Source organism: Actinomyces qiguomingii (genome assembly GCF_004102025.1).
Classification (GTDB): domain Bacteria; phylum Actinomycetota; class Actinomycetes; order Actinomycetales; family Actinomycetaceae; genus Actinomyces; species Actinomyces qiguomingii.
The window spans coordinates 346,030-461,372 of sequence record NZ_CP025228.1 but is presented as its reverse complement, the minus strand read 5'-3'; the positions used below and the strand labels follow the sequence as shown (position 1 = coordinate 461,372).

96 protein-coding genes and 5 pseudogenes (2 of these 101 only partly in view) are annotated in these 115,343 nt (G+C 66.9%); 34 read left to right on the top strand and 67 right to left on the bottom strand.

All coding sequences use genetic code 11. From position 1 onward, the window contains the following. The 5 genes and pseudogenes from CWT10_RS01940 to CWT10_RS01920 form a co-directional block, all read right to left on the bottom strand. Positions 1-178, bottom strand: partial view of a putative glycoside hydrolase gene (locus CWT10_RS01940; protein WP_103063709.1) — the beginning only. The gene continues 935 nt to the left of window position 1, outside the view; the window shows 178 of its 1,113 coding nt (coding positions 1-178); it begins with the start codon at positions 176-178; the stop codon falls past the left edge of the window. Beyond that, the gene (gene pelF, locus CWT10_RS01935; protein ID WP_233188243.1) at positions 175-1,956 is read right to left on the bottom strand and encodes a GT4 family glycosyltransferase PelF; all 1,782 of its coding nucleotides are present in this window, start codon (positions 1,954-1,956) and stop codon (positions 175-177) included. Before pelF ends, CWT10_RS01940 begins: the two co-directional genes overlap by 4 nt. Next, complete coding sequence (locus CWT10_RS01930) at positions 1,950-3,260, bottom strand: beta-carotene 15,15'-monooxygenase (protein ID WP_128683230.1); 1,311 nt, start codon at positions 3,258-3,260, stop codon at positions 1,950-1,952. The genes pelF and CWT10_RS01930 overlap by 7 nt, the downstream gene beginning before the upstream one ends. A 972-nt stretch (positions 3,261-4,232) precedes the next feature. After that, positions 4,233-6,752, bottom strand: coding sequence for an ATP-dependent Clp protease ATP-binding subunit (locus CWT10_RS01925; RefSeq protein WP_233188244.1), 2,520 nt, complete (start codon positions 6,750-6,752; stop codon positions 4,233-4,235). 436 nt (positions 6,753-7,188) lie between these two features. Then, positions 7,189-7,362 (bottom strand): annotated as a pseudogene (locus CWT10_RS01920) (D-aminoacyl-tRNA deacylase); the annotation flags it as partial. A 128-nt stretch (positions 7,363-7,490) separates the two neighbouring features. Between CWT10_RS01920 and CWT10_RS01915 the strand changes: the two are divergent. Further along, the gene (locus CWT10_RS01915) at positions 7,491-8,138 is read left to right on the top strand and encodes a TetR/AcrR family transcriptional regulator (RefSeq protein WP_103063711.1); all 648 of its coding nucleotides are present in this window, start codon (positions 7,491-7,493) and stop codon (positions 8,136-8,138) included. Between the two features lie 97 nt (positions 8,139-8,235). Here CWT10_RS01915 and CWT10_RS01910 read toward each other — a convergent pair whose 3' ends face one another. The 7 genes from CWT10_RS01910 to CWT10_RS01880 form a co-directional block, all read right to left on the bottom strand. Continuing rightward, positions 8,236-8,991, bottom strand: coding sequence for a thioesterase II family protein (locus tag CWT10_RS01910; RefSeq protein WP_103063712.1), 756 nt, complete (start codon positions 8,989-8,991; stop codon positions 8,236-8,238). Then, positions 8,988-15,431 (bottom strand): non-ribosomal peptide synthetase, encoded by a 6,444-nt coding sequence (locus CWT10_RS01905; protein WP_168190749.1) that lies wholly within the window; start codon positions 15,429-15,431, stop codon positions 8,988-8,990. Before CWT10_RS01905 ends, CWT10_RS01910 begins: the two co-directional genes overlap by 4 nt. A 4-nt stretch (positions 15,432-15,435) precedes the next feature. Then, positions 15,436-20,760, bottom strand: coding sequence for a type I polyketide synthase (locus tag CWT10_RS01900; RefSeq protein ID WP_103063714.1), 5,325 nt, complete (start codon positions 20,758-20,760; stop codon positions 15,436-15,438). Between the two features lie 191 nt (positions 20,761-20,951). Then, positions 20,952-21,857 carry an NAD-dependent epimerase/dehydratase family protein gene (locus CWT10_RS01895; protein WP_103063715.1) on the bottom strand — a complete coding sequence of 302 codons (906 nt, stop codon included), beginning with the start codon at positions 21,855-21,857 and terminating at the stop codon, positions 20,952-20,954. 226 nt (positions 21,858-22,083) lie between these two features. Then, positions 22,084-22,773: a 4'-phosphopantetheinyl transferase family protein gene (locus CWT10_RS01890; protein ID WP_103063716.1), complete on the bottom strand. Its 690-nt coding sequence runs from the start codon at positions 22,771-22,773 to the stop codon at positions 22,084-22,086. Further along, positions 22,770-23,225, bottom strand: a complete 456-nt coding sequence (gene dtd / locus CWT10_RS01885) for a D-aminoacyl-tRNA deacylase (protein ID WP_103063717.1) — start codon at positions 23,223-23,225, stop codon at positions 22,770-22,772. The genes CWT10_RS01890 and dtd overlap by 4 nt, the downstream gene beginning before the upstream one ends. Next, positions 23,225-23,623: a DUF2516 family protein gene (locus tag CWT10_RS01880; RefSeq protein WP_103063718.1), complete on the bottom strand. Its 399-nt coding sequence runs from the start codon at positions 23,621-23,623 to the stop codon at positions 23,225-23,227. Before CWT10_RS01880 ends, dtd begins: the two co-directional genes overlap by 1 nt. A gap of 203 nt (positions 23,624-23,826) precedes the next feature. Here CWT10_RS01880 and CWT10_RS01875 point away from each other — a divergent pair, with 203 nt between their 5' ends. The 3 genes from CWT10_RS01875 to CWT10_RS01865 are packed head-to-tail and all read left to right on the top strand — an operon-like array spanning position 23,827 to position 26,356. Beyond that, entirely contained in the window at positions 23,827-24,831 is a 1,005-nt protein-coding gene (locus CWT10_RS01875) for an ABC transporter ATP-binding protein (RefSeq protein WP_233188246.1), read from the top strand. Further along, the gene (locus CWT10_RS01870) at positions 24,828-25,586 is read left to right on the top strand and encodes an ABC transporter permease (protein WP_168190748.1); all 759 of its coding nucleotides are present in this window, start codon (positions 24,828-24,830) and stop codon (positions 25,584-25,586) included. The genes CWT10_RS01875 and CWT10_RS01870 overlap by 4 nt, the downstream gene beginning before the upstream one ends. Beyond that, the gene (locus CWT10_RS01865; RefSeq protein ID WP_103063719.1) at positions 25,586-26,356 is read left to right on the top strand and encodes an ABC transporter; all 771 of its coding nucleotides are present in this window, start codon (positions 25,586-25,588) and stop codon (positions 26,354-26,356) included. Before CWT10_RS01870 ends, CWT10_RS01865 begins: the two co-directional genes overlap by 1 nt. Before the next feature lie 35 nt (positions 26,357-26,391). Here CWT10_RS01865 and CWT10_RS01860 read toward each other — a convergent pair whose 3' ends face one another. The 4 genes from CWT10_RS01860 to CWT10_RS01845 all read right to left on the bottom strand — a co-directional run bounded on the left by CWT10_RS01860 (position 26,392) and on the right by CWT10_RS01845 (position 31,496). Then, positions 26,392-27,003 carry a hypothetical protein gene (locus tag CWT10_RS01860; protein WP_128683228.1) on the bottom strand — a complete coding sequence of 204 codons (612 nt, stop codon included), beginning with the start codon at positions 27,001-27,003 and terminating at the stop codon, positions 26,392-26,394. 1,255 nt (positions 27,004-28,258) lie between these two features. Beyond that, on the bottom strand, positions 28,259-29,686 hold the full coding sequence (gene ygfZ, locus CWT10_RS01855) for a CAF17-like 4Fe-4S cluster assembly/insertion protein YgfZ (RefSeq protein WP_103063721.1): 1,428 nt from the start codon (positions 29,684-29,686) through the stop codon (positions 28,259-28,261). After that, entirely contained in the window at positions 29,686-30,516 is an 831-nt protein-coding gene (locus CWT10_RS01850) for a heme-binding beta-barrel domain-containing protein (RefSeq protein WP_103063722.1), read from the bottom strand. The genes ygfZ and CWT10_RS01850 overlap by 1 nt, the downstream gene beginning before the upstream one ends. A gap of 107 nt (positions 30,517-30,623) precedes the next feature. Continuing rightward, complete coding sequence (locus tag CWT10_RS01845) at positions 30,624-31,496, bottom strand: tellurium resistance protein TerC (RefSeq protein ID WP_332881196.1); 873 nt, start codon at positions 31,494-31,496, stop codon at positions 30,624-30,626. A gap of 129 nt (positions 31,497-31,625) precedes the next feature. Here CWT10_RS01845 and CWT10_RS01840 point away from each other — a divergent pair, with 129 nt between their 5' ends. From CWT10_RS01840 to CWT10_RS17855, 4 genes are all read left to right on the top strand, one after another. Continuing rightward, complete coding sequence (locus CWT10_RS01840; RefSeq protein ID WP_103063724.1) at positions 31,626-32,297, top strand: winged helix-turn-helix transcriptional regulator; 672 nt, start codon at positions 31,626-31,628, stop codon at positions 32,295-32,297. Positions 32,298-32,484: 187 nt separating this feature from the next. After that, the gene (locus tag CWT10_RS01835) at positions 32,485-33,669 is read left to right on the top strand and encodes a phosphodiester glycosidase family protein (RefSeq protein WP_103063725.1); all 1,185 of its coding nucleotides are present in this window, start codon (positions 32,485-32,487) and stop codon (positions 33,667-33,669) included. A 1-nt stretch (position 33,670) separates the two neighbouring features. Continuing rightward, positions 33,671-34,888 carry a bifunctional glycosyltransferase family 2/GtrA family protein gene (locus CWT10_RS01830; protein WP_103063726.1) on the top strand — a complete coding sequence of 406 codons (1,218 nt, stop codon included), beginning with the start codon at positions 33,671-33,673 and terminating at the stop codon, positions 34,886-34,888. Between the two features lie 125 nt (positions 34,889-35,013). After that, positions 35,014-35,370: a hypothetical protein gene (locus tag CWT10_RS17855; RefSeq protein WP_416171716.1), complete on the top strand. Its 357-nt coding sequence runs from the start codon at positions 35,014-35,016 to the stop codon at positions 35,368-35,370. Here CWT10_RS17855 and CWT10_RS01820 read toward each other — a convergent pair. Continuing rightward, positions 35,331-35,999 (bottom strand): response regulator transcription factor, encoded by a 669-nt coding sequence (locus CWT10_RS01820; protein ID WP_103063776.1) that lies wholly within the window; start codon positions 35,997-35,999, stop codon positions 35,331-35,333. The two genes, CWT10_RS17855 and CWT10_RS01820, sit on opposite strands and share 40 nt — an antisense overlap. Beyond that, entirely contained in the window at positions 35,996-36,580 is a 585-nt protein-coding gene (locus CWT10_RS01815; protein ID WP_233188247.1) for a histidine kinase, read from the bottom strand. Before CWT10_RS01815 ends, CWT10_RS01820 begins: the two co-directional genes overlap by 4 nt. A 398-nt stretch (positions 36,581-36,978) precedes the next feature. Here CWT10_RS01815 and CWT10_RS01810 point away from each other — a divergent pair, with 398 nt between their 5' ends. After that, positions 36,979-37,632 (top strand): CPBP family intramembrane glutamic endopeptidase, encoded by a 654-nt coding sequence (locus CWT10_RS01810; protein WP_158247678.1) that lies wholly within the window; start codon positions 36,979-36,981, stop codon positions 37,630-37,632. 362 nt (positions 37,633-37,994) lie between these two features. On the opposite strand, the gene CWT10_RS01805 is transcribed toward CWT10_RS01810, so the two are convergent. The 12 genes from CWT10_RS01805 to CWT10_RS01745 all read right to left on the bottom strand — a co-directional run bounded on the left by CWT10_RS01805 (position 37,995) and on the right by CWT10_RS01745 (position 47,657). After that, positions 37,995-38,756 (bottom strand): anaerobic ribonucleoside-triphosphate reductase activating protein, encoded by a 762-nt coding sequence (locus tag CWT10_RS01805; RefSeq protein WP_103063728.1) that lies wholly within the window; start codon positions 38,754-38,756, stop codon positions 37,995-37,997. Further along, entirely contained in the window at positions 38,749-38,985 is a 237-nt protein-coding gene (relB, locus tag CWT10_RS01800; RefSeq protein ID WP_103063729.1) for a type II toxin-antitoxin system RelB family antitoxin, read from the bottom strand. The genes CWT10_RS01805 and relB overlap by 8 nt, the downstream gene beginning before the upstream one ends. 214 nt (positions 38,986-39,199) lie before the next feature. Next, positions 39,200-39,466, bottom strand: coding sequence for a type II toxin-antitoxin system RelE family toxin (locus CWT10_RS01795; protein ID WP_103063730.1), 267 nt, complete (start codon positions 39,464-39,466; stop codon positions 39,200-39,202). Between the two features lie 32 nt (positions 39,467-39,498). Beyond that, on the bottom strand, positions 39,499-41,448 hold the full coding sequence (locus tag CWT10_RS01790) for a ribonucleoside triphosphate reductase (RefSeq protein ID WP_103063778.1): 1,950 nt from the start codon (positions 41,446-41,448) through the stop codon (positions 39,499-39,501). A 555-nt stretch (positions 41,449-42,003) separates the two neighbouring features. Further along, on the bottom strand, positions 42,004-42,558 hold the full coding sequence (locus CWT10_RS01785; RefSeq protein WP_103063731.1) for a HipA domain-containing protein: 555 nt from the start codon (positions 42,556-42,558) through the stop codon (positions 42,004-42,006). Further along, entirely contained in the window at positions 42,555-42,842 is a 288-nt protein-coding gene (locus CWT10_RS01780; RefSeq protein ID WP_103063732.1) for a helix-turn-helix domain-containing protein, read from the bottom strand. Before CWT10_RS01780 ends, CWT10_RS01785 begins: the two co-directional genes overlap by 4 nt. Before the next feature lie 112 nt (positions 42,843-42,954). Then, a complete protein-coding gene (locus tag CWT10_RS01775; protein ID WP_103063733.1) occupies positions 42,955-43,335 on the bottom strand; it encodes a hypothetical protein in 381 nt (126 codons plus the stop codon). A gap of 187 nt (positions 43,336-43,522) precedes the next feature. Beyond that, on the bottom strand, positions 43,523-45,298 hold the full coding sequence (locus tag CWT10_RS01765; protein ID WP_103063735.1) for a hypothetical protein: 1,776 nt from the start codon (positions 45,296-45,298) through the stop codon (positions 43,523-43,525). A gap of 139 nt (positions 45,299-45,437) precedes the next feature. Continuing rightward, positions 45,438-45,773: a type II toxin-antitoxin system PemK/MazF family toxin gene (locus tag CWT10_RS01760; protein ID WP_233188253.1), complete on the bottom strand. Its 336-nt coding sequence runs from the start codon at positions 45,771-45,773 to the stop codon at positions 45,438-45,440. Continuing rightward, positions 45,773-45,997, bottom strand: coding sequence for a hypothetical protein (locus tag CWT10_RS01755; RefSeq protein ID WP_103063737.1), 225 nt, complete (start codon positions 45,995-45,997; stop codon positions 45,773-45,775). The genes CWT10_RS01760 and CWT10_RS01755 overlap by 1 nt, the downstream gene beginning before the upstream one ends. A gap of 590 nt (positions 45,998-46,587) precedes the next feature. Next, positions 46,588-47,160, bottom strand: coding sequence for a PIN domain-containing protein (locus tag CWT10_RS01750; protein WP_103063738.1), 573 nt, complete (start codon positions 47,158-47,160; stop codon positions 46,588-46,590). A gap of 59 nt (positions 47,161-47,219) precedes the next feature. Then, entirely contained in the window at positions 47,220-47,657 is a 438-nt protein-coding gene (locus tag CWT10_RS01745) for a helix-turn-helix domain-containing protein (protein ID WP_103063739.1), read from the bottom strand. 615 nt (positions 47,658-48,272) lie between these two features. Between CWT10_RS01745 and CWT10_RS01735 the strand changes: the two genes are divergently transcribed. The 3 genes from CWT10_RS01735 to CWT10_RS01725 all read left to right on the top strand — a co-directional run bounded on the left by CWT10_RS01735 (position 48,273) and on the right by CWT10_RS01725 (position 50,708). Further along, positions 48,273-48,479 carry a hypothetical protein gene (locus CWT10_RS01735; RefSeq protein ID WP_128683227.1) on the top strand — a complete coding sequence of 69 codons (207 nt, stop codon included), beginning with the start codon at positions 48,273-48,275 and terminating at the stop codon, positions 48,477-48,479. 306 nt (positions 48,480-48,785) lie between these two features. Further along, positions 48,786-50,102, top strand: a complete 1,317-nt coding sequence (locus CWT10_RS01730; RefSeq protein ID WP_103063742.1) for an AAA family ATPase — start codon at positions 48,786-48,788, stop codon at positions 50,100-50,102. A gap of 3 nt (positions 50,103-50,105) precedes the next feature. Continuing rightward, complete coding sequence (locus tag CWT10_RS01725; protein ID WP_103063743.1) at positions 50,106-50,708, top strand: RloB family protein; 603 nt, start codon at positions 50,106-50,108, stop codon at positions 50,706-50,708. A gap of 195 nt (positions 50,709-50,903) precedes the next feature. On the opposite strand, the gene CWT10_RS01720 is transcribed toward CWT10_RS01725, so the two are convergent. From CWT10_RS01720 to CWT10_RS01700, 5 genes are all read right to left on the bottom strand, one after another. Further along, complete coding sequence (locus CWT10_RS01720; RefSeq protein ID WP_103063744.1) at positions 50,904-53,996, bottom strand: type I restriction endonuclease subunit R; 3,093 nt, start codon at positions 53,994-53,996, stop codon at positions 50,904-50,906. A gap of 26 nt (positions 53,997-54,022) precedes the next feature. Next, positions 54,023-55,003: a GIY-YIG nuclease family protein gene (locus CWT10_RS01715; protein WP_103063745.1), complete on the bottom strand. Its 981-nt coding sequence runs from the start codon at positions 55,001-55,003 to the stop codon at positions 54,023-54,025. Next, on the bottom strand, positions 55,000-56,238 hold the full coding sequence (locus CWT10_RS01710) for a restriction endonuclease subunit S (protein WP_103063746.1): 1,239 nt from the start codon (positions 56,236-56,238) through the stop codon (positions 55,000-55,002). The genes CWT10_RS01715 and CWT10_RS01710 overlap by 4 nt, the downstream gene beginning before the upstream one ends. Then, the gene (locus CWT10_RS01705) at positions 56,235-57,794 is read right to left on the bottom strand and encodes a type I restriction-modification system subunit M (RefSeq protein WP_103063779.1); all 1,560 of its coding nucleotides are present in this window, start codon (positions 57,792-57,794) and stop codon (positions 56,235-56,237) included. The genes CWT10_RS01710 and CWT10_RS01705 overlap by 4 nt, the downstream gene beginning before the upstream one ends. Positions 57,795-57,944: 150 nt before the next feature. Next, positions 57,945-59,147, bottom strand: coding sequence for an ImmA/IrrE family metallo-endopeptidase (locus tag CWT10_RS01700; RefSeq protein WP_103063747.1), 1,203 nt, complete (start codon positions 59,145-59,147; stop codon positions 57,945-57,947). A 546-nt stretch (positions 59,148-59,693) separates the two neighbouring features. On the opposite strand from CWT10_RS01700, the pseudogene CWT10_RS17850 reads away from it, so the two are divergent. From CWT10_RS17850 to CWT10_RS01680, 4 genes and pseudogenes are all read left to right on the top strand, one after another. Continuing rightward, positions 59,694-59,903: pseudogene (locus tag CWT10_RS17850) on the top strand (hypothetical protein); the annotation flags it as partial. Between the two features lie 350 nt (positions 59,904-60,253). Next, positions 60,254-61,057, top strand: a pseudogene (locus CWT10_RS01690) (transposase family protein). Positions 61,058-61,256: 199 nt separating this feature from the next. After that, positions 61,257-61,754, top strand: coding sequence for a helix-turn-helix domain-containing protein (locus CWT10_RS01685; RefSeq protein WP_103063749.1), 498 nt, complete (start codon positions 61,257-61,259; stop codon positions 61,752-61,754). Positions 61,755-61,770: 16 nt separating this feature from the next. Next, entirely contained in the window at positions 61,771-62,355 is a 585-nt protein-coding gene (locus CWT10_RS01680) for a PIN domain-containing protein (RefSeq protein ID WP_103063750.1), read from the top strand. Positions 62,356-62,489: 134 nt separating this feature from the next. On the opposite strand, the gene CWT10_RS01675 is transcribed toward CWT10_RS01680, so the two are convergent. The 4 genes from CWT10_RS01675 to CWT10_RS01660 form a co-directional block, all read right to left on the bottom strand. Beyond that, on the bottom strand, positions 62,490-62,711 hold the full coding sequence (locus CWT10_RS01675) for a hypothetical protein (protein ID WP_103063751.1): 222 nt from the start codon (positions 62,709-62,711) through the stop codon (positions 62,490-62,492). Positions 62,712-62,872: 161 nt separating this feature from the next. Beyond that, positions 62,873-63,445, bottom strand: coding sequence for an ImmA/IrrE family metallo-endopeptidase (locus tag CWT10_RS01670; protein ID WP_158247679.1), 573 nt, complete (start codon positions 63,443-63,445; stop codon positions 62,873-62,875). A 230-nt stretch (positions 63,446-63,675) separates the two neighbouring features. After that, positions 63,676-63,933, bottom strand: a complete 258-nt coding sequence (locus CWT10_RS01665; protein ID WP_103063753.1) for a type II toxin-antitoxin system RelE family toxin — start codon at positions 63,931-63,933, stop codon at positions 63,676-63,678. Next, positions 63,930-64,190 carry a type II toxin-antitoxin system Phd/YefM family antitoxin gene (locus CWT10_RS01660; protein WP_174721926.1) on the bottom strand — a complete coding sequence of 87 codons (261 nt, stop codon included), beginning with the start codon at positions 64,188-64,190 and terminating at the stop codon, positions 63,930-63,932. The genes CWT10_RS01665 and CWT10_RS01660 overlap by 4 nt, the downstream gene beginning before the upstream one ends. A gap of 228 nt (positions 64,191-64,418) precedes the next feature. Here CWT10_RS01660 and CWT10_RS01655 point away from each other — a divergent pair, with 228 nt between their 5' ends. The 4 genes from CWT10_RS01655 (at position 64,419) to CWT10_RS01640 (ending at position 69,381) form a co-directional block, all read left to right on the top strand. Next, positions 64,419-64,682, top strand: coding sequence for a hypothetical protein (locus CWT10_RS01655; RefSeq protein WP_103063754.1), 264 nt, complete (start codon positions 64,419-64,421; stop codon positions 64,680-64,682). A 152-nt stretch (positions 64,683-64,834) separates the two neighbouring features. Further along, positions 64,835-66,286 carry a hypothetical protein gene (locus CWT10_RS01650; protein ID WP_103063755.1) on the top strand — a complete coding sequence of 484 codons (1,452 nt, stop codon included), beginning with the start codon at positions 64,835-64,837 and terminating at the stop codon, positions 66,284-66,286. Between the two features lies 1 nt (position 66,287). Then, positions 66,288-68,789 carry a UvrD-helicase domain-containing protein gene (locus CWT10_RS01645; RefSeq protein WP_103063756.1) on the top strand — a complete coding sequence of 834 codons (2,502 nt, stop codon included), beginning with the start codon at positions 66,288-66,290 and terminating at the stop codon, positions 68,787-68,789. A 310-nt stretch (positions 68,790-69,099) separates the two neighbouring features. Further along, entirely contained in the window at positions 69,100-69,381 is a 282-nt protein-coding gene (locus CWT10_RS01640) for an addiction module antidote protein (RefSeq protein ID WP_103063757.1), read from the top strand. Positions 69,382-69,560: 179 nt separating this feature from the next. On the opposite strand, the gene CWT10_RS01635 is transcribed toward CWT10_RS01640, so the two are convergent. From CWT10_RS01635 to CWT10_RS01615, 5 genes are all read right to left on the bottom strand, one after another. Continuing rightward, entirely contained in the window at positions 69,561-70,406 is an 846-nt protein-coding gene (locus CWT10_RS01635; RefSeq protein ID WP_158247680.1) for an alpha/beta fold hydrolase, read from the bottom strand. Positions 70,407-71,548: 1,142 nt separating this feature from the next. Continuing rightward, a complete protein-coding gene (locus CWT10_RS01630; RefSeq protein ID WP_103063759.1) occupies positions 71,549-71,842 on the bottom strand; it encodes a DUF6880 family protein in 294 nt (97 codons plus the stop codon). A 63-nt stretch (positions 71,843-71,905) separates the two neighbouring features. Beyond that, positions 71,906-72,202 carry a hypothetical protein gene (locus CWT10_RS01625; RefSeq protein ID WP_128683226.1) on the bottom strand — a complete coding sequence of 99 codons (297 nt, stop codon included), beginning with the start codon at positions 72,200-72,202 and terminating at the stop codon, positions 71,906-71,908. Positions 72,203-72,249: 47 nt separating this feature from the next. Beyond that, positions 72,250-72,669, bottom strand: a complete 420-nt coding sequence (locus CWT10_RS01620; RefSeq protein WP_103063761.1) for a type II toxin-antitoxin system VapC family toxin — start codon at positions 72,667-72,669, stop codon at positions 72,250-72,252. Then, complete coding sequence (locus tag CWT10_RS01615; protein WP_103063762.1) at positions 72,666-72,905, bottom strand: FitA-like ribbon-helix-helix domain-containing protein; 240 nt, start codon at positions 72,903-72,905, stop codon at positions 72,666-72,668. Before CWT10_RS01615 ends, CWT10_RS01620 begins: the two co-directional genes overlap by 4 nt. 219 nt (positions 72,906-73,124) lie before the next feature. On the opposite strand from CWT10_RS01615, the gene CWT10_RS01610 reads away from it, so the two are divergent. Further along, a complete protein-coding gene (locus tag CWT10_RS01610; RefSeq protein ID WP_103063763.1) occupies positions 73,125-75,662 on the top strand; it encodes a DEAD/DEAH box helicase in 2,538 nt (845 codons plus the stop codon). A 188-nt stretch (positions 75,663-75,850) separates the two neighbouring features. On the opposite strand, the gene CWT10_RS01605 is transcribed toward CWT10_RS01610, so the two are convergent. The 4 genes from CWT10_RS01605 to CWT10_RS01590 all read right to left on the bottom strand — a co-directional run bounded on the left by CWT10_RS01605 (position 75,851) and on the right by CWT10_RS01590 (position 77,916). After that, a complete protein-coding gene (locus CWT10_RS01605) occupies positions 75,851-76,636 on the bottom strand; it encodes a prepilin peptidase (protein ID WP_233188248.1) in 786 nt (261 codons plus the stop codon). A 149-nt stretch (positions 76,637-76,785) separates the two neighbouring features. Then, positions 76,786-77,172 carry an Rv3654c family TadE-like protein gene (locus CWT10_RS01600; RefSeq protein ID WP_103063764.1) on the bottom strand — a complete coding sequence of 129 codons (387 nt, stop codon included), beginning with the start codon at positions 77,170-77,172 and terminating at the stop codon, positions 76,786-76,788. Beyond that, positions 77,169-77,552: a TadE family type IV pilus minor pilin gene (locus tag CWT10_RS01595; protein WP_233188249.1), complete on the bottom strand. Its 384-nt coding sequence runs from the start codon at positions 77,550-77,552 to the stop codon at positions 77,169-77,171. Before CWT10_RS01595 ends, CWT10_RS01600 begins: the two co-directional genes overlap by 4 nt. A gap of 121 nt (positions 77,553-77,673) precedes the next feature. Further along, complete coding sequence (locus CWT10_RS01590) at positions 77,674-77,916, bottom strand: DUF4244 domain-containing protein (RefSeq protein WP_103063765.1); 243 nt, start codon at positions 77,914-77,916, stop codon at positions 77,674-77,676. Positions 77,917-78,268: 352 nt separating this feature from the next. Here CWT10_RS01590 and CWT10_RS01585 point away from each other — a divergent pair, with 352 nt between their 5' ends. The 4 genes from CWT10_RS01585 (at position 78,269) to CWT10_RS01570 (ending at position 81,166) form a co-directional block, all read left to right on the top strand. Further along, positions 78,269-78,838 carry a cyclophilin-like fold protein gene (locus CWT10_RS01585; RefSeq protein ID WP_128683225.1) on the top strand — a complete coding sequence of 190 codons (570 nt, stop codon included), beginning with the start codon at positions 78,269-78,271 and terminating at the stop codon, positions 78,836-78,838. 114 nt (positions 78,839-78,952) lie between these two features. Beyond that, entirely contained in the window at positions 78,953-80,293 is a 1,341-nt protein-coding gene (locus CWT10_RS01580; protein ID WP_103063767.1) for a DUF4921 family protein, read from the top strand. 61 nt (positions 80,294-80,354) lie between these two features. Beyond that, entirely contained in the window at positions 80,355-80,654 is a 300-nt protein-coding gene (locus CWT10_RS01575) for a type II toxin-antitoxin system TacA family antitoxin (RefSeq protein ID WP_103063768.1), read from the top strand. 2 nt (positions 80,655-80,656) lie between these two features. Next, positions 80,657-81,166 (top strand): GNAT family N-acetyltransferase, encoded by a 510-nt coding sequence (locus tag CWT10_RS01570; protein WP_103063769.1) that lies wholly within the window; start codon positions 80,657-80,659, stop codon positions 81,164-81,166. A gap of 33 nt (positions 81,167-81,199) precedes the next feature. Here the strand turns inward: CWT10_RS01570 and CWT10_RS01565 are convergent, their stop codons facing one another. The 8 genes from CWT10_RS01565 to CWT10_RS01525 form a co-directional block, all read right to left on the bottom strand. Further along, positions 81,200-82,066: a glutathione S-transferase family protein gene (locus tag CWT10_RS01565; RefSeq protein ID WP_103063770.1), complete on the bottom strand. Its 867-nt coding sequence runs from the start codon at positions 82,064-82,066 to the stop codon at positions 81,200-81,202. Positions 82,067-82,342: 276 nt separating this feature from the next. Then, positions 82,343-84,259 (bottom strand): dipeptide ABC transporter ATP-binding protein, encoded by a 1,917-nt coding sequence (locus tag CWT10_RS01560; protein ID WP_416171718.1) that lies wholly within the window; start codon positions 84,257-84,259, stop codon positions 82,343-82,345. 167 nt (positions 84,260-84,426) lie between these two features. Beyond that, positions 84,427-86,172 carry an ABC transporter substrate-binding protein gene (locus CWT10_RS01555; RefSeq protein WP_128683224.1) on the bottom strand — a complete coding sequence of 582 codons (1,746 nt, stop codon included), beginning with the start codon at positions 86,170-86,172 and terminating at the stop codon, positions 84,427-84,429. Positions 86,173-86,219: 47 nt separating this feature from the next. Then, positions 86,220-87,206 carry an ABC transporter permease gene (locus CWT10_RS01550; protein ID WP_103063944.1) on the bottom strand — a complete coding sequence of 329 codons (987 nt, stop codon included), beginning with the start codon at positions 87,204-87,206 and terminating at the stop codon, positions 86,220-86,222. Continuing rightward, positions 87,203-88,264, bottom strand: coding sequence for an ABC transporter permease (locus tag CWT10_RS01545; RefSeq protein WP_233188297.1), 1,062 nt, complete (start codon positions 88,262-88,264; stop codon positions 87,203-87,205). The genes CWT10_RS01550 and CWT10_RS01545 overlap by 4 nt, the downstream gene beginning before the upstream one ends. A gap of 374 nt (positions 88,265-88,638) precedes the next feature. Continuing rightward, on the bottom strand, positions 88,639-89,970 hold the full coding sequence (locus CWT10_RS01535) for an ABC transporter ATP-binding protein (RefSeq protein ID WP_128683223.1): 1,332 nt from the start codon (positions 89,968-89,970) through the stop codon (positions 88,639-88,641). 147 nt (positions 89,971-90,117) lie between these two features. After that, a complete protein-coding gene (locus CWT10_RS01530; protein ID WP_103063942.1) occupies positions 90,118-91,959 on the bottom strand; it encodes an ABC transporter permease in 1,842 nt (613 codons plus the stop codon). A gap of 90 nt (positions 91,960-92,049) precedes the next feature. Continuing rightward, positions 92,050-93,207, bottom strand: a complete 1,158-nt coding sequence (locus tag CWT10_RS01525; protein ID WP_103063941.1) for a thiamine ABC transporter substrate-binding protein — start codon at positions 93,205-93,207, stop codon at positions 92,050-92,052. Between the two features lie 444 nt (positions 93,208-93,651). Here CWT10_RS01525 and CWT10_RS01520 point away from each other — a divergent pair, with 444 nt between their 5' ends. After that, a complete protein-coding gene (locus tag CWT10_RS01520; RefSeq protein WP_103063940.1) occupies positions 93,652-93,945 on the top strand; it encodes a DUF4235 domain-containing protein in 294 nt (97 codons plus the stop codon). Between the two features lie 58 nt (positions 93,946-94,003). Here CWT10_RS01520 and CWT10_RS01515 read toward each other — a convergent pair whose 3' ends face one another. Continuing rightward, positions 94,004-95,065, bottom strand: coding sequence for a helix-turn-helix domain-containing protein (locus CWT10_RS01515; RefSeq protein WP_158247687.1), 1,062 nt, complete (start codon positions 95,063-95,065; stop codon positions 94,004-94,006). Positions 95,066-96,487: 1,422 nt separating this feature from the next. Further along, positions 96,488-96,724: a hypothetical protein gene (locus tag CWT10_RS01510; protein ID WP_103063938.1), complete on the bottom strand. Its 237-nt coding sequence runs from the start codon at positions 96,722-96,724 to the stop codon at positions 96,488-96,490. 338 nt (positions 96,725-97,062) lie between these two features. Between CWT10_RS01510 and CWT10_RS17030 the strand changes: the two genes are divergently transcribed. The 4 genes from CWT10_RS17030 (at position 97,063) to CWT10_RS01495 (ending at position 99,651) form a co-directional block, all read left to right on the top strand. After that, positions 97,063-97,806 carry a helix-turn-helix domain-containing protein gene (locus tag CWT10_RS17030; protein WP_199176377.1) on the top strand — a complete coding sequence of 248 codons (744 nt, stop codon included), beginning with the start codon at positions 97,063-97,065 and terminating at the stop codon, positions 97,804-97,806. Further along, positions 97,803-98,375 (top strand): IS630 family transposase, encoded by a 573-nt coding sequence (locus CWT10_RS17025; protein WP_342353554.1) that lies wholly within the window; start codon positions 97,803-97,805, stop codon positions 98,373-98,375. Before CWT10_RS17030 ends, CWT10_RS17025 begins: the two co-directional genes overlap by 4 nt. A 91-nt stretch (positions 98,376-98,466) precedes the next feature. Further along, on the top strand, positions 98,467-98,652 hold the full coding sequence (locus tag CWT10_RS01500; protein WP_158247675.1) for a transposase family protein: 186 nt from the start codon (positions 98,467-98,469) through the stop codon (positions 98,650-98,652). A gap of 183 nt (positions 98,653-98,835) precedes the next feature. Next, positions 98,836-99,651: an ISAs1 family transposase gene (locus CWT10_RS01495; RefSeq protein WP_244936767.1), complete on the top strand. Its 816-nt coding sequence runs from the start codon at positions 98,836-98,838 to the stop codon at positions 99,649-99,651. Here CWT10_RS01495 and CWT10_RS01490 read toward each other — a convergent pair. Next, on the bottom strand, positions 99,576-99,869 hold the full coding sequence (locus tag CWT10_RS01490; RefSeq protein ID WP_244936766.1) for a transposase family protein: 294 nt from the start codon (positions 99,867-99,869) through the stop codon (positions 99,576-99,578). The genes CWT10_RS01495 and CWT10_RS01490 overlap by 76 nt on opposite strands. 119 nt (positions 99,870-99,988) lie before the next feature. Here CWT10_RS01490 and CWT10_RS01485 point away from each other — a divergent pair, with 119 nt between their 5' ends. Then, a complete protein-coding gene (locus tag CWT10_RS01485; protein ID WP_128683221.1) occupies positions 99,989-101,170 on the top strand; it encodes an ISAs1 family transposase in 1,182 nt (393 codons plus the stop codon). Here CWT10_RS01485 and CWT10_RS01480 read toward each other — a convergent pair. Further along, the gene (locus tag CWT10_RS01480) at positions 101,156-101,701 is read right to left on the bottom strand and encodes a transposase family protein (RefSeq protein ID WP_128683220.1); all 546 of its coding nucleotides are present in this window, start codon (positions 101,699-101,701) and stop codon (positions 101,156-101,158) included. The genes CWT10_RS01485 and CWT10_RS01480 overlap by 15 nt on opposite strands. 327 nt (positions 101,702-102,028) lie before the next feature. Between CWT10_RS01480 and CWT10_RS01475 the strand changes: the two genes are divergently transcribed. Next, complete coding sequence (locus tag CWT10_RS01475) at positions 102,029-102,631, top strand: Fic family protein (protein WP_103062428.1); 603 nt, start codon at positions 102,029-102,031, stop codon at positions 102,629-102,631. On the opposite strand, the pseudogene CWT10_RS01470 reads toward CWT10_RS01475, so the two are convergent. Continuing rightward, positions 102,620-103,975, bottom strand: a pseudogene (locus CWT10_RS01470) (ISL3 family transposase). The gene CWT10_RS01475 and the pseudogene CWT10_RS01470 sit on opposite strands and share 12 nt — an antisense overlap. A 195-nt stretch (positions 103,976-104,170) precedes the next feature. On the opposite strand from CWT10_RS01470, the gene CWT10_RS01465 reads away from it, so the two are divergent. Continuing rightward, positions 104,171-104,413, top strand: a complete 243-nt coding sequence (locus tag CWT10_RS01465) for a hypothetical protein (protein ID WP_128683219.1) — start codon at positions 104,171-104,173, stop codon at positions 104,411-104,413. A 36-nt stretch (positions 104,414-104,449) separates the two neighbouring features. On the opposite strand, the gene CWT10_RS01460 is transcribed toward CWT10_RS01465, so the two are convergent. Next, complete coding sequence (locus tag CWT10_RS01460; RefSeq protein WP_128683218.1) at positions 104,450-105,895, bottom strand: hypothetical protein; 1,446 nt, start codon at positions 105,893-105,895, stop codon at positions 104,450-104,452. A 198-nt stretch (positions 105,896-106,093) separates the two neighbouring features. On the opposite strand from CWT10_RS01460, the gene CWT10_RS01455 reads away from it, so the two are divergent. Further along, positions 106,094-106,867 carry a transposase family protein gene (locus tag CWT10_RS01455; protein WP_128683217.1) on the top strand — a complete coding sequence of 258 codons (774 nt, stop codon included), beginning with the start codon at positions 106,094-106,096 and terminating at the stop codon, positions 106,865-106,867. Positions 106,868-107,197: 330 nt separating this feature from the next. Here the strand turns inward: CWT10_RS01455 and CWT10_RS17845 are convergent. The 5 genes and pseudogenes from CWT10_RS17845 to drmA all read right to left on the bottom strand — a co-directional run. Beyond that, a pseudogene (locus CWT10_RS17845) lies at positions 107,198-108,773 on the bottom strand (IS1634 family transposase). 611 nt (positions 108,774-109,384) lie between these two features. Next, positions 109,385-109,957 (bottom strand): hypothetical protein, encoded by a 573-nt coding sequence (locus CWT10_RS01445; RefSeq protein WP_128683216.1) that lies wholly within the window; start codon positions 109,955-109,957, stop codon positions 109,385-109,387. A 59-nt stretch (positions 109,958-110,016) separates the two neighbouring features. After that, positions 110,017-110,820, bottom strand: coding sequence for a DISARM system phospholipase D-like protein DrmC (gene drmC, locus CWT10_RS01440; RefSeq protein WP_103061601.1), 804 nt, complete (start codon positions 110,818-110,820; stop codon positions 110,017-110,019). Then, positions 110,817-112,910 carry a DUF1998 domain-containing protein gene (drmB, locus tag CWT10_RS01435; protein ID WP_103061602.1) on the bottom strand — a complete coding sequence of 698 codons (2,094 nt, stop codon included), beginning with the start codon at positions 112,908-112,910 and terminating at the stop codon, positions 110,817-110,819. Before drmB ends, drmC begins: the two co-directional genes overlap by 4 nt. Beyond that, positions 112,907-115,343 carry the 3' portion of a DISARM system helicase DrmA gene (drmA, locus tag CWT10_RS01430; RefSeq protein WP_103061603.1) on the bottom strand. Its footprint extends 1,571 nt past the window's final position, so 2,437 of the gene's 4,008 nt are visible here — the last part of the coding sequence; the start codon falls outside the window, past its right edge — the gene reads right to left on this strand; the stop codon is at positions 112,907-112,909. The genes drmB and drmA overlap by 4 nt, the downstream gene beginning before the upstream one ends.

Genomic DNA, 115,343 nt, shown 5'->3' with positions numbered 1-115,343 from the left:
CCGAGGACAGGCAGCGGTATGCCAGCACGGTCATATCCGGCCGGGCGTCCTTCAGACGGGCGGCGGCCGCGGTCTCCCACGGTTGAAGGACCGCGGTGCGGTAGTGGCGCGCGGCCCACTCCACTTCGCCGTCGCGAAGCGGTTCGCCGTAGCGGATCCAGGCGCCGACGCCGGTCACTGGCTCGCGCCCCCGGGACGCACCTCCGGCCAGGCGGAGCGGACCGGCTCCGCCAGGGCGTAGGCCTGGCTCTCCCGGTCCGGCACGCCTCCTTCGAAGTACAGCTCGCGGTAGGCACTATTGACGGTGACCAGGTTGTAGGCGGCCTCGGCACGCCCGCGAGCGGCCCGACTCATCCGCTCGTACAGCTCAATGTCATCAATGAACTTCTGAACCCGGTCCGCCATGAGGCGCGGTTTCCCCGGAACGATGACGAATCCGGAGGGACCCCATTCGCGCCCCTCGCCGTCGACTATCCCATCCTCCACGACGGATCGCACCGCCCCCACATCGGTGCTGACGGTGGGGATGCCCGCGGCCATCGTCTCCAGGGAGACGATCGGCAGCCCCTCGTTATAGGAGGGCAGAAGGAACAAATCCCATTCGCTCAGATGCTCACGGACCTGAACCGTCCCCCGGATGGTGACTGCGTCCTCCAGGCCGAGTTCGGCAATGCGTGCTACGCAGCGCTCGTAGTACTCGGGCATGTGCTCGGTAGGTCCGCACACGTCCAAGCGGACATTCGCGCCGCGGTCCTTGAGGATCCGTATGGCGTCCAGCAGATCGAGCAGTCCCTTGATGGGGACGACGCGCGCAATGTACACCAGACGCCACATGTGTGCGTGCGTCCCCTCCTTGCGCAGTTCCCTGTTGTGCTGCAACCGGAGCCGATAGACGTCGTCGAACTCCTGAGTGATGATCCCATTAGGGATAAGCCTGGCCTTGGACGAATCGGTCCCCAATGCCAGAGCCTCCGTCACCGCATCCGGGTACAGGTAGGTAATTGCGTATGCCTTCGGGTAGCACAAACGCCCCAGCTCAACCCACCAGGCGACCCACATCCGATTACGGCCGGAGATGTCGAAGGTACGGTAAGCGTCCAGCGTCACCGGCTTGTCCATGCGCCGATCCAGAAGCATGTTAATGGTGTCGCGCACGTACAGATTGTGCTCTGTGAGAAGGAAGGCCGAGCCGTGTTCCCGGGCGGCATTGGCTGCGAGCAGGGAGGCGTATCCGGTGGTGTGCGCGTGGTAGACCCGGGCCCGCGGCATCGTCTCGTTCAGTACCGCATAGGCCAGGGAGAAGAACTCGCGCAGACACCAGAACAACTCGGCCACGGACATGCCCAGGGTCGGCATCGCCTCCCGGTAGGTGTCCAGGAACTCGCGCGTGCCCAGCAGCGCCCACAGCGGGAAGCGCCGCGTCGACGCCGCGAAGCCGTCGTCGATCAGCGACCACATCGGGGCGGTGTCGCCATTGCCCAGCGAGTGCAGCGCACGGATCAGCCGGACCGCCAAAGCCTTGCGCTCGCCCGCACCCATGTGCAGGTCCTCCGGGCGCGCTGCCATGAACTCGGGGTGCTCCTGCATGGACAGGTAGACCACTCGTACCCACCGGACGTTGCCCGGCATGCCGTACAGGTCGGTGCGCGGTGAGTCGGAGTCCCAGGTGATGTGGATGATGCCGAAGGTCAGGTCCGGGTTGCCGCCGATGATGTGATGCACGACGGCGGAAACCCCTCCCTTTAGGTAGGGGTAGGTCGACTCCATGACAATGGCGACGTCGACGTCCTCATAGCGGTCGTCGACCGGCACGCCGTCGGGCAGGGGACGTGAATGGCTGTCTCCGGTCTCGGAGGGCCGCGGCCCCGGACGGCTCGTCCGGGGGAAGGCTAGGCGGGCGGGCAGGCCGGCGAGCGCGGCACGCATCCCGGATACACGCGAGTCGATGGTTACCAAGCCAGTGCCTTTCGCCAGAAGAATGAGTATTCGGGCGCTGCCCAGGCACGCCGGTAGGCGGCCGCCGCCAGGATGAGGAGGACGACGTCGAGCAGCGCTATGACGGCGAAGGAGGGGAGGAGTCCGCCGACCATCGTGAAGGCGGCGATCGCCCCCAGCAGGTGCACGCCGGAAAGGAGCATGGGCAGCATCCGCTGTCCGGCGTGGTCAATCTCGTAGGCGAGCAGCGTGAGCAGGGCGGTGAGTATGGAGCCGAGGACCACTACGGCGACGGCGAGGATCTTGCCGGGCACGAAGATCAGCCCGATCACCAGTGCGAAGAAGCCGGCGACCACGGCCACCAGGACAGTGTCAGTCATGACCTGCGCCAACAGACGGCGCAGGCGCTGCCCGCGCACGTGGATGTCGCTGATGGGAACCTCGGTCAGGTCGGCGTGGAAGCGCCGCACCGCCGCATTCACGCGGGGTGAGGTCACGGCGAAGTAGAAGGAGTAGGCGAGCACGGCGGGCTGGAGGCACAGGTATGCCAGCGGAATATCCCAATCGCCGCCGAGGGTGAGGAACAGCAGGAGCTTGTCGGCCCAAAGTACGCCGCCCAGCACCAGTCCGCGGACCATGTCCCGCAAGTAGGGGCCCAGCCGCACCGGCCAGGGCCGCAGCACGCCACGCAGGGCCCGGCCCAGGGGCGCCGCCTGAACCAGGGTCCCCAGTAACGGCGGCAGGTACCACATGGCGGGGGCTATCAGCACGGCCGCGGCGTAGGCGGTCCACCCCAGGGCCCAGTAGCGGCGACGGCGGGTGACATCGGCGACGATCAATGACTCGACGAACACCATGTTCTCCATGGTGAGCACGAAGTGGGCGGCCATGGTCCCTGCGCCCCAGCCGGTGGTCATGGCCACCAGCGCCGATACGATCATGACCGGCGCCACACTGGCTCCGAGCATGATCGGCCAATAGTGGGCGAAGCGCGTCGCAACCGCGTCCGCCCCCTCCTGCACAGCCTCCCCCAGCAGGCGGTACGCGGGGTTGCAGGTGATCTGACTGAGCCAGGGCACCGCCACCGCAACCGAGACGATCAGCAACGACACCGGCACCCCACCGACAGCATGCCCCGTCATCCGCGACATGGCGAGGGGGTAGGCGGTGCTCAGGAGGATCGCGGGAGACATTGACAGCAGTAGCGCCTCAATGGCCCAGCGGGTCCTTCCCGCAGAACCGGGCTCCTGCGGCCCGCCGAAGATGCGCGGGAGCACCGAGGGCGGCCCCTGCGATCGTCGGCGGGCGAGAGTGGTTACGTTCATGTACGGCGCCCCTTCTGGCACAAATACTTACCAAACCCATGCTGCGCCCAGCAGGGCTGGAGGCTCCACGGCCACGCGATGGTAACAGACGCCGCTAACACCACGGGTTTGAGCTCCGACGAGAGCATAGCGTTATCGCGTGCATTGCACTGGCGTTACCGCGTACCAATGTGCCTTTAGTGACCCACCCCTCGCCACAGAGTCGCAACTAACAGACCAGGACGGCCCGTTGACCCGCACAGATACGGCCGCCGGAAAGCCGAAAAGCAGGGCGTTACCACCCAGACACAAGCACGTCCGGCTTAGCCGTCCCACCCTCCACAATGCGCCGTCGCGGAGCGAAAGACCCGGCATCCCCAGAGCGACGCGGCGACAAACCGGCGAATTCTGCCGATCACAGCAGTAACAATAACCGAACTAGCGGCTATCCGATCCGGCACTTGCAGTCAAGGGCGTGGGCCGTGTGTGTCACAGTTCAGACAATGCTGGCCCGGGTCAGGTCAACCCGCGTTCAATCCCGTGCCGACGCCGCACGGCGGGGCAGCTGCCGGATGAACCGGGACGGCTCGCCCGGCGTCGGCTTACCCGCACCCGCCCCGACCCAATCCAGGGCCGCCTCCGCGCAGTCACCCATCTGCTCGGCGGCCGACCTGGGGCTGCCTCGATCCGGGAGATCCCATCCGAAGAAGTAGTCAAGGGGATCGATCCGCGGGTATGGAGGGCGACCCCGACCCGGAAACCGACCCGGGATCGATCCGCGGGTGCGCAGGGCGACCGGTACGAAGACGGCACGGTGAAGGTGATGCTTGAGGCGTAAGTGTCACCGGGAGTGTCATAGGGCGGCCGTAGGGCTCCACGCCCCCGTCACCGCCCCGCGACTTGGACTCGGTCCCTCGGTTTGGGCCGTCTGGCAGCACCCGCCCTAGCAGCCGAACTCGGTGGTTGCTTCATCCGAACTCGGCGGCGCCAGGATCACTGGGTGGGGCCGACGGCTGCCGAGGCGATCTCCTCGGCCTCCCGCACGGCGTCCTCGGCATCCTTCCGGGGCATGCCCCGGAAGGTGAACTCGCCCAGGATGCCCTCGCCCTCGGCGTCGACCAGGACCTTCTGGCCCCGTTCGAGCTCCCCGAAGAGGATCTTCTCGCTCAGGGCGTCCTCAATGTCACGCTGGATGGCGCGACGCAACGGGCGGGCTCCAAGCACCGGGTCGAAGCCGCGCTCGGCGAGCAGCTCCTTGGCGCTGTCGGTCAGCTCGATGCTCATCTCCTGCTCGGCCAGCCGCGCAGACAGGCGCGCAATCATCAGGTCCACGATCTGGCGGACCTCCGCCTTGGTCAGCTGCGGGAAGACGATCAGGTCGTCCACACGGTTGAGGAACTCGGGCCTGAACTGCTGCTTGAGCTCCCGGTTGACGTGGGCCTTCATCTCCTCGTAGTCCATGGTGCCGCCCTCGGTGGACTGGAAGCCCGTGGCCACGGACTTGCCGATGTCCTTGGAGCCGAGGTTGGTGGTCATGATGATGACGGTGTTCTTGAAGTCGACCACGCGGCCCTGGGCGTCGGTGAGGTGGCCGTCCTCCAGGATCTGCAGCAGCGAGTTGAAGATGTCCGGGTGAGCCTTCTCCACCTCGTCGAACAGCACCACACTGAAGGGACGCCGCCGCACCTTCTCGGTGAGCTGGCCGCCCTCGTCGTAGCCGACGTAGCCGGGGGGCGCCCCGAACAGCCGGGAAACCGTGTGCTTCTCCGCGAACTCGGACATGTCTAGCTGGATGAGGGCGTCCTCATCGTCAAAGAGGAACTCCGCCAGGGCCTTGGCCAGCTCGGTCTTACCCACGCCGGTGGGACCGGCAAAGATGAACGAGCCGCCGGGACGCTTGGGGTCCTTCAGGCCCGCACGGGTGCGGCGGATGGACTTGGACAGGGCCTGGATGGCCTTGTCCTGGCCGACGATCCGCTTGTGCAGCTCATCCTCCATGCCGAGCAGCTTGGCGGATTCGGTCTCGGTCAGTTTGAACACCGGGATGCCGGTGGACATGGCCAGCACCTCGGCCACCAGGTTCTCATCCACCTCGGCCACCTGGTCCAGGTCACCGGACTTCCAGGCCTTCTCCTTGGCGACGCGCTCTTCTCCCAGGCGGCGCTCATCGTCGCGTAGAGAGGCGGCCCGCTCGAAGTCCTGATCGTCGATGGCCGATTCCTTCTCCTTCTTGACCGCGGCAATACGCTCGTCGATCTCCCGCAGCTCCGGCGGGGCCGTCATGCGGCGGATGCGCAGGCGGGCGCCGGCCTCATCGATCAGGTCGATGGCCTTGTCCGGCAGGAAGCGGTCGTTGATGTAACGGTCCGCCAGTTTGGCGGCCGCCTCGATCGCCTCGTCGGTGATCACCACGTGGTGGAAGGCCTCGTAGCGGTCACGCAGTCCACCCAGGATGTCGATGGTCTCCTCAATGGAGGGCTGCTCCACCGTCACCGGCTGGAAGCGCCGTTCCAGGGCGGCGTCCTTCTCGATCTTGCGGTACTCCTCCAGGGTGGTGGCACCGATAGTCTGCAATTCGCCGCGGGCCAGCATCGGCTTGAGGATACTGGCGGCGTCGACGGCGCCCTCCGCGGCGCCCGCCCCGACGAGGGTGTGGATCTCGTCAATGAACAGGACAATGTCGCCCCGAGTGCGCACCTCCTTGAGGACCTTCTTGAGCCGTTCCTCGAAGTCACCGCGGTAGCGCGAGCCGGCCACGAGCGAGCCCATGTCCAGGGAGTACAATTGTTTGTCGCGCAGGGTCTCGGGCACGTCCCCGTGCACGATCGCCTGGCTGAGGCCCTCCACGACGGCGGTCTTGCCGACGCCGGGCTCGCCGATCAGGACCGGGTTGTTCTTGGTGCGCCGGGAGAGGATCTGCATAACGCGCTCCATCTCCTTGTGGCGGCCGATGACCGGGTCGAGTTTGCCCTCACGCGCTGCGGCGGTGAGGTTGCGGCCGAACTGGTCCAGGATGGCCGAGCCCGACGGCGTGCCCTCCTTGTTGGAACCTCCAGCGGTGACGGTCTCCTTGCCCTCGTATCCGGAGAGCATCTGCATGACGGTCTGGCGCACGGTGGACAGATCAGCGCCGAGCTTGGTCAGCACCTGGGCGGCCACACCCTCGCCCTCGCGCAGTAGGCCGAGCAGGATGTGCTCGGTACCGATGTAGTTGTGGCCCAGCTGCAGCGCCTCGCGCAGGGACAGCTCAAGCACCTTCTTGGCGCGCGGCGTGAAGGGAATGTGGCCGGAGGGGGCCGACTGGCCCTCGCCGATGATCTCGGTTACCTCGGCGCGCGCGGAGTCCAGGGAGATGTCCATCGACTCCAGCGCCTTGGCGGCGACCCCCTCGCCTTCGTGGATGAGGCCCAGAAGGAGGTGTTCGGTGCCGATGTAGTTGTGGTTGAGCGCGCGGGCCTCGTCCTGGGCCAGGACGACGACGCGGCGGGCGCGGTCGGTAAAGCGTTCGAACATCGCTGATAGCTCCTCGGCACGTGCGGTCGGTGATCGCGTCACCCGGATCCGGGATGTGTACCGGAGGGGAACGCGGGGCACGCGCTGATAAGGCTAACGGTGTAGGGGCGGCGTCGATGCCCCTGTTCGCAGTGGGCGTGAGCAGGGTTGAGCGGGAATGACTCAAGCCTGGGCACAGCGGGTCGGGCCGTGCAGCAGGTCGTGGAGCATGCCCCGACGCCGAGACAGGACGTTCCTGACGGCGAAACCGTATGCTCCTGACGTCCAAACCGGACGTTCCTGACGCCCCGAACCTTGCGAGGACCAGGCACCAGGCACGGGCACGACCGCGTCATCACTCGGGCCTAAAGGTGCCCTCATCGCTTCCGGCAAGGAGATCAACGCGCAGCCTCCGAGATCGTACGGTGCGGCCTCCACGGCCGACAGCGCAACCCCCTCAGGCCTCGACGAGGATCGTGACCAGACCGTCTGCCTCCATGTCGATGCGCATGTGGGCGCCAAAGCGGCCCGTGGCCACCTCGATCCCCCGCTCCCGCAGCGCCTCGGCCACGGCCTCCACCAGCGGCTCAGCCAAAAGCACCGGCGCCGCCCGGTTCCACGACGGCCGCCGGGCGACATCGACCGCTCGCTCCTGGGGGCATCCGCCGATCGATGGGCACTCGTACGGAGCGCGTACAGCCGAGCGGCATCGACCACTGCCGCGGCATCAGCTGACAGGATGAGTATGGTGGTTAGGTGATGCAGCGCCTCAGCCCTCAGCAACCAACGGTCAGCCACCAGACCGACAGAGTTCCGATCGAACGGCGCCGCCGCACGCCTTCAGGAGACGTACGACGGCTCATCCTCGACGCGGCCGACCAGCTGCTGGAGAGCAGGGGGCTAACAGGCGTGACGATCCGCGCCGTGGCCTCACAGGCGGGCACCGCGACCATGACCGTCTACAACCACTTCGGCGACAAGCAGGGACTGCTCGCCGCCCTGGCGGAGCAGCACTTCCGTGAGCTCACGCGCTTGCTTCAGGCGCTCAACGCGTCCGAGCCCCGCCAGCACCTGCGTCGCGCCTGCGCACTCACCCACGACGTGCTCGTGAGCAGGCCGCGAGCCTACGAGCTCATGCTGGGAACCGCGCCCGGCCCCGCCGCCCACTCCGCATTCGCCCAGCTCGTGCGGATCATCGAGCGTGGACAGGTTGTTGGGGCCTTCGTGGACGGCGACGCGACGGCCCTGGCCAACGCCGTGTGGTCAACCCTGCACGGAGCACTGTCCATCGAGGTCCAGCAGCACCACACGGAGGACTGCACAACCGAATGGGTCAATCGCATTGACATGGAGGTGGTCCTGGATCTGATCGAACGCGGCGTGGCCCGCCCCGCCCCGGAACCGTGATCCCGGCCCCATCACCCGCTGAGCGTGTCGGGGCGCGCCCGGCCCCTTCCCGACCTGCTCACCCCTGCTGGACGGCTGCAGTACGACGGCGCTGGCCTCAAGCCCCCTCACCGACTCCCACCAACTGACGAACGCGCCCTCTCACCAAGCCCACCACATCCCGCCAGTGCGACTGGACGAAGAAATGGCCCCCGGGGAGAACGGACACCTCGGTCCGCCCCGAGGAGTGGGCAGCCCAACCGGCGAGCCCCTCCGGCAGCACCGTCGGATCATCCTGCCCGCCCAGGACGAAGATCGGGCAGCTCAGCATGGGGCCGCCGATGTAACGGTAGGAGTCGACGAGCTCGAAGTCCGCCCTCAGAACGGGCATCATGAACTCCATGAGCTCCGCATTCATCGCGACCTCATCCGGAATGCCCCCGATACCCCTGAGCTCCTTAATGAACTCAGCATCGGTCAAGGTCGACCACATGCGCCGCCTCGCCGAACCGGCGGGCGTCGGAGCGCCAGCCCCGGCAACGAAGAGGGCCAATGGCTGAACCGGCATCCTCCTTGCCACCTCAAAGGCCACCACCGCTCCCATCGAGTGACCGAATAGCGCGACCGCGCCGCCAGCGACCGCGGACAAGCCATCCACGAGCGCCTCGACCAGCTCCTCCCACGCGGTCACGGGAGGCTCGGAGAAACGCCTACCGCGCCCGGGAAACGACGCTACATGAATCCTGCACCCCAGATCCTCCGCCGAGAAGCTCCGGAAGATACTAGGACCCGATCCGGCGGGCGGGAACAAAACGAGGTCCGGGGCCAGCGGCCCCATGCCGGCACTCGACTCGTACCAAATGGACTCGGTCATGACACGCCCGCACCACCGTCCGAGCACCCCGCATCGGCCGCCCGTAGACGGAGGAGGAGCTGCGCCGGAGTACTCGCCTCATATAGATCGGCGAGCTTGATCGACAGGCCCCACCGACGACGGACACGGGTCACAAGCTCGATCGCGTCCACGGAACTCCCCCCAAGTTCGAAGAAGTCATCGTGCATGCCGATCCTGGGCGCCGCCTTCAGGACCGACGCCCACAGCTCCACCATCCGCGCCTCGTCATCCGTCCGCGGTGCGACATAGACCGCATCGGGCACCCGGGAGTGCTCGAAGACCGCCGCCACGCGCGCACGGTCGATCTTACCGTTGGACGACAGGGGCATCTCGTCGACCTCGGAGAACATAGATGGGACCATGTACTCCTGGAGTTTGCCACTGACAACCGCGGCCAGCTCCGCATCACTCGCACCCTGAGATCCCCGAACCCGGGTCCACGCACAGGCGAGCCGCTTATCGCCGAGGCCACTGCCGACAGCGACCACAGCCGCCTCATGGACAGCGGGATGAGCGCACACCGCCTTCTCAACCTCTCCCGCCTCAACTCGGTACCCACCGATCTTGAGCTGAAAATCAGAGCGACCGAGAAACTCGATGACACCATCGGGCCGCCGCCTCCCAAGATCGCCTGTGCGGTACATCCTCTCACCCGTCACCGGATGAGAGATGAAGGCCGCCGCCGTCTGATCGGGATCATCCCAGTACCCCAGCGCCAACCCAGCGCCTCGGATGAAGAGATCACCCACAACCCAGTCTCGGCACTCCGACAAACGACGATCGAGCACAACGACGTCCTGATACCGCATCCCGACACCATAAGGGATACTTACCCACTCGGGATCCACGCTATCGATCGCGTAGGTGATGGACCAGATAGAGGCCTCAGTAGCGCCCCCCAGGCTGTGCAGCCGCACACCCGGCGCTACGAGTGCAGCACGAGCGGGCAGACCCAACGGAATCCAGTCACCACTGAGAAGCGCCAGGCGTAACGGCGGTTCAGCGCCCTCGTCGAGCGCACTTAGATAGAGCTGGAACAATGCCGGAACAGAATTCCAGACCGTGACACCATTGTCTCTCACCATCTCAACGAGGCAAATAGGATCCAAACGTTCAGTACGATCAGGAACCACGACAGCCCCACCGGCGCACATCATCCCGAAGATGTCGTAAACCGACAGATCGAAACTCAGTTCCGATATGGCCAGCACAGAATCATCCTCGGTGACACCGAACCGTTCATTGACGTCATCAATCGTATTGAGAGCGGCGCGATGACTGATCATCACCCCTTTCGGGGTCCCTGTCGAGCCCGATGTGAAAATAACGTAGGCGAGGTCGTCGGGCCTGGCGGTGCTCTCGTGGAGCGCAGCAGATCCATCAGCGCGCACCAGACCCTCGTCGACGACCACCGCGGTGACATCGAGCAGCGCCTCCACCCGCGCACGGAACTGCTGCTGGGTGAGCACCACCCTGACACCGGCCTGAGTGAGCACGCGCGCGAGCCGCTCATCCGGCATAGCAGGGCCGACCGGAACGTAAGCGGCCCGTCCCACGATCCCGAGGACAGCGGCGACCTGCTCCCAGCCGGGTTCCATGAGCACTGCGACCAGCTCGCCGCGTTCCACCGCCAGCTCGCGCAGCCTCAGTGCGACACCACCTGCCACCGCAGCGAGCTCGCCATAGCTCATCGAACCGTCCGACGTCACCACCGCCGCCGCATCGGGACGCCTCGCCACAGACTGCAGGAATCCATCGAGCAGCGTCCCCCGAGGAGCCCCTTCGCTCGCCAGCTCCTTGGGGACGACCACCGGAGCGGGCTCCTCCCAGGCCGCCGGGCACACGGCGAGGGAGTCGATCAGAGCAACCCACTCATGGAACATGGCATCGAGCATCCCCTCGGGATACACCTCCCGCACGATGTCCCAGTTGCAGCGCAGGTCGCCCCTGTCGTCCTCCCAGATGCCACAGTCGAGCCAGACCTGAGACGTCTGGGTGACCCCGTACTCGGGCTGATGACGCATCGGGAAGCTCTCGTCGGGCATGGGCATCCCACCCAGCGTCGAGGTAAACACAACCGGGAAGTGCGCCGAGGCCGGCGTGCCGTGATAGCGAGCGTACTCCCTCTGAACTCTCACCCCGGTCATGTCGTTGAACTCCAGGACCTCCCAGAGTCGACGCTGGATGCGCACCGCATTGGACAAGAAGCCCTCACGCAGATCGACAGCAATCGGGAGTAGAGTCACCGAGGTGAACTCGCCGACGATCTGCTCGACATCTTCATGGAACGGCTTCCTGCTCAGGAAGGTCATGTTAATGCAGAACTCCGGGGAGCGGCTGTACCTGGCGAGCACCATGGCGTAGGCAGCGAGGCACAGACTGCTCGGCGTCAGACCGGAAACTCCGCACCTACCCTTCAGCTCGTCCCACCGGTCCTTCTCAACACGCGCATGGAGGCGCGTGAACCGAGGAGCAACCACATCATCTGGGCGTCCCCGCATCGGCAGGTCGGGAGCGGCCGGCAGCTTCGGAATCATCGACTTCCAGAAGGCCTCCGAGCGTCGATACCTATCGCCGCCTCGGCTCTCGATCTCCGCCAGCACATAGTCACGGAACCGGAAGTCCGAAACGGGATCCACCGCAAGCCCATCATGTATGCGGCTCAACTCAACGGCGATGAGAACGAAACTTTTCGCATCCAGTAGTAGCGCATCAGTACTGAAATGGAGAACAAGCAGGTCACCAGGGAGGGCCGACACCCGGATATCAAAGTTGGGCCAGGACGTCACATCCAGTCGTTGATGAGACAGTTCTTCGCGCACCGCCGCAAGATGAGCCTCGACCTCCTCATTGTCCGCGTTCCGCAGGTCATACACCCACGGGTCGTAGCGCGGGACCTCGGGAAGAACACGCTGCTCCCCATGGTCAACGATCACGCACCGCATCATGTCATGCCGCGCAATCACCTCATTGAGCGCATCAGCAAACCTACGCGGGTCCAGCCCCCTGCCATGAAACTCATCATAACTATGGGTCGACACGCCACTGAACTCGAAAGCATCGTTTCGCCCGAGCCAGTAGGCCTGCTGCACGTCGGTCAGCGGAAAACCGTCATAGCGGTGACGCGGATCCGGTTCCACGATCGGGTAGTCCTCGGATCCGGATCCCGCCTGCGACCGCTGAGCGATCCGATGCGCCAGCCCCTCGACCGTAGGGCAGTCGAAGAGATCGGAGATTCTCATGTCCACGTTGAAGCCGCGTTTGATCCGCCCCACCAGATCGAGAGCGGTCAGGGAGTGGCCCCCGAGTGCGAAGAAGTCGTCCTCGACTCCTACCCGGCCGCACTCAAGCACCTCGCAGAAGAGATCGCACAACTTGCGCTCCACGTCGTCCCTCGGCGCCACTCTGCCGCTAATGGCGTCAGGCGCGTGCCGTCGCACGAGTTGCTCACGATCAATTTTCCCACTCGCGAGGAAGGGGAGGGAGTCCGTCAGGACAATTTGAGGCACCATCGCCGTCGGCAGGTCGTTCAACAGAGCGGATCGCCACATCTGCGTGTCGATGTCACTCGCGTCGGAGACTACCCAGGTCACCAGTTGGGTACCCGACTCATCCTCCCGCACGACGCTGGCGCAGTCCGATACTCCGGCAAGTCGGCGCACCGCATTGTCGACCTCACTCAGCTCGATACGGACCCCTCGTATCTTCACCTGCCCGTCGCGACGACCGACGAGCACAAGCCTCCACCGCCAGTCCCAGTATGCGTAATCGCCCGTACGGAACACCCGCTCAGCGCGCCCATCGCTCCCCACGACGACGCTGGCATACCGAACATTCAGGTCCTCAGCCCCACCAACGTACCGATTGTCAATGCACTCGCCCCCGATGAGCACCTCGCCGATGACAAAACGAGGGAGCAACTGGTCCTGCTCGTCAACCACATAGATAGCCGCACCCGGCAGCGGGGATCCGATAGGAACGGGCGCCTCATCCGGCACGGGGTCGTCAGTACGCACCACCCAGCCCGTTGAGTCGATCGTCGTCTCAGCAAGTCCATAGGTGTTATCGAGCTGGGAGCCCGCTCCCAGTACGTCCGCTTCCCACTGCCTGGCCTCACCCATCGTCCATTTCTCCGAGGCCACGACCACATGCGGAACATGAAGACGACGACCGCTCTGACGCAGATACGCAGCCAGACGCCGGAAGACGCTGGGAACGAACTCAACGAAATCGGGCCCACTCTCCGCCAGTAGGTCTGCTAGCAAGTCGGGGTTCGCCGCGATTTCCGACGAGACTATCACCAGCCGACCTCCCGTGCCAAGAGCCCGCGCGACGTCGCCGTAGAAGACATCGAAGGCACTCGACGCGATCTGAGCGACGCAGGGACCATCGAGGCTGAAACGCTGGCGCCAGGCCTCCATGACGTGCACATAGGACTTCTGCGACACGAGGATGCCCTTTGGCCGTCCCGTTGATCCGCTCGTGTAGACGAGATACGCCTGGGGATCCTCCACGAAGACGTCATCACGGATCTCTCCACGGGGCAACTCGGATAGGATCCACGGCCCCGCCCCATTCTTGTCCCGGATGCCCGTGACCTCTGCAAGCTGCCCCCGCTCCGTCACGACAACCGCCTGGCAGTCATTCACCATCGCCTGGATCCGCGACAAGGGCGCGGACGGATCGACAACGAGCGGCGTCGCTCCCGCCTTCCACGCTCCCAGAAGCGCGGCCAGGAGCCCGCTCGACCGCGGTAGGACGATCGCGACGACCTCGCCGGGGTCCGCAACCGAGGCCAGCCTCAGTGCAATGTCGGTGCTGGCCTTGTCAAGCTGCTCGTAGGTCAGGACGGACCTCACGTCCCTGACAGCCTCACGCTGTGGAAAACGTGCAGCGCCATCCTCGAAGGCCTCGAGGAGCGTCGTCGCCCTCGGCCGGCACCGCGGTCCTCGGCACACCCGCAGCAGCTCCGTACGGCGCTCCTCGCTGAGCAGGCTCAGGCTGCCCACCGTGTCTTCAGGGCGTCGCGCCATCTCCTCGGCCATTACCAGCATGGTTCGCGCGATCTCGGCCACGGCATCGCGGGACAGCACATCGGAGCGGTACTCGAACACCAGACGGATCGTCGAGCCCTCATCAACGATATCGAGCGAGAGGTCGAACTTCGAGGTCCCGAAGTCGAGATCTCGATACTCGAATGACACACCGCCGCCACTCAACCTTGTCAAGGCCGGCTGGAAGGTGAACAGCACCCTGAAGATGGGATGAGTACCCGATGAACGCAGCGGATTGACGATATCGACGATCCGCTCGAACGGCACGTGGTCGTACGACAGCGCCTCTGTGCTGGACCGGGACACCTCACGCACGAGGCTGCGCGTACTGGCAGACGCGTCGACCGTCACGCGAACGGGAACCGTGTTGACGAACGTCCCGATAAGACCGTGCGTCAACGGGTCCTGGCGCCCGCTCACGGGCGTACCGACGACGATGTCGCTCTCGCCGCACGACCTGGCCAGTACCGCGGAGAACAGTCCGAGTGCGACCGAGAACGGCGTGACATCCTCATCGCGACCGATCTTCTGCAGACGCGCCCAGACGGCCTCATCCATACGAACGATATGGAGACCACCTGCATTCGACGGGCCGGTCGCCGGCCTCGCACCCGGGAGCCCGAGACTTTGAGGAATACCACTGAGGTAATCCTTCCAGAAATCCTCGTCGCGCCGATCCGGATTCACTGAGCCACTGAGCTCGCACATTCGCTCCAACAAGCGGCGACGACGCCCCTCGAAGACCACATGGTCTCGGTAGCCCCACGTCGGCGGAGCCGGGTCGCCACCACCCAGAATCGTGAGGAGCTCACCCATGAAGACCTTGAGCGACCAGCCATCGAAAACCAGATGGTGGAAGGAGCAGACCACATACCTCGGCGTGCCCTCAACGCAGATCAGCAGAATCCTGAACAAAGGCGGCCGCGAAATGCTGAAGGGTCTCCGCACGAACTCCTTGGCGCAACCAGCCGCCCACTCCTCGACATCGCGAGCATCCCGAGGGATCTCCACCCGCTCAACAGGAGCCGGCACCTCGGGAACGACCTTGAGGAGCGGAGGGTCGCCCACGACGGCCCCCCGGAGGACATCGTGCCGCAGCATCACCTGCTCCACTGCAGCCCGGAACTCCTGCACCGAGAGATCGCCGTCAACGGAGAAGAATCCGGGAATGTTGTAGCTCGGATCGCCGTCATTCGCACGACTGAGATACCACAGCCTCAGCTGCGCCGGCGACAGATGCACGGCCTCATCGGGCGCGACCCGCTCCTTTCGAATTCGATCCAGCTCGCGCTTCTCATAGCGAGACAGGAAGCTCTCCCTCTGTTGAGGGGTCAGTCGCTCAAGACGTTCCCGAAGGTCATTCACGTGGTCACTCATCATCGACACCCTTCATCATCCCAGGATCACCATCTGCCGTTTCTGCGAGCAGTGCCTCGACCTCAGGATCGATCGTCTCGTCGGACCACAGATCCATCTTGGTGGCGACGCTCTCCGTCAGACCATTGAGAGTCATCCCCTTGAGCAGGCTCACGATCGACACGTCAACCCCGAGGGCGGTCTCGATCCGGGCCTTGATCTCGATCCCGAGCATGGAGTCCATCCCCAAGGAGGTAAGCGGCGCATCGTACCTCATTCGATCACGATCATAGCGCAGCACGTTCGCGACAAGATCGGCAACACCCTCGCGGATCCGTTGCTCCCGCTCGTGGGGCGGGGCCGCGGCGATGGCCTCGCGCATTGACTCCCCGCCGATCTGCTCCGCTTGAGAGTCGGCTGCCTCATAGTGCCGAAGCATTGCAGGGGCACTGCCACCGGGGTAGGTGCTAATCGTTCGCTTCCAATCAGGGGCGATAGGCGCCACTTGAACCAGGTCGTTAGCGAGAGCGCATTCAAGCGCTTCGGTTCCCTGAACACTGGTGTTCGGGTGCAGACCCCGGCGATCGAAGAACTCCATGAGGTCGAGTTGAGTCGCCATGCCGACATCACCCCACGGTCCCCAGTTCATGGATAGACCATGCTCCCCCCTGCTGCGGCGCGCATAGGCGAGGGAGTCCATGAAGGCGTTTCCTGCGGCATAGTTAGCTTGACCTGGAGACACGATGAGCGAGGCCACCGACGAATACATGACGAAGAAGTCGAGGCCCGTCTTGAAAGCGCGGTCGAGGTTCCACGCCCCGTCCACCTTGGGACGCAGGATCTCCCTAAAATCCGCTTCGGTCATGTCGACGACGAGCCGGGGTACGGACGTTCCAGCGGCGTGAATCACACCCTTGATCTCCGGTCTTCCCGCATCCCTTCGCTCACGCAGCAGATTCTCGACGGCGCATCCGTCGGCAACATCGCAGCCGACCAGCTCCACATCAACGCCGGCCCGCTCCAGGTCCATGACCGTCCTCATCCGCTGGTCATCAAGGATCGCCCACTGATCTCGGTCGGGAAGCACCGATCTCCCGACGAGGACGAGGTGACGCGCTCCATGCTCGACCAACCATCGTGCCGTGACGAGTCCAAGCGCCCCGAGTCCGCCGGAGATCAGATAGGCGGCATCCTCACGAAGCGGTGGCAGCACCACCGGTCGCAACACGGTCGGCACCATTCTCGGCACCCATCGCCGGCCTCGCCTCAACGCGACCTGATCCTCTCCGCGCCCACCGAGCACCTCTTCGACCACGCGCACCGCGTTGCCCGCCGTGTCGTCGACATCGATGATGCCCCCGTGCAGCCCGGGCATCTCGAATTGCCCCACCGCCCGTCCAAGGCCCCAGAGCACCGCACCGGTGGGGTCGATACGGGCTTCGGCAACGCTCTGTGCCAAACGCGTGATGGTCCATATCCTCGGCATGCGAGTGCCGCTGCCGTTCGCCTGCGCCTGGAACAGGTGCAGGCTGCCCACACCGAGCTCGGCGGCCCGGGCGGGTGCGCACAAGGGGCTGCCATCCAGTGCGCGCAGATCGATCACAGCCCCGACGGCATCGCTCATGCCGTCGCCCGACGACCAACCGGCGGCGTGGGGATCGGCGACTCGCACCACCCGCTTGCCACGCGATCGCAGCTCGGACTCGATCTCCACCGCCAGCACAGATGATCCCATCACGGCGAACCCGTCGGGCTCAGAACCCGGGTCACCGCCCTCGGGCTCGACCTCCTTCCACTCCACACCGACGTACTCCACAGGATGGGGCGCACCGGAAGCACTGACGTCTCGCGCCCGGCACCCGGAGATCTGCATGAGCACGCGTCCCTCCTGGTCGGTCAGGACGACGTCCCCACGAATCTCCTCCTCATCGGTCCCCTCCGAGACCGTCGCGTGCACGATCACCTCCGCGGGCAGCTCATGTGCAAGACCGCCCTGGGAGACTGCTACGGGCATGAACGTCCGATCGGTGGCAACCGTATGACTGGCCAGAGCAAGCGTCTGGAACGCGATGTCGATGAGCACCGGGTGGCAGCAGAAAGCGCGAAGACCGTCGACCAGATCACCAGGCAGCGCGGCGTACCCGGTCGCCCTGCCCTCACCCCTGCGCACCGTCGTCAGCGCCCTGAACGACCGGCCATAGTTGAGTCCCAGGTCGAGGAGCTCCTCATACGCCGACGCTGAGTCCAACGTCTCCGCATCGTCGATGGGCGGAGCATCCACGTAGGCCGAGGTCGCAGGAGAGGACAGGACCACCCGCCCAGTGGCGTGCTGCTGCCAGTCGTTCTGCCGCCTGCTGCTCACGCTGAAGCGGCCCGAGTCACGATCGAAACGCAGCCGTACCGGCGCAGGAGCCTCCGGATCCAGATAGAGCGCGCGCTCGAAGCTCACATCATGGAACGTGAGCCTGGACAACCGTCCATAGACGCGTTCGGCTGCCCACATCGCGAGCTCGACGTAGCCCGCCGCCGGGAAGACGACCTCATCCTCGATCCGATGGTCGTCCAACCACGCCAGATCATCGGTGAAGAGATCGACATCCCACACCTGCGTCCCGCCGTCGTCGCCATGCGCGATGAATGGATGGGGCCTGGAAGCGACCCGCCGGGCCGAGGCCTCGGACTCCTGCCAGTAGGCCTGCCGCCGCCAGGGGTAACATGGCAGCCGTCCCGCGACGGAGGCCCCACGATACATCTCCTGCCAGCTCACCCGCACACCGCAGCAGTACAGCCGCCCGACCGCACTAAGAAGGTACTCTATGTCGGACTCGCCCCGGCGCAGAGTCGCCACCGTACGGTCCCTGCAGTCCTTCTTCCGATCCTCGGTACTCTCGATGAGCGACCGGGTCAGCGCCGGATGCGGCGTCACCTCTAGGAACACATCGGCACCCAGATCCACCAGAGTGCCAACCGCCTCGTTGAACTGCACGGTCCGCCTGACGTTGGCGTACCAGTACCCCGCATCCAGCTCGGACCCGTCGACGACCGCGCCCGTCACCGTCGAGACCATTGGTATCCTCGTCAGACGTGGGCTCAGGTCCTTCAGCCTCAACCGGATCTCCGCCTCGAGCGGCTCCATCCGGCTGGAGTGGTAGGGGACCTCGCCGGGAACCATGCGATTGAAGACCTCGGCCCGGTCCAGGTGCGCTCCGAGATCGCGCAGCTGGTCCTCGGGACCCACCAGCGCACAGGAGGCCGGGCTGTTGACGGCGGCCGTCTCCAGATCATGGTCCTGCCGCCACGCGGCCATCAGCTCCCGCGCTCGCTCGTGCGAACAGCCCACTGCGAGCAGTCGTCCCTGCCCGGCCGCCGTCTGCTGAGTCACGCTTCGTGTGACGCTGACGAGTGTGGCCTCCTGCAGGGAAAGCGCACCCGCGGCGTACGCCGCCGCCGGCTCACCGGCGCTGTGACCGCACACAACTGCCGGCTTGATACCCCATGACGCCAGGAGCGCCGTCAATCCCACCTGAAGGGCGAATCCCGCAGGTTGCGCGTAGATGGTCTGGGCCATCATCCTCTCGTCAAGCCCTCCGGTGAACGCATCGGTCAACCGCCAGGGAAGACTCTCGGAGGCATATGAGGCAATTGTCTCAATCGTCCTCCTGAAGACCTCCTCCGAGGCATACAGCTCCGCCCCCATCCCGTTCCACTGAGGCCCCATCCCGGAGTACACGAATGCCAAACGAGAAGACGGATCGGACCGGATCGCGTCATCCGCCCCGACCGTTCGTAGAAGCTCAACAACCCGCTCAGCGCTACTCGCACTGACCGAGCACCTCATAGGATGGTGGTCCCGTGCCACCACGAGCTGGGCGGCAACCTCATGAACCGATCGACCCGATTCCTCAATATAATCGGCGATCTGGTGGGCCCGAGCCTCGAGCGCCTCAGGTGAACGCGCCGACAGTGCGAGCAGTACCGCCCCGCCTCCCTCAACGCCGCGCTCACCCGACTCCTCATCACTGCGACGTAGGATAACCTGGGCGTTCGCGCCACCAAATCCGAAGGAATTGACAAGCGCGTAGCGGTCGTGAGGCCCCAACGGAACGACGCCCGTCGGGATGGCGAGATTTAGTGCCTCGAGATCGATGGCGGAGTTCACCTGGTTGACGTGCAATTGCGGAACGATCTCACCGTGGTGCAGCTCCAGCACCGCTTTGATGAGCCCGGCAACACCGGCGGCCGCCTCGAGATGGCCGATGTTGGCCTTGACGGATCCAATGTAGCACGGGGACTTCCGCCCCTCACCGAGGACCCGTCCCAGAGAGTTCGCCTCAATCGGATCACCAACAGGAGTGCCGGTGCCGTGCGCCTCAACGAAGGCAATCTCGTTCGAGGACAGGCCGGCCCGGGCGAGAGTGAGCCTGGTCAAGTCACTCTGGGCGTCACCATTAGGTACGGTGATCCCCTCACTGGCACCATCTTGGTTGACGCCGCTCGCCACAATCGTCGCGTAACACGACTGCCGCCCAGGGTCCACTCCGTCACCGGGCATCAGCACCACGACGCCCGCTCCCTCCCCGCGGACATATCCGTTAGCGCTGCCATCGAACGGATGAGAGGTGCCGGTCGGCGACAACATTCCAGCCCGCGACTCAGCCACCATGTAGGCCGGGCTCATGATGGCGTTCACGCCACCAACGACAGCAATATCGCACTCCCCCCGCTCGAGGGAGGTGACGGCCATATGCGTCGCGGTGAGGCTCGAGGAGCACGCGGTATCGACGGTCACACTTGGCCCACGGAAGTTGTAGACGTAGGACAAGCGGTTCGCCAGGAGGGTCATCATCGACCCCGTGGCCGTATGGGGAGTGACGCCGGAGTACTCTGATCCCCCGAGCTGCATCATCATGTACTCGAGGGTAAATCCGCCCACGAACACACCGACCCGGAGCCCCCCGAGGATATCCTCGGTGAGCGATGCGTCCTCGAGCGCCTCATAGGCCACTTCAAGCAGGAGACGCTGCTGAGGGTCAAGAGTCTCCGCCTCCCGCGGCGATATCCCGAAGAACTCGGCATCGAACGAGGTCACGTCCGAGATGAAGCCGCCCCACTTCGTCCTCGACCTGCCGCGAACGCCCCTCGAGGAGAAGAACGATGTCGCGTTCCAGCGATCGGCCGGAACTTCGGATATGGAATCAACCCCTCCCCGGATATTCGCCCAGAAATCAGAGACCGTCTGCGCCCCCGGGAATCGACACGCCATCCCCACGATTGCAACCGACTGTGCACTCACCTTAACCACGCCTTCAGTAGTCTTCAGATACGATATAGAGAGCATGCGCGCATAGCGGAGCACCCATCGAACATCGATGGGGGACTCTGCGCACAACGATTCAGAGTCCGGACGGCGACCGGAGAAGGAAGCCCACCCCTTCGGGTCGCCTGCGAGCCCTGACCAACCCTCAGCGCCAGGAGGCGCCGCCGGCGACCTGGAAGAGACAGGGCCCGCCGAGCGGAGTCAACAGCAGCTCAGCCCAGCGCCCCCAAGGTCTGAGCAACCGAGTCCTCAAGGCTCGTGGCCGCGTCACCGAAGTGCTCGGTGTACTGGGACGAATCAACGAGGAAGGGCTTCGCATGGATGTAGTAGGTCTCCCGAAGCGATCGCATCGTCGGACTCACCAGACCAAAAGCTGCGAGCATGAAGCTGTTGGCGACACGGAACTTTGGCTTGACCCCGGGCCCGGAACCGATCGCAGTGAGAAGCTCGCGCTGCGACATGGCCGGCTGAACCGGCGCAAGCCACACCCGACCATGCGAACTACGGTCGTGCGCGACATTGACAAGCGCTCGTCCGAAGTCATCGATATAGGTCATGGAGTGGAGCTCGTCCGGCGACCCGAGGGCGGGAACCGGCTTACCGGCCATCATCGCCTCGATCTCCGCCCGCCCCGCTCTCGATGTCCCAACACCGGGGCCGTAGAAGGACGACGACCGTACCACGGCCGTCGAGAGTCCTCGACTGGACAGAACCATCTGATCCAGCCGGGCCCTGAGCCTGCCCTTCGGGCCTCGCGCCAGCTCCCGGGAGGACTCGGAGATGACGATGCCCTGATCGCCGTAGGGGTACAGGTTCCCCGCAAACACCAGCGTCGTTCCCTCCTTGAGCCCCGCAAGCACCGCACTGACGAGGGGCTCGAACTCCGACGCCCACCGCACCATCGGAGGGGCGGCGCACAGATAGACGCGCTCCGCGCCCGCTGCGACCCGGGCGACGGCGCTCGCATTGTTGGCATCCAGACGGACCCAGTCGTCAGAGAAACCATGGGGCCGATTCCTCGAGGCTGCGGTAACAGCCTGCCCTCGGGTAGTGAGAACGCGGACAACAGACCGACCCACAGGGCCGCAGCCAATCACAAGATCTGCAGCACTCGCCATGAACTAACCTCTCAGAGAAAATAAAGAAGCGCACGGCGTCGCCACTCTGCAAGCAATGACTACGCGACCACCGAGGAAGCGCTGCAGCTATTCTTATCGCTGCGAATCCAGGCTACCACTGAGGGCCGAGCTTGTAAAACGACGTTCTATAGTATGTGACTTTCACAATATCTTCACCCCTAGTTTATAGGACACCTACAGACTAGGACTCGTGGAGACTCCCGTGTCACCGATCCTGCCCAGCCCGAGCACGCTCCCAGTCGCCCGATGGAACCGCCAGCGCTGCGACCAGCAGGCCGCGCTCGGCCAGCCACCGCCCGCTCAGCGGCCCCAGACCGTTGCCGCTTCTGCGCACACAGACCGTGAACCGACCGTCACAGCTGATGGTGACCTCAGCGTCCTCGAAGTCCAGCCAGGTCCCTTCACAGGGGAACCAGGCCTTGAACACGCACTCCTTGATGCTGAACAGGAGCCGGTCGAAGGACACTCCGGGACTCCAGGACGCGAGGCGCTCGCACAGGTGCTTCTCCCTCGCCGAGGCGACATGCTCCAACACACCCGCAGGCAGGGCCGCATCGGGCTCCGCATCGATCCCAATCGAGTCCAGGTCAGATGCCATCGCCACAGCCGCGGCACGGTAGCCCCGGCAGTGCGTCATTGAGCCCACCACCCCCGGGGGCCACGATGGTTCCCCCGCCGGACCCGGTACCTGTGCAGGACGCCGATGGCCGATGTCATGCAGAGCCCGGTCGGCACACCAGCGGACTGTGGTGAACTCCCGGATCCTGCCGGCAACGGCGCCAGCGATGAAGGCCTGCTCCTGCGGATAGAGGGGATAAGGCCGCTCCTGCCTCGTTTCGACGACGGCAACCGACGGCGGCAGCAGCAACCGCAGCCACTGCGCCTGCTGGCTCATGCCTCCACCAGGATCGTCACGGGACCGTCCAGTTCGGCGTCGATATCCATATGAGCGCCGAAGCTGCCCGTGGACACCTCCAGGCCGCGGCCGCGCAGCTCGGCGACCACCGCCTCCACCAGGGGTTCGGCCACCGCCCCCGGGGCCGCACCGTTCCAGGAGGGACGCCGCCCCTTGCGCACGTCGGCGTACAGGGTGAACTGAGAGATGACCAGCACCGGCGCCCCCAGGTCGGACACCGACACCTCCCGTCCCGCGGCCCCGCCGTCGTCGCCGGGACCGTCGAAGAGCCGCAGCTCGGCGATCTTGCGGGCAACCGTGGCCACCTGCGCGGCGCCGTCGTCATGAGTGACCCCCACCAGGGCGAGTAACCCGGGCCGGTCTATCGAACCGACCACCTCGCCGTCGACCCGCACGGCCGCCCGGCGCACGCGCTGAAGAACGGCGCGCATCAGCGGCCGGGAGTCCAGTCGCGCGGGCCCCGACCGCCCCCGAGACCGCCACGGCCGTTGCCGCTTCCGGGGAAACGGATGGAGGAACGCACCCGCACCGGCGAGTAGTACCGCAGTGCGGGGCGGACATCGGCCAGGTAGACGGCACTGGCGACCACGCCCAGCAGGCCCAGCATGGAGTTGGACCCCATCAACACGAGCACAGCGATGCTCACAGCATTGACACCGAGCCAGAAGCCCTTGGTGCGCTTGCCGGCGGCAATGAAGTGGGAGGAGTCGCGGGTCAGCGCGTCGAAAAGCGCCCAGACGCCCAGGCCCACGGCGGCGAGCTGCGCAAGCCGCCAGATCAAGCCGACGGCCAGCGCCAGGTAGTAGGCGACGAGTCCCAGAATCTCCACCCCTCAACTGTAGCCTCCGCCTCGCGACGCCGCGAGCGTCATCCCCCTTGGGCGAAAGCGCGCCGGGGCGGGAATACGCCCCGGCGACGATTCGTCTCGGACGGCCCACGATGCATGAATAACCGTAAACCGATCCGATCCAGAAAGGTAGGCACCGTGGCCTCCTGGTTCAACGAAGGCTCGACCCATGCCATAGTTGCCGTGTGCCACCAACGCTAACTGCCGGTAACGCCCCTGTTCTGGCAGCCTCCGGGCTGCGGCGCACCTTCGGCAAGGACGGCTTCATCGCCGTCGACGACCTCTCCCTGAGCGTCGCCCCAGGCCAGGTGCACGCCCTACTGGGTCCCAATGGGGCGGGTAAGACCACAACCGTGCGCATGTGCGCCACCCTGCTGGCCCCCACCGCCGGCCAGATCCGAGTCGACGGCGTCGACGCCGTGCGTCGCCCCGAGGCGGCACGCGCCCGCCTGGGCCTGGTGCTCGGCGGGGAACTCGGCTTCTACCCGCGCGCCACCGCCCGAGACAACCTGTTGTTTTTCGCCGACCTGCAGGGGCTGGACCGGCACCGGCGCAGGCAAGCCGTGGATAGCGCGCTGGAGCGCATGGGCCTGGCCGACGTGGCCACCCGCAAGGCCAGCGCGTTCTCCCGCGGCATGTTGCAGCGCCTGCACCTGGCGCGCGCCCTGCTCGGTTCTCCCCCGCTACTCCTGCTGGATGAGCCGACCACCGGCCTGGACCCCGACGTCGCCCTCCAGGTGCGCGACCTGATACGAGAACTGGCCGCAGACGGCACCGGGGTGCTGCTGACCTCCCACTCCATGCCGGAGGTGGAGGAGCTCGCCGACACGATCAGCGTGATCGGGGCGGGTCGGATCGTCACCCGCGGGACGGTCCACGACGTCGCCACCCACGCCGGTATCGTCATGACCAGCGGCTTCACCCTGCCGGCCCACCTGGCCGACGGCGCCGCCCGGCTGCAGGAGCGTTTGGGGGCCGGCGCCGTCGTCGTGCAGCGCCCCGCCTCGAGCCGGTGGGCGGTGACCGTCTACTGGGCCGCGGGCGACTCGGGTGCAGACCGGGAGGCCCGCGCCGCAGCCCTGGCGACTGCTCTCACCGAGATCGGGGCGGAGGCGCCCACGGATCTGGTGACTCGACCGGCGTCGCTGGAGGAGGCCTACCTGGCCCTGGCGGACAGGCTCACGCGATGATCCGGCAGCTGCGCATGACGGTCTTCCACGTCCGCCAGTTCGTGTCCGTCCCCTACTTCATCCAGCTAATGGTCTTCACCACCATCGCCACCACGCTGGTGCAGTTCCTCGCCGCCCGCGCCTGGGGCGGGATCACCCCCACCCAGGGGTGGGTGCGCGGCGGCGTGATCGGCATGTGGACCACCACCACCTGTGCCGCCGGCATCATTGGATTCGAACGGTTCAAAGGCACCCTGGCGCACCTGGTGACGGCACCGATCGGGGCCCTACGCTTGCTGGCGGCCGTCGTCTGCGCCGCGGCCTCCTTCGGGCTGGCGGCGTTACCGGTGGCATGGTGCACGTGGGCGGTGGCGTCCTGGTCGGTGGACTTCACCGTCCCCGGTTGGATGGGGGCAGGCCGCATGGTCTTGGCTGCACTCCTGCTGCTGGCGGGCTGTCTGGCGCTGAGCTTCGTGATCGCGGCGCTGTTTGTGCTCACACCCAACGCGATTGCCTATGAGGAACTGCTGCTGGTGCCGGTGTTCATCGCCTCGGGGATCCTGTTCACCTCCACCGCGCCGCCGTCCTGGCTAGCCGGGTTCAGCCGTTTCCTGCCCCTATCCATGCCCTTTGACCTGCTGCTGGGGCGCGCCGTCGACGCCGTGGATGTGGCCGGCTGGTGCGTGTGCGTGGCCGCCTGGCTGAGCCTCGCCGCCTTTCTGGGGCGACGGGCGCTGCGAATGGCCACGCGCGCCGGGACCCTGGAGGTGATCTGATGGGGTTGTTCATCCGGCGCCTGGCCTCGGGGGTGCGCGTGACGTGGGCGTCGTCGACGGCCTTCGCCACCGTGGGCACGGCCGTGGTGACGCTGCTGGTGCTGCCGCTGCTGAACATCGCCTACGACGTCCTGCTGGGCGCGGATCTGTCAGCCCCCGACCTGGTGCGCACCGGCTACGCCGCCGCGCTGGTGGCCCTGGCGAGTTCCGTATGCGCTGGGGTTGTAGGCACCGTTGCCGCCGACCGCAACCTGGGCGTCTTCCAGGAGGTGCACACGCGTCGCCGTCTGGACCTGGCCTACTGGTTCGCGGTCGCGGCCGTGCCCGCGCTGTTGGCCCTGCTCACCGGGGCAGCCGCCATCGGCGCGGTGTTCGCTCTCTCTGCCGCCCAAGATGTAGCCATGCTGGGGCGGGTCGTGGCCCTGGCGCCTGTCGCCGTCGTCTGCGGACTACTGCTGGGGGTCGGCGCGGCAGGCATCGGCGTCGACCTGCCCGACCCCTACCTGGGAGCGACCATCGTCTCCACGTTCTTGCCGCTGCTGACCGGCGTGATTGTGCCGCTGTCGCTGTGTCCGGCATGGCTGCGTGTGCTCGCTGCCCTCGCGCCCATGAGCGGCACGGTGAGCACCCTCGATACAGGAGCCGACGGCATCGGCGCGCTGTTGGCCCGCGACCTGCTAGTGGCACTCACCTGGGCGGGCGTAGGCCTGGCGACCACCCGACACGCCGTCGCCCGGCTGCGCGCCGGACTGCGCCGGGATGTCATCTGAGTCGACGCACCGATGATCGCCGTCGCTCCTCGCCCTCAGCCCCGGGTACGACGTCGCAGGCCGTGAAGCATGCCGTGCGTCATGAGCCGCGCGACCGGACGTATAGTCCGCAGCATTCGTCGGGCGGCCGGCGTTTGGGGCACGTATCGCTCGCGCACCGTAAGGCGGCAGGAATGCAGTCCCGTCGAGGTGAGGACGAACGCCCACGTGAAGTCGAATTCCATCTCATTGCCCACGGGGGCGCTTCCACCCTCGCTGGACAGGATGAGGCAGCGCTCCGGCTCCAGGCGGGCGACGCCGAGGGAGATATCCTCCGCCAGGTCCACCGAGTCACCCTCCGTCAGGTTCTGCCACGAGGGGTTGATCGCATCAGTGCTGGAGATGCCCACACCGACGAGCTGACACAGCGCATCGAAGGAGTAGAAACCGCCACGCCCGTAGCCCATCTGGACCAGCCAGGGCCATACGTCAGCCACGGGCGCCTGCAACACCGTCTCATGCGTCTCAACGATCTCGGCGTCGGGCAGGAGCTCGTCCCCGGGCAGGGGCTCAGCAGCATCGCCGCGCGGGCGCAGGCGTCCATTCACATAGGCGACACCAGCTGCCCCTAGGGCGATGGGCACGATCCAGCGGCTGCGCTCGCTCATGAGTTCACCCTCCCACAGGGACAGCATTCCCACAAGGACCACAACGCCAAGTCATGGCGGGCACCGCAGGCGACGTCAGCCGGGTCTTCCGGTTTGCTGGTGTCGGGGCGGGGGTTGGCGTGGTGTCCGGGGTGCGTGGCTGCTTGCGGTTCGGTCGACTGGTCCGTGTCTGCTTGGCCGCCCGGGCTGCACTTGGACCGCCCCAGACGCACTATCAGACGGTATAACCGCAGATTCGCGGTCCAAGCAGGGGCCCGGGAAGGGTACGGGCGCCGAGCCCGGCCGGCGTCACCGCCGTCGGTCAGCGCACCGGGCGCCGGGCCACAAGCCCCAGGGAAGACCCAAGCCAGATCCCCGGACCTGGAGGGTTATTCACAGCATTGGCGACACTACCATACAATCATGACTTTTCCGTGCAATCGTGCGGAAAGCATAGGAATTCCGAGGCGGCTGATCGCCCCCATGAATAACCCTCCTGGTGTTGTATTCCGGGGTGGCGTCGGGCGCGTGGGGTAGGGGGTCTGTCCGCCCGCGGCGACCGTCCGTTGGTGCTCGTTCCCGTGCGCGGCGGCCCAAAGTGTCCAGGATCGGCACAAACGACTCCGAAGCCGCCAGCAGCTGTGGGCAGAACATTGGAATCATGCGGTTTCCGCAAAGGTGCCAGCGGTCGCCAACGGCCATTGTGCTGAACTCGGACATTCCTCCCCACGGCGGGAGCGCCCAGGCACACACCACCCACCAGCACCCGAGTCACCAGGCCGGCGACACCCACGCCCACCCCGCCCGCAAGCCGGAAGAGCGGTCGAACGAGCTGAGCGCGCAGTCGCCAAGTTGAGCATCGGCACGCGTCATATGTCATCCGACTCGGCGCACGCTTAACAAATCAACCGCCGACCACAAACCGCATGATTCTGCGGGTTCCCACGCCGGGTGCAGACCACCAGGAGAGCTCCTGCGTGCGGCGAGGTCTCCGGCGCACATGGGAGCACTTCAAGCGGATCCTGTCGGCCCCAGCCACTTCCTGCAATTCCGCATCATCTCAACGGAAATCCCGGATTGACAGAATTCCCGCCACAGGCTTAAGCGTGCGGCACGTATTACGCGCGATCCGCCTGTGAGAACGACGAGCACGCCCCCTTCGCACGACTGTTACTACATCGACCGACCGCGGCGAAAAAACACGAGGCGGTCAGCGCAGCAGGCCCTGGCCGTCACTTTGACCGACCTCGGTGGTTATAGCTACCGACCTCGGTGGTTATTTCGACCGAACTCGGCGAGGGGATACGGAGACGCCACGCAGGCCGGCGCCGGGGCGCTCGGAGGGGCTCGCCTGGGCTCGGCCCTCGGGAGAGACCAGGGGCTCCTGGGCGGCGTCCACCCGCGCAACAACCACGGGTTCAGCCCGCTCCGCTGAAACCCCAGAGTCCGTCACTTCCGGAGCGTCGGCCGGTTCCCCCGAGCCGGGGCCACCAGACGCTGCAGCCGCACCATCGACTCCCGCGGCCCCGGCCGCCGCAGCCACGGCCTCCTCCGGATTCGCGTCGGGGTCATCCGCGTCGGTGATCTCCACGGTCAGCGGCGCATCCGCGGGCACGCCCCGGCGCAGCAGCGCCAGCGCCATGGGGCCGTAGTCGACGTGCCGGACCACAGAGGTCACGGCGCCAACAGCCCGCTCCCCCAGGCACACAACCGCCCCCGGCGCCGGCATCCGGCCGGTGAATCCGTCGAGCTGGAGCACGGTCAGCCGCCGCGGCGGACGGCCCAGGTTGAGGGTACGGGCAACGGTCTCCTGTCCCGGGTAGCAGCCCTTGTTCAAGTGCACGGCGGTGCGCAGCCAGTCCAGCTCGTGCGGGATCGTGCGCGCATCCACCTCGCGTCCCCACCGCGGCCGCCCAGCCTCCACGCGCAGCGCCTCCCAGGCCAGCGACCCGGCCAGGCTCCGCCTGGTTCGTCCGAGAACACCAGGCGCTCCCGAGGAGGCGCCGAAGTCGAAGGCACTGGCGGTGTCGACGTCGCCGCTGGATCCGCCGCCCCCATCGGCGTCGGTCAGGAAGGTCTGCACTACATCCCCAACCGCATCGGCGTCCACCAGCACCCAGGTGGCCCGGTAGCCCGCGCCGGGGTGCTTCCGCTCCACGCCCACGTCATAGCTGGTGCCGCCCTCGACCACACCCGGCCAGGGGTCGCGCCAGGTCGCCACATGGGCACCAACCTCCCGGGCGGCCTCCTCCAGGGCGGCGCCACCCTCACCGAGCGCACCCAGCACGGCCACGTCCTCACGCACACTCACCTCCACGCGCAGCATGAAGCGCATGGAGTTAAGGAACTCGGCCAGTGCCCGCCCACGGCCGGCCTCGGTGACCAGCAGCAGGGTATCGCCAACGTCGACGCAGGCCAGGGCGTGGGCGACATGCCCCTGGGCGTCCAGCAGCAGCGCCTCCGCGCCGCCATCGCCGGGCGTCAGGCGAGTCAGATCTTGGCTGGTCAGGGAGGTCAGCCAGCTGAGCCGGTCGGGGCCGGTCACGGCGACGACCTCCCGGGCCAGGACGGTGGCGGCCAGGCCGGCAGCCAATGCGTTCTGCTCGCGCAATGGGTCGTCGTAGCGGGCGGGCACGGCGGCGTCCAGGTCGCCGGCGGGGTTGGCGACAGCGTCGGGGCACGCCAGCAAGGCACTGGAACGCATTAGTCAGCCTCCGTCGAGGCCGTAACCGACTCGCCCCGTCCAGACGCGGAGGTATCCGCGGTGCCCGCGGCATCGGTCAGCGACAGTGCATCTTGCTCCAGGGAGGACTCCCCGGCCGTCGCCGCCTCGGCTGCGACGCGCGTCGCCTCGTCGGCGGCGATGGCCTCGCGCAGGGCCGCGCCGGGGTCGGTGTCGTCCTCGGACTCCACCCGGCCCAGGCGCCCGGAAGCGTAGGACTTCGACTCCTCCTCACCGAAGGCAGCCATGTCCTGGGTCCACATGAGCTCCCCGCCCACAAGTCCGAACATGCGACTCATCTCCGTTACGGAGGCAGCGGTGCGGGTGCGGCCCACCGCCTGGGTGCCGACCTGGGCACGCGGGCCCTGGATCCAACCCTCCCACACGCCGACATGCCCGGCGGGGTCGGCGGAGACCAGCTCCAGGGAAGTAATCGGGGTCTTCGAGGCAGGACCGGAAGCGGCAGCGTGGCTGCCGCGCCCTCCGCCGTCATCGGCAGGCGCCTCCTGGCCGACGGGCCGCCAGAAGGTGGTTTCGGTGGACCAAATCTGCGCGGGGGTCAGGCGCGCGGCGCCCTCCAGCCCGGGCATTTCGAAGTCGAGGTCCTGGCTGCGGGTGGCGTCCACGGTCCAGATGGTGCTGGTCTGCCGCAGGTAGGGGCCGCCATCGTGGTCGAAGGTCATCTCTTGATAGACGGCCTGCTCCGGCACGGTCTCCCCGTAGGTGAGGATGCCGTAGCCGCGCCAGGTACCTACCAGCCAGGCCAGTGGGTACAGCTCGGGGGCAAGGTCGTCGGGAATCGTGAACGCCATGGGTGCAGGGTACGGCCGGGGCGCGGCCGGCGCCACGGCGCCGGCGTCAGCCCGCGATGAACGCGGAGGCACCCCGTCAGCCGGCAATGAACACCACGGCTCCAGCCTCAGCCCGCGATGAAACCGCCCATGAGCCGGGCGATGGCGTACACCGGGGCACCCAGGGACAGGATCGGCACAATCGCGCTGGCCACCGCGGCCCGGCCGCCAGGCACCCACCGATGAGTCCACAACACCCGGTTGGCCACCGCCATGAGCACTCCCGCAACGAAACCGACCACCAGGCAGGCGGCGGCCGACTGCAACGCCGGCTCCAGGCCCACATGCCCGGTGCCGAAGAAACCGACCGAGGCCAGCACACCGCCCACAGCCCCCGCCACCAGTGCCGGAACAGTGGCGGTGAGCACCTCTAGCACGGTGGCACGCACGTTCAAGGTGGTCAGCAGGGCGCCGGTGAACAGGGCCAGCGTGCAGGGCACAATGATGGCGGGATCGGCGATTCCGGTGCGCAGAGCGCACCAGCCAGCGCCGGAGATCATGACCAGGTTACCGGTGACGGTGGAGGACAGATCCTCCACCAGGTGCTTGCGGCCGTCCCTGCGGACCATCTGGGCGAGGAAGGCTGCCGGCACGCTGAAGGCCATGACCACCCCGGCCATGCCGAAGTCGTTGGTGACCGCCACCAGCACCGCCGCGCACAGGCCGGTCAGGGTGATCACCGCGGTGGACCCCTGGTCGTGCCGCGTGCGCACGAGCGCCGGCCACCCCTGTCCGGTCAGGGGCACCAGCAGAACCACGACGATCAGCCGCACCCACGGCGGCATCGCCGCGGAGGCGGCCAGGAGCACGGGAACGACGCCGGCCACCGCCAACCGGGTCCAGGCCGGATCAACCAACCCCACCTCAATGGGGCGGTTTGCGCCGCGCCGCGTCCCGAAGCTGCCGGGGTCTGCCATACCTGGCACGTCCTGGGTGTTCACGGTCGCATCGTCCCACACCCGCGGGCTGCACATGTACTGGCTCGTGCCCGGTCGTGTAATCCCCTCGCAAATACAAATGTGGTTCACTGAGGCTCACACCCCTGCCGGGACCGGAAGGAGGCGGCAGCCGTGCGCGTCATCATGTTCACCCGAGAGGACGACGCCACCGCCGTCGTCCCCGCCATCTCCTTCATCGACTGCCAGGTAGAGTGCCTGAAACCGATCCCGGCCTCCTATGCCGCCGTTGGCGGGGCGGATGTGGTGATGGTCGACGCCCGCAGCGACCTGATGCGTGCCCGCGCCCTATGCCAGTTGCTGTCCGGACCGATGGACTGCGGGCCAATCATCCTGGTGCTGCAAGACGGCGGCGCTGCCGTCGTCCAGCCCGATTGGGGCGCGGCGGACTTCGTCATGTCCCAGGCCACACCGGCCGAGTTGGGCGCGCGGCTGCGGCTGGTGCATGTGCGCGCACCCGAATCGGAGACGATCCCCGAAGACCGTATTGAGGCCGGCGACCTGGTCATTGACACCACCGCCTACACCGCCCGTATCCGCGGCACCCTGCTGGACCTGACCTACAAGGAATTCGAGCTGCTCAAGGCGCTAGCCCTGAACCAGGGGAGGGTGCTTACCCGGCAGGCACTGCTGGATGAAGTGTGGGGCGAGGACTACATCGGCGGCTCGCGCACCGTTGACGTGCATGTGCGTCGCCTGCGCGCCAAACTCGGCACCGAGTACGACCACCTGATCGGCACGGTCCGCAACGTCGGCTACCGCCTGGACATCTCCGAACAGCAGTAGAGCAAGCTCGGTGAGCACCACCCCGCACCCACCAAGACGTAACACGGTTGACCCTGCATGCAGCCGGGATCGGCGACGTTGCCCGTCTTAAGGCAACGCGAGGATCTCACAGGCAGCCACTGGATTCACAGGGGCCCCACACCCGCGTTACGGGCGACGCACACCGTCACCCGCTTTGGTTGGGAACATGTCCAATGCTTCTATCCCTGAATCCAGTGCAGCCCATGGCTCCTCCCGGGAGACCGGCCGTACGGGCTCGGCACCGCCGGATCAGCTGACCGCGGCCCGGACTTCGCACCCAGGGGCGCCCTCATGCGAGGCCACGGGACGGCCAGCCCGCCAACCCGCGGCACGACCCACAGCACAGCCGGCCCGCCAACCCGCGGCACGACCCACAGCACAGCCGGCCCGCCAACCCGCGGCGCCCCGACGTCACTCCCGGCGACGCCTCCTCCTGGGCGGCGGCACCCTGCTGGGGGCCGGCGTCGCCAGCACGGCCGCCTGGGCACTGAACCGGTTCGTCATCGAACACGTGGAGGTCGACGACGTGGCCGCCTATGAGGCAGCCAACTCCTCAATGCTGTCCACCAGCTCAGCCGGCGAGGCCACCGACGTAACAGTCACCACCGACTCCTACACCTCCTCGCTGACCTCGATCGACGTCAAGCAGGTCTCCACCGGCTCAGGGGATGACGCGGTCACCTACTACGTCGCCGACGTCCGGGTCTCCGACGCCACCGCCCTGCGCAGCGCCTTCGCCAACAACGCCTACGGCACCAACATCACCGCCCTGCCCTCCGCGATGGCCACCGAGCACGGCGCCGTGCTGGCGATCAACGGCGACTACTACGGCTTCCGCACCGACGGCATCCTGATCCGCAACGGCGTCATCTACCGGGACGACGGTGTGCGCGACGGCATCGCCTTCTACGCCGACGGCCGCGTCGAGGTGTACGACGAGACCAGCACCAACGCCGAGACGCTGCTCGCAGCGGGCGTGTGGAACACCCTGTCCTTCGGGCCGGCGCTGGTAAGTGGCCGCGCCGTGCTGGCCGGCATCGACGCCGTCGAGGTGGACACCAACGTCGGCAACCACTCCATCCAGGGCACCCAGCCGCGCACGGCGCTGGGCGCCGTCGCGGACGGACACTACCTGTTCGTCGTCGTCGACGGGCGCAGTAAGGGCTACTCGCGCGGCGTCACGATGACCGAGCTGGCGCAGATCATGGCGGACCTCGGCTGCGAGAGCGCCTACAACCTCGACGGTGGCGGCTCCTCCACGCTCTGGTTCAACGGACAGGTGGTCAATCGGCCATCCAACGGCGGCGAGCGGGAAACCTCCGACATCCTCTACATCGCACAGGGGGCCTGAGATGAGCACGATCAAACCCAGCACCGATTCCTTCCCGCATCACCGCCCGCGGGCGGCGGCAACGCCCCGGCCGTCCGCCGTCTACGGCGCACCGGGCCGCACGGCGGAACCGGTCCAGGCGGAGGAAAGCATTCGCAGCGGCCTGTCGGCGCCGATCCCGGACAGGCGGGCGAGGTCGGCGCCCGTACGCCCCTCACGAGTCGGCGTGGTCGTAGTCATCCCCGCCTATCAGCCCGACGCGCGCCTGCCGCGGCTGGTAAGCGACCTGGTGCGGGAACTGCCCGGATGCCGGGTGCTCGTCGTCGACGACGGCTCGGGACCGCAGTACGCACAGGTGTTCCGGGAGGCGAGCGCGCGCGGGGCGGATGTGGTCGGATACGACTCCAACCGCGGCAAGGGGGTGGCGCTGCGTGCCGGGCTGGCGCAGGCGGCCGCGCTGTGGCCGCAGGCGGACGTGGTGTGCGCCGACGCCGACGGGCAGCACCAGCCCAGCGATATCGCGGCGGTGGCGCGGCGCGTGCACACCACTGGCCGGATGACGCTGGGCGTGCGCCGCTTCACCAAGCCGGTGCCGCTGCGCAGCCGGATCGGCAATACGGTGACGGCGTTGACCTTCCGACTGAGCACGGGCTGGCGCCTGAGCGACACCCAGACGGGTCTGCGCGGTTACCCGGCCGGGAATACCGCCTGGCTGGCGGATGTGCCCGGGGACCGCTACGAGTACGAGCTGAGTGTGCTGCTGCGCGCCCACGAGCTCGGCATGGAAGTGGAAGAAGTGGAGATCGCCACGGTGTACGAGCCGGGCAACGTATCCAGTCACTTCCGGCCGCTGCAGGACTCGGCGCGTGTCTATGCGCCAATGCTGGGTTTCCTCGGGGCTAGCCTGGTGTGCTTCGGCATCGACTGGGTCGGGGTGGTGGTGCTGTATGTGCTGACCGGCAACCTGCTGGCGAGCGTGGTAGGGGCGCGGCTGGTGTCCGGAACCGTGAACTTCGTGATGAATCGGCGGGTATTCCATGCGGCACCCGGCACCATATGCCGCACGGCGGTGCGGTATCTGGCTCTCGCGCTGGTGCTGCTCGCCGCCAGCTACGTGCTGCTGCGGATACTGACGGGGCTGGGGATTCCCCTGGGACTGGCCAAGCTGCTCGGTGACGGCGTGCTGTACACCGCCAGTTACCTGGTGCAGCGGCGGGCCGTGTTCCGGGAGCGACGCTAGGAAACACCTCCTGGTTGCTGTGGGCAGGTCCCAGTCGGGCACACGGGCAAGCGAGTAATGGAGAGTTGTCGCCTGTGACCTCCTCTGCGCCTACCTGGGCACAAAAGTGCAACTGACCCAGGCAGGTGACTTCGACCGGCCTTGATGCGGGCGGTGTTAGGAGGAGATTTAGGCTGTCAGTCGTCGCGGTGGCGCGCCGGGCCGGCCAGCCCTCGAGCTACAGGGGGAAGGCGACATTCTCGGCGGCGGTCAGGGATGACAGCAGGTTGAAGTCCTGGAAGACGAAGCCGATGGCGCGGCGGGCAACTGCGTCGAAAGTGGCACAGAATGCAGCACTTTCCCGCCACGCCAAACCCACATCGGAGGCAGCAGACGCGGAATCATGCGGTTCGACTCTCCACCGAGAACGATCGACGCTCGAAAGTGCTGCATTCCATGACAGCTACGGCTGCTTCGCGGCCCGCACCAGCCCGGACTCGTAGGCGGCGATCACCAGTTGCGCCCGGTCTCGGGCGCCCAGTCGCGACAGCAGGGCGGTGACGTGACTGCGACGGGTGGCGCGGGTGATCCCAAGTTCCGCCTCGATCTCGGTGTTCGACATTCCGCGGGCGATCAGCGTGAGCACTTCGCGTTGCCGCGAGGTCAGGGTCTCCAAGCGCGCAGTCGAGGAGGTCGCAGCGGGCAGGCAGTGATCAAGCAGCCGGGCCATCAGGCTTGGGCCTAACAACGATTGTCCGGAATGGACGGTGCGCACCGCGTCGACGAGTGTGCTCGGGTCGGCATCCTTCAGGAGGAATCCGGAGGCGCCGGCGCGCAGGGCGCCCAGAAGGTACTCGTCGAATTCATACATGCTCAGCATGAGCACGCGCGTGCGTGCCAGCTGCGGGTCGGCGCAGATACGGGCCGTAGCCTCTATACCGGAGAGCGCCGGCATGCGGATGTCCATGAGTACTACGTCGGGGCGCAGCCGCGCGGCCTCGACGACGGCGCGTTCCCCGTCGGCCGCCTGGCCCAGTATGGCCATGTCTGGCTCGGTATCGATCAGCGCCACCAGCGAGGCCCGCAGCAGGCGCTGGTCCTCGGCCACCAGCACGCCGATTTCTCCAGTCATGCCCGTGCCCACGCCGTGGCCGCAGTGCGACTGCAGCTACTTCGCGGCGCGATTCCGGCATTGGTGCCCTCGCGATCCGCGCCTGCGGGCAGCGGGGCGGAGGTGGATTCGCCCGGGGAATCCTCACCATGCAAAACACGCAACATGCGCAACAGCCCAGCGGTCGCCTCACGCGACGCCTGTTCCACCTCTTGCAATGCGACGCGCAGGTCCTGCGGCTCGTGTTCCAGGCGTTGGGCGACAGCGGCCCGAACCATGATCGCCCCGAGGGCGCCTGAGACCGCGTCGTGCAGGTCGCGAGCGATTTCCAGCCGATCCTCGGCGACCGCACGGGCAGCCGCCTCCCGGGTTAGTGCCCGCTCAAATGTCGCGCGGTCGCGGCGCCGCAGCCACCAGGCCAAGGCGGTCAGACCGACCAGCACGGCCCACGCCACCATGCGCACCGCCGGACCGGGTTCTCCAGAGTCGGCGGTGGCCGCCAAGGAGGCGACCAGGAACAGCAGGGCGCAGGCCGCCGCCGCGCGGCCTCCGCGCGAATGCCGGCACGGAACAGAAACGGACGTTACAGGCAGTTGCGACACCGCCACAGTGTATCTAGAGCGCCAACATCGGCAATCGAACCGGGAATGTACGACCCAGGTATGACGACAGAGCGAGACGGTCCTACCGCAGGCGGATTCCGCCACTGCTATCGCACATCAGACTTGTGGCCACATTCTGGCCACCTAGCACGCCCGATTCGCTCCGCGAAATCATTTTGTCCGCTCGGGGCACGGGTCGGGGCAGCACATCGAGCAGGCAGCCGACATCGAGTCACAAAGATTCCGGACCACGCGAAGCCGGACCGAGAGGAGACGCAATGGAACCAAGCCGCCCATCAGCTGAGTCCACCACTTCAACCACCAGCTCAACCGCGGCCGCAGAGATCAACGGCAGCACGCACAACGACGGCAGATCTAACGTCACAGACAAGATCACCATGACCATCAAGCTGCTGTTCATAGTCGCATACGCCATCGTATTCCTGCTCCCGGTGGACCTGCCGTTCGTGCCGGAGGGCAGCGGCCTCACCCTGACCATGGTCGCCTATCCATCAATGTTCATTCTGGCCGTGGCAGGATGGCACCGCGAGCTGGTTGCACAGGTGCGTCAATTGGTTTCGGGCGGCCTGCGGTCGGTCGGAGCGCTGGCGATAGGGCTGATTGGGGCAAACATACTGGTACACCTGGGCACATTGATATCCGATTGGCTCGCCGCTTCACTGCCCAATGCGGGGGAGCAACTCACCAATGACACCAACATCTCCTCCGCCATCGACGCCTACCCGCCTTGGATGATCATTGGCGCACTGGCAGTCGTGGGGCCGATCGTAGAGGAAATGTTCTTCCGCCAGTTCCTGCTGTCTGCTGTCGCCAAGCACACTCGAACCTGGGTGGGAATTGTCGCGTCCAGCATACTTTTCGGAATGCTGCACATGAGCTCATTCAGCCTGTCCGAATGGGTGGGGATCATTCCTCACACCTGTTTCGGCATCGCATTCGGTATCCTGTTCGCGTGGATGCGCAAAAATGTGCTGTTCCCGTCCGTCGTGCATGTTCTGAACAACCTCAACGGACTCGTCCCCTCGCTGTGAGCCGCCGCCTTCCCCAGGGGCTCGGCCCGGTCAGCTTGGACGTCCTGGCCGATGAACCGGCTGCGGCCCAGCCGGGCTAGCTCCCGACCACGCCAGTGCCCTACAGCTCCTCGACCGTTTACCGCGAGCGCAACGACGTCCGAAGCAACCGCGCTAGCCGGGTCCAACACCACCACACCCCAAACTGGGAGAGCCCGGTTGTTGCGACCGAACTCGATGGTTATTTCGACCGAACTCGACGGTTACTTCGACCGAACTCGATGGTTACTTCGACCGAACTCGGCGGATGAGGGGGACGGCGGGGTGTCAGGAAATGAGCTGTCAGGAGGCGGGTGTCAGGACGGGGTCAGGCGGGGCGGTAGTCAGGCGGGGCGGTAGGTGAAGCGGTCCCAACCGAGGGCCTCGATCTGGGCGGCCATGCGCTCGCACTCGGCATCCCAGCCGGGCGCGGACACGGCGAAGTTGCCGGTCGTGCCCGCGCCGCGGGCCTGCTGGAGGGCGTAGACGCGGGCGCCGGCGTCGTGCACGCGGCGGGCGACCTCAACGGCGTCGGCGGCGGTGACGTCCCCGGGGATCACGGTGGTGCGCACCTCGAAGTCGACCCCCTTGCCGCCGGCGGCCGCATCTACCAGCACCTGCAGGCACTCCCAGGCCTTGGCGGCGGAGTTGGGGCGGCCGACCACGGCGTCGTAGTGCTCGGGCAGCGCCTTGATGTCGAGGCCGACCCAGTCGACCAGCCCGCGCTGCATCAGGTCGCGCAGGCGGCCCGGGTAGGGGCCGGCGGTGTGCAGGCCCACCTGGAAGCCCATTTCCTTGACCTCGGCGGCGGCGTCGGCGAGGGCATCCTGGCGCAGCGCCTCCCCGCCGGTGAGGACGACGCCGTCGAGCAGACCGCGGCGGCGGGCGAGCAGGGAGCGGACCTCGTCCCAGGCGACCGCGCCGGGTGTGCGCGTGGGGATGAGGTCCTGGTTGTGGCAGTAGAAGCAGTTCCAGGGGCAGCCCTGCATGAAGACGGTCGCGACCAGGCGGTCGGGCCAGTCGACGGTGGACATGGGCACGAGTCCGGCGATCTGCAGGTCGTCGGCGGGGCGGTGCGCGACGCCCTTCTTGAGAGTCTCAGTCATCGAGTCCGAGGCTCGCTGCGATCTCATCGAGGCGGCGCGTCCTGATCTCACCGCGCCTGGCCGCCTCCGCTTCGGCCTTCAGCGTGTACGCGTACTCCAAGTCATCGATGTAGGACTCAATGGCCTCACGCACATAGAACGTCGCCGGGCGTCCGGTCCGAGACCCCAGGTCATCGAGCCGACGCTTGAGCTCCTCCGGCAGTCGTACGCTCAGAACTGCTGTAGACATGTTTACAGCATAGGAGCCGACCTTCGCTTCCGACAAGCCCAGACCATATGGCGAGGAGCCCAGGTCTACCGTCTTCACATGACGAACCGGCCGTCTCCCAGCCCACATGGCGAGGAACTCAGGGCTCCCTAGACCGAGCGCCGAGGCCCCACCGCTGAAACGGCAGACGCCCCGGCGCCTCTGCGGCCAAGTCGCGAACAGGCCCGGCGATCTCTCACCGATAGACCGTGGAGCGATGACCGACATCGATGGCGAGGATCACGCAACGCTCATCCTGGACGTCGATGATCACCCGGTAATCCCCGACCCGGAGCCGGAATTGTCCCTTAAGCGGGCCGGTCATCGGCTTCAGGAAGCTCCGCGGATCGTCAGCTGCCTGGATCTCCCGCAGCTTGCCGACCACACGCGCCTGAACGCCGCGATCGAGCCGGCGCAGCGAGTTCTCGGCGCGAGGAGTCAACTCAACGATCCAGTCCGCCACCTACCCCTCTTGCTCCGTTGGAGACCCGGCCCTCAGGCGCTGATGGCGGTCAGGCGCGAGGTGGTGGTGCCGTGGGCGCCGGCGGCCGCCTCGGTGAACATCTGCCGCTCCATGTACTCGCCCTTCTTGCCGATGTTGAAGGACTTCACGGGGCGGAAGTAGCCCATGACGCGGGTCCACACCTCGCACTCGACCGGCTCGGCGTCGGGATGCAGCTCGGCGCACTTGGGGCAGGTGAAGTGCTCACCGGCCAGGTAGCCGTGGGTCGGGCAGATCGAGAAGGTCGGGGTGATGGTGATGTAGGGCGTGCGGAAGGCCGTCAGTGAGCGGCGCACCAGCTCCTTGCAGGCCTGCGCGGAGGAGATGTGCTCATTCATGTACAGGTGCAGCACCGTGCCGCCGGTGTACTTGGTCTGCAGCTCCTCCTGCATCTCCTGCGCCTCGAAGGGGTCGTCGGTGTAGCCGACGGGCAGCTGGGAGGAGTTGGTGTAGTACGGGTTGGAGTCGGTGCCGGCCTGGAGGATGTCGGGGTAGCGCTTGCGGTCCTCCTTGGCGAAGCGGTAGGTGGTGCCCTCGGCGGGGGTGGCCTCCAGGTTGTACAGGTGGCCGGTGGCCTCCTGGATCTCGACCATGCGTCCGCGGACGTGGTCGAGGATGCGCACGCACATGGCGTGGCCGCGCGGGTCGGTCAGGTCGTAAGCATCGCGGGTGAAGTTGCGGACCATCTCGTTCATGCCGTTGACGCCGATGGTGGAGAAGTGGTTGTCCAGCGTGCCGAGCCAGCGCTTGGTGAAGGGGAACAGGCCGGTGTCGATGTGGTGCTGGATGACGGTGCGCTTGAGCTCCAGGGTCTGCGAGGCAATGTCGATGAGGCGGTCCAGGGCGGCCACCAGGGACTCCTCGTCGCCGGCGTGCAGGTAGCCCAGGCGGGCCATGTTCACGGTGACGACGCCGACGGAGCCGGTCTGCTCGGCCGAGCCGAACAGGCCGTTGCCGCGCTTGAGCAGCTCGCGCAGGTCGAGCTGGAGGCGGCAGCACATGGAGCGGATCATGCCGGGGTCGAGTTCGGAGTTGATGAAGTTCTGGAAGTAGGGCAGGCCGTACTTCGCGGTCATGGTGAACAGCCGATCGGCGTTGGGGCTGTCCCAGTCGAAGTCCTTGGTGATGTTGTAGGTGGGGATCGGGAAGGTGAAGACGCGGCCGTCGGCGTCGCCGGTGGTCATGACCTCCATGAAGGCGCGGTTGATCATGCCCATCTCCGCGGCGAGGTCGCCGTAGGTGAAGTCGCACAGCTCGTCGCCGATCAGCGGGTGCTCGTCGGCCAGGTCGGCCGGGCAGGTCCAGTCGAAGGTGAGGTTGGTGAAGGGCGTCTGGGTGCCCCAGCGGGAGGGGACGTTGAGGTTGAAGATGAGCTCCTGCATGCACTGGAGGACCTCGTCATAGCTCATGTTGTCCAGGCGGACGAAGGGGGCCATGTAGGTGTCGAAGGAGGAGAAGGCCTGCGCGCCGGCCCACTCGTTCTGCAGCGTGCCCAGGAAGTTGACGATCTGGCCGACGGCGGAGGAGAAGTGCTTGGCGGGGCCGGAGGCGATCTTGCCGGGCACGCCGTTGAATCCCTGCTGGAGCAGGTTCTTCAGCGACCAGCCGGCGCAGTAGCCGGCGAACATGTCCAGGTCGTGGATGTGGATATCGCCTTCCCTGTGGGCATCGCCGGCCACCTGCGGGTAGATCTGGCTGAGCCAGTAGTTGGCGATCACCTTGCCGGAGGTGTTCAGGATCATCCCGCCCAGGGAGTAGCCCTGGTTGGCGTTGGCGTTCACGCGCCAGTCGGAGCGGTCCAGGTACTCGGTGATGGTGGAGACGGCGTCGATCTGCGGTCGCGAACCGTGGGCGACAGCGGAGTCAGCAGAACCCCGGGCAACAAGCTCGGGATGAGCGGCTGCCAGATGAGCGGCGGACGGGGTCTGGGTGCTGTCGGACACGATGGCCTCCACTGCGATGCTTGGTTCTCTTCTTTGAAGAAGCGACGCCGTCCCGGGCCCATAAGGCCCCCGTCGGCGTCGCCGATGCGCCCGAGCCTACTCCAAGACCTCCTCACAAACGACATTGATGTAACACATCATCTAGGAGCGTAACCCGGCGGCGACCACAACATGTTGTGGTCGCGAGCCGCATGGCATCCACACCGGATCCGCAACGACGGCGCCATTCGGCCAGGCCGTCGAACAACAGACACCCCACGCCTTGTGGTGACACAGCCCACACTTTTGCGGGCGCGCAGGCGTGTCGCTGCACCGGGTGAGCCACACCAGCCCGCGCGGCCGCGTCATCATCAACCCAGCCACGGTGATCGGCAGCAACTGCAACATCGCCACGGGTGTCACGATCCCCGCAGTGACTGCGGGAGGGGCTTCCAGCCGTCGGACCCCGCGGCCTCAGGCCTCTGAGCTGAGCAGCCGGGCCCGTAGATCATCCAGGGTGGGGCCGTCGAGGCTCCCCAGGCGCCAGGAGGTCTTGCGGGATCGCGAGTTCGGTGATCATGCGTGTTCCTGGTTGGCGAGGGTAGCGAGCGCCTCGATACGCGGGGCAATGGCGTCAGCCATAAGGGTGATCTCCCGATCGGGAATCCGGCTGGCGCGAGCGCGGTCGCGCCAGGACTCACCCAGGCGAGCAACGCGAGCTATTACTTCCCGAGCTGCCGTATTGGTCAGGCCGCAGTCCTCGGCAAGCGCCAACAAGGCCTCCGCTTCATCCGGGAACGCGTCGGCGCCACCGATAGACGTCGCTCGACCGGCGGCAAGGTCGGGATTGGGGTTGACGTCGAATACAGGGCTGAGGCGCCAAGACCTCCGTTCCATGAGGAAGCCGTGGTGGCGCGGATGATCGTCCGTGTTGCCGACACCGACAGAAAACACGACACGCGCGAAGAGTTCGCGGAGGTCGGCGCGCGGAGAGCGGGACAGGTCGCGGATCGAATCGACGACGTCGAGGAGGAAGGTGGTGGAAACCTGACTCCGCGAACGGGTGAAGTGCTCGGTCCCTACGCGCTGCGGCTTCGATTCAGTGTAGAGAAGGACTTCGACGTCGGTCATCGGGCTCGCCGCTTCGTCAGGCTTCCGGCGCGCAGGCGGCCGATTTCTGTGGATAGCGGGTCGACGGCGTCGACTACTTGGTCGAGGATGCCGAGGGCGCGCAGCACTTGGGCGACGGCGCCGAAGGAGACGGTGGGATCGCCGCGTTCGATCTTGCGCAGCGTATCGCGACTGATGTCGGCCCGCTCGGAGACCTGTTGGGCGGTCAGCCCCAGCACCATGCGCCAGCCACGGACGTGCTCGCCGAAGGCGGTCATCTGCCGATTGATCCGATAGCCGGGCATGTACACCCCCTTATGGCGTGCATGTTCGTCATATTAGCAGGTTATGACGAACATGATCGCCGTTGCGCTACTCGGAGCTGGAGTGCCCAAGCCAACGCAGCCCTGTCCGGGATCATGCGTCAAGAAGCTGAGCCACTCTCTGATGCGACACTCCCATAAGCATGCCGACCTCACGGAGAGTCAACCCGTCCTCGCGCAGAACTCGCGCCGCCGCACGGGACTCGTCCGCGGCCCTGCGCGTCGCCGCATCCGCCTGCTCACGTAGCCGCCGAGCCTCCGCCATGTGCTCGACGTAGTCGGCGGGAAGTGTGGTTTGGACATCGAAGTCGACCTCGGACTCAGGGATGCCCGCGAGGTACGCAACGGCCTCACGCATCTCATCCCTCGCCTGATCGAGACGACGAACCTGGGAGACCGCGCCCACCTCGGGGACCTCAAGAACCCACCAATTGCCGATTCCCCGCTCGGCCTTGAGAACAAATGTTCGACTCATCGCCACCATCCTTTTCCGCCGAGGACCTCGGCGAACTGATCGAAGAACCTGCCCGCCGTCACGTCGTCGATCTCGACGTGACGCCCGAGGGCTCGCGTAACACTCCCGACTCGGACGGCGGTATGGCGAGTGAGTTCACGAACCTCGTATTCAAGTCCCCGGTCGCGCGCTGCGCGCTTGACCCGCTTCAGCACCGCCGACCGTTTCGTGGCGGCAGTCTAGTCACACTAGAGGTCTTCGGCAATGCCGACTTGCCATCCCGAATTGGACCTCGCCCGTCCGCCAGCAGCGGGTCGGAGCGCCGCTCCTCCGCGGGCAGGTTCGCTGCTGTCATCAGCACGTCCGCGACGCGCCGCAGCAGTTCGCCCTGCTCGCCCGCGGCCGCCCGGTCGGAGAAGTGCGCTGCGAGGTTCTCATCCTTGGTGATGATGTCCAGCCGCGCCCCGTCCTCGCCCTGCCGATACCGGACGTAGCGCACGTCCGCCAGCGGGAAGTCGTAGTCGATCAGTCCATCCCTGGTGAGCGTGGAACGCGAGGCGAGGAAGAATCGGGTCGGAGTCACCCCCAGATATCCGCCCTTGAGGTTGCCGCCCCTCGCCGAGGCGCGACTGAATTCGGCTAGGGTCAGCAGGGGCTCACCATTGGGCAGCACCCACCTGAGAATGTCAAGCACGTGCGCCACGGCGTCGTCATCCTCAATGACCTTGAGGTTCGGTTCCAGGGCCGCGGGGGCCTCATAGGCACCGACGCACAGCGCTGCCACGTAGTTGGTCATGGCCGCAACGATCTGCTCGGTGCTCGCGGTCTGCGGCGCTCGACGCAGCATCGGAAGGCGCCCGGAGACCTGCCCCGCCATGTCGCCGATCCTGATACCGGCACGACCGAGGTCGACGCCGGGCGCCTCCAGTAGCGCCGCCAGGTGGCAGTACGCGTCGAGCCGACCGAGCACCTGGGCGATCCTCGCCATGGTTTCGGCCCGCTCGGCCGGTATCCGTTCGGCGCGGTACCGCACGAGTTGCTTATCCTGCTCGCTGCGCTCACTGTCTGAGGCGATCTCGGCCGCTGCGAGCAACTGGTACCCGTAGTGGGCGTTGGCGGACATGACGAGCCCTTGGACGTCGGCGGCCACCTCCTGGGCGTGCTCCCTCAGGTAGTCGCGCCGCTCGGCAGCGGTCCCGCCCAGCGCCTTGAGGTGACTTTGCAGGCGGCCGTCGAAGTGCTTGTACTCGGCACGAAGCTCGGACTCGAGGTGCGCAACCCGGCCGAATACCCGCGGCGTGACGGCCCCGATTTCGCGCGCCTCATCAATGGCGCCGACGACGGTGTCATACATGCCGCTGAGGGCGTTCCAGTGGTCCCGCAGCAGGGTTTGGAGGACGTCGCGAGTCAGTTCTAGATTCTGGTCAACCCGTTTGGACAGCGAGGTCAGCTGCGCACTGATGGCCATCAGGGCGAAGGCCGGACCGGCGCTCGCTGCCACCGTGGCGGCTTGAACTCCGGTGGCGGGGACCCAGCGAACCTGGGCCGCGAATTTACCACCTCGGGTCAGGACGCCGAGGTTGTAGCCGTCCTTGACGATCGTATTCATGGTGCGCAGGTTGCGTAGAGTCTCCGGAGCGAGTCGCACCAGTCCCTGCGCGGAGACGAGCCCTTGCGCTCCCTGCGCGACGAGGTTGAGCGCACCGGCGACGTTGCTGACGGCATCGGTGATCTCGGTGTTGGCCCGCTCCCCCAGACTGAAGGGCTCGATCTCCCAGCCGTCCGGCACCGTGTCGGCGAGTAGGACGGCGACGCCGGGGGCGGCCTCCAGCAGCGTCAGTTCGGTGGCAGCCCCCGCCGCCGGCGCTTCCGCTCCCGCATCGGCCGGCGCCGTCGACGTCGTCACCGCCTCGGCCGCCTGCGCAGGTGGTTCACTGGGCTCCTGCGAAGCCTGTGATGAGCCCTCTGTCTCACTCGCGTCCACTGGCCCCTCCTCGCCCTTGGGCTACGTGTCAGCGGGAACGTTAGCGCCTGCCGAGCCCCACTAACCCGCCTTCGCGTCTCGAAACGAGGGCAGTTCCATTGCTCATCCGGTCCGGCCAGTCACCCCCTGGCTGGACACGCTAGGCGATCCAGTCTCTCACCCAGCTAAGCACCTGTCCCAGGACATCGTCATCAACAATACCAATACGCTCAGCCAGTCTTCTCCGGGAGATTGTGCGGACCTGTTCGGTCATGGCGAAGGAGTCCTGGGGCAGACCCGCACCGCGGGGAATCCGCACATGGTTCGGCCAGCGTCGGTTGACGGAGGTTACCGGGACAGTCACGACCAACGTCGTTACGGCGTGATGGTAGCGAGCATTGGAGATCACGAGAACAGGACGTCGCCCAGACTGCTCACGTCCAGCCGCCGGATCCGGCGCAGCCCACCACAGTTCGCCAGTCAAAGGCTGCGGCATCAGTTCCACGCGTCCGACTCCCAGTCAGCAAGCTCGGCAAAGTAAGCCTCATCCGGCGGGTTGGCGTCCATGGCCGCCTTGAGGTCGGCGAAACGCAGCTCACGCTCCGCAGCATCGGCCATACGGCGGATGGCGACATCCATGGTGACACCCTGACGCTCAGCGAGGGCGCGGACCGCATCACGGGTACTGCTCTCGACTTTGATCGTAGTCATCCTATTCATGCCACAAGTATGCCCGCGAAGGCATACTATTGACCATACCTGCAGTCACCCAACAATAGACCCCTCGGGGAAGCCCTCACCCCGGCCCCTCCGAGTTGAGCACCACTGGTCGGTCGATGTCGAGTGTTACCTCGACGCCCAGGGCTCGCAGTTCATCGGAGGCGCAGCGACCCTCACGCTCATCAGAAGCCGCGCTTCGCCCTCTCGGCGGAAGAGTGTGCGTACCGACCTTGATCGCCGTCACCCTGGACACGACTCCATGTATGCCCGACGACGAACCGCCTCTTCGTGGAGACATGGCGGTTGGCGGTGCGAGCATCCGAGGTGGGGCGGCGCTGAGGAGCAAGCGTATGCGGTGGGATGCAGCGCTGGGCATGGCGTTGGCGACGCGGAGGCTAGAGCCCGATCATTGGGTACGTCCCTTCGGCCTCTACTACGCCAGTTAGACCTCCGCTGAAGAGCCCAGAGCCCTTCAACAAACACCTAACCGGCGTAGCAGACACCGAACAGGCGTAGTAAACGATCTCGGCAGCAGGCACACGGGCGAGCCGACTCCCGGCTTCATCCACACCCTCAAACGCGAAGCGCCGCTAAAGCAACGCGATCTGCTGAAGCACCTCACGGACGCACAGCGCAAACCCAGGACACCCGGACCGCATCAACACATCATCCAACTGCCGATACCCCGGCCTGTCCGCCCAGTACTCCATTTGCTCACGAACGATGGGCATCATACAGTTCGGGGCAGAGCTTGCGATCAATAGGAAGAACTCATCGGGCGTGATGACCGAGTAGATCTCACCGTCAGGATTATCGGTAAAGTCCCTGGAATCATTATGTGTGAGCAGAAAATCCGCCCGACCAAACACCGCCGCCGCGTGTACATGATAGTCATTCGGGTCAGCACCACTGAACGGCACATCGCCAGGATAGTCGGGAATCACCTCATCTAGACTCTCCCGAATGAGTTCAGCACGACGGCGGGTGACGCGTCCGGGCGCCCTCGGCTTCTTCTCACGCATGTTTGCAATGACCTCGGCCATGATGTCCTCGGTGGCATAGGTCTGGAACATGCCCGGATTATGGAGACGCAACAGGAACAACCAGTCCATGGTTGTTTTCTGAAACAGTACGTTCGCATCCACGAGCACCCGCTGCGTCATAGACGCAGGCTACGGCAAGCCGCAGCCGCACTCACAGGTTTCCGTGAATTTTGTCGCAGTCAGTCTTCGAAGTGCTCGAAGCCCCCTTCCGCGTCCAGAGCGCGCAACTCCTCGAAGGCACGGCGACGCTCACGCTCGCGCTCATCCCGAAGCCGCACTACGTCCTCTCGGCGGAAGCGAGTGTGCGTACCAACCCTGAAAGAGGCGATCACGCCGTCGCGGCTCCACTTCAGCAGCGTAGGACGCGAGACACCGAGCATGTCGGCCGCAACAGTGCTGGTGAGTTCGTCAGGGACACGGCCGATAGTGACCTCGCCATGCTCGGCGATCGAGGCGAGGGCTGCCAACAGAGCCCTCTGAACACCCTGCGTCAACACGACCTCGCGGCCGTCAGGGTGACGCAGTACGAGTACGGCTCCTTCTATGGGCTTGATCTCCTGAACCTCACGCACGGTCTGCGCCGCGAGGCCGACCCTGGTGAGCGTGCTGACGGACATGAAGCCTCCTCTCCTCGCACACGGTTCGTCGGCGCTGTTACAGCGTAACGCAGTTTCACTTATATGTGAAACACAGTGGGGATCACCACTCTTCTGGCGCAACCACAGGAGACCGGGCCTCGAACCGGGGCGTCCACCGGATGGCGACATCCGGTGGACGCCCTGACGCTCCGCGACGGCACGGATCGCAGCACGGGTACTGCTTTCGACCTTGACCGGCGTCATCCTGGACATGGTCCAGCAAACCGGCAAGGAAACCACCTCTTCGTCGGGGTGTACGCCGGTTGGCGGCGAAGGCATCCGAGGTGGACGCGGCGTCACAGGGCGGAGACCGAAGGCCGACACGCCAACGTCCGCAAGGGCGAGGAAACGGCCCGGAAGACGAGCGAACGGATCAACGCTATCGCTCATCTGATCCGGGCCGTTAGTGTCCTGATGGATTCCCTCCGCGGCTGGTTCTAGGACCGGCCGCATCGGGGAGTCATCCGGGTCCCAGCCGGGTGGCTCCCCACTATTGTGCCCGCCGCACAGCCGGGCGGGCAAGCGGGAGTCACACCTCGAACACACTTGTCCGTACTGGCCTTCTGGTCGGCGGCGCTTCTTAGGATCGTCCCCGTGACCACGGCCGTTCCTCCCAGCACCCCCTCTGCGAGCGCCACCCGCTTCGGCACCGGTCCCACGAGCCCCGCCCCTTCCCCCGCTCCCCCCGCCTCCCCTACCACCGCGCCGTCCGCTCCCACTCCCCCGCCGTCGCTCGACGTCGCCCCGGATGCCGCCGGACCGAGAGTCACCGGCAACCGCGGCGACGCACTGTTCTCCTGAACTCTGGCGAAGGCCTTCCTGCCCTCCCCGACCGCCCTGATACAGACAATCAATGAAAGGCATGGCACGACATCGCTCCCAGGCGGCGAGCGAGGAGGCGCCGGAATCCTCGGAGAAGTCGCGCACCCTGACGCGCCTGCGCGATCTGGCACAGGTGGCGAGCACGACGGGCTCAGGCAAGTCGCGCAAGGCCTCGACGGTCATGCCCGACGGGAGGGGCCCACCACAGTCACTCATCATTACATCAGATCCGTACTTTTTCTCCCAAATCTTGACATAGATAAGGGAACAGGCTAGCTTCGCTGTATGCTGCTCGATATCGCCACCTCCAACTTCCGAGTCTTCGCCAGCGAGGCCGGCCTATCGTTCGTGACCCCCTCGCTCAAGACGCAGACGCCGAAGCCACCCCAGACGTGGGAGAACTCGACCTACCGGATTGCCGCCGTCTACGGCGCCAACGCCTCCGGCAAGTCCACGCTGCTCGACGCCCTCCAGACACTCGCACACGCCGTCGCCAACCCCGGTCGCACGCTCTACGCACCACATGCACAGGCAAGCGCCGACCTCCCCACGACCTACGACGTCAACTTCACCCGCACGGGCGTCCGTTACCACTACACCGTGGAGGCCATGCCGTGGGGCATCCGTTCCGAGGTTCTGCACGCCTATCCCAAGGGCACCTCACGCCTTCTGTTCCAGCGAACCCAGCAGAGCGCCGACACGCCCATCGAGGTGAAGTCCGGACCGAGCCTCACGGGCCCGACCGCGGAAGTCAAGCGACTCCTCACCGCAACAGATCTCCTGCTCGCAGTAGCCTCGCGCTACCAGCACAAGACGCTCGCTCCGGTGTCACAGGGCTTGAGAGCCGGTACCAGCATCGCCGCCGTTAACCGCAGCGATCAGAGCACCGAGGACTGGGTGCAGTGGATCATCTCCCGGTTGATTGAGAACCCGAAGCGCTGGCAGGGCATTGTCAAGGCACTCGCACATATGGCGGACCTCGGTATCAGCGATGTCCGCGTCCAGGAGGAGCAGATTCCGCCAGAAGTCCTAGAGCGCATGCGCGCACTCCTGGCCGTCGGCAGCGACGACCTCTCGACTCAGATCCCCGACGACGCATTGCCCTCCGTTGTCCGCCTGCTCGTGTTCACTCACTCAGACGACGCAGGCAGGACATTCGACCTCGGCCTCGGCGCGCAGAGCATGGGCACGCTGACCTGGTTGACAACCGCCGGCCCGGCCGTCAACGCTATTGCTCGGGGAGACCTCCTTGTCGTCGATGAGCTCGATGCAAGCCTGCACCCGACCCTCGCTGCGGCCATGGTGAGAATGTTCAAGGACCCCGATATCAACACCACGGGCGCCCAGATCCTCTTCTCGACCCATGACACGTCTCTGCTCGGCAACGCGCCCAGCAAGGTGCTCGCTCCGGGCGAGGTGTGGTTCTGCGAGAAGCATGGAACGTCTAGTGAAGTCTTCTCCTTGGCGGACTTCGACACCCGCGCCAGCAACAATGAGCAGAAACGCTACCTCACCGGCCGCTTCGGCGCTCTACCGGATGTCGACTTCTCGCGGGTCATGGAAGCGATCGACATCGCACGAGCCCCGCAGACAGCAGGGTGAGCCGTGGGAAGGACGATTCAGCGCAACCGGAGGAACGCCCGCCGGACACGGACCACCGTCCTCATCATCACGAACGGAGCGAGAACGGAGAAGGAGTACCTCGAAGTCATCAAGAAGAAGGTCCCCCGTGATGCCGGCCTGGCAATCACCCTTCGCCCCGAGGACGGAAAGGAACCCGAGACAATCCTCAAGGACCTGACGGGCGGACGCGGAGGGCTCACGGATTTCGACGAGGTGTGGATCGTCGTCGACCATGATGGCACCGACCGCAAGCGCTTCCTCCAGGACTGCGCCAGTCTCAAGTCCAGCAGGGTCATCGGCGTCGTCTCAGTGCCTTGTTTCGAGGTGTGGCTCATTGCGCACTATGAGCGAGTCCGCAGGTACCAAGATCAGACTGACGCGCAGCGCCACTACCGTCAGCTGACCGGTCAGGACGGACGTGATGCCAAAGGGCTACCTAAGGACTTCCCCTTCGACCGGGTCGACGAGGCTGCGCAGCGGTGCTTCGTCGTCGGCGACTCTGCGCCCCAGATCAACGCCCAGGGATCCAGCCCCTCCACGACAATGCCCCATCTCCTCCGGCGTCTCGGCCTACTGAATCGATGACCCCTCGCGCAGTACAAGCTTCGAAGTTCCCCGCACCATCACACCCGCTCCGGGGCCCAGCGAGTCGGCTGGAAAGTGGCCCGCAGCGGGATGTCACCGTCATGCCCGCCAGGGGCCTCGACGCGACCTCGCCGCGCTACCACCGAGCTGCCAGCCACCCGATCCCGCCCACACCTTCAAACCGGAACACCCCGTTTACGCTTTCTCATTTGTGAGGTCCCCGAACCTCTCCACGTACGCCGTCAGCGCCTCGACGACGCGCGCCTTGCGCTCGCCGTGGCTCTGGCCGGCGGCCGCTTTGCGGAAGCGGGAGACGCGCGGGAGTAGACGGGTGATCGCGGTGCCCTCGGTAGGAACGACTCCGCTACGCAGGGCAGCGCCGACGAACTCCTCAGTTTCTGCCCCACGCAGCCCTTCGGCAGTAACGATGGCGTCCAGCTCTGCGGCCATCCGCGCCGCGATGAATGCCTTCCACTGCTTGTCAACTGCCCCGTTGCCGGAGACGGACATAACGAAGTCCTCAATGAGGTCGCGCTTGGAGTGGAGCGTGGGGCTGGAGGCGATGGCGCGCTTGATCTCCACGGGGATCTCCCGGTCCTCGCCGTTACTCCCGCCCCGCTGTGCTCGCTTATCCTCCACGAGCCTCAGGATGTAGTCGACACCGACCTCAACCTGCTTGATGAGCTCGATCTCAAAGACGAGGTCCTCGTTGACGACCTCCTTCTCCGCCTCGGCCGCCGCGCGCATCTGGGTATGGATCTCCAGGTACATGCTGGTGTAGTCGGCAAGGTCGGCGTCGTTGAGGCCCCCCATGTTGTCCTCAGCGAACTCATCGAAGGAGACCAGGATGTTCCGCAACCGGAGTATCTGGCCGAACAGCGTCACGAACTCCTTCTGAGCCTCCTCGGAGGTGATCACCTCGCCGGGCCGCCACTTGTCGCGCAGCTGGGCGACCTTGGCGATGAACTCTTCCAGGTACTCGCGGTAGGACCGCAGGAGGATGGTGCCGCTGGCGTTCTTGTTGCCGAACAGGGCGATGGCGGCGTCGGTCTCGGCCTGTAGGTTACGGAAGCAGACGATGTTCCCGTAGCTTTTGACGGCGTTGAGGATGCGGTTGGTGCGGGAGAACGCCTGGATGAGGCCGTGGGTGCGCAGTTGCTTGTCGACCCACAGGGTGTTGAGGGTCTTGGAGTCGAAGCCGGTGAGGAACATGTTGACGACGATGACGAGGTCGATCTGCCGCTTGGTGAGGCGGGCGGATATGTCTTCGTAGTAGCCTTCAAAGCCTGAGGCGCTGGTATCGTAATTGGTTCCAAACTGGTGGTTGTAGTCTGCGATGGCGGCGTCGAGGAAGGCCCGGTCGTCGGCGGACAGCGCGGTGGGGTCGGTGGACTCCTCCGCGAGTGAGTCCCCGGGCGCTTCGGCGTTGGCGGCGTAGGAGTAGATGATGCCGATGGTGAGTCGCTGGTCGCTGGGCAGTCCCTGCTGCTGCCGGGCGAATTCCTGGTAGTAGGCGCGCGCGGCGGGGATGGATGCGGTGGCAAGCAGTGAGTTAAAGCCGGCCAGGCGCTGCTGCCCGAGCGTGTAGGTCCGGTTGCGCCGGGTCTTCTGGTGGAAGTGCTCGCGAATGTAGGTGACTACCTGCGCTATCCGGCCGGGTGCGAGGAGTGCACGCTCGGTGTCGATGGCGCTGATTTCGGCGTCGACGACGTCGTCGCGGCTGTGCACGGTGTCGATGTAGTCGATGCGGAAGGGCAGGACGTTCTTGTCGCCGATGGCGTCGACGATCGTGTAGGAGTGGAGCTGGTCACCGAAGGCCTGGGCAGTGGTGCGCAGTTGCACGTTGCCGCTGGAGCCGGCGTTATCGGCGAAGATGGGGGTGCCGGTGAAGCCGAAGAGGTGGTAGTTGCGGAAGGCCTTGGTGATGGCGGTGTGCATGTCACCGAACTGGCTGCGGTGGCATTCGTCGAAGATGAGGACGACGTGCCCGGTGTAGACCTCGTGCTTACGGTTGCGTCCAACGAAGGTGGCCAGCTTCTGGATTGTGGTGACGATGATCTTGACCGAGGGGTCATTGATCTGGGCTGTCAGCTGGATGGTGGACTGGTTGGCGGATACGGTGCCCTCGGCGAAGCGGTTGTATTCCTTGATGGTCTGGTGGTCTAGGTCTTTGCGATCGACGACGAAGATAACCTTGTCGATCTCCTCCATTCCGGCGGCGAGCTTGGCGGTCTTGAAGGATGTGAGGGTCTTACCGCTGCCGGTGGTGTGCCAGATGTATCCGCCGGCGGCGAGGGTGCCGGTCTGGCGGGCGTTGGTGGAGGTGTTGATGCGCTGGAGGATCGCCTCGGTGGCGGCGATCTGGTAGGGCCGCATGACCAGTAGCTTGCGGTCCGCGAGGGTGTCGGCGACGGTGAACACGCAGTAGCGCGTCAGGACTGCGAGCAGCGTGTGCTTGGACAGGAAGGTGCGTGTGAAGTCGACGAGGTCGGTGATGCGCTGGTTGGCGGCGTCGGTCCACCAGGAGGTGAACTCGTAGGCGTCTGATGTTGCGGCCTTGACCTGGCGCTGCATTCCCTGGTTCCCGGTGAGGTGATCCTGGCGGGTGGTGTTGGCGTAGTACTTCGTGTAGGTGCCGTTGGAGATGATGAAGATCTGGACGTAGCCGAACAGGCCCGCCCCGGACCAGAAGGAGTCGCGCTGGTAGCGGTTGATCTGGTTGAAGGCCTCGCGAATGTCGACGCCGCGCCGTTTGAGCTCGATGTGAACCAGCGGCAGCCCGTTGACGAGGATGGTGACGTCGTAGCGGTTGGAGCGCGCAGCGTTGGTGGCGACGTACTGGTTGGTGACTTGCAGTCGGTTGTTGTGGATGTGCTGCTTGTCGATGAGGCGGATGTTCTTGGACTCGCCGTTGTCCCGGGTGAAGACCTGGACGTGGTCCTCCTGGATGCGCTGGGTCTTCTCGACGACGTCGAGCGCGCCTCCGGTGGTGAGGATGGAGTGCTCGAAGAAGCGCTTCCACTCGGCGTCGGTGAAGCGGTAGTCGTTGAGCGCCTCAAGCTGGGTGCGGAGGTTGGCTATGAGTTCGGCTTCCGCGTTGTCGGGACTGAACTCGATATGCTCGTACGCCTGGTCCTGGAGCTGTGCAATGAAGGCGCGTTCAAGGTCCGCTTCGGACTGGTACGCCTTGCTGGTACGTTCGCTCGGCTCGTAGGCGCCGACGACGGTGGCCTCGTCGGTCAGTATGACGGGTTCAATGCGTACGGCGTGGGCTTCGCGGATGGTCATGTCAGTGTTGTCTCTCTGCGTTCCAGTCACGGGCCGACGACGGCGATCCTGCTCGCCTCGCCCTGTCCTTCTTCGACTTCAGCATTGGATGGAGGCAGGTCTCCGTTCTCCCAGTCGGCGTATGTGCCTCCTTCCCAGGTCCAGCTTGCCCGTCCGTTGCAGGAGCGCCCGAGCGCGATCGCTCCCGCAGTGGACGGAGAGCTGAAGGGGATATCGCGAGTCAAGGTACCAGTAGGACCCTTCACAACGATTGAGCCGTCATCGATAAGTTTCTCATGCTGCGCGCGATACGATGCGTATAGCCGCCTAGTGCTCTGACTATGGCCCTCGTTGTTCTGGCCAGGGCCGCCCCATGAGCCTACGATAATTGACCCTTCAAGCATGATGAACTCGGACCCACTTACGCGTGCGCGCGCATCAACCCCTCTCCCTTGACTGAACAACCGGAATGTCGGCGAGTCAAAATCACTCAGAGACGCTACGCCACTTCGCTCCGTCCTGACATTACTCAGCACGTTCACACCGAGGACAGGCAGAACAGAACGAACCTGCGTCAAGAAAGCATCGGTATCCGAGACTTGAGCTTCTGAAAGCTTACGTGGCTTCGGGGTCTGAACGTTATCCGTCAGAGAACATCTTTTCGCTTCCGCCGCGATCTCCAACATGCGGGATTCCAGGTAGCCCCAGTGACCTTGGTTGAAGGCATCTTCGCGAGATGAGATAACAACCGCCCGCGTCCACCAGTCCTTCTTGCGATCATGGTCAACAAACCGCTCTGCGAAGTTCTCAGTCTTGCCGATGTAGCATCGAGTGGACTCGATTGCCTCAGGATCCTCGCCGAGAAGCAGGTATACGCCGTTCGTCTGCGCATCCCATCGGGCACGGAGTTCTTTAAGCATAGTTCTCGGACCGGAAAGGATGTGTCCAGTCCAGCCTGAAACATCTGCCGTCGTGATCCCACCAGACTTGCCGTCCACCAAGAATATCTCAATATGCTTGCCGGTCATGCTGATGCGCCCTTCTCCGGGAAGGTCAGGAGCCTGTCCCGGTAGTACTCATACTGCTTGCGCCGCGCCGCGATCTCCGCCGGCAGGCCGTAGTTGAGGTCACCGACCAACGTCCGAAACTGTTCGAGCATGTCTGCAGCCGTACGCTGAACAGGCAAGGGCGGTAACGGGATTTCATGCGAAAGAAAACGCTTAGACTCGACCGCCGCCATAGAACCATCGGTGCGGACGTACCTTCTCCGCAGAAGATGCTCCTCAGCTCGAAGAACTTCGGACACATAGACGGGGTCCACACCGTGACCGGGCAGCAAAGCTCGCATATCCTGATTCAAAGTTACTTCGATGCCGACATACGCAATCGGAAGTTTTCGCCGCAAAATGTTCGAGCGGAACACGATCGCGACGCTCCCTTCGGGAACCATATGCAGCGAGGTTTCGCGTACGGCGGTTTCAGTCACCATATCTCCAGTGCGACAGACCACATCAGCATCCATGTCTTTAGGGGTTAACCAAGGAACACTTGCAGCATCCCAATATAACGAGTTGCGCGTAGATGGCGTAACTCCTCCAACCCACCTACCAAGACTCTTAAGCGCAACCGGCAGGGCGGACTGCGCAGCACGCGCAAGCAGCTCCAAACGATAATAGGCATACTGATCCCTACGGGCCTCCAGCTCCGCCTCCAGCTCCGCCTCCAGCTGGGTGAACTGATCCAATATTCTCACAATTTCGCGCTGCACCGCAAGCGGAGGAATCGGGAACCGGAACCGTTTGAAGCCAACCATGTCAACTGACTGAAAACTCGAGACCGTAGTGTTCTTCTTGCACCACTCATCCAGGCGGAAGCAGTAGTAGTACAGGAACTTGATATCGAAGCAGCTGCGATACTCATCCTTCAACGTGAGGCAAGTAAACCTCTGGTTCGAGAGATGCGGCACCCGGATCAGCGCGTGCTCTCCGATCGTTGCGGATGTTGCTACCAAGATCGAATCTGCGGCAAACAGCCGACCACCTTTAACCGCAGACTTTGATATCCGCTGCATCGAATCACTGAGGATTCTACCGTTAGCCCGGATGTCCTCCATCCTGAACCAAGGCACCTCATCGCCGGACCATGCCTCGGCGTCAGTCTTCCGCGGCGTGTAGCCATTCCGCGTGTTGAACAACGTCGCCAGCGGCTTGTACTCCACTCCGTCGGGGCACAGTTCCTTGACCAGGTCATCGATGCGGCTCACTTGGCGTCCCCTTCCAGGTCGGCGACGATCGCGTCGATGCTGGCACGCAGCTCGGCCTGGCGCGCCACGATGCGTGCGATCTCAGCGTTCAGCGCCACGATGTCTACCTCCTCGCGTGTGTCTTCTGCCTCCACGTAGGCCGACACCGAGAGGTTGTAGCCGTTCTCCGCAAGCTGCTCCGCGCCTACCACAGCAGAGCGGTGCGCCGCCACTTCACGCTTCGCCACGGCATCGACAATGAAGTCGCGGTGCTCGGGCGCGAGATGGTTCTTGTTGCCGGTGCGGACGAACTGGTCAGAGGCATCGAGGAAGAAGACATCGTTGGTGGTCTTCGACTTCTTGAGCACGATGATGCAGGTGCCGATCGTCGTGCCGAAGAACAGGTCGGGCGGTAGCTGGATGACCGCCTCCACGTAGTTGTTCTCGATCAGGTACTTGCGGATCTTCTGCTCCGCCCCGCCCCGGTACAGGACACCGGGGAACTCGACGATCGCCGCCGTGCCCTTGACGTCCAGCCAGGACAGCATGTGCATGGTGAAGGCCAGGTCGGCCTTCGACTTCGGGGCCAGGATGCCCGCGGGGGCGAAGCGCGGGTCATTGATGAGGGTTGGATCGTCCTTGCCGATCCAGTGCGTCGAGTACGGCGGGTTGGAGACGATCGCCTCGAAGGGCTCGTTGTCCCAGTGCGCCGGATGCTGCAGTGTGTCCCCGTGGGCGATGTTGAAGTCCGCGAAGTTAATGTCATGCAGGAACATGTTGATGCGGCACAGGTTGTAGGTGGTCAGGTTGATCTCCTGGCCGAAGAACCCGCCACGGACGTTCTCCTTGCCGAGCACCTTGGCAAACTGGAGCAGCAGCGAACCTGAGCCGCAGGCCGGGTCATACACCCGGTCCACGCTCGTCTTGCCGGCCACGGCGATGCGCGCCAGCATCTCGCTGACCTCCTGCGGGGTGAAGAACTCCCCTCCGCTCTTGCCCGCCGAAGAGGCGTACATGGTCATCAGGAACTCGTAGGCGTCACCGAAGGTGTCGATGGTCGAGTCACCGTATGACAGGTCGAGATCCCCTATGGCATTGATGATCCGCACCAGCTTCTCGTTGCGCTGGGCGACCGTGGAGCCGAGCTTGTTGGAGTTGACGTCGACGTCGTCGAACAGGCCACGCAGGTCCGACTCGGCCCCGGTGCCGAAGGCGGAGAGCTCGATGTTCTTGAAGATCCTGGACAGCGTCTCGTTGAGGTTCTCATCGTGCGGCGCCCGCTCGCGCACATTGCCGAACAGCTCCGACGGGGCGATGAAGAAGCCCTTCTCGTTGATGATGTCGTCGCGCGCCTCGCGTACCTCGGAGTCGCCCAGTGCCGCGTAGTCGAATTCCAGCTCACCGGCTTCATGCTCTCCGGCGTTGATGTACTCGGTGAGGTTCTCCGAGATGAACCGGTAGAAGAGGAAGCCCAGGACGTAGGCCTTGAAGTCCCAGCCGTCCACGCTTCCGCGCAGCTCGTTGGCGACCTTCCAGATCGTCCGGTGGAGCTCGGCGCGCTCGGTCTCTTTGGTCACGGGTTCCTCGTTCTCGTCGTCGGGGCGGTGCCGGGGTCGGGCACCACGGGACAGTGTCGCACCTGCCTCCGACACGAAAGCAGGGCGCTCCGGCGAACAGTCGAACTGTGCCACGCCGGCTACTGACCCGGGCTCATGGCTCCGGGAGACTTAGCTCAGGGCGAGCTTCAGCGCTCCGCCGCGCGGGTGGAATGGTGCATCAAGCTTGCCCACGCTCTCTGCCAACCCCTCGAAGGTCGAGTGCGTCGCTGTCCCCAGCATCCGGTAGGCATCCCGGTACGTCGTCCGCCCCTCCAGGGTCGAAGAGACCACCGCCCGGGTGAATGGGCGCCCCAGACGCCGCAACTGAGTGTTGTAGTACTCCCCACCCGCACCGCTGCTACGACTGGACTGCATGACTTCCATGACCCGCATGCGTTCGGCGTCGTACCGGGACATGAACTCGTCCCAGGTCAGTCGCCCAACTTCTCGGAGCCTGGCAAGCACCACAAGAGTGCTGACCTTGTAGTGGGCGGCCAGTCGCTCCAGTTCGTCCTCACCGTAGCTTCCTGCCCACTCCTCACGGAGCGACTCGAGGGGGACCAGCACCTCCGCAGCAACCTGGTTGCACCAGTGCTCCTCCTCTTTCGTTCCCTTCACAGCACCTGTAGTGGCGTCGGAGAGAGCGCTGCGTCCCAGCCACAGGTGGGCGAGCTCATGAACGAGAGTGAAGATCTGCGCGGCCTTCGTATCGGCACCGTTTACAAAGATGAGCGGAGCGATGTCGTCAGCCAGAACGAATCCGCGAAACTCCTCCGGGTCGAGCCCGCGGTGCGTGTTCGCGCCGACGATCCCACTGACCATGACCAGGACCCCGATGGTCTCAACACGCTTGATGAGGTCCGTCATCGCGGCTGCCGAGTTAGAGGCGGACCGCTCGTCCAGGCGGAGCACTTCCCTTATGCGGGCGGCGACATCCTCCGCCCGAGTCGCCAGCGTTGCAGACCCCACGAAGCCGAGCGGGGAAGCGCCCAGTTCCAGGGCGTCGTCGCGATACCAGTCCTGGCGCCTTTGGCACAGGTAGATCGTCTCCAGCAGGTCGGCGGACGGCGCGCGGACTCCGGCGTCGCGAATGGTCCGCATGTCCGGGATAGGGATCTCCTCGACCGGCGGAGTAGGCAGGAAGAGCATCCCGAAGGGCGTGTGTGTGTCAGAAGCGAACTTCTCCACCTGCTTGAGAGTGGGGCGCCTGGTGCCATCAATCCAGTCATCGAACTTGGGGGCACGACGACGGATGGTCTCCTCGTCCCAGCGCGCCCGCCTGACGGCCCAACGCAGCAGGTCGGGCGCGACATCCACACGGACTACGGTCATGGGGTTCTCCTTCGCGTCCCGAACTCATGCACAAGTTTGCCGCATACCACCGACATCTTCAGCCTCCAAAGCAGAGTCGCCCGTCATCGTCCGGGCACAACCGCTGGCTGCCACGCGCTTGACCACAACCTTGGCTGTCAACGGTGCGATCCGCTGGAATCCCCGCGTTGTCGCGGACGAGCGGCAGTGAGGAGCAGTCCGACCACTACTCAGGCATGAGTACATCATTGCCTCGGAGCCTTCTCTCTTCCGCCCTACGCCACCTGCTCTTTGCCTTGGTCTCGCACCTGCTTACCACCTTGATCCTCTGCATGCTCGGATGCCCCTGGACCAGCGAGCTCATCGCGCTCACCATTGACCTCCTCTGGACCGTCATCCGACACCCGGCCACGAAACGCCTCGGCACGCGCGTCATCAGCAGGATCACTCGTAGAGCCGATCCTCCTCGCCACGCCGCGGGACGGCGGCCTCGGCGCCGAGACCGTCGTCGCCGTACGCAAAACCTTCGAGCTGGGCGGGCGCGACGCCGCGCCGGGCAGGAGCGGCGCCGCCGAACTCAATGATGCCGCGGCACTGCTGAACCTGTGGCTCGAGGAGGACCGCGCCTCGGGGGCGGGCGCCCCGCAGTCCATCGCCATCCTGGTGCGCGAGCGCTCACTGCTGTACGTGGCCGCCACGCGCGCCCGCGACCAACTGGCCATCTCCTGGTCCGGCCAGGCCAGTCCCCTGCTGGAAGGGGTACGCGGGGCCGGGTGAGTGAACACGTTCAAGTTCGCCAGCCGACGTCTTCCGCGGAAGACCGAAACTGTAGGGGCCGGGTACCTGGTAGACGCTTTAATGTCATGTCGGGCCGGACTTGTCACAGCCGCGGTGACATACTCGGATTATGCAGATCGCTTACCTCGATTAGTCATACACGGACACCCTGTACTTCGTCGGCGCAGCCGTGCCAGGCACTGAGTCTTTCTCACCGGGGTTGAGGGCGGGGGGTTGGGATCGTTGGGGTGGTGCGGGAAGGTGGGTGTGTCGTTGGTGGGTGCACGCGGAGCCTTCCGGCAGCATGTGTTTCGACCAAAAAACCAAGCCCGAAAAGAGGCCCCGCGCGGGTGTCCTATCGTGCCACTCACGGGCGTCCCAGTTTCCACTGCCCGGACTGTGTCCCGGTGGATCGCCGCCCACCGCCGTCGTCATGATGTGCGTCCCTGGCAGCGGGCCGCCACCAGCTGGGTACAGGCTGTCATGCTGCTGCGCTGGCTGATCCACGCCACAGATGTGGCCGGCATCGCCCGCGACGCAGGCGTGTCCCCTGCCACCGCTTACCGGTACCAGCCGCGAGGCCCTGGGCATAGTGTCCTCAAAGGCGCCGGACCTACCCGAGGTGCTACGCCGGCTCAAGGACAACGGCAAGCCGTTCGTGTGCCTGGGGTCGGAACCTTGATCCGCACCGACCGGGTCGCCGAGCGTGACCCCGACACCGGCTACCACCTGTGGTACTCGGGCAAGCACAAGGCGCCTCACGCGGGAACATCCAAGTGCTTACCGACTCAACCGGCTATCCGGTGTGGACCTCGCCGGTCGAGCCCGGCTCGGTCCACGACATCAAGGCCGCCCGTACCCACATGCTGCCAGCCCTATACCCGGTAGCCGCCCAGGGCACAGTGACGCTGGCGGACAAAGGCTACGTAGGTGCCGGCATCGGCATCAAGGTGCCCATCAAGGGCTCCAAACCCGACACCGGGACACGCTCCTACAACCAGGTCCAAGCCCACCTGCGAGCCCCCGCCGAAACAGCCAACGCCCTGCTCAAGAGCTTCAAGGCCCTCAAGCGAGTCACCCTCCACCCATCGGCCATCACCAAAATCACCGCCACCGCGCTAGTCATCCTCAACCTGAACAACAACCTCCCCTGATGAGAAAGGCTCAGTGAGCTAAAGCCTATCGGCGAGGACAGATCCCGCTTGAACGATAGAGTCTTGCCCTCCCGGTCTGCATCCCAGCTGCCCAGGCCGAGAGCGAGATAGTCAGCCGTGAGCGTCCTCTTCCTGACTGTCGGCGAGTGCACGCCCTACCGGCTTTCGGTTTTTTCGATTCGTCGGCTAAGGTGGTGCCATGAGCGCCACGACCACAATGACGCACTCGACGACCCTGCCTCCTGAGGACCTCGAGCCGATGCTCGACCTGTCCCGCTTCCTGGACCAGGTGAGAGAGCCGGCCGTGCTTGTCGGGCCTGATGGTCAGACCGTCGGTCTCCCAATGGAGGTCTACCGGATCCTCAGCGACGTCGTCCACGCTATGTCGCAGGGCCGCGCGATTACCGTCGCGCCCGTCGACCAGATGTTGACAACCCAGGAGGCCGCGGACTTCCTCGGCATCAGCCGCCCCACCCTCGTCAATCTCCTGGAGTCCGGCCGCCTCCCCTTCGAGCGCCCCACAGGCAGCAGGCACCGCCGGGTCCGACTCGCCGACGTCGTCGAGTACCAGCGCCAGTCAGCCCAGGAACACAGCGACACCTTGGACGCCATGACCCGCGAAGCGGTGGAGAGCGGCCTGTACGACGACACCGCAGCGGACTACACAGCCGCCCTGCGACGCGCCCGCAAGAGCTGACAGGCGACGCGCCGCCATGGCCCTTTTCTCGGCGATGTTGGACGCCTGTGTGCTTGTCCCGGTAACGCTGGCCGACACCCTCCTGCGACTCGCTGAGGACGGTCTCTACCGTCCCTTGTGGAGCGCTCGAATCATCGCCGAGACGGTCCATGCGATTGAAGAAGTTCATCCTCAACTGCCCGCTGACGCCATCCGACGCCGAGCCGCAGCCATGGACACCGCCTTCAGTGATGCCTCAGTGACCGGCTGGAAAGCACTGGAAACCGCCATCAGCCTCCCTGATCCGGATGACCGCCATGTCGTGGCCGCCGCCATCATGGGCCGCGCCGACGTCATCGTCACCAATAACATCAAGGACTACCCGCCAGCTACCCTCAAACCATGTCACATCGAGGTTCAGACCCCCGATGTCTTCCTCTTGCACCAACTCGACCTGGCTCCCTCCACTGTCATGTCCGCACTGTGGCGACAGGCGCGGTCCTCGCACAGGCCGCAACTCACCATCGGAGCCCTGCTCGACCATCTTGCCCTTTGCGGCGCCCCGGACTTCGCACGCGCCGCAAAGGCTCAAAGATGGCGCCTCACTGCAGAAGGCCGATGACTCTCCCGGTTGGAGGGGCAGGCATATATGGCTCTTCCGGTTTGAGAGGGTAGCAGCCGTAAGTAACCTCACACCACGCACCATCACGCGGTACACCTGACCCCTTAGGCCGCATGGAAGCGCTTGTTCGCTTCCTACCGGGTCATGCCGAGCACATCGCCGATCGCCTGCCACGACCGGCCGGCCTCACGCGCCGCCATAACGGCATCATCGAGCGTGTGCTCAGCGGCACGCGCACGCATATGCGCCACCGCGACTCGCGCGAGAGCAGGATCGTCGACCGTCGCTACAGGATCCGGCCCCTCACCACCATTGGCATTCTCTAGCTCATCAAGCATCTCCTCAACAGTCCTCATGACTCAGTCCCTCCCCCGGAAACCCCATACACGCGACCATGGCACGCCAGCGCGAGGCCTGGCCTCACCCGTGAGAGTAACAACGTCGACCGAAGAGCCCGGCGGCAGACACCAGCCCATCGGTTGGCAAGCCAGTCTACCGGGGCTGACAAGCCAACCGGTCATGCGACCAGGTGCAGGCCGCGCGCCTCGGGGATGAAGGGCGAGGGCCTGCCAGGCGCTACACCGACGAGTTCACGGATTTCCGCGTCGGTGAGCCCGGCATCCGCAAGGGCCTTCCCGACGCTCGCTGCCAGGCGGGGCGTCTCTGGCGGCAACGTGTCGCTGCCGGGCTCCTGCTTGCGCCACCCGCGACGCGAGAGCCGCTTATAGAAGTCCTGACGCTCCTGTGCACTGACGGCGCCGAGGGCGTGCGCCCGCTCCATAAGAGCCTGCATGGACACACCCCACTCCTGCTTGAGGTCGAGAAGCCTACCGAGGGTGAGCGCACGCAACTGGGGGCGTATGACGTGCTCGGGCATCAAGAACTCGGCGGCAAAGGCACTCGCCTGTGTCTCGACGTCTTCGTCCTGGTGCTGGGAGTGCATTACAAGATGGCCGAGCTCATGAGCCAGAGTCAGACGACGCCGGTCAGTCGGCATCCGGGAGTTGACAAGGATGATGGCGTGGTCGCCGGCCCACTGGGACATGCCGTCTATGCGTGGTGTCGAGAAGTCCTGGTCAACAACAAGCACGCCCGCTGACTCGATCCACGCGGTTAGGGGCTCGTCGTGATGGCGGGTGTGGTGGTTGGCGACGTGGGCGTCGGTTCCTTGTCCCCGCGACCGCGCGGTCTACTACGCCGATTCGCCGTTGGGTACGCCTCTTCGGCGTCTACTACGCCAGTTAGACCTCTGCTGAAGGGTCCAGAGCCCTTCAGCAAACACCGAACCGGCGTAGTAGACGATCCCGGCGCCCGCCACGCTCAACGCTTGCCGAGCCGCTCGAGCTCAACGGCGAGCACCAGCACCAGCAGCACACCATCGTGGACCTCGTAGACAATGCGGTAGTCGCCGCTGCGCACGCGCCACTCGCCCCGCCCTCCGACCAGCTTCTTGGCCCCAGAGGGACGAGGCTCCTGCGCCAGCAGCTCAACCACCGCCTGAACCCGGAGCCGAGCTCGGCCGTCCAGCTTGCGCAGCTGGCGCGCGGCTGCGGGGCTGAACTCGATCCGGTACGTCATGCCAGCCCGAGGTCCGCCTTGACCTCATCCCAGGGAATGGTGCCGTGCTCGGCAACCTCCGCACGAGCCGCTTCGGCCGCCTTGATGTCCTCAAGGTCCTCCGCGGCCTCGGTCAGGCGCTCAAGGTCCTCCGCATCGATGACCGCCGCAACGCGACGGCCCCGGCGGGTGAGGAAGACGGGCGCATGGTGCACGCGGGCGTCGTCAATGACGTCAGCGAGCCTGCTGCGCGCGGCGGATACACTGATTTCGGTCATGATGCTCAGTATGTGCAATAACGCTCAAAATGTACATGTTGCTCATCAACACCAGCCTCCGCCCATGCCGACGCCTCATACCCGCCCCTGCGGTACCCTCGCCCCTGTGAGCCGCATCTCCCGCCGGGTACGCCGTCGCGTTCTACCACCCCGCCCGGGGCACACCGTCTCACCCCCAACGCCGGGCCCAGCCGCCTCCCCCGCCCCTACGGCCCACAAGGCTGACCCATGTCCCTCCTCCTGCCCAGCCTCCAGGCCGAACGCATCCGCCGCTCCATCGTCGACTACCTCTCCACCAACTTCGCACTCACGGACGCGGAGCCGCGGCGGACCCTCGCCGACTTCCTCCAGGACCCCGAGCAGGGCATCTTCGTCGGCCCCTACGTGCGGCTGCGCCTGCCGTACCTGCCCGCGAGCGCCCGCTCCGACGCCCTCGACTGGGACCCCGGGCTCGCCCCTACCGGCACCAGGAAGACGCATATTGGCGCCTGACCACCAAGGGCAGTCACCGCCCCGAGCCGACCATCGTCACCACCGGCACCGGCTACCTGACGGACTTCGACGGCCCCGAACGACTGTGGGAGCTGATCGTCACCACCGGCCGGCACCTGGAGGAATGCCCGTGCCGCGGTGAGGACGCCGCCATGTGCCACCGCTGCCTGCAGCCCCACGCGACATCCGCCGGGGTGACCCGCGCTGCCGCACTGCACGCGCTGCGGCAACTGCTGGCCATGGATGAGGAGGAGCTGTTCACCGACCTCGACCCGCACGTACCCACCTGGGCGGTGACCGATGAGGCCGTGCACGCCGGCGTCGGCGAGAGTCCCCTGGAGGCTAGCTTCCGCACCGTGCTGGCGCGGCGACTGAGCAAGACCGTGAATGTGACCACCGTGGCCAGCCCCTCCGGCGCGCCCGCGCTCGACCTGGACGGTGGTCGTTGGCGCATTCGGCCGCAGCTCGACGCTCACGGCACCCGCCCCGACTTCACCTGCCAGCGGCCGTTGGGGCGCTCCCCCATCGCCGTCTACACCGACGGCCGCGGCTACCACGCCAGCCTGTCCCATAACCGGCTCGCCGACGACGCCGCCAAGCGGGCCCGTCTGCGCGCACACGGCTACCGGGTCATCTCCCTGGGCTTTGAGGACCTGACGGACGCATGGGAGCCCACCTGGCTCGACGATCCCGCCGTCACCCAGTTGCGCACCGGGATGCCGCGCCCCACCCGTGCGGGCGCCGTCACGGAGCAGGCCCTGACCGCCTGGCGCGGCGGCCCCATGGAGCTGCTGGTGACCATGCTGCTGGACGACGCCGACGGCCAAGGCCCCACCGGCACGGCCCTCAGCGCCCTGGCCGACTCCGTCTGGAGCCCGCTCATCCTCGGCGCCACCCGTCACCTGCCCCTGGCCGGGGGCGCCGCCATGCGGTATGCGCCCGCCACCAGTCCTGACAATGACCCCCTCTGGGAGGCGCTGCGGGCGCTGCGCCCCGGCGACAGGCTCCCCGAACCGACCACTGCCTCCGCCCAGACCTCCTGCTCGGTATTCGTGGCCGATCACCTGTCTCTGGCAATACAGCTCACCGGCACCGCCACCACCGGCATGGCGCTCGTGCTCGACGACTCCGAGGAGGCCCTGGCCTCTCCGGTTCACGCCGAGTCCTGGCGCACCTGGTTGCGACTCAGCAACGTGCTCGCCCTGGCGCAGGCGCCCGTCACCATCACCACCACCTCCCTGGCCCTGACCGAGTTGCAGGAGCGGGCCGCCGCCGAGGCCGCCGTCAGCGGCAGCGGGGTCCCCGTCGAAACCATGCATGAACTCGGCTGGGACGCCGTTGACCCCACGCTCATGGCTGATGAAGTCCTAGCCCTGTTGCCCCACCTTGCCCGGGCCGGCATTGCCCGCGACGGCGAAGGGCAGGAGGTCGCCGACGGCGTTATGACCGAGCTGTCGTGGAAGGAGCAGCGGGTCGCCGTCGTCTACCAGCCGCTCGAAGGCGACGTGGCAATATTGCAGGCGGCCGGTTGGCGGTCCGTCGTCGCCGGGGATGATCCCGCCTCCACCGCCGCAGAAGTCTCCGCACTCCTGAAGGAACACTGATATGCCCGCAATCGTCTGGCCGAGCAGCAAGGTCAAGGATGCGACCGCCAAGGATCCGTCACTGCAGGCCAAGATCGGCCCGTTCCTGAACAAGCTCGCCGACGGCGCCACCAGCGCCGGTCTGCATGTGGAGCCCATCCGGAATGCTCGGGACCGGCGCGTGCGTACGGCCCGGGTGACCCGCTTCTACCGGGCGGTGCTGTTTGAGCTGAACGCGGATGCCGAGCCCGTCTACGTCTTCCACGGCATCTGGCCACACGACGATGCGATCAAGATTGCCGAATCCGTCACCGTCCGCATCAACCCCGCCAACGGCACCACCGAGGTGACCCGGATTCAGGACGCCATCGCACAGGGGGCCGACGCCGTCGAGCAGGCCCGGCGGGAGGCGCAGGCCAAGCTGGATGCCGCCCAGCGTGAGGCCGCGGAGATCGCGCGCGAGGCCGCCCGCCTCCAGGCCGCCAACGCCCAGGCGCGTCAGGACGCCGCTTCCGCCGCGGCGTCGGGATCGCCTGCGCACCCGGCCCCGGGGGCGGTGCAGGGCGGTCAGGTGGCGGGAGCCGGGGCCGCCGCAGGAACGGGGGCCGCCACTGCGCCTGCCCCCGATGCCGCGGCGACGGTCCTGGAGGACGCCGTCGTCGTCGCCAGCCGCGATGCTGCCCCCACCTGGCCGCAGGGCCTGAGCATTGAGGTGCTGCGCGACGAGCTCGGCATCGACGTCGCCCTCGCCGCCGCCGCGCTGGCAGCCAGCCGCGAATCCCAGCTGCTGGACCTGGCCACCACCGCGGAGGTGCCCTGGCAGGGGGAGGCGCTGCTCGCCCTGGCCACGGGCTCCACAATCGATGACGTCCGCGACGACTTCCAGTTGCGCCGCCCGGAGCAGGTGGCCGCCGACTCCTCCGACTCGGAGCTCATCGAGGGACTGCGCACGCGCGCCGCCCGCTCCTCCTTCACCTGGATCGAGAACGATGAGGACCTGCGCCGTGCCATCGACGGACTCACCTTCGCCCAGTGGCAGGTCTTCCTCCACCCGCAACAGCGAGCACTGGTGGACAGTCGCCCGAACGGACCGATGCGTATCTCCGGCGGTGCCGGGACGGGTAAGACCGTCGTCGCCGTGCACCGTACCGTCGAGTTGGCCAGGCGTGACGCCGCAGCCGGGCAGGAGCCGCACATCCTGCTGACCACCTACACGCGCAACCTGGCCGACGACCTGCGTCGGCAGGTCGCGGAGCTCGAGCCGTCGCTCAACTTCACCGAGCAGGTGGGACAGCCCGGCCTGATGGTCAGCGGACTGGACAAGGTGGCCCGGGCGATCCTCCAGCGGGCCGGTGCGGCCATCGCCGACACCGCCGCGCAGGTGCTCGGCAGGCGGCGCACGAACGTGCTGGCCGTGACCCGGAAGAACCTTTGGGATGACGCCCTGACCCTCATTGGCGATGACCTGCCGGAGAACCTGCGCTCCAAGGACTTCTTGGAATCGGAGTACGAACTGGTAGTGCTGCCGCAGCGAGTGACCACGCTCCAGCAGTACTTGCGCATCCGGCGGCCGGGCCGAGGCGTGGCGCTGGACCGGCGCAAGCGCGCGGCCGTGTGGAGCGTGATCGAGAAGTATCGGGACCGCAGTGCCGAACTCGGCGTCGCCTCCTTCGCCGAGCTGTTGGCGCTGGCCGCCGCCTGGCTGGACGCGCAGGCGGAGCGCGGAGTGCCCCGGCCGTACCACCATGTGCTGGTGGATGAGGCGCAGGACCTCACGCCGGCCCACCTGCAGCTGCTGCGCGCGCTGGTCGAGCCCGGGCCCGATGACCTGTTCCTGGCGGAGGACTCACACCAGCGGATCTACGGCAAGAAGATCACGCTCAGCCACTACGGCATCCAGGTGCGGGGCAGGTCGCGACGGCTGACGCGCAACTACCGCACCACCCGGCAGAACCTGGATCTGGCCTTCGAGATCCTGGAACGCGGCACGTTCGAAGACCTGGAGGGCCAGGCGGAGCAGCACCACTATGTGTCCCCGCGCTCCGGGCCCGACCCGCTGCTGCTACACGCCAAGGATCATGCCGCCGAACTCGATGATGCCGCGGCACTGCTGAACCTGTGGCTCGAGGAGGACCGCTACTCGGGGGCGGGCGCCCCGGAGTCCATCGCCATCCTGGTGCGCGACCGCTACCAGCGGGACAACGTCGTCACCGGACTGGCGCACCGGGGTGTGGAGGTACGCCCCGTGGAGCGTGAGGCGGTCGGCCGGGGCCGGCCGGTGGTTATGACCATGCACCGCGCCAAGGGCCTGGAGTTCCGCAAGGTGCTGCTCTTCGACGTGTCCGTGGAGGCGATCCCCCGGTCCCTGCGGGAGCAGGAGTACTCCGAGGCCGATCACGATGATGCGCTGCTGCGCGAGCGCTCACTGCTGTACGTGGCCGCCACGCGCGCCCGCGACCAACTGGCCATCTCCTGGTCCGGCCAGGCCAGTCCCCTGCTGGAAGGCGTGCGCGGGGCCGAATGAGTACCAGGCACCGGGGCGGCGCTACCGTGCTCGCCGATAGTTCCCCAGCCAGATCTCCAGCTCCTCGGAGCCACGCCGACGGATCTCCCTTCGGGCGACTCAGCACGAGCGCAACAGCGATTCCGACCTAATTTATGTCAGAGGCGAGGCCTACTGTGGCCGCGATGCGATTCGAAAGGAGGCGACGACATGACATACCGTATCCCAGAGGATACGATCTGCTCCTCGGGGGCAGCAAAGGAAGCCAACGCGCCGACATCAGCAAGGCACGCACGATACTCGAGGACCTCAGGAGAACAGGAGACTGGACATGAGCCTCATACGCCGGGACGCGGCCGACTACCTGGACGATGACGACGCGATCATCGCCTACCTGAACGAGGCCGCAGCGCAGGACGATCCCAAGCTGCTTCAAGCAGCCCTCGGCGATATCGCCCGCGCCAAGGGTATGAGCGGGATAGCGGAGCAGGTCGGCGTCGGACGCGAGTCCCTGTACAAATCCCTATCCGACACTGGCAATCCGTCCTTCCAAACGGTCGCCCGGGTGGTCCGCGCCCTGGGCGGTCGTATCACTATCACCACCGCGGCGTAGTCCCGGCAAGGCGAAGGTCTACCGATCCGTCTCGACCAAGTAACGTCGGCGCGACCACCTGCGCGCGACGTTCCAAGACGCCCGGCTGGGGCGCGCCCTACCGCGGCTCCTCGGGCCTTCGCTCTCCGCGGCGCCTCACAACGCGCGAGTTCCCCGCGAAGCCGCATTCACGCGCGCCGCTAGTCGCCCACCACGAAGGCCCGCACGCGGGCCGCCGCCTCGTGAGGCGCCTCCGACAGGATCAGGTGCGTGGTGTCGGGGAAGTCGTCGGCCAGGGTGAAGCCGCCGGTGACGTGGGCGCGTATGTAATCGGTGTTCACCGTCGAGTACAGCGGGATCTCGGGCATCAGGTACAGGAAGGGCACGTCGATCCGGTCCATCACCGGGCGCTGGTCGGTGCGGAACAGCGAGTACCACAGAGCGGCGAAGGCCAGCGGGTCAACCGACTCACGCATCGCCTCAATGGCCTCTTCCTCCTGGTCGGCCGGCAGGTTCTGCAGCTTCGGGTTCATGAGCGTCTTGGCTATGTACCACGAACCGTAGCCGCCGTCGTCGAACAGGCGGTCCAGATCGCGGTGGAAGTCCTCATCGGTCCACTCGCCTCTGCCGATGCCGCCCTTCCAGCCGTCGTTGCGCAGGTACGGCGACATGTCCGCCGCGACGATGCGCCGCAGGCGCCCGGTTCCATACTGGCCCACATAGCTGAAGATGGCCGCCGCCCCCATGGAGTGGCCGACGGCCGTGACGCCGTCCAAGCCGAGCTGCTCGACGACGTCGTTCAGGTCCTGCCCGAGGGTGCGCACGTTCAGGTGCATGCGGGCGCGGTCGGAATCGGCGTGCCCGCGCTGGTCGTAGAAGACCACCCGGTAGTCCTGATTCAGGTCGTCGATGAACTCCGCCAGGTCGTAGTGAGAGGAGCCCAGGCCGTGGATCACCAGGAGCGTCTCCTCCGCCGCGCCCGATTCCTTGGCCGACCGATCCTCGTAGTAGAGGCGGGTTCCGTCTTGCGCAACGATGTGTGGCACGTTCTTCCTCTCAGGTATTGGACTCTCAGGGACGCCAGCAGGACAGGCGCGCCCGGAGGGCGTCGGAGGGCCTCATGCTGCCTTATATGCGGCCCGACCCGCTATTGACCGCCCTCCGGGTGGCCCGGGGATCCCGGCTGATCGAGGCCGGATCAGCGGGATTCACCAGACCCGGGAACCTGCCCGGACTGGTAATCTCGATCCGGTTCGGAAAGACTCAACCCGCACGGGATCCCCACCGACGCCGTAGAACAGGTGCACGACGGTGTTGACCGGACCCTCTGGCCAACCAGGTTCTTCCGGCTTGGGGGTGTGGCGATTGACGGTGCGGGTCTCCGCGACGCCACGGTCTGCCGGTGCTGAGGCTGCGGGGCAGCAGAGTGTGTTGGGTACGCCCCTTCGGTGTTTACTACGCCTGTTAGACCTGTGCTGAAGGCTCCGGAGCCCTTCAACAGACACCTAACCGGCGTACTAAAGCCCTAACCGGCGTAGTAGACGGCCCCGGGCACCAATGACCGCCACCCCCGCCTCACAACCCAACGGCCCGCGCCGGGCGCCCCGGCACCGGCCGCACACCAGCCCCCGCCAACACAACTCCAAACTGGAAGAGCAATTAAGAGCCCAAGAGCTCCTGCCCCATCTCGCTTTCGGCGTCGTCGCGGTGTTCTGCGACGCCGGCCGGAGCCACTCTTACTCGCTCTAACGCCGGGCGTGAGACTACTTAAAAGTAATGAAGAGTTACCGTCGAGGCGATGCGGGAAGCACTCCGATCGCCGGACCGCCTTCACAGCCCGACCCGGTCGGGCTCCTAGCGGACGGTGGGCGACGCCGGAACCGCTCGCGCCGATCGACGAGCCACGCGCGGCAGCCCGCCACGCGGCTTCCCTCCGAAGCCGCATCATTAGACTCCGTCGCCCCGCCCCTGCCACGCCGTCGGCAGCCGCGGCCAGCACCTCATCCCGCTCCGCATCCTCCCGGCCCGTCCAGCCACCGACCGTGGTGAGTACGTCGAGCATCTCCGGCGCGGGCGCACGACGGAACAGGGCGCGAACCATGTCCAGCTCGTCCTCGTCGCGCCCTCCCTCGCGGTACAGCTCGGCCGCACGCAGCAGATCAATCCAGTACCCGCCACCTCGCCTGCGTCAGTAGTCCAGGTTGCTCATGGACACGCACCCCTCGTCGACCGCCCGGTCCAGGTAGGCCATTGCCTCCCGACGGCGACCCGCAGCAAGCAGCCGCTCGACGATCGCCCCGTACTCGGCGTGCTCGCCCAGGCTCAGCAGCTGGACGGCGCGGTCGACGTCGCCGTCGTGATCGGCTAGCTCCAGCAGCATCTGCTTCAGCTCAAAGTCCGGGCTCCTCCCCTCGGTCTCGGCTGCCGCCTCCGCCTTGGCCGCCGCACGCCGGCAGACGTTCAGGCCATCGTTCCCCAGCACCGGCAGGAACTCCGCCAGGGTGAGCGAGGGCCACCCGGAGGATTCCAGGCGGAACTTAGCCAGCTAGCGCCCAAGCTTGCCCGGCGCGGGCGGGCTCGCGCAGCAGGCGCGGGCGTAGAGCCTCACGGCACGCTGGCAGACATCGACTGCCACGCCGCTGGAGTCGTCAATGTTCCTCTCCAGCTGCTTGCGCAGGCGGGTGGTGTTGTGAAGTCGTGCGGGCGCCGCCGCCCGGGCGCCGTCAGCGATTCGAAGTTCGCCGACCGCGTCCACCAGGCCCGGGCCGCGCCCGTAGGCGGCCCCGTCAGCGGCTGTGGCAAGCGCCGCCTCGGTAAGCGAGCCGAGCGATTCGATGCGCATACGGTAATCGTGGCAGATGCCGTCTGAGGCGCCAACCGAACCGGTACTCATGCCGTCCACGGATCGATGAGTTTCAATCCCATTGGCTTGAAGTCGCGCCCATTCCGCGTGGCCAGTGTCATCGAGTGGGCATACGCGATTGCCCCGATAAGGGAGTCCATCACCGGCAGGGGGCGCCCTGTTCCGGTTGCCCGCGCCTGCAACTGCGCCCAGGCGCTTGCGGCAGCACCATTGAACGGAAGGATCCTGTCGCCGAAGAACGGCAGTAGCGTCTCCTCCAATCGGTACTGGAGCGTGTCTCGTCCTCGCCCCTCCGGCAGGGCCAAAACACCCCGCCGCAACTCGGCAAGCGTCAGGGCGGTGACGAACAGCGACTCCTGAGGCTGCCGATCGAGCCATTCAACAACCGCCGGCTCCGGTGTGCTCCGCAACGGCTCGGAGATGACATTCGTATCGAGAATGATCACGACAGATCCACCGGGGCATAGGGACTGCCGTCACGATCCACGTCGAGTTCCACAGGCCCAAGCTCATCGCGTATTGAAGTCAGCAGCGACCCAAGGCCGGGGTGTTCATTCGCGGCCACAGCCCGTCCCAGGATCTGCCGAATCTCGGCCTCCATGCTGCGACCATGTGACTTCGCCAGCGCCTTCAGTGCCCGATGGGTCTCATCGGGCAGGTTCCGAACCAGAACATCCGCCATGACGACCTCCTGCTAGCACTTTAGTAAAATGCTAGCAGGATGCTCATTATCACGACAACTCTTAATCATGAGGTCATCCCGGATGACGCGGGAAGCGATCTGCTCCCGGCGAGGGCTCGGCGCCCGTCCCGCTCTCCCCGCATCTGCGCCAAGCCAGTCTCACCCCGCCTGACCACCCGGCTGTCGGTTCCCGTCAGGCCCCTGCGGCACACTTGCCCCATGACCACCCAGCCGCACTCGCCCGCGCGCGACCTGACCGACCTGCTCGAAGGCATCGGCGCGCGCGACAGCCGGCTGATTCACCTGCAGCGCACCCCGGCCCGCCCCGGCCGCCACGGCGAGTGGCCCGCCTGGGCGGACCCCGACCTGATCGCCGCCTACGCCCGTCTGGGCGTGGACCGCCCCTGGACGCATCAGGTTGCCGCCGCCGACTCCGTTCACGGCGGCCACCACACCGTGCTCGCCACCGGCACCGGCTCAGGCAAATCCCTGGCCGCCTGGCTGCCCGCCCTCTCGGAGGTCCTGGCCGCCCAGCGCACCGGCACCGACTCGCGCATCTCGGCCTATGGGCGCCGCCCCACCACCCTGTACCTGTCCCCCACCAAGGCGCTCGCCGCCGACCAGGCCGCCGCCCTGGACCGCCTGATCACCGAGCTGGAGTCGGTTCAGCGCGAGGCGGGCGTCCCGGGCGGCTCCCTGCGCACGGTGCACGCCGCCACCTGCGACGGCGACACCCCACTTCCTGCGCGCGACTGGGCCCGAGCCCACGCCGACGTCGTCCTCACCAACCCCGACTTCCTGCACTTCTCGCTCCTGCCCGGCCACGAGCGCTGGAACCGCCTGCTGCGCTCGCTGCGCTACGTGGTGGTCGACGAGTGCCACGCCTACCGCGGCATCCTGGGCGCGCACGTGGCCCTGGTGCTGCGTAGGCTGCTGCGGCTGGTGCGGCGCCTGCGCCCGCACGGCCCCGAGCCGGTGGTGCTGTGCGCGTCAGCGACGGCGGCCGAGCCGGCACTAACGGCCGCCCGCCTGATCGGGGCGGAACCCGACGCCATCACCGCCATCACCGACGACGCCGCCCCCACCGGCGAGCACACCCTCGCCCTGTGGCAGCCGGCCCTGCTGGATCCCTGGGCCGCCTGGGAGAACTCGGTGGCGGCCCTGGCGCAGGCGAGCGACTTCCCCGCCGCCGACCCTCACCTGAACCGGCCAGAACCGGCCGGCCCGGACACGGCCGACCCGACGGAGGACCCGGCCGCCCGCCGCAGCGCCGTGATTGAGGCGGCCGAGCTGCTGGTGGACCTGCTCAGCGTGGGCGCGCGGGCGCTGGTGTTCGTGCGCTCACGCCGCAGCGCAGAGATTGTGGCCGAGCGCGCCCGGCACACGCTCGGCCTGTCACAGCCGGAACTGACGGACACAGTCGCCGCCTACCGGGGCGGCTACCTGCCCGAGGAACGCCGTGCCCTGGAGCAGAAGCTGCGCCACGGCCGACTGCGCGCATTGGCCACCACCAACGCCCTCGAGCTGGGCATCGACGTCACTGGCCTGGACGCCGTGATCATCGCCGGCTGGCCCGGCACCCGGGTGAGCCTGTGGCAGCAGGCGGGCCGGGCCGGGCGGGCCGGCAGCCGCGGGGTGGCGGTGCTGATCGCCTCCGACAATCCGCTGGACGCCTACCTGGTGCATCATCCCGAGCACGTATTCGCCGCCCCGGAGGCCACCGTCTTCGACCCCGCCAACCCCTATGTGCTGGCCCCCCACCTGTGCGCGGCGGCCTCGGAGTCGCCACTGCGCACCGACGACCTGCCCCTGTTCGGCCTGCCCGATGAGTCCCTCCTGGCGGAGCTGGCATCCCGCGGAGCGCTGCGACGCCGCCCAACCGGCTGGTTTTGGAACACCAGCCTGCCGGGCCGGGCGCAGGACCTGACCTCGCTGCGCGGGGACGGGCCGGCGGACGTGCCCGTGGTTGAGGCGGCCACCGGCGCCGTCGTCGGCACCGTGCCCGGGGCGTCCGCGGACTCCACCGTCCACCCCGGGGCGGTCTACATCCACCAGGGCCGCACCTATCTGGTGGAGGAGCTGACCGAGGAGGCGGCCGTCGTCACCCGCAAGACGGCGGTCGGCTATCGCACGCGGGCGCGTGAGCACAGCTCGGTGCGCATCGTCGCCGAGCGGGAGCGGCAGGAGTGGGCCGACGGCGTGGTGTGGGCTTTCGGCTCGGTGGAGGTCACCAGTCAGGTGATCGGCTACAGCCAGTTGGCCATGCCGAGTATGGAGGTGGTCTCCCAGCATCCTCTGTCCATGCCCGAGCATGTGCTGCCGACGGCGTCGGCGTGGTGGACGGTGCCGGTGGAGCTCACCGCCCGCGCGGGCCTGGAGGCGGCCGAGCTGCCGGGCGCCCTGCACGCCGCCGAGCACGCCATGATCGGGATGCTGCCACTGCTGGCCACCTGCGACCGCTGGGACATTGGCGGGTTGTCGACGGCGCTGCACCCGCAGACGCTCGCGCCCACGGTTTTCGTGCACGACGCCCAGGCCGGCGGGGCCGGCTTCGCCGAACGGGGTTTCAGGGCGGGGCGCGAGTGGCTGGAGGCGACGCTTGCGGTGGTTTCCGAGTGCGCGTGCACCGCCGGCTGCCCCAGCTGTGTGCAGTCACCCAAGTGCGGCAACAACAACGAGCCACTGGACAAGGCGGGAGCCATTGCACTGCTGCAACTGCTGCTGGATGCGAACCCCGACGGCGTTGCCGCCACGTAATTGCATCGGCGCTGGTTCACGCGGCGGCGCAGACGCTGCCCCGGGTCATGTGCCCGCAAACGTCGCCGCCATCGCGACGGCGTAGCTCCCTGCCGGCGGCATGGGCACGGCGTAGCCGTTTCGCACGGTCTACGGCCACGGTCTACGGCACACCCGCGTCGGCCGCCACCCCCGGGCCCGGCACGGCCTCAGACCACGGCCAGGAGCCAGGCCAGCCAACCGCCCGCGGCCAGGTAGGGACCGAAGGCGATCATGTCTTTGCGTCCGGCCCTACGGGTGAGCATGAGTCCGATGGCCGCGAATCCGGCAAGTACGAAGCCGAGCACCACCCCGGTGATCGCGAATTCCACGGCGTTGTATCCGAGCCACAGCCCCAGCAGGGCGCACAGCTTGACATCCCCCAGTCCCATGCCGGAGGCGGGGATCAGCCACATCACGAAGACCACCGCACCCACTGCCAGTGCGCACACCACCGCCCGGCCCAGCCGCCCGGACTGCTCCGACATCGGCGCAATCCCTAGCATGTTGCCAATTGTGAACACCACCATGACCGTCAGGAGCCACAATGCGGCGGGGCCCAGAAGGCGGTCGGGCAGTCGGTGGCAGACGGCGTCGACACTGCTGGCCACGCCGAGCAGAGCCACCACCGGGAGGGCGAGCGCGGTATCGAGCACCGCCCCATGCGCAAGTCCCCACGCCAGCGTCGTCGCACATAACAGGGCCGCCAACAGCCCCTGGGGAAGGGCGCGCAGCAGGCCACGGGAGCGTATGGGCACCTCAAGGGCGCTCGCCCGCTCATCCTGCTCATCCTGCTCGGTTGTGGGGCAGTCGCCGGCGGCTTCACCGCTTCCGGCCCGCTCCAAGCGGTCGACATAGCTGCGGGCGAAGCCGGAGGCGGGGCCAACGGCCACACCCACGGATGCGACGGCTATGACACAGTCCGCCACCACGGGTAACACGACAGCTGCGTTCACTATCCCACTCTCTCATGTCGCAGCGCACCGGCTCGGCCCCGCAGCGCCCCAATCGCCGGGGCATTCGCCCCTAATACGGCGCGGCGGGTCAGTGGCGGTATCCACGGCATGCCGCCACTGACCCGGCAGTGATGCGCCGCCCGCGATGGTTACAGCGGGTTGACCGGTCCGGCGCGGGCGGCGGCCTCGGCCCGGCGCGGTATCCCAACAATCCGTGCGGGAACCGTGACCGTCACCGTGACGTCCTCGCCGTCGATGTTGCAGCCCGCTACATCGCCGCCGTTGGCCCGGGCCACCCGCTGGGCGGTGACGCAGGGGTCGGCCGGGGCGAACACCGAGTTCAACGCCGTCGCCCCGGCCAGTGCCGCCAGGTCGGCGGCCGAGCGGGCCCGGCCACTGGCCGCCTGCGCCTGGATCAGCGCGGTGGCGCCGAGCGCCAGGCACAGGGCCACGGCGATTATGCCCAGCACCATTACCGTGCCGGAGCCCCGCTCGGCGTTAGGCGACCGGATGGGCGGATTCGTCGATCGAATCATGGCATCCCTTCCGCCGAACTCGGTTCGGTATAGGCGCAGGCGCGGGAACGGGCCGTAAGCCCCAGGCCACCCAGCGGGCCCGGAACCCGGCGGCTGACCGCCACGCAGGTGAGTTCACCGGATTCGACGCTGACCACCACCGGGCCGCCCGCGCGCTGGGCGGCGCCGACGACGTCGTTGGAACCGATCGCGGCCTGCCGGGCGGCAACGCGGGCGGCGTCGGTGACCCGCAACTGGGTGACGCCGGCACTGATGGTGGCCAGCACCAGCAGCAGCACAAGCACCACGGCGGGCATCGTCACAGCGAGCTCAGCCGTCACCATGCCGTTGTCGTGGGCGCGCAAACCGCGGCGCCGCGATGACCGGTCCTGCGTGCCCACCGGAAGGCCCCGCCCGCTCCGGGGCGGATACGACCGGGGCCGCGGCACAGGGGCAGCCGGATCGGCTCGGAGGTTCCCGGGCACGAACGCCCGCGGGCTTGGCGGTATCCACATGTCCGCCTCAGCCCACCGACAACGCCGATTCGATGATGCCCCGCAGGACGCTCGACAGGCTGCCGGACCGCATGATGGCCAGCAACAGACCGGCGAAGGCCGCGGCCGCAAGCGTGCCGATGGCGTACTCGGCGGTGGCCATGCCGGCCTCCCCGTCCGAGTCGGGCGTGCCGTCGGGCGCGCGCAAGGCCGACGGTTCGCCGTGGGCCAGGACCCAGGCGTTGTGCAGGGTCAGCAAGGTGTGCTTCATGGACTCCTCCTTGAGGGGTTGGAGGCGCGGCCGCCTTGGCCGCGCCCCGCGGGCGCCGTGCCCGCAACACCAGCGTCGGGCAAGCGCCCCGCCCGCGCATCTGGGCCTTTTGAGCTCTGTGGATTAGGGGTGCACGAACCGTGCCTGTGGATAGCGGTGATGCCGAGACGCGCCAGCCACAACCCTCCCAAACGCGAAGAGGCAGCACTCCGACGGCGCGGCGCCCACGCGTCATCTCTCCGGGTGGCACTGTCCGTGCCTTCCAGACGTGGCGCCGTCGACTTCATACTGGTTAAGCGCGGCGTCCAGGCTCCCTCCGCCGCCTGGCCCCGCCACAACCGGAAGGATCACCGTGTCATCGCCCGCCCACAGGCCGTCCCGCCGCCGCCTGCTTCAAGCTCTGCCCGTCGCCCTGACCTGCCTGGCGGTGGCAGCGTGCGCCTCCGGAGACGGCGGCACCGCGTCGTCGCCGGCGGCGGTTTCCCCAACAGCCACCAATCCCGGCCCTACCACCGACAGCCCACAACCAACCCAGGAGACCACCATGCCCGCAGCACAACCCGCCTCGATCCGCATCAGCCTCGGCGGCGCCCTCGACGGCACCGTCCTGACAGTGCACCTCGATGACAATGCCGCCACCCGTTCACTGCTCGCCCAACTCCCGCTGGAGGTGACATTCTCCGACTACGGCGGCCAGGAGCTGACCGCCTCCCTTCCGCAGGACTTGGACACCACGGGACTGGCCGCCAGCGCCCCGCAGCCGGGCGACGTCGCCTGGTATCAGCCGAACCGCGTGCTGGTCCTGTCCTACACGTCCATCGGCTCCTGGCCGGGTCTGTACGTGATCGGGCACACCGACGACGACGTCGCCGCCCTCGCCGGGCAGGCCAACCTCCCGGCGTCGATCACCCGGGCGCAGTGACCAACTGGTGGAGCCGCCAGCTAGGCGGGCAAGCGTTGAGGCTGCGGGTCAGCTGCCGGGGATGCGCCGTCGATATCGGCCCGGGAGGGCGACGGCGGCGCAATACTTAAGGGCATGCTCCACCCGTACTCCCCCTCCGCCGCGCCGCTTACCCGCATGGCGGACGGGACCGTCAAGCAGATCAGTCCCTTCACCGGCACCGAGGTGTGGACCGTGCCCGGGCGGGGCAACCGCCCCATCTCCCACCCGGCGACGGAGGTGCATGAGCTCACGCCGGCCGAACGCACCCGCGCCTGCACCTTCTGCCCCGCCCACTACACCGAGACCCCGCCGGAGAAGTCCCGGGTGGTGGCCTCCCCCGACGGCGGCTTCGAACGCATCGACGCCCTGCCCGCCTCCGAGCTGTTCGACACGGTTGCCGAGTTCCGTCGCATCCCCAACCTGTTCGAGATCCTCTCCTACGACTACTGGCACGCCAACCACGGCTACGAGGTGCCCGACGCCGCCCGGGAGCGTATGGAGGCCTACCTGGCCGATCCGGCCGGTGCCGCCCATGTGGCCCGGGTGGCCCGCGCCAAACTGCGCGCCTCCGGCCGCAGCCCGGAGACCTGGGAGACCATGGACTCGGGCGCCCGCCGCGAGTACCTGGCGGCCTTTTTCGCCGGCGGCCACGATGTGATCGTGGCGCGCAGGCACTACACCGACGACGCCGTCGACTCCTCCGGCCTAGCTGGCTCGGGCACGCTCACCCCGGCCGAGCACCGCGCCTACATCCGCCTGGCGGTGCAGGCCGCGCACGACCTGTATCAGGTCAACCGCTGGGTGCGCTATGTGGCGGTGTTCCAGAACTGGCTGCGTCCGGCCGGCGCCTCCTTCGATCACCTGCACAAGCAGCTGGTGGGGATCGACGAGCGGGGCGTGTCATCGGAGCTGGAGTTGCAGCGGGTGCGCGCCAACCCGAACCTGTACAACGAGATGGGCGTGGACTACGCCGCCTACCGGGGGCTGCTGGTGGCGTCCAATGAGCACGCCGTCGCCTTCGCCGGCTTCGGGCACCGCTACCCCACCCTGGAGGTGTACTCGACGTCGGCCACCTGCGAGCCGTGGCTAATGAGTCGGGACGAAGTGGACGCGGTCTCCGACCTGGTACACGCACTGCACGCCGCCACGGGGGCGGATGTGCCCAGCAATGAGGAGTGGCACCACAAGCCGCTCGACGTCGACCAGCCGATGCCCTGGCACATCACCCTCAAGTGGCGGGTGTCCACCCTGGCGGGCTTCGAGGGCGGCACCAAGATCTACCTCAACACCATCGACCCGTGGACGCTGCGCGATCGGGTGGTGGCCCGTCTGGAGGACCTGCGGGCGGATCGGTTGATCGCGCCGATGGCGGTTGGCGAGGAGTGCCCGACGACGCCGAACCGGCTGCTGTACAACCCGGTGCTGGGGCGGTGAGACACAGCACTTGCGATCCGGCGCCACCGTACGTACATTATCCGTACAAGGAGGAACCATCATGTCACCCGCCAAGACCCAGCGGATCGATCTGCGCGCCACGCCGCGCCAAGAGGCCCTGATCCAACAAGCCGCCGCCCAGACGGATCGCACCGTCAGCGAGTTCATACTCTCATCCGCAACCATGGAAGCCGAGCGAGTCATGACGAATCGTCGTTGGTTCACCGTTGATGACGCCACATTCGAACAAGTCACGCAGGTGCTCGACGCCCCCCTTACCGACACCTCACGCTTCGAGCGGCTCTGGAACCGCCCATCTCCCTTCGGAACCCGCATCGTGCTTTCAGAGGATCCGGAGTAGGAATGGGCACTGGCATCCTGGAGACTCCTCGGCGCCTGGCCCGCAGCGACATTCGCAACAGCTTCCGCAGTGGCGCCGAGGAGCTGGATGACTGGCTGCATCGTTTCGCGTGGCAGAACCAGAAGGCGGACAACGCGGTCACGTACGTGACCGTCCAGGACGGTCAGATACTCGGATATTACGCGCTCGCAACTGCCTGCATCGTGAAGACACACGCTCCGGCGAGCATTGCAAAGCAGGCTCCGCGCGAGATTCCCTGCGTCCTGCTCGCACGGCTCGCCGTCGACCGACGCGCACAAGGTCTGGGCATCGGCGCCGCACTTTTGAAGGACGCCATGCTGAGAACCCTCCAGATCAGCGAGATCGCGGGAGCCCGCGCCTTACTGATCCATTGCCGGGATGAGACAGCCAAGTCCTTCTACCTGGCCAACGGCAACTTCTCCGTCTCACCCGTCGATGACATGCAACTGCTGCTGTCCATGAAGGCGATCGCGAATTCGCCGCGCCGTTAGTCACGCACGCCCAGAGAGGTATTTATAGAGGTATTACAGCCCGAGCGCGCTGCGCTCCTCGGTGCCGACCCAGCCGACGCGTCCCTCCAGCGCCCGGAACCAGCGGGCAAGCGCCGGCCAGAAGGCAATAGACGGCGCCTCGCCGCCGGGGTAGTAGGCGCGCCCGCCGTACTCATAGGCCTGCACGGTGGTGAACAGGCGAATGTCGCTGCCGGTGGGAGCGGCACCGCACAGGAACTGCTCCACGGACACCACGGCGGACAGCGGCGGCACGTCCTGCACGGTCAGGGCCGCCTCCCGGGAGGCCTCCATCTTGGTGGCGCGGGCCAGCAGCGTGTCGACGACGTCGAAGGCGACCAGCACGCCGTTGGCGGCCGCCGTGGCCTCCTCGGTGTTCTTGGAGTGGGTGGCGGTGGAGTGTCCCTGGTTGATGTGCTCGCCGATCCACTTGTCCCAGGCGTCGGTGGAGTTGCGCCGGTCCATGGGATACAGGTCGGGGGCGCCGGCGCGGTGCAGCGGCTTCCAGGCGGTGGCCAGGTCGAAGAGCAGATCTCCGGAGTCATCGACGACGACGTGCCCGGTGGTGGTGTCCACAAGTGCGGGAATGGTGGGTGGCTGGGTGTAACCGGGAGTGCCCGCGTAGACCTCGGCGATTGAGGTTGCGTTGTCAAGGGCCGGGTCGGGCCCCGGCTCGCCGTCGGGGCCGGTCAGCTCCCAGAAGCCGTCGACGCCGCGCCCGTAGCACCAGGAGACTGGAATCGCCTCCGTAAGCCCAAGCAGACGGCGCGCGATGAGGACGCGGCGGCACCAGGGGCAGGATCCAGAAGCGACCAACCGATAGCGGCCGGCCTCTACCGGCAGGTCTTCTTGGGTGAAACGGTGCGAGTGAGCTATGGCCATGGGTGCCTCCCGGGGCATGGAAACGAACGTCGTCTTGGCTCAGTCCAATGGTGACCCCTGCGCCCGCCTCCCGTCAGCCCCTTCACCGGAGGCGAACCCGCATTGTGAGATTCCTGCCCTTTTGGGCATCGGGAGGGCCGCTCCGACCGACCTCGATGGTAACTTCGACCGACCTCGGTGGTAACTTCGACCGACCTCGGTGGTAACTTCGACCGACCTCGATGGTTACTTCGACCGACCTCGGTGGTAACTTCGACCGACCTCGGTGGAAGGGGGCTAGCGGGAGTTGCGGGCGGCGCGGCGGCGGGCCTGGGCCTCGGGGTCGGGAACCGGAACGGCCGCGACCAGCCGACGCGTGTACTCCTCGCGCGGGTGGGCGAGCACCTGCGCCGTCGCGCCCTGCTCGACGACCCGCCCATGGGCAAGCACCGCGGTCCGGGTGGCCAGGGAGTCGACCACCGCCAGGTCGTGGGAGACGAACAGGCAGGCGAAGCCCAGCTCGGACTGCAGCTGACGCAACAGCTCCAGCACCACCGCCTGCACCGACACGTCCAGGGCACTGGTCGGCTCGTCGGCGATCACCAGGCGCGGGTCCAATGCCAGCGCCCGGGCAATGGCGACACGCTGCCGCTGGCCGCCACTCATCTCATGCGGGTAGCGGTCGGCCAGCCCCTCCGGCAGGTGCACCGCCTCCAGCAGTTCACGCACCCGGGCCCTGCGCTCGGCGGAGGTATAGCCGCCGTGCACCAGCATCGGTTCGGCTATTGCCGATCCCGCCGTGCGTCGCGGGTTCAGAGAGGAGGCCGGATTCTGGTAGATGACGCCGGTGGCCCGCCGCGCGGGCAGCAGGGCGCGGCGCCCGGCCCCGGCCACCTCCACGCCGCATACGCGCACCGACCCGGCCGCAATGGGCACCAGCCCGGTCAGGGTGCCGGCAATAGTCGACTTCCCGGAGCCGGACTCGCCCACCAGCCCCAACACCTCGCCGGCGTCGATGCGCAGCGACACCTCGTGCACCGCGTGCACCCGACGGCGGCGGTTGCGGTAGACGACGTCGAGACCGCGGATCTCAACGACGGGTTCGGCCGAGTGCGGGACCGCAGCCTGCGAACCGACAGTCCCGCCGCTACTGGACAGATTGCCCGTGCCACCGGTACTGGGCGCGCCGCGGTCCACCGCGTCATCGTGTGTGGCCTGCTCGCGGGCGACCGAGCCGGGCCGGTCGTCGGCCGCACCGCCGTCGCCCCCCGATGCCGTCGCACCGGTCGGTTCCTGCAGCGCCTCCCTCTCCTCCGCCTCGACTCCACCGCGCAGCGAGTCCAGCCGGGGCACCGCCGCCAGCAGGGCGCGGGTGTAGGAGTGGTGCGGGTGGGCGAACAGCTCCCGGGTGCGGCCCCGCTCCACGATGCGGCCATGGCGCATGACGGCGACGTCGTCGGCCACGTCCGCGACCACCCCCATGTCGTGCGTGATCAGCAGCACGGCGACGCCGGACTCGGTCAGCGAGCGCAGCAGGTCCAGGATGCCGGCCTGCACGGTGACGTCCAGGGCGGTGGTGGGCTCGTCGGCGATCAAGACCGGCGGGTCGGCGGCCATGGCCAGGGCGATGCAGGCGCGCTGCAACTGCCCGCCGGACAGCTGGTGGGGGTAGGAGCGGGCTATGCGCTCGGCCTGCTCGCCCTCCCCCAGGCCCACGCGCCGAAGCAGCTCCAGCACGCGGGCGTGCACCCGGCTGCGGCGCGGGCGGCCCGGCGCGTGGATCCGCACCGCCTCGCCGATCTGGGAGGCGATGGTCTCCAGCGGGTCCAGAGCGGTGGTCGGCTCCTGGAAGATGGTCCCCACCAGACGCCCGCGCACATCATCGAGCACCTCCCGGGGCGCGCCCACCAGCTGCGTGCCCGGCGGGGCACCGGGCGCCGCTGTTCCGTACGTGGCACCGCCGTCGACGGCGGAGGCGGGGGCGTCGACGGCGGTGTCCGGGCGGGAGGAGGCGTCATCGTCGGCGAGATGAGCACCGTCGACCACGACGGCGGAGCCGGTCACACGCGCAGTCGACGGGAGCAGGCCGAGGGCGCCCATGGCGGTAACCGACTTGCCGGAGCCGGACTCGCCCACCAGGGCGAGTACCCGGCCGGGCACGAGATCCAGGTCGACCTCGGCACTGGCGTGCTCGACGGTGCCGGCGAAGGACACCCCGAAGCCGCGCAGCGACAGCACGGGGACCGGCCCCACCGCGGAGGCTCCCGCCGATGCCGCCGGTGAGGCCGCAGCCTCGGGCGTCGGCACCGCCTGCTGCGCCGCCACCTCCTGGTCGGAGTTAGCCGCCCGCTCCCCACTCGGCGCCTGCTCCCGGTCGCGCACTACTCGCTCACTCCCAGCACCAGGTAGTTGGGGTAGGCGGGGAAGGGCGCCACGAAGAAGCCGGTCACCTTCGAACCGTGCAGGAAGGAGTTGCGGCGGTTGACCAGCGGGACCCCGGGGACGTCCTCGGCGATGCGCCGGTCCAGCGCCGCCCACTTGGTGGCGGCCGCCTGCGCGTCGGTCTCCTGCAGCGCCTCGGTGATCAGCCGGTCCACCTCCGGCTCGGAGTAGCGGGAGACGTTGTGCCCGCCCTGACCGATCTCGGAGGAGGCGTACAGGGGCTGAATGTTGGCGTTGGCCGACGGGTAGTCCGGGTTCCAGGACACCACCGTCAGGTCGTAGGTGGAGCCGTCGCCCTGCGTGACCCGCTCGGTGTAGGCGTCCGTGGTCTGCGGGTCGATAGTGACCTTCAGCCCCAGCTCGGTCAGCGACTGCTGCACGGCCTCGGAGATTGCCAGACGCGCCTCGTTGTTCTGCGACAGCAGGATCAGCTCCGGCACCTGTTTGCCCTCCAGCAGGATCTTGGCCTTTTCCATGTCCGTGGGGTAAAGGTCGTAGTCCTCCTGCCCGGGGATACCCGGGGTGATGTAAGTGGTGGCGATGCCGGCACCCAGCTCCCCTCCCAGGGTCCGCTGCACGGCGGTCTTGTCCACCGCGTAGGCGATCGCCTGGCGCACCTCGGGGTCGGTTATCCGCTCGGTGTTGATCGCCAGGTACAGCAGCGGGCCCGGGTCGGAGGTGGCCAGGCGGGTGGACACGGCGTCGTCGGCGCTGACCTGGGCCAGCTTGGAGGCGGTCAGCAGCTGGGCGGAGAAGGCGTACTGGTCGTTTCCGGAGTCGGCGATCAGGCGCTGGCTGACGGTGTCCTCATCCTGCCCCAGGGAGAAGACGATCTCATCGGGCAGGGCGGCCCGCACCTGGTCGGTGGCGGCCGACCAGTTCTCGTTGCGGGCCAGGGTCACCGAGTTGCCCTGGCGGTAGTCCGCCACCCGGTAGGGGCCGGAGGCGACGGGGGCCTGGGCGTAGGTGGCGGGGTCGTCACTGGCCTCGGGCACGGGCGCGAAGGCCGGCAGGGACACGATCCAGGGCCAGTCGCCGTAGGGGTGGTCCAGGTGGAAGACGATGGTGGTCTCATCCGGCACCTCAATGGAGTCCAGGTGCTCCCCGTCGTAAGGGCCGGTGTAATCCCCCGCGCCCGCCAGCAGGGTCTTGTGGTAGCCCAGGCCGCCGGACAGGGCGGGGGCGAAGGAGCGCTCAATGCCGTACTTGATCTGGGAGGCGGTGATCGGGGTGCCGTCCTCCAGGGTGATGCCCTCCTTAAGGGTGTAGGTCCAGGTCAGGCCGTCCTCGGAGACGGTGCCCGTGTCCGTGGCCAGGTCGGGGACGACGGCGGGGGCGCCGTCGGCGGTGATGTCCCAGGTGGTCAGGCGGCGGTGCACCAGGGCCAGAGAGGTGATGGCCAGGGACTGGCTCTTGGCGGGGTCCCAGTTGATGTCGGTGTCGGTGCTGAGCACGTACAGGGTGCCGCCGGCGGTGGCCGTCGCGGTGTTGGCGGCAGAGCCTCGGGAGTTGGCGCCGCAGGCGGCCAGCGCCAGGGCCAGGCCGGAGACGCCGGCTCCGGCCAGCAGGCCGCGGCGGGAGACGGCGAGCCGGTCGCGACCGGCGGACCGGGCCCCGGGGCGCCCCGCAGAGGCGGGAGCGTGGGCGGAGTCGGGCTGCGGCGTCGTCGGGCGGGTGAAAGACATGAGTGATTCCTTTCGGGTGGATGAGGGCGGGAGTCGAGTTCGGGGGTTCAGACCCGCGGGTCAATGAAGGAGGCCACGGCGTCCATCAGCAGGTTCGCCACAATCACGAAGGCGGCGGAGACCAGCGTGACGCCGGTGATCACCGGCAGGTCGGTGGAGCCGACGGCGTCCATCAGCAGGGCGCCCAGCCCGGGCATGGAGAAGACGCGCTCGGTGATGACGGCGCCGCCGAGCATGCCGCCCAGGTCGAGGGCGAAGTAGGTCAGCACCGGCAGGGACACGTTGTGCATGACGTGCCGGCCAATCACCCGACGCTCGGGCAGGCCGATGGCGCGGGCGGTGCGCACATAATCCTCACCCAGGTTCTCCAGCATCTCCCCGCGCACCATGCGCGCGTACACGGCGGCGGAGATCAAAGCCAGTACGCACCAGGGCAGGATCAGGTGCCAGGCCCAGTCGATGGGGCTGTCCGTCAGCGGCACATAGCCGGAGACGGGCACCATGTCCAGAGTGAAGCCGAACAGGAGGATGGCGAGCAGGCCCAGCAGGTATGACGGCGTCGACACGCCAACGACGGTTCCGGCCATGATGGTGCGGTCCAGGCGGCTGCCGCGCCGCAGCGCGGAGACAGCGCCCGCGCCCACGCCGATCGCCAGCCACAACACGGCGGCGCCGATGGCGATGGATGCTGTCACCGGCAGCCGGGAGATGATCAGTTCCGTGACCGGCGTCGACAGGCGGAAGGAGTAGCCCAGGCACGGGGCGGCGCAGGTGATGGCGGAGGCGCCCGCGCCGAAGGTGCGTCCGGTGAAGATCCCGGCCAGGTAGTTCCAGAACTGGGTGTACCAGGGCCGGTCGTAGCCCATGAAGCCGCGGGCGCGCTCCAGGTTCTCCGGCGTGCAGGGCTTGCCGCAGGCCATGGTGGCCGGGTCGGAGGGCCACAGGGAGAAGACCGCGAAGGTGATGAAGGCGATCAGCACCAGCGCCAGCAGGGTCTGGGCGGTGCGGGAGGCGAGGAAGCGCAGGCGGTTCATCGGGCCTCACCGGTCCTGGGGTCGAGGGCGTCGCGCAGACCGTCACCGAACAGGTTGAAGGCGAGGGTCACCGTCAACAGGGCGGCGCCGGGGAACAGTAGGTACCAGGGGTCGGTGCTCACCCAGGTGACGGCGCTGCCAATGGCCCGTCCCCAGGAGGGGGTTGGTGGTGCCACGCCGACGCCGAGGAATGACAGGGCCGCCTCGGAGGTGATCTTGCCGGGGATGGAGATGGTGGTGAACACGATGATGGTGGCCACCAGGCCGGGAAGGATCTGCGTGGTGACTACATGCCATTGGGAGGCGCCCATGGCCCGCGAGGCTCCCACGTACGTGCGTGAACGCAACGAGAGGGTGCGGGCGCGTAGGACTCGGGCGGTCGAGGGCCAGCCGAGGATCCCGATGATGGCAATCATCACTGGCACGCGCGGGGCGGTGGCGGGCACGATCGCGGAGACGGCGATCATGAACACCAGATTGGGGAAGCCCAGGGTTATATCGGTCAGGCGGGAGACCAGTGCGTCCCACCAGCCGCCGAAATAGCCGGCGGACACGCCCAGGGCGATGGCCACGACCATGGACACCGCGGTGGCACCCATGCCGATCGCGAACGAGGTGCGGGTGCCCTCAACCACAATGGCCAGCAGGTCGCGGCCGGTCTGCGGCTCCACACCGAAGGGGTGGGCGGCGCTGATGCCACCGAAGCGGCCCAGCGGCAGCCCCGCCGCATCCAGGGCGTCGAGGTCATAGGTGTAGGGGTCCACGCCGAAGGCGCGCGTGATCAGCGGGGCGAACAGGGCCACCAGGGTGGTCAGGATCACGATGCCGGCCCCGACCACTGCCGCCCGGTCGGAACGCAGCCGACGCAGGCGGGCGCGCGCAGCGGACGGGGGCGGGACGTCAAAGGAGCCGGGTGCAGCCGGAACCGGAGGGACGGCGTCGGCGGGCGCCGAGGCGGCGGGTGTTGAGGCGACGGGCGTTGAGGCAGCGGGCGTTGAGGCGGCGGGCGCGGGCGATGACGCAGCGGATTCGGCGGGGTCCTGAACGGACGTGTGCACGGGGGCACCTCACATGGGTTCGGGAGCGCGGAGCGCTCGGGTGGACGGCGAACAGGTATGCGGCTGTCGTCAGCGACAGCAACAACACATTCGCGCGGCCTGCATGCGGGTGATCCCTCCGGGGACTGGTCTCGGATTGCGGGCGGTTGGTTTCCGGGGAATCTTCCCGGACCGCCGAGCACCATTGGGCGCCGGGGCGAAACGCTAGCAGCACCCGCAGCCCGTGGCGAGCCGACAGAATGCTATGAGACCAGCCTCTCACCCTCCCCTCTTCGCCGAGGTCGGTCGACGTTACCATCGAGATCGGTCGAAATAACCAGCGAGGTCGGTCGACGTTACCATCGAGATCGGTCGAAATAACCATGGCCCGCTATTCATGCCCGTACTCTTGCGGTTCGACGCCGATCCAGCAGCACTGTCACCTCGCTCCCCACGCGCAACGGCTCCGCACCGCGGTTGGCCGATACGGCTGTGGCCGCCTTGCCGTCAATCTCAACCTCGGCGACAGTCCGCCCGCCACGCATGCGCACAGCTGTCAACCGTGCCCGCGCCCGGAGCCGGTCGTCGCCGGCAGTCGCCGGAACGCCCCCAATGTCAGCTGCCCCAGTGTCGGCAACCCCAGTGTCGGCAACCCCAGCGTCGGCAACCCCAGCGTCGGTGACTCCGGCGTCGTGCACCGCTCCGCCGTCCCCCGGCACCGCTCCGCCGTCCCCCGACACCGCTCCGCCGTCCCCCGACACCGCTCCGCCGGCCCCCGGCACCGCTCCGCCGGCCCCCGGCACCGCTCCGCCGTCCCCGGGCACCGGCCAGGCCGCATCGACGTCGACCATCAGCGCCCCGGGCGCCAACGCCAGTAGGTCTCCCTTCCCCCCTTCTTCCAGGAGGGCGCCCCAGCCCAGGCGGGCGACGGCGTCGTCGTCGAGCAGCGGTCCGAAACCGAGGAACCTGGCTACCGGCGCGGTACCGGGGTCGGCCCACAACCGCTCCGGGGTGTCCAGGCGAAGGAGCCGGCCGGTCTCCATCACGCCGACCCGATCGGCGACCGTCATGGCCTCGTCCTGGTCGTGGGTGACGTACAGGGCAGTGGTGCCCTGAGTCTTGAGGACCGTGCGCAGCTCGGTGGCGAGCTGCTCGCGCAGGGCGCGGTCGAGGGCGGATAGCGGCTCGTCCAGGAGCAACAGTCGCGGGCGGGGGGCGAGTGCACGAGCCAGTACGACACGCTGCGCCTGTCCGCCGGACAGGGTAGTCACCGCCCGGTCTCCGTAGCCGGGCAGGCCGACCAGTTCGAGAACCTCCTCCACGCGGCGCCTCCGCTCGGCGCGCGGCAGGTCGGCGAGCCCGTAGGCGACATTGCCGGCGACGTCACGGAAGGGGAACAGCTGTCCGTCCTGGAACATCAGCCCGAAGCCGCGCCGGTGCACGGGGGTGGGGACGACGTCGTGCCCGTCCCAGGTTATGGTGCCGGCGGCGATGTCCTCCAGACCGGCGACGGCGCGCAGTAGCGAAGACTTGCCGCTGCCGGAGGCCCCGAGCAGGGCGAGGATCTGACCGCGGGAGACGTCGAGGTCGACGGCGTCGACGGCGGTCAGGGGTGCCGCGCCCCGGGTGGCCGGGTAGATGACGCTCAGATCCCGCACGCTTAGGCCCGAAGCTGCGGGGGGCGTGGGGCTACCGTGCGCGGCGGCCGTGGGTGCGGTGTCGGTCATGCGGTTCTCCTGGGCGGTGGGCGAGTGGCGGGGCCATCGTTGTCAGCTACTACGGAGCGTTACCTGTGGCGGAATCAGCGGCCAGTTCTACCGACCTCGGTGGTTATTTCGACCGACCTCGGTGGTTATTTCGACCGACCTCGGTGGTTATTTCGACCGACCTCGGTGGTTATTTCGACCGATCTCGGTGGTAACGTCGACCGACCTCGATGGTAACGTCGACCGACCTCGGTGGTTATTTCGACCGACCTCGGCGAGGGAGCGGCGGGTGGGGGTCTGGAGGCGCTCACAGGCGAGCATGAGAGCGGCGGCGCCGACCGCCAGCACCACCCCGGCGGCCAGCCCCATCCCCTGATTCTGCGCGCCCGGGGAGCCAACCAGCCGGTAGACGACCACCGGCAGCGTCGGCCCCTGCGGGCGGGCGAGGAACGACGTCGCCCCGAACTCCCCCAGGCTGGTGGCCAGGGCGAATCCGGCGGCCAGGCCGGCGGCGCGCAGCAGGTGCGGCCCGTCCACGCTGGCCAGTACCCGGCCCGGGCCGGCGCCGAGCGTGGCCGCGACCTCCCGCTGGCGCGGGTCGATTGCCCGCACACCCGGCAGCAGAGTGCGCACCACCAGCGGCACGGCGACCACCGCCTGCGCCAGCGGCAGGATCCACCAGCTGCGGGTCAACCCGGTCGGGGCCAGGGTGATCAGGAAGCCGAAGCCCACCGTCACCGCGGACACCCCCAACGGCAGCATGAAGGCGGCGTCGAACAGGGCGATGCCGCGAGCCAGCGGGCGGCGCCGCGGATTGCGGGACAGCACCAGGCACACGGCCACCCCCACCGTCAGGGCGATCACCGTGGCGGCCGCGGCCACCCGCAGCGAGTTGCCGGCCGCCTCCCAGACCGAGACGAGCAGGGCGTTGTTGCCGCCGGTGGTGGACAGGTCGGCGTAGTTGGCCAGCGTCCAGCGTCCGGCGCGTCGCAGCGAGCGGATCACCAGCACCGCCATAGGCGCCACCAGGAGACCGCAGATGGTCAGGGCGGTGACTGCCAGCGCCGGGGCGTCGGCGGCGCGCAGCGGCGTCGCGGGCACATCCGTGCGCAGCGCCAGGTGCGCCTGGCGGGCGCGGCGAGCCCGCTCCCCCGCCCACAGGGCGGCGGCAATCACCACCAGCTGCACCACCGACAGCACGGCGGCGGCCCGCAGGTCCAGGTAGCGGGCGGTGAGCTGATAGATCTCCGTCTCGATGGTGCCCGCGCCAGTGCCGCCCAGCACCAGCACCACCCCGTAGGCGGTGGCGCACAGCAGGAAGACGGTGGCGGCGGCGGAGGCGATGGCGGGCAGCAGGCTCGGCAGGGTGACAGTGCGCCACGCCCGCCACGCCGACGCCCCCAGGGTGCGGGCGGCCTCCACGGCGCGCGGGTCGAGCCGGCACCACATGGTGCCGACGTTGCGCACCACGTAGCCGTAGTTGAAGAACACCAGGGCGGCGATCACGGCGGTGCGGGTGCCGTCCAGGTGCAGCCCGCCGAGCGGCCCGCCGGTGGTCACCAGGGCGTGGAAGGCGGTGCCGACCACCACGCTGGGTAGTACGAAGGGCACCGTGACGATGCCACGCAGCAGGCCCTGACCGGGGAAGCGACGCCGGTAGAGCACGAGCGCCCCGGGGATGCCCAGCGCCACGCAGACGGCGGTGGCGGCGGTGGCCTGGATGAGGGTTTGGCCGATGACCCGCCAGGTGCGCGGGCGGGCCAGCACCTCGCCGAAGCCGCCCAGGTCGAGGGCGCCGTCGGGGGCCAGACCGCGGGCCAGCAGCGTCAGCACCGGCCAGGCGAAAAACACGCCGAGGAAGGCCAGCGGGACGGCGACGGCCAGCGTCCAGCCGATCCGCTCCCCCGCCGTCGCCCGCGGCCCGCGGGTGCTCCCGGCCCGCCCGCGCCCCACACCCGCCGAGGTCGGTCGAAATAACCATCGAGGTCGGTCGAAGTTGCGCGCCGTCATCACCGATCCTGCTTCTCCGCCGTCGCCCACGGTGTGTGGGCCCCCGGGTCGGCCACCGCCGTCGTCACTGGCTGGTCTCCGTTCCCGTCGTCACTGGCCGACGGCCTGGGCCCAGGTGGTCAGCCACTCCTGCTGGCGGGCGGCGATGTCGTCGGGGTCGACGACGATCGGTGTCTCCGCCGTGGTACCGAACCGGGTAAGTTCCTCCGACAGAGCGGCGTCGGGGTCAACCGGATACATGTACATGGCGTCCGGTATGGCCTCCTGCACCTCGCGCGAGAGCATCCAGGCCACGAAGGCGGCGGCGCCGTCGGGGTTGGCGGCCCCGGCCAGCACGCCCGCGTACTCGACCTGGCGGGTGGCGGTGCGCGGCATTGCGGCGGTGGTAGTGGCGGTGGCGTCGTCGGTGAGGGTGGCGGCGGGTGAGGAGGAGTAGGAGACGACGATCGGGTAGGCGCCGTCCCCGCCGCCGGCGGTGAAGTCGGTGTAGTAGGCGTCCGACCAGCCCTCGTCGATCTTGGTGCCGTTGGCCACCAGGTCCTTCCAGTACTGGGCGAAGCCGTCCTCGCCGAAGTGGCCAATGGTCGCCAGCAGGAAGGCCATGCCGGTGGAGGAGGTGGTGGGGTTGATAGCGACAAACAGGTCCTTGTAGGCGGGCTCGGTCAGGTCCTCGAAGGTAGCGGGCACCTCCAGGCCGTGGTCGGCCAGCCAGACGGTGTCGACGTTGACGCACACCTCCCCGAAGTCGATGGGCACGAGCGCCGGGGTGTCGTCCACGACGTAGGGAGCCAGGTAGTCCGCGGCGCCGTCGGGCAGGTTCAGGGCGACGTCGGTGTCGATAACGCCTTCGGCGAGGATGCGGGAGGCCATGGTGTTGTTGATGCCGAAGACGGCGTCGCCGAGCGGGGCATCCTTGGTGAGGATCAGCTTGTTGGCGACCTCGCCGCCGTCGCCGGAGCGGGCGATCTCCAGGGTGTAGCCGGTGTCGGCCTCGAAGGCGGCGATGAGCTCCTCGGGCAGGTCGAAGGAGTCGTAGGTGACGACGGTGACGGTGCCGTCCGAGGCCGCGGAGCCCGCGCCGGAGCCGCCTGTCCCGGAGCCGCAGGCGGCGAGTGCCAGGCCGACGGCGGCGGTGGCGCCCCCGGCGAGCAGCGCGCGGCGGGTGGGGTGGATGGTGGTGAGCGGGTTCGCAGCACGAGCTGCGATGCGGGACGCGGCAGTCCGCCCGGTGATCTTGTGGGTGGTCATGATGGTCCTCCTGGATGTTTTCCGGAGGGCCCGGACGCGGCCGACCGTCGCGTCCGGGGAGATCTCGACTTCCTTCGCCGGTGCGAACCGGAGCAGGTTCGAGGGTCTGCGGCTGCCCGCACTCTCAGCGCCGTGCCGCGGGCGGGGCGGGCCCGCCGACGACGGGGCGCTCCCCTGTCGTTTGGGGCCAGCCTAGCGCGACGGCCGGGGCGGCAGCGCTCGGCTTTCTGAAGCCGTGAGTCGCCGTTGGTAGCTGACAGTGCAGTGCACAATGCCCGGCAAATGACGGAATGGGGTGAGTCAGCGTCATTTCCAAGCACTCAATGTGACAGGATCGGGGTGCGGTCGGTGACCGGCTCCGCCGTCGTCGCCGCCGTCAATTCAGTCAGTTTCAGACAGCTCAGTCACCGTGCCCGGTCACCGTGCGAATCTCAGGGAGTCACCATGAAGAACAGTCTCGGTTGGACAGCCGCATCCGCCCTCACCCTCCTGGCCTCCAGCGCCATAGCCGAGAAGGCTGTGGCCGCGGGATGGAAGGCCGTCACCGGTAAACCTGCGCCGCAGGACGAGGACCAGGTGCTCAGCTACCGGCTCGGTGAGGTAATCGCCTTCGCGCTGGTTTCGGGCGCAGTTATGACACTGACCCGGCAGCTGACGCTGCGCCAGGCCGCCAAGATCCATGCCCGTCGCAGCGGGGTCGTGCCGGGCGTGGGCGGGGCGACGGCGCTGGAGGCTTGAGGCCGCTGGAGGCTTGAGGTCCGGCGCGGGCGGTGGCGCCGTCGCACCGGCACCGCCGTCAGTGGCCGCGGCGCAGCGGGGTGACGGTAGCGTCACCCCGGTCTGCCGCCGTCGTCGCCCCGGCGCCGTCTTGCGCGCCGCCCCAATCCGGAGTGAAGGGGCCGGGCAGCGGCTTGAACCAGTTGTCGAAATGCTCGGGAGCGTCAGCCGGCGGAATCATGCCCATGGCTACCAGCATGTGGGCAGGCCGATCAGGGCCGGACAGGGCGTCCACCCAGCCCTCCCAACGGTCCTCGTCGATGCCGGCGCCGCGGGAGGCGGCGATGGTGCCGCCGAGGTTGAACACGTCGTGGAGCACAAGAATCTCGGCGATTGTGCAGGCCATGGGATCATCGTCGGTCGTGACGCCGGAAACCAACCGCCTGGTCATGTCGCGGAAGGATTCGCGCAGCTGGAAGACGAACTCGTAGTCGTAGCGGGTCAGCCATAGCTGCGGCAGGGTGGAGCCGATGTGGGTATCATCGAGTTCGCCCAGGTGGGTTCCGCGCGGCAGTTCCGCCATGCTCTCGAGGTTTTCGGTAATGGACATGTCATACAGGAGAACCCCTAGGGCGAAGCAGCGGGCGGCGTCCTCCCCGAGTGTGCGTGCCAGCCGCTGGGAGTAGACCTCGGACAGGACGGTGGGGATGTCGTCCCAGTCGGGGACGGGTAGGTCGGCCGCGGCCTGAGCCGCGAGTTCCTCAGGATCGAGGTCTTCGAAGGCGGCGAAGGCCTCGTCCGGAATGTCGAAGCCGGGGCCGAAGCTGCCCGAGCCCATTGGCATCGCGCCGCCAGGACCAGCCGACGTGGTGCCTGCCTGCAGGATGGCGCGGAGGCCAGCCAGATCCTTCCAATGGGTGGGCGGCTCCCATTCGAGGGCCTCCCACACGCCCATCTGCTTGTCGCCTCGCACCTGGGTGCGACCATATTCGTAGTTGCGCCAGGTCTGCTCGGATACACCGGCGCGTGCGGCCATCGCCGACACGCTCAGCCCGAGTTCCTGCCGGCGCGCTCGCATCGCCTGGGCAATGTCGGGATCGTCGGGCTCGTGGTGATCGTTGTTCTTGCGGCGTGGGCTCATGTCGTTTTTCCTGGGTCCGGTGTAAGCGTGCATTTGGGCGGCCACGAGCGCCGCCGGTGACGCGCCAATGGGGGTCCCGAGCGACACACTGACGCCGGTCCGGACTGTCGTGATCCGCCTGTGTCCCCGCAGCGTATAAGCAGCGCGCGAATAACGCCAGCCGCAGGGCTGCGTTGTTCAGGCAGCGACACCAGATCAGGTCTGGCCAGTCCCGCGAACTGAGGTGCCGATTTGGGCATTTCAGCCCCGGCAGCCGAGCAGCAGCGGAGGAGCAGCAGCAGACGAGCCCGGCAGCCGAGCAGCAGCGGAGGAGCAGCTCCAGACGAGCCCGGCAGCCGAGCAGCAGCGGACGAGCAGCGGCAGGCGCTTGCTCCCCGCGTCTCGACTCTCCACACCCGGAGCCGGTCTACGCACACTGACGGAGGGCGGATCGGGCTGATGCACACTCAACAGCCTTCACTGAGTTCACCATATAGGTACTTTCCCCTGTAATTACAACGATCCTCCCCAAAACAGCAGAATCCTACCCCGGGCCTGCGGCGTACAACTAGGGACCAGTCGCGCACTGGAGGCTGCGCAACTATCCCGCAATGAAGTGGCTCTTCCGGTTTGAGGGCCTTGGCGGTGGTGGTTGCGGGCCCGGTCGGCTGCCGGCCTCGTACTTGGACCGGGCTCTGCGCTTGGACCGTGCTTCTGCGCTTGGACCGTCTGAGAGCGCGTTTCAGGTGGTCCATCCGCAGCCAGGCAGTCCATCCGCAGCCAGGCAGTCCATCCGCAGGCAGGCAGTCCATCCGCAGGCAGGCAGTCCACGTGCGAGGGTGCGAATTCGGGCCGGTGCGGTTACCTTGAACGCCGGCCCACCCGCGGTCAGGGTTGAGATACCGTAGGCCGCTGGTGTGGCCGCTGGCCAGCCCGGCCGGGCCACGAGCGCGGCTCGTCCGCGGGCCCGGCTCATCGCCAAAGACGTCCCAGCCGATCGGACAAGAATGGGCCCGGTCGGCAACCAGACACACTAGTCCACCCGCCACACCAGGGCGGTAGGGAGGAGCGCGCTCGGCGGGCCGCACTGGAGGCAGTCTGCCCACCACGCCAGGGCCGTAGGCCAGCAGCTGAGAGCCAAAGTGTCCAGATTCGGCACAAACACCCCACCCCTCCCAACAGGCACCCTCAGACACCCCACCTCTCCGACCAGGCACCCTCAGATTCGTTGGAATCATGCGGATCTGGTGGGCGGTGCCGGGCGGGGAACGTCGTTTGTGCCGTATCGGGACACTTTCCCCCGCCCCGCCGGCCCCACCAACCGAACTCGATGGTTATATCTACCGAACTCGATGGTTATATCGACCGAACTCGGCGAACACGTCCTCAAACCGGAACAGCTTCGATTCCTCCGCTCCGCACGCAAGTCGCGGGCCCCAAGGGTCATGTTCGAGCCTGAACAGGCGCCTCACCGCGGGGTTGACCTTCCGAGGAGGCGGGCACACTGGTGCCGTCGCCGCGCATGAGATTCAGCTCCAGTGGCAAGCCGATGCCGGTGAATAGGCCAACACCGCGCGTACCCGGCAGCACGCCGGAATCCCACCCCACCACCACGCCGCTACCCAAGAAGAGCGGTTTGTCTCCGCCAGAGGACTTGCGGCCCTGCACAACACCGGTCATGTCGACTGGCGCCAGACAGGTCGTTGAGGTTCGGCGCCCGCACCTGTTCTATCCCACTCCCTTCCACCCGTATACCAGCCGCCACGTTCATGGAGCTGCAGGCACTCACCCCGGTCCCGCATGCGCCGACAGCCGCAGCCCGTTACACTCTCCCACACAGTGGACATGTTCATTGGACAGAACAGGTGGCCATAATCGTGTCAACCACACCCAATCGGCGTTATATCAACACTCATCCATGGATCACCTTCAGCTTCAGGACGGACAGAGTGACTCCCAGGACCTGGGTTCTGCTAGGCGAGGCTGCCTCGAAATGTGAGCACCTGGCCGGATCGGCCATGCCCCCCTCGTTCGCAGAGGGGCTCAACCGGATCAGCCTGGAGCGTGGCGCATACGGCACAACCAGCATCGAAGGCAACACCCTGACCGAAGCCGAAGTACGCGACATCGTCGAAGGGCGAGCCAGCATTCCACCGTCGCGTGCGTATCAGCGCCAGGAGATCGAGAACCTAGTGTCGCGTGTCGTTAGTTCTTGTACGGTTGGTTGGGTGGGATCATGGGGCATGGTTAATCGTCCTGCTCCTGGTGTGTTGTTGCGTGAGGGTGATCGTGGCGAGTTGGAGGCATTGGTGCGTTCGCGCAGTGCGCGGGCGGGACTGGTGCGGCGGGCGCGGATCGTGCTTCTTGCCGCCGATGGGCTGTCCAATACTGAGATCGCACGCAGGGTGGGCGCCTGGCGTACCACCGTGATCGCGTGGCGCGGCCGCTACCAGCGCCTGGGCATGGACGGCCTGGAGGACGCTGATCGTCCGGGCCGGCCCCGCAAGGTCGATCACGCCGCGATCGTGTCCGCTACGCTGACCCCGCCGCCGAAGTCGTTGGGGGTGGCGCACTGGTCCACCCGGCTGCTGGCTGCCCGGCTGGGCGTGTCGGCGGCGACAGTGGCCAGGGCCCGCCAGGGCTTACGGGATCAAGCCGTGGCGGGAGCAGTCGTTCCGGTTTTCCACCGACCCCGAGCTGGTCGGCAAGGTCACCGACATCTGCGGCCTGTACCTGGGCACCAACCCCGACGTGCCAGATAACGCGATCGTGCTTTGCGCGGGGCGAGAAGTCCCAGATCCAGGCACTGGACCGCACCATGGCGGTCCTGCCCATGCAGCCCGGGCTGATCGAGCGCCGCAGCAGCGACTACGTCCGGCACGGCACCACCACCCTGTTCGCGGCGCTGGAGATCGCCACCGGCAAGGTCAACGCCGTCACCAGGCCCCGCCACCGCCACGAGGAGTTCCTTGCCTTCCTGCGGCAGGTGGACAGGGCCTACAAGGACGCCGTCGACCCGGACACCGGAGAACGCGTCCAGCTGCACCTGGTCATGGACAACTACGCCACCCACAAGCACAAGGACGTGCGCGCCTGGCTGGAGGGCCGCCCCCACATACATGTCCACTTCACCCCCACCCACGCCTCCTGGATGAACCTCGTGGAGGTCTGGTTCTCCCTGATCGAGCGCCAGGCCATACGCCGCGGCGTCTTCAAGTCCGTGCAGGACCTGAACAACAAGCTCCGCGCCTACATCACCGGCTGGAACAAACGCGCCCACCCATTCACCCAGGGGGTCGGCAAAGTCGGTGTCTGGGTTGGGGGTTGTTAGGGGTTTTCGGCGTGTTGGTGGGGGTGCGGCGCGACCCGCCGGTGAGGATATGTGGTGCTAAATCAACATCATCACGGAAGGTCGCGCCGCTGTGTCATCATCCCCCACCGCCCCCTTGTCGCGCCAGCCCCTGATCGGAGTGTTCAAGGGTGTCCCGGACCCGCGTGATCGGCGCGGGGTGCGTCACCGCCTGGACACTGTGCTGGCTTTGGCGGCGGTGGGAGTGCTGGCCGGCTGCCGCACCCTGCTGGCGATCTGGGGCACGCCCGCGACCTGACCGGCGGCCAACTACGGCAACTGGGACTACCACAAGACCGGGACATCCCCTCGGAGTCCACTATCCGCCGCGCCCTGGCCGGCCTGGACGCCGACGACCTTGACGCTCGGATCGCCTCGTGGGTGCTCACCCGCACCGGCACCATCGACGGACGCAGGATTATCGCGGTGGACGGGCAAGACCATGCGCGGCGCCAAACCCAAGAACAACAACAGCGGAGACGGTGATGATGGCGGCGGTGATGGTGGCGGTGATGGCGGCGGTGGGGTGCCGCACCTGCTGGCGGCCCTTGACCAGGGCACCGGGGCGGTGCTCGCCCAGCAGCGCGTAGAAGACAAGACCAGCGAGATACCCGCCCTGAAACAGCTGCTGGCACCCCACGACCTTACCGGCGCGGTCATCACCGCCGACGCCCTGCACACCCAGACCAGCACCGCCGAGTCGATCACCTCCCACGGCGCCGACTACCTACTGACGGTCAAGAACAACCAGCCCAGCCTCAAAGCCAAGCTCAAGGCGCTGCCCTGGAAGGACGTCCCCGCCGTGTCGGGGGTTGACTGCTCTCATGGGCGGCGGGTGCGCCGCACCATCAAAGCCGTGGCAACCCCGGCGTGGGTCGACTTCCCCGGCGCCTCACAGGTGCTTCAGGTGCGTCACACCCGCACCACCCACACCCGCGGTAAGAACAGCAAGCGCAGCACCAAGGTCGTCTACCTCATCTGCTCCATACCGCCCGAGCAGGCCCCGCCCGAGCAAGTCGCCGCCTGGATACAAGGCCACTGGGCGATAGAAAACCGTGTTCACTGGGTACGGGACGTGACCTATGACGAGGACCGCCACCAGCTGCGCACCGGCTCCGGGCCGCAGGTGATGGCCACCCTGCGGAACCTGGCCATAAGCCTGATCCGCACCATGAGGGTTATTCATGGGGTGTATGTGAATATGAGTGCGAGTGTGGCGGTGATGGTTTGTGGGAAGGTTTGTATGGGGCGGCGGTAGCCGGTGTGCAGGGTGCGCCAGGTCTTGAGGTTGGCGATGGCTCTTTCTACTACGTAGCGGATGCGGTTGATGGAGGTGTTGTAGGCCCTGTCGGCCTCTGGCAGGGGCCCTCCGGGCTGCTTTTTGACCGGGGTGATCATGCCCAGCCCGATATAGCCCTTGTCTCCGATATGGAGGGCGGCAGTGGCGCCGTCGGGCAGGTGGCAGGGGGTCGGCAAAGTCGGTGTCTGGGTTGGGGGTTGTTAGGGTTTTTCGGCGTGTTGGTGGGGGTGCGGCGCGACCCGCCGGTGAGGATATGTGGTGCTAAATCAACATCATCACGGAAGGTCGCGCCGCTGTGTCATCATCCACCACTCCTGCCTTGTCGCGCCAGCCCCTGACAGGGGTGTTCGCCACTGTCCCGGACCCGCGTGATCGGCGCGGGTGCCGTCACCGACTCGATGTGGTGCTGGCTTTGGCGGCGGTGGGGGTGCTGGCCGGCTGCCGCACCCTGCTGGCGATCTGGGAGCACGCCCAGGACCTGACCGGCGGCCAACTACAGCAGCTGGGACTACCACAAGACCGGGGCATCCCGTCGGAGTCGACGATCCGCCGCGCCCTGGCCGGCCTGGACGCCGACGACCTTGACGCTCGGATCGCCTCGTGGGTGCTCACCCGCACCGGCACCATCGACGGACGCAGGATTATCGCGGTGGACGGCAAGACCATGCGCGGCGCCAAACCCAAGAACAACAACAGCGGAGACGGTGATGATGGTGGCGGTGGGGTGCCGCACCTGCTGGCGGCGCTGGACCAGGGCACCGGGGCGGTGGTGGCCCAGCAGCGCGTGGCCGACAAGACCAGTGAGATACCCGCCCTGAAACAGCTGCTGGCGCCCCATGACCTTACCGGCGCGGTCGTGACTGCTGACGCACTGCACACCCAGACCGACACAGCGCAGTGGATACGCGACCGGGGCGCCGACTACCTGCTGACGGTCAAGAACAACCAGCCCGGCCTCAAAGCCAAGCTCAAGGCCCTGCCCTGGAAGGACGTCCCCGCCGTGTCGGGGGTTGACACCTCCCACGGTAGACGGGTGCGCCGCACCATCAAAGCCGTGGCAACGCCGGACTGGATTGAGTTTCCCGGGGCGGCCCAAGTACTACAGGTACGCCGCACCCGCACCACCACCAAGCACCAGCCCGACGGCAGCAAGAAGTCCAAGCGCACCACCGAGGTCGTCTACCTGGTCTGCTCCATACCGCCCGAGCAGGCCCCGCCCGAGCAAGTCGCCGCCTGGATACAAGGCCACTGGGCGATAGAAAACCGACTCCACTGGGTACGGGACGTGACCTATGACGAGGACCGCCACCAACTGCGCACCGGCTCCGGGCCGCAGGTGATGGCCACCCTGCGGAACCTGGCCATAAGCCTGATCCGCACCATCTACGACGACCCGGCCACCACCAGCATCGCCTCAGCCAACCGGGCCATGACACGAAGACCCACCAAAGCCATCAAACTCCTAACAACCCCCTAACCACACACCAACTTTGCCGAGCCCCTGGGGCAGGTGGTGGGGCGGGACGTCCAGTAGGCCGCTGGCGCGCAGTGCGGCGGCGTCATGCGTGGCGCCGGGCAGCGGGTCGCCCACCCAGGCGATCGCCCCGGAGGGGGTGCAGGCCACCTGCACGTTCAGCCCGGTGGTGCGGTACTTGCCCGAGAACAAGCCCGGCACGCCCTTCCAGTCCCAGGTTTTCAGCACGGTGCCGTCAATGATCAGGGTTTGAGTGGGGTCGATGTCCTCCACTGTGGGCACGTTGTGTCCCAGGGCATCGGCAATGAGAGCGGTGTAGGAGCTGATGATGCGGGAGGCGGTGGGCTGGGAGATGTCGAAGAACTCGGCCAGCAGCTCCTGGCTGGTGTTGTGCCGCAGGGCCATCACGGTCAGCTTGATGCGCTGGTACAGGCCCAGGACCCGGGAGCCGGCCACCGGCAGGTCCCCCTGGTTGTGCAAGATGGCGCACAGGTCCTGAAGCTGGTGGCGGTCGAGCTTCGTGCTAGCATTCATTACTGACGGTCCGTTCTTCGAGGCTATTCACGGTCAAATGAATCCTCGCAGGAACGGACCGCCCCAACCCTCACCCGCTATACGCGTGTCGCGAACCCCCCCCACACCCCCTATGAATAACCCTCCATCTACGACGACCCGGCCACCACCAGCATCGCCTCAGCCAACCGGGCCATGACACGCAAACCCACCAAAGCCATCAAACTCCTAACAACCCCCTAACCACCCAACGACTTTGCCGAGCCCCTGCCCATTCACCTGGACCAAAACCGCCGAACAGATCCTCACCAAAGCCAACCGTCCAGGAATCAACAACCCAGGACACTAGTGTCTTTGTTCAACGACATCATTCACGACTGCCTGCCCGACAACGCCCCGCCGCTGTCAGCCACGCGATTAAAGGCTCAACACGCTCGCCTGATGGTAGGTCAGCCGGAGAAGGAGGACGTTGTTCCCGGTGTGTTCCGTACGCACGATGTGCTGGTCGGACGCTACCGCGGCGCGCCACCGGAAGACTGCGAGTATCTAGTCGATCGTCTATGCGAATGTCTGAACAACGCGCTGTCCCAGTTGGGCGACGACCCCGCCCTGCGGACGCCCACGGCCTTCATACTCGCCACGCTGGCCCACCTGCATTTGACTTGGATTCACCCCTTCGGCGACGGGAACGGACGCATGTCCCGTCTGCTGGAGTTTGAACTACTCATACGTGCTGGAGTTCCAGTACCCGCCGCCCATCTCTTATCCGATCACTACAACAAAACCCGCGACATGTACTACTCCATCTTGGAGCAGACCAACGTACGCCCCGGTTACCCGGCAGAGGACTTTGTCCAATATGCCGCCCAGGGCCTTGTGGATGGTCTACGCGAGCAGATCGTGCAAGTGCAGGAGATGCAGTTATCCGGCTCTTCGCGTTTAGGGGTGTAGTAGCTGGTTGCGGAAGCCGCCGGCGTGGATGAGGCTGCGTATGGTGGTTGTTGGTCAGATTCCTGAAGCCCAGGGCGATGCCGCGTAGGTGCTCCAGGCGGGGCGTTGACTGCTTGGGTGGGTCCGTTGGATGTGCCGCGGTGACCGGTAGTAGGCCAGGATGTCGTCGCGCCGCTGGTTGAGGGTCTTACCCAAAGACTTCAGCTCTTCGAGGGCGTCAGGCACGCCGGTGGTGAGGGTCTGCATCACCTTGTCCATCCGGGTCTTGCCTTCGGAAGGGGGTCTTGGCGCGGTAGGCGGACATAATCTTCTGATACACCGCCCAGGTGGTATGTTCCGGTGTGTTGTGGGGGTCGGCGAACAGTTGCTCGAGACGCTCCCAGCCCTTGTCGCTCACCAGCCCCGCCCCGGTGCGCAGCAGGCGCCTGGCCTTGTACAAGGGGTCGTCCTTACGGCCCCGCCGCCCGGTGGTCTCGCGCTGGGTGCGGCGACGGCACTCATCCAGCTTGTCCCCGGCCAGCGCGACTACGTGGAAGGGGTCCATGACCTCCGTCGCGCCGGGTAGGGCCTCGGTGGCGGCTGTCCTGGGAACCGGTGAAACCGTCCATAGCGACCACCTCGATCCGGCTGCGCCAGGCCTCGGGCTGATCCTGGAGCCACTGCTTGAAAACCTGCTTGGACCGGCCCGGGGCCATGCCCCGGCAGACGGGACGGGCCCGTCCGGTCGCGCACCGGGGTCAGGTCAATGATGACGGTGACGTACCGGTCGCCCTTGCGGGCATGCCGCCAGGCAATGGGGGCACCTCCCGCTTGAGAGCGCCAGCGCGCGGGGGAGTCGTCCACCCCGTGGACCTCCACACCGGCCAGACGGCCGGGATCATTGATCAAGCGGTCCTTGGCCCGCTCAAGGACGGCCTCATTGGCGGTGTGCCAGGACACCCCCAGCGACGCTGCTACGCGCGCCACGGACATGAACTCCACCCCCACGGCCCGGATCGCCCACTCCTTGGCCGCCTGGGTCAGCAAAGCCCGCTTGGCCGCGGCCCTAGAACAGTCTTGGCGCCACACGCGATCGCATCCCTGGCAGCGCCACCGCCGCGACCGGACCAGCAGGTGTGTGGGACGCCAGCCCAACGGCACGTGCGCCAGGCGCCTGGACACGGTCCCCACCGCCACGCCCTGGGCCCCACACCGTCTACACAACGCATCCTCCTCAGCCACCCGTAGGCGGCACTCCACCAGCGCCTCGCAAGGGGTGATCCGCTGGCCGGTGGCGGTAAGCCCCAGGGCGTCCAGGCCCAGGAAACTAGCAAGATCAGCAGCAGTGAAGGTAGTGTCAGCCATGTCGAGGTCTCTGTGATCGGTTGTGTTAAGCGAACCCCAATCATCGGGGACCTCGACCCACACCCGCCCCTGCGACACGCGCACCCGCCACTACCCACCACCACACCCTCAAACGCGAAGAGCCAGTTATCCATCATGTGGCAGTCCTACGTCCACGAGCGGTTCCACGGTCAGCACACTCAGGCGCGAACCAGGATGAGAGACCTCGTACTGGCCCTGCCCGCCGGCCTTTGGACCCCAGTCGACGACGTAACAATCCTTAACCGGGGCCTCGCCGAGGCGTATCGGAGCAAGACTTCGAAGACCGTGACGCGCGACATCAACGGCCTGGTCAAGATGGGGCTGGTCGAGAAACAGCGTGGCCGCGGCGTGCGCCCCCGCGTCGAGGTCATGTCCGCATTCCTTCCTCCGCGACGTGACCCATCGGCGGGCCAATGAGATGATCCGCTCAGTAGCAGTGCTTCCGACGGGTCGTCAGCACCGCTTGTCATTTCGCCGGAGCCTCTCAAGGCGTTCAGCGCGCAAGCGCTTTGACGGGCGCTTGCGCGACGCGGCACGGCGGAGCCCTCTGAGCCGCGCTTTCACAGCACTCTCACCCATACCCATGGATACAAGTCTTCTCTCCTGCGCGCGCAGCCACACCAGCTCGTCGCTGCGGCGCATCACTCGACGCGCGCGAATCACAGTGACTGGATGCTTGGCCGCATCAACGCCACGCATGATCACCACCGACCAGGCGAGCACAAGCAGCACGAATAAAACCAGTCCAGCAGGAATACTCGCCAGGCTAGACGCCGCGACCCCATACACCATAAAACACATGACCGTCACTACTGCACAGAAACATCCCGCAAATCCAGAAACGATCACAAGAACAATACCCTGAGCTCGACCCCAGCTCCAGGCGTAGGCAACAAAATATACACAAAAGGCGTCAAGCAAAGCCAGCACAGAAAACAGCCCAAGAAACCGCATTGGCGAGTACGACACGAACGCTCCCGCCAGTAGCGGACCAATAAGCAGCATCAACCCAAAAGCAATCCATCGACCAACGCGCGCCGCCTTGCCGTGCGCCTGCACCACATCACTCGCTTCCACCTCCGACGCAACCTTGCGTCGAATCAAGCGATAAGCCCGCTCATACTCCCACCGTATTGCACTACGTCGGCGCTCAACGTCTTCGAGCACATACTCAACAACACAGCCATACAGCCAAATCGGAACAACAACCGATGCCGCCACAACAATCCATAGGGGCGCAACCGACTCTGACAGCACCAGTATAGGTTTGCTCAGAACCGCCGTGCGGCCTGGCGTCCACAGCAGGAGAACACCAAGAATTGGAACCCACAGACAGTACATCGCCGACCAGAACAGCAACGCCCCTCCGGGCGACCCAAAGAGACGACGAGCAACTGTCTCATCAGAGTCTCCACCCTGTCCAATTCGCGCACGGGCCCTAAATCCGAGTACCGCAACACCACCGCACTCGACGGTAAATATTCCTGAAACCAGGGTCATCCCTGTCGACACCGACATGTCCAGGCCGTACGGGCACTGATTGAGTCCTTCCACTCCGGGACTTGCAGTGGCAGCAAGACACTGCCTGCCGACTTCCCGTATGTCCGTTATTTTCGCGAGAAACACCTCCGGGGAATACTCGAGACGATTCTCGATCAGCACACACAGCACCCATATACAGATGGCCAGCAGGCCAGGCGCGGCGAGCATAGGGAGGTTGCCGCCATGCTCCCAGAGTAGGCCTCGCTCGTAACGCTTGTCTCTTCTCTCCCTCGAGCCGACCCGACCGTTCTCGCCCTTCTTAAGACTTCGGTCCGACCCAAGGTCGGGAGGGGCGACCACGGAATCATCTTGATCCGCTGCAAATGCGTCCTTGAACCGTCCCAGGAAGCGCCGCATGCGGTCGGCTTGTTCGGTCTTCGCGTCATTCTTGGCACGATTCGTTGGCTCGTTCTTCCGTAGCTCAGGTTCCTGGAGGGTTATTCATAGGGGGTGTGGGGGGTTCGCGACACGCGTATAGCGGGTGAGGGTTGGGGCGGTCCGTTCCTGCGAGGATTCATTTGACCGTGAATAGCCTCGAAGAACGGACCGTCAGTAATGAATGCTAGCACGAAGCTCGACCGCCACCAGCTTCAGGACCTGTGCGCCATCTTGCACAACCAGGGGGACCTGCCGGTGGCCGGCTCCCGGGTCCTGGGCCTGTACCAGCGCATCAAGCTGACCGTGATGGCCCTGCGGCACAACACCAGCCAGGAGCTGCTGGCCGAGTTCTTCGACATCTCCCAGCCCACCGCCTCCCGCATCATCAGCTCCTACACCGCTCTCATTGCCGATGCCCTGGGACGGGGCGTGCCCACAGTGGAGGACATCGACCCCACTCAAACCCTGATCATTGACGGCACCGTGCTGAAAACCTGGGACTGGAAGGGCGTGCCGGGCTTGTTCTCGGGCAAGTACCGCACCACCGGGCTGAACGTGCAGGTGGCCTGCACCCCCTCCGGGGCGATCGCCTGGGTGGGCGACCCGCTGCCCGGCGCCACGCATGACGCCGCCGCACTGCGCGCCAGCGGCCTACTGGACGTCCCGCCCCACCACCTGCCCGACGGCGCCACTGCCGCCCTCCATATCGGAGACAAGGGCTATATCGGGCTGGGCATGATCACCCCGGTCAAAAAGCAGCCCGGAGGGCCCCTGCCAGAGGCCGACAGGGCCTACAACACCTCCATCAACCGCATCCGCTACGTAGTAGAAAGAGCCATCGCCAACCTCAAGACCTGGCGCACCCTGCACACCGGCTACCGCCGCCCCATACAAACCTTCCCACAAACCATCACCGCCACACTCGCACTCATATTCACATACACCCCATGAATAACCCTCATGGTCGGTTTCCTTCTTATCGCTCCCGTCATCCGGGGTCGCCGCGCCCTGCGGCAGCGTCTCGCCGCTACGTGCGTCTTCGTGCTCGCTCATGATCGCCTCGGTTCTCGCCGGCCGGTCAGGGTCGTGGGCGGGGCCGGCGGTTCCCACCCATGGTCACAATGCCACGGGCGGCCGACACGAACTACAGGTATACGGGTTGAGGCTGAGACGAGGCCGTCGACTTAACCACCAGAGGGTGCCCAGAGCGCGCATTCGACTCTCGTACCCCGCCACCTAGCCCTTCTGCCACCCTCGCGGCCGGCCCTGACTCCTGACGGTTTAGTGCCCTGCGGTGTTCAGGCTGTTGAGGATTTGCTGCGCGGTCTCGGTGAGCTGGGGTTGGGCGATGACGTGGTGGCCGTTGATGGTGATGGTGACTTCCTGGAGCGGCCCCAGCTCGCGTACGAGCCGTTTGATGCTGATGCCGGTGGCGGCTTGTAGGTGGCGGGCTACCGCCAGGGATGCCATCACCACGGTCAGGTGGGCCTGGATGGCGTCGTGGGTGCGGTGGAAGACGGGCCTGGCCCGCAGGTCATGCTTGCTCATGCGCAAGGGACTGCTCCACGTGCCACAACTCGTGGTACGAGGCGATCACCTGGCTGGCGGGCATCACGGTGGCGGGGATGTTGCTCACGTAGCCCTTGAGCCCCGCCAAGCGGCGTGCTCGGGCCAGAGCCTTCTCGTCGAGCACCTGGTCACCCTTACTGACGGTGACGAATCTGGTGGCCTTGGGGCGCCGGTCCCCAGCAACGACCGCCCTGGCCCGGTTCTCCTGGGCGATAAGGGTCTTGCTGGTGCCGGGCGAACCGCCTGGCGGAATACGCCCATACAGCCCGCCACGAGCCCGGAAACTCCGCTGGGCTCCAGACGGGCTCATCACGCAGCTTCTCGTTCCTCTCGGTCCAGCGCGCGCCGCGGCGTGGGGTGATCGTGTCGATCACCTGCCCATCGGCCAAGGCATCCCCGTGCCAGGCGAAGTGGGCGGCCAGGTCCGCCGGCGCCTTGGTCATGCGCGAGCCCACGATGAACCCCAAGCCGGCCTGATCGAGTGCTTCAAGGTTGGCCGCGGAGAGCATGCCGGCATCGGCGACCACGACCAGGTGCTCAATCCCCGACGCCTCCCCGAACCCCTCGACCATGGGGATCAGCGTGCTGGTCTCGGCCTTGCTGCCCTCCCAGCAGCCAACACGTAACGGGAAGCCCGTCCGGTCCACCAGCAGCCCCACGATCACCTGCGGGTCGACCCTGCGCTCCTTGGAATACCCCACCCGCCGTAGGTCGTCCTCCTTCTCCACCTCGAAGTACAGGGTCGTCACGTCATACAAACACAGACTGAGGTCGCCGCGGCCGGTGACGTGCCGCAGGCAGGCCGCCTGGATATGGGAGCGGTAGTCGCCGGTAATGCAGCGTGCCAGGGACCGGAACAGGGAGCGTGGGGTTACGGCGTCAATTCCGAGCTCGCCCAGCACGGCGGGGACCTGCTCCTTACTGGTGGGCTCCACGAGTCGGGCCAGCACCATCTGCCTGAAAGCCTCATCCCCGCCAGTGGCCTCACCCAGCCCCAGGGGCCTCATACGCGCCGGCCAGCACGTCCCACAGCAGAGCCGAACGCTTAGCTTCCACCACCGCCGGCGCGGCCTGGCGGGCAGCTTGAGGTGTCAGGCCGGCCAGGTCCAGCACACCCTGGCCGCCCCGGATCTTCTCCCTGCCGGCCTGAATCAGGGCCGCCAGCTCCGCCTCACCTGTGCGCTGAGCCCAGGTGCTCCACAATCCGTCGCACCCCGCGCTCCTTAGCCACGATCTGCACCGCCGTAGCACCAGAAGCGGTACGCACCTTACGAACATACCGGCTCACACCCCCGCACCCTACCGCCAACCGGATTAGTGCCCCACAACCACCAACCCAACCACGCCACACCAACGAAAAAGCCCATCTACTGCCACCCACCGTCAGGAGTCAGGTCGTACCCCGCCACCTAGCCCTTCTGCCACCCTCGCGGCCGGCCGGCAACCATCTGCTCACAGGACCAACAGGGTGAGGGGATGGCCCGGCCACCTCGCTCCTTCAGTTCTCTCGCCGGAACATGATGCCCCGTTACCACAGCGGCTCCCGTACGCCGTCCCACTCAGCGCCGCCCACCCGTTCATACACCTGCGACTCCAGGGCGCGCATCTGGTCCTCGCGGGCGCGGGCGAACAGCGGCTCGTCCAGGCGCAGCCCGAGTTTGACGTTCCGTTCCTACGCGCTGCGCGACACATTCGCGCTCGCGGCGACCACAATCCGCGACTCTCGCAGGCAGCACCTAGATGAGGCACCGATGCACTTTCGCGGGCACCTGAGATGAGTCTCGTCGCAGGGTTGACCCTTCAGGGAGGGGGTGGCAAACTGGGGCTGCCGCCGCATCAAGGTGCGGACAGGAAGTAAACGCCGGTGCACCTGTGAGGTCATAGGGCCCGGCGTTCGCGCTATCTCTTGGGATGAATCGTCTCGATTCGCACGTGTGGTTCAAGCAGCGTCCAAGCCGTAGTTTTGCCCATGCAGGCATCGCCGTAAGCTCCCAGAACCTGATCCGGCACCCACAGCATGGGTTGTTGGGCCCCATACTCGTGACGAAGTTTGAAGTCAGCGCTAACCATCCCACTCTTCCGGGCAACAGCGAAAACCGCCCGGTCTTTATCATCTTGCTTCTGCTGCCGACGCTCCAGGACCAGTTCGTCGACGCCGTAGTCGACCGACAATATGGTCATCAGCGTCATAAGCGCTTGTTGACGCGCCGACTCTTCACGTACACCCTCAGCGAGGGGACGCGCCGCGACAATCAAGTGACCTCCTCCGTGGGAACTGATTATGCGGCACGCCTCCTCCTGAACTCGAGGAATGGAGTCTCGCCAGTGCAGTTTCCTTCCCCGCACGAGAGCCATCAATTCAGAGGCAAGGTCGGGGGCGGAATCATCACGAATATAAGCACCCAAGAGATATGTTGGCTCCCGCACGCCTCTTCTGCGGACGCTCTCATCGCCGTACGCCACCTGCGCCATGGGCAAATAGTAGCCAGACCCTCAGACGCTAATTGCGTCTGAGTCGCGATCACGATGCCTTAACCGCCCACCCGTTCATACACCTGCGGCTCCAGGGCGCGCATCTGGTCCTCGATGGCGCGGGCGAGCAGCGGCTCGTCCAGGCGCAGCCCGAGTTCGACGTTCTGTTCCTCCGCACTGCGGGACACATTCGCGCTCGTGACCACCACGATCTGGTGATCCACCACCACGAACTTGGCGTGATTGCGCGGCCGCTTCCCGTCCTCACCGGCCCGCGTACGCATCACAATGGCACCCCTGAGTTCACGAGCGACCTGCGCGGTGGTGGGCGCCCAGGGCTTGGGCTCGGCGTCGGCGACGTCGGTGTCCAGGTATAGCCGCACACTCACCTCGGGCCGCGTTGCCACCTCCTTCAGTGCCTCCCACAACGCCGAGGAACGCGCAATGTTGTAGGTGGAGCAGGTAACCGAGCTGTACGCCCGCGTCACCAGCTCGTGGATGAGCCCGGTCAGGTGCCCGGTCACCCCAAGGGCTCCGGCCCCGCCGGGAACCGTCCACACCGGGGCGACAGAGGTAGGGCGTGCCAGTGCACCCTCGATGGCGCGCAGCACTGCCACGGTCCGCTCCCGCTCCAACGTGCCCAGCCCGGCCCTCCCCATCAGCTCCCGCACTCGACGCCGATGCGAGGCCTCCACGGCCCCAAGCGCCTGTGTCAGGGTCTCCCCCGCCTCCACACTGGCAGCGACGGCGCGGGCCTCCACCCCACTGAGTGCCGCCCCGAGGTCGACGACGGCGTCGCGCCGGGTCGCCTCACCCTCCTGCCCAGGGTCCCCGCCGCTCCCGTCGGCACCGGCACCGCTCACCGCGGGTCCTTGAAGAAGGCCAGCTCACGCCAAGCCCCGGGCAGCGGCACCACCAAGCGGCGGTCGAGGAAGCGGTTGGCTCGTTCGCAGGAGGTCTCCGAGGCCATGACGCAGCAGTGGCAGGCGGCACCGTGCAGGAAGTCCTCGGGGTCCTCCGGCACGCGCCTGGCGCACACCGGATCGGAGGAGCAGCGCATGAGCCCGCGCAGGGCGGCGTCGAGAATCTCACCCAGACGCGCTGGGGCACTCAACGCCACCAGACCGCCGAGCGTGCCGTCAGAGTCGGATGCCGTGGTGGTGATGAGCATGCCTGCGGCGGCGGGTCTCTCACCCTCGGCCTTCCAGGCGTACAGGCGCTCGCTGAGGCTGGCGGCCCCGTAGCCAGAACGCATGGCCATCTGCCGCATGAGCGCGTGCGCGAGCGTGTGCACCAGCCAGTAGCGGGCCGGGTGCATACGCTCCAGGTGGTCCATCTCCTTGGCGGTCTCGGAGTAGCGGCGCTCGAAGTTGCGCTTGTGCGCGGCCACGTACCGCTCCCACAGCTCACTGGCCTCCACCCGCTGCTCCCAGGAGGAAACCCGCGCCTCATCCAGTTGCAGGAACACGCCCTCGCCGCGGTCCTCGGTGGCGGGTACCCAGGCCGGGCGCCCGCCGCGGCACAGCGGCACCAGCCGGGAGCCGGAGTCGTCGATGCGGTCGAAGTCGTCAATGCGAGTGAAGCCCAGCAGTGCGTTGACCTTGCGGAGCCGGTCGACGGCGAGCACCCGCCCCACACCAGGAACCGGGCCGCCCGCGCCTGCAGGCACGGCCCGCGGGGAAACGGTCAGGCCACTGTGCTCATCGGCGTGCCGCTCCTCGGGCGGGTCCTGCTCCAGGTAGCGCCATTCCGGCACCAGCAGTTCGGTGGGGCTCCACCGGCGACGGCGCTCCTCCCGCTCCGCCTCGGACTCCGGCGGCCCCAGCGCGGCGGCGACCACGTCGCCGAGCGCCGCGTCGTCAAGCTCCACCAGCCGCCCGGTTGAGGGATTCTGCTTGAGCGCAATGCGCAGCACTGTCAGGTTGCCGCTGACAGCGGCAAGGTCCTCCCCCAACGCAGCCCGGAGCTGGTTCGCGTCATCCTTCAGCTGGGCAGCCGGGTCGAGGCGGGGCATGTCGACGATCGACTGGGTGACGGGGAACCAGAGGTTCGAGGCGCCCACCAGCATCAGCCGCGTCTCCTGCTCGCAGCCGCCCTTGACGAAGGCGTCCAGGTGCGGCAGGCGGCCACGGCACTTGGGCAGGTGGGTGCGACCCACCTCGCCCTGAGCCTGGTTCATGGGACGCCGCGCCCCGCATGAGCGGCACTTCACGGTGGCGCTGGCGCCGCGGGCGGCGCCGGTGTCGGTCATCTCCAGCACCGGCACCGCGGCCTTGGGGCATCTGCCGCCCTGGTGCACCCACCAGTCGTAGGGGAACTCGTCCAGGTGGCCGTCGGGGCAGGCCAGCAGGTAGCGGGCGGGCACGCATGGGCTGGTGCGGTTCCTGCGGGTCCCGCCCGCCTTGCCCCGAGTCCCGCGGCCGGTCTTCACCACCCTCCCCGGGCAGCCGACATGCTGCACAACCGCCTCGTCGGGCCGGTAGGGGTGTGTGTTTGCGTAGCCGCGGGGGTCGACGACGAAGGTCGTGAGCGGGGCCAGCAGGTCGCAGCCGGTGCAGCGCAGCCACTGCGGGAAGATGCGCGCGGGCACGCCCAGGTCGCTGCCCTCCCGGGAGAAGGCGTTCTCGGTCGGCTGGTGGGGGAAGGGCCGCAGCTCGGTCACCTGCGGGCCGAGTTGCAGTTGCACGCTCTCCAGTAGCCGGGGCGCATGAATTTCCGGCACCGTCCCCTGTCTGCGGGCCCAGATGCGCTCCCAGTCGTCCAGGCCGCTGGGCATGATGGTGAAGTGGGGCAGGTCGATGATGGCGCCCGGCCCGTAGGTGTACAGCAGGCTGGAGGGCCGGGCGGAGCCGACCTTGGCGAAGTTCTTCCGCCTCAGTTTCTCGGCGAGCGCTTCGGCGTCGTCGAGGGGGCTGGTGCCGCCGCCGACGGCGATCAGTTCACTGGTGCTCATGCTTCCTCCCCTGCGCTCGGGCTCGACTCGTCACTGTCATCGCGGTCTGCGTCAGCGCCGGGCTCCTGCGCCTGCCAGGCGGGGGCGCCCTCAGGCGGCTTCCAGGCAAGACGCTGCGGGTCGGGCGAGACGAGCAGGTTGATCTCGGGCTGCACCTCACGCATGGAGTTGGCGACGACGAGCACCGGCCCGCCCCCGCCCACGGTGCGGGCCGCGCCCGCTTCGGGCCCCATGATGAGTGCCGCCTGCTTGGCGGGGTCATTCACCCGCTCGTAGTTGAGGGACCTGCCGTCGCCCAACGTCTGTTCGGCCCGCCTCACCCAGGCGTCGATACGCCCCTGGAGCCGGTGGCGGGCGTAGCGGGTGGCCGCGTCCCCGGCCGCTGAGTTCTCAATGCGGGCGACGACGGCGTGGGCCACCTGCTCCAGTACCTCCCGCTGCCGGGGCGCGTTCCCGGCACCCCGCTCGGGGTTCAAGCTGCCTTCGGTCACGGCGGCCTGCAGCACACGGGCGCTGGCAACGAGCACGCCGTCGAGCCCCCGCTCCAGAGAGGTGACGGAGAAGGGGGTGACGGACAGGGGCTCCACGCGCCGGTAGAAGGTCTCGTGGAAGTGGCGGAACTGCTCGTAGTGGGCCAGGTCGCGAGGGCGGGCCCAGTTGCCGACGGTGACCACCAGGCCGGGCCGCCCGGCGTCGCGGCCGACGCGGGAGGAGGCCTGAATGTACTCGGCGGTGTTCTTGGGCTGGCCGACGATCAGCATCAGGCCCAGCCGGGTGACGTCCACGCCCACCTGCAGCATGGAGGTGGCCAGCACGGCGTCGAAGGGGTTGTGCGGGCGCGGGGTCGGCGCGGTTTTGCCAGCAGCGACGGCGGCCCTGGCCTCCCGGTACTGGGCGCGCGCCCGGGTGGAGTCGACGGCGGGGTCGAAGCCCACGGCCATCTCATCCAGGGTGCTGGTGATCTCAGTGGAGGCGATGCGACTGGTGAGCTCACCTAGGTTGAGTGCCCCGTATGCCGTTCCCGTGCGCCGCGGCAGCCCGGAGCCACGAATGCCCTTGGCCAGGGCGGTCTGGATGTCGTCCTGCATGTAGCGGGCCATGCCGGCCAGTTCACGGGTGGCGGAGAAGTAGCCGACGAGCGTCATGTAGGGGTCGGCCTCCTCCCCGCCCTCATCGAGCAGCAGCTGGCCGCCGGCCATGAGGACCTGGGCGATCTGGATCTCGGCGTTGGTCAGGCGCACGCCGGTGGCCGACAGCCCCACGTAGCGGCGTCCTGGGTTCTCTGGGCTGGGCGGGGTCTCCTTGGAGAAGAAGGTGTCGGCGGCGTCGAGGACCTGCGGCGGGAAGACGGTGGTGCCGCGCCCGTAGAGTGCGCGCACCTGGTCGGCGGCGCGGCGCACGGTGGCCGAGGAGGCGACGATGAGGGGCCTGACCTCGTGCGGTGCGCCGTCGGGGTCGTACATGCGCCAGGTGGTCAGGGCGTCGACGGCGACCTCGAAGAGCCCCACGGTGGTGCCCAGCGCCCCGGTGATCAGGTGCAGCTCGTCCTGGATGACCAGGTCCGGCGGGCGCAGCCGGGTGGCCGGGCGCACCCGGGCGGCGGGCAGGCTGCCCTTGGTGGGGTGGGACTCCTTGACCGCGCAGCCGGGGTAGTCGCTGTTGCCGGCGTCGTCGAGTGCGGGCACGTAGCCGTGGCGGTCGCAGTAGCGGGCGACGCGCCCGAACAGGGAGGCGGCCTGTCCCTCGCGAGCCAACCGGGCGAACTTGTCCACGGTGGCGATCACGAAGGCGGGCACCAGCCGGTAGATCTCCTCGTCGGTGGTGAGCACCGGGATGCCCTCGTCCACCTGGCCGCCCGGGGAGAAGGGGCACTCGCCGAACTCGTCGGGGCAGCGCACGAGGACGCGGCCGCGCGCCTCGTCGACTTCGACATCCTTGTGGCCGAGTGGCCGCCCGCACCAGGGGCAGTGGCCCAGCTGCAGGGCGGAGAAGCGGTAGCCGGCGCCGGCGTGCTGGCTGCGCAGCCGGGTGAGTTCCTTGGCGGCCTCCTCCACCCGCTTGGGAGAGACCGCGGTGCCGACCCACAGCCCGATGCGGAAGGGCTCCGCACCCCAGGTGGCGGGGTCGTCGCGGCGAGCAAGTTCGGCGGCGCACACGAGGGTGGTGGCGCGCTGGAACTGCTGGGAGGTGAGCAGCCGCAGGGTGTAGCGCATGAGCACGGTGACGCCGGCGGAGCCGTCGAGCGCGCCGTCGGGGCCGGTGACGCGCCCTTGGCGGCGGCGGATGGCGAAGGCGTAGGCGGCCAGCCCCAGGTAGGCCTCGGTCTTGCCGCCGCCGGTGGGGAAGAACAGCAGCTCCACCTTCGCCCGGTCCGCCCCCGAGCGGCGCGGGGTGGTGGGGTCCGTCAGGGCGCGGATCTGCATGAGCACGAAG

What these genes read in the sequence shown, in the direction of transcription:
- CWT10_RS01930 (WP_128683230.1), bottom strand. Translation starts at nt 3,260, where the DNA reads ATGAACGTAACCACTCTCGCCCGCCGACGATCGCAGGGGCCGCCCTCG.
- CWT10_RS01925 (WP_233188244.1), bottom strand. Translation starts at nt 6,752, where the DNA reads ATGTTCGAACGCTTTACCGACCGCGCCCGCCGCGTCGTCGTCCTGGCC.
- CWT10_RS01915 (WP_103063711.1), top strand. Translation starts at nt 7,491, where the DNA reads ATGCAGCGCCTCAGCCCTCAGCAACCAACGGTCAGCCACCAGACCGAC.
- CWT10_RS01910 (WP_103063712.1), bottom strand. Translation starts at nt 8,991, where the DNA reads ATGACCGAGTCCATTTGGTACGAGTCGAGTGCCGGCATGGGGCCGCTG.
- CWT10_RS01900 (WP_103063714.1), bottom strand. Translation starts at nt 20,760, where the DNA reads ATGCTCTCTATATCGTATCTGAAGACTACTGAAGGCGTGGTTAAGGTG.
- CWT10_RS01895 (WP_103063715.1), bottom strand. Translation starts at nt 21,857, where the DNA reads ATGGCGAGTGCTGCAGATCTTGTGATTGGCTGCGGCCCTGTGGGTCGG.
- CWT10_RS01890 (WP_103063716.1), bottom strand. Translation starts at nt 22,773, where the DNA reads ATGAGCCAGCAGGCGCAGTGGCTGCGGTTGCTGCTGCCGCCGTCGGTT.
- dtd (WP_103063717.1), bottom strand. Translation starts at nt 23,225, where the DNA reads ATGCGCGCCGTTCTTCAGCGCGTGCGCCGGGCGGCCGTGCGGGTCGAC.
- CWT10_RS01870 (WP_168190748.1), top strand. Translation starts at nt 24,828, where the DNA reads ATGATCCGGCAGCTGCGCATGACGGTCTTCCACGTCCGCCAGTTCGTG.
- CWT10_RS01865 (WP_103063719.1), top strand. Translation starts at nt 25,586, where the DNA reads ATGGGGTTGTTCATCCGGCGCCTGGCCTCGGGGGTGCGCGTGACGTGG.
- CWT10_RS01860 (WP_128683228.1), bottom strand. Translation starts at nt 27,003, where the DNA reads ATGAGCGAGCGCAGCCGCTGGATCGTGCCCATCGCCCTAGGGGCAGCT.
- ygfZ (WP_103063721.1), bottom strand. Translation starts at nt 29,686, where the DNA reads ATGCGTTCCAGTGCCTTGCTGGCGTGCCCCGACGCTGTCGCCAACCCC.
- CWT10_RS01850 (WP_103063722.1), bottom strand. Translation starts at nt 30,516, where the DNA reads ATGGCGTTCACGATTCCCGACGACCTTGCCCCCGAGCTGTACCCACTG.
- CWT10_RS01835 (WP_103063725.1), top strand. Translation starts at nt 32,485, where the DNA reads ATGTCCAATGCTTCTATCCCTGAATCCAGTGCAGCCCATGGCTCCTCC.
- CWT10_RS01830 (WP_103063726.1), top strand. Translation starts at nt 33,671, where the DNA reads ATGAGCACGATCAAACCCAGCACCGATTCCTTCCCGCATCACCGCCCG.
- CWT10_RS01820 (WP_103063776.1), bottom strand. Translation starts at nt 35,999, where the DNA reads ATGACTGGAGAAATCGGCGTGCTGGTGGCCGAGGACCAGCGCCTGCTG.
- CWT10_RS01810 (WP_158247678.1), top strand. Translation starts at nt 36,979, where the DNA reads ATGACCATCAAGCTGCTGTTCATAGTCGCATACGCCATCGTATTCCTG.
- CWT10_RS01805 (WP_103063728.1), bottom strand. Translation starts at nt 38,756, where the DNA reads ATGACTGAGACTCTCAAGAAGGGCGTCGCGCACCGCCCCGCCGACGAC.
- relB (WP_103063729.1), bottom strand. Translation starts at nt 38,985, where the DNA reads ATGTCTACAGCAGTTCTGAGCGTACGACTGCCGGAGGAGCTCAAGCGT.
- CWT10_RS01785 (WP_103063731.1), bottom strand. Translation starts at nt 42,558, where the DNA reads ATGACCGACGTCGAAGTCCTTCTCTACACTGAATCGAAGCCGCAGCGC.
- CWT10_RS01780 (WP_103063732.1), bottom strand. Translation starts at nt 42,842, where the DNA reads ATGCCCGGCTATCGGATCAATCGGCAGATGACCGCCTTCGGCGAGCAC.
- CWT10_RS01775 (WP_103063733.1), bottom strand. Translation starts at nt 43,335, where the DNA reads ATGAGTCGAACATTTGTTCTCAAGGCCGAGCGGGGAATCGGCAATTGG.
- CWT10_RS01760 (WP_233188253.1), bottom strand. Translation starts at nt 45,773, where the DNA reads ATGCCGCAGCCTTTGACTGGCGAACTGTGGTGGGCTGCGCCGGATCCG.
- CWT10_RS01755 (WP_103063737.1), bottom strand. Translation starts at nt 45,997, where the DNA reads ATGAATAGGATGACTACGATCAAAGTCGAGAGCAGTACCCGTGATGCG.
- CWT10_RS01750 (WP_103063738.1), bottom strand. Translation starts at nt 47,160, where the DNA reads ATGACGCAGCGGGTGCTCGTGGATGCGAACGTACTGTTTCAGAAAACA.
- CWT10_RS01745 (WP_103063739.1), bottom strand. Translation starts at nt 47,657, where the DNA reads ATGTCCGTCAGCACGCTCACCAGGGTCGGCCTCGCGGCGCAGACCGTG.
- CWT10_RS01730 (WP_103063742.1), top strand. Translation starts at nt 48,786, where the DNA reads ATGCTGCTCGATATCGCCACCTCCAACTTCCGAGTCTTCGCCAGCGAG.
- CWT10_RS01720 (WP_103063744.1), bottom strand. Translation starts at nt 53,996, where the DNA reads ATGACCATCCGCGAAGCCCACGCCGTACGCATTGAACCCGTCATACTG.
- CWT10_RS01715 (WP_103063745.1), bottom strand. Translation starts at nt 55,003, where the DNA reads ATGACCGGCAAGCATATTGAGATATTCTTGGTGGACGGCAAGTCTGGT.
- CWT10_RS01700 (WP_103063747.1), bottom strand. Translation starts at nt 59,147, where the DNA reads ATGACCGTAGTCCGTGTGGATGTCGCGCCCGACCTGCTGCGTTGGGCC.
- CWT10_RS01685 (WP_103063749.1), top strand. Translation starts at nt 61,257, where the DNA reads ATGAGCGCCACGACCACAATGACGCACTCGACGACCCTGCCTCCTGAG.
- CWT10_RS01680 (WP_103063750.1), top strand. Translation starts at nt 61,771, where the DNA reads ATGGCCCTTTTCTCGGCGATGTTGGACGCCTGTGTGCTTGTCCCGGTA.
- CWT10_RS01675 (WP_103063751.1), bottom strand. Translation starts at nt 62,711, where the DNA reads ATGAGGACTGTTGAGGAGATGCTTGATGAGCTAGAGAATGCCAATGGT.
- CWT10_RS01665 (WP_103063753.1), bottom strand. Translation starts at nt 63,933, where the DNA reads ATGACGTACCGGATCGAGTTCAGCCCCGCAGCCGCGCGCCAGCTGCGC.
- CWT10_RS01660 (WP_174721926.1), bottom strand. Translation starts at nt 64,190, where the DNA reads ATGACCGAAATCAGTGTATCCGCCGCGCGCAGCAGGCTCGCTGACGTC.
- CWT10_RS01655 (WP_103063754.1), top strand. Translation starts at nt 64,419, where the DNA reads ATGTCCCTCCTCCTGCCCAGCCTCCAGGCCGAACGCATCCGCCGCTCC.
- CWT10_RS01650 (WP_103063755.1), top strand. Translation starts at nt 64,835, where the DNA reads ATGTGCCACCGCTGCCTGCAGCCCCACGCGACATCCGCCGGGGTGACC.
- CWT10_RS01645 (WP_103063756.1), top strand. Translation starts at nt 66,288, where the DNA reads ATGCCCGCAATCGTCTGGCCGAGCAGCAAGGTCAAGGATGCGACCGCC.
- CWT10_RS01640 (WP_103063757.1), top strand. Translation starts at nt 69,100, where the DNA reads ATGAGCCTCATACGCCGGGACGCGGCCGACTACCTGGACGATGACGAC.
- CWT10_RS01625 (WP_128683226.1), bottom strand. Translation starts at nt 72,202, where the DNA reads ATGCGCATCGAATCGCTCGGCTCGCTTACCGAGGCGGCGCTTGCCACA.
- CWT10_RS01615 (WP_103063762.1), bottom strand. Translation starts at nt 72,905, where the DNA reads ATGGCGGATGTTCTGGTTCGGAACCTGCCCGATGAGACCCATCGGGCA.
- CWT10_RS01610 (WP_103063763.1), top strand. Translation starts at nt 73,125, where the DNA reads ATGACCACCCAGCCGCACTCGCCCGCGCGCGACCTGACCGACCTGCTC.
- CWT10_RS01600 (WP_103063764.1), bottom strand. Translation starts at nt 77,172, where the DNA reads ATGATTCGATCGACGAATCCGCCCATCCGGTCGCCTAACGCCGAGCGG.
- CWT10_RS01590 (WP_103063765.1), bottom strand. Translation starts at nt 77,916, where the DNA reads ATGAAGCACACCTTGCTGACCCTGCACAACGCCTGGGTCCTGGCCCAC.
- CWT10_RS01580 (WP_103063767.1), top strand. Translation starts at nt 78,953, where the DNA reads ATGCTCCACCCGTACTCCCCCTCCGCCGCGCCGCTTACCCGCATGGCG.
- CWT10_RS01575 (WP_103063768.1), top strand. Translation starts at nt 80,355, where the DNA reads ATGTCACCCGCCAAGACCCAGCGGATCGATCTGCGCGCCACGCCGCGC.
- CWT10_RS01570 (WP_103063769.1), top strand. Translation starts at nt 80,657, where the DNA reads ATGGGCACTGGCATCCTGGAGACTCCTCGGCGCCTGGCCCGCAGCGAC.
- CWT10_RS01565 (WP_103063770.1), bottom strand. Translation starts at nt 82,066, where the DNA reads ATGGCCATAGCTCACTCGCACCGTTTCACCCAAGAAGACCTGCCGGTA.
- CWT10_RS01555 (WP_128683224.1), bottom strand. Translation starts at nt 86,172, where the DNA reads ATGTCTTTCACCCGCCCGACGACGCCGCAGCCCGACTCCGCCCACGCT.
- CWT10_RS01550 (WP_103063944.1), bottom strand. Translation starts at nt 87,206, where the DNA reads ATGAACCGCCTGCGCTTCCTCGCCTCCCGCACCGCCCAGACCCTGCTG.
- CWT10_RS01535 (WP_128683223.1), bottom strand. Translation starts at nt 89,970, where the DNA reads ATGACCGACACCGCACCCACGGCCGCCGCGCACGGTAGCCCCACGCCC.
- CWT10_RS01530 (WP_103063942.1), bottom strand. Translation starts at nt 91,959, where the DNA reads ATGACGGCGCGCAACTTCGACCGACCTCGATGGTTATTTCGACCGACC.
- CWT10_RS01525 (WP_103063941.1), bottom strand. Translation starts at nt 93,207, where the DNA reads ATGACCACCCACAAGATCACCGGGCGGACTGCCGCGTCCCGCATCGCA.
- CWT10_RS01520 (WP_103063940.1), top strand. Translation starts at nt 93,652, where the DNA reads ATGAAGAACAGTCTCGGTTGGACAGCCGCATCCGCCCTCACCCTCCTG.
- CWT10_RS01515 (WP_158247687.1), bottom strand. Translation starts at nt 95,065, where the DNA reads ATGAGCCCACGCCGCAAGAACAACGATCACCACGAGCCCGACGATCCC.
- CWT10_RS01510 (WP_103063938.1), bottom strand. Translation starts at nt 96,724, where the DNA reads ATGACCGGTGTTGTGCAGGGCCGCAAGTCCTCTGGCGGAGACAAACCG.
- CWT10_RS17030 (WP_199176377.1), top strand. Translation starts at nt 97,063, where the DNA reads ATGCCCCCCTCGTTCGCAGAGGGGCTCAACCGGATCAGCCTGGAGCGT.
- CWT10_RS01495 (WP_244936767.1), top strand. Translation starts at nt 98,836, where the DNA reads ATGCGCGGCGCCAAACCCAAGAACAACAACAGCGGAGACGGTGATGAT.
- CWT10_RS01480 (WP_128683220.1), bottom strand. Translation starts at nt 101,701, where the DNA reads ATGAATGCTAGCACGAAGCTCGACCGCCACCAGCTTCAGGACCTGTGC.
- CWT10_RS01465 (WP_128683219.1), top strand. Translation starts at nt 104,171, where the DNA reads ATGAGAGACCTCGTACTGGCCCTGCCCGCCGGCCTTTGGACCCCAGTC.
- CWT10_RS01460 (WP_128683218.1), bottom strand. Translation starts at nt 105,895, where the DNA reads ATGCGGCGCTTCCTGGGACGGTTCAAGGACGCATTTGCAGCGGATCAA.
- CWT10_RS01455 (WP_128683217.1), top strand. Translation starts at nt 106,094, where the DNA reads ATGAATGCTAGCACGAAGCTCGACCGCCACCAGCTTCAGGACCTGTGC.
- CWT10_RS01445 (WP_128683216.1), bottom strand. Translation starts at nt 109,957, where the DNA reads ATGGCGCAGGTGGCGTACGGCGATGAGAGCGTCCGCAGAAGAGGCGTG.
- drmB (WP_103061602.1), bottom strand. Translation starts at nt 112,910, where the DNA reads ATGAGCACCAGTGAACTGATCGCCGTCGGCGGCGGCACCAGCCCCCTC.